Source organism: Methylorubrum extorquens, from assembly GCF_024169925.1.
In the GTDB taxonomy this organism is placed as follows: Bacteria; Pseudomonadota; Alphaproteobacteria; order Rhizobiales; family Beijerinckiaceae; genus Methylobacterium; species Methylobacterium extorquens_A.
This window is the reverse complement of record NZ_JALJXF010000001.1, coordinates 4,692,501-4,804,983: the sequence shown is the minus strand read 5'-3', so window position 1 is coordinate 4,804,983 and position 112,483 is coordinate 4,692,501. Positions and strand designations below refer to the sequence as shown.

Genomic DNA, 112,483 nt, shown 5'->3' with positions numbered 1-112,483 from the left:
GCCGTTGATCATCTGGACGATCTCGACCTTGTACTCGGACGGACCGTCGCAATTGACGTAGAACTGGATCGTATCGCCGGGATGGACGCCGAATTTGTCGGCGTAACCGGTCAGCCTCATCGTGGTCATCGGGTCAATCCTTTGGGCATCGCCTTTGGTCCCCGCCCCGACGGGTCCGCGCGTCCTTGCGCGAGGGGGCGCCGGGAGGCGTCTGCGGCCTCCCGCTGATCGACGTATTGAAGGTTTGGCGGCTCAGGTGACCGGCCAGTTGTCGTCCTTGCGCTTCCAGCCCTCGTGGTAATCTTCCGGGAACCCGTAGCTGTCGGAGAGTTCGTCGAGGCGCATCAGGAAGATGGCGTGCTGGATCTCCTGCTCGTCGGTGTAGACCGTGTCGCCGACGAATTCGGGCGGGACGCCGCGGATGCCGGAGAGCCGGGCGATGCGCCATTCGGCATCGACCTGCGTGCAGATCACGATCAGCTTGCCCTTCGGGCTTGCGCCGCGCATGCGCAGCAGCACGCGCTTGAGCACCGGGTCGGTGTGGACGCCGCCGGTCACCACCGTGGTGTCGCCGGGCGTCTCGCACAGCACCACCGAATTGCCGGCCACGCCCTTCATCGAGTCCATGCAAGCCTTGTGGGCCGCGATCAGGCGTTCGCGCTCGGGCGTGCCCTTCTTCGGGATCGGTTCCATCGTCGTCGCTCCTCGTAGGTCCCGGCCGCGCCGTTGCGGCGGGAGATGGTTGCGGGCCCGCACGCGCTGCCGGTGCAATCCGGCGGGCGGCCCGTTCCGGCAGAGCCGCGATGCTCCGCTGAGAAGTTGAGATGCAAGCAGGTCAGCACGCAGTATTCGCAAACATAACCCCGAAATATCTGCCGTACTTATCAATGTAATTTAAGACGGCTATATTCTATCGGTCAAGCGTTGTTTTCTTGTGAGGAAACGTTTTTTACGCCGACCATGAAAGACGCTTCGGTCCTCGCAAGGCTCGACGAAGCGATCCGGCGGTGCGACCCGTCCAAGCCGGACAGCCTCCGGACGGGCCCTGCGCCTCACCTCGTCATGGCACGCTCAGATCGTCATGTGCCGCTCGATCAGCTCATCGGTCATCTCGCCGATCGGCCCGCGGGCGACGATGCGGCCGTTCTCCATCATCAGGAAGGCATCGCCGAGCTTGCGCGCCACCTTGATGTGCTGCTCGGTGAGGATCAGCGTGATGCCGAACTCCTTGTTGAGCCGCCCGAGCGTCTGACCGATCTCGGCGACGATGTTGGGCTGGATGCCCTCGGTCGGCTCGTCGAGGAGCAGGATGCGCGGGTTGGTGGCGAGCGCCCTGGCGATGGCGAGCTGCTGCTGCTGGCCGCCCGAGAGCAACCCCGCCTTCCGGTGCAGATTCTGCGCGAGGTAGGGAAACAGGCTCAGGCAGAGGTCCGGCACGTCCTGGCGCCCGTCGGTGCGGGCGAAGGTGCCGAGCAGGATGTTCTCCTTGACCGTGAAGTGCGGCAAGATCTGGCGCCCCTGCGGAATGTAGCCGAGGCCGTACTTGGCCCGCACATGCGTCGGCGCCTTCGTGATGGGATCGCCCGCGATCCGGATCTCGCCGGAGGTGCGGTCGGTCAGCCCCATGATGGTGCGCAGCAGCGTGGTCTTGCCGACGCCGTTGCGCCCGAGCACGCACAGGCACTGCCCCTCGGGCAGGCCGAGCGCCACATCCTTCAGGATCGGTGTCTTGCCGTAATAGGAGGTCACGCGGTCGAGATCGAGCAGCATCGTCAGACCTCCGGCTCGCCGAGATAGACCTCGCGCACCCGCGGGTCGTTCTCGATGTCGCTGAGCTTTCCCTGCGCCAGGAAGGCGCCCATGTGCATCACCGTAACGACGTCGGCGATCTGCCGGACGAAGCCCATGTCGTGCTCGACCACGATCAGGGTGTTGGTGCGCTTGAGCCGGTTGAGGAAGACGATGGTCTTCTCGATCTCGGATTCGGTCATGCCCGCGACCGGCTCGTCGAGGAGCAGGATCGCCGGGTTCTGCATCAGCACCATGCCGATCTCGAGCCACTGCGTCTCGCCGTGGGAGAGGAAGCCGGCCTCGACCTCGAGCCGGTCCTTGAGGCCGGTCAGCGTCGCCACCTCGTCGAGCTTGTCGGTGAAGCCCACAGGGCGACGCCGCAGCATGTTGCGGAACGGGTTGACCTCGCGGGAATAGGCGACCTCGAAGTTCTGGCGCACGCTGAGTTCGCGAAACACCGCCGGCACCTGGAATTTGCGCCCGATCCCGCGCTGAGCGATCTCGTGCTCGCTCAGACTGGTGATGTCGTCGCCGCGCAGGACGATGGTGCCGGAGGTCGGCTTCTGCCGTCCGGTGATGAGGTCCATCGTGGTGGTCTTGCCGGCGCCGTTGGGGCCGACGAGGCAGCACAGCGTCAGTTCGGTCACGTCCAGGTTGAACCCGTTGATGACCTTGGTGCCGCCGAAGCTCTTGTGCAGGTCGCGGATTTCGAGAACGCCCATCGTCCCCTCCCTTACTCGCCCGCCGCCGGGGCACCGGAGATTGCGTGCGGCATGTCGGGCCGGGCGTGCTTGCCGGGTTGGCGTGCCAGCGCGCCGAGCACCTTTTCGAGAAGGCCCGCCAGCCCCTTGGGCAGGAAGCGCACGACCACGATGAAGAAGGCGCCGAGCATCAGCAGCCAGGTCGCCAGGAACTGGTCGCCGAGATAGCTCTGGCCGCCCTGGATCAGGAACGCGCCGAGGATTGCGCCGAGCAGCGACAGGCGCCCGCCGATCCCGGCCCAGATCACCATGCCGATACTGAAGGTGGTATCGAGCTGGGCCGGCGAGACGTACTGGATCAGCATCACCCAGAGGCAGCCGGCCAGCGCGGCGATGAAACCGGAGATCGCGTAGATGCAGGTCTCGTAGAGGGCGACGTTGTAGCCGAGGAAGCGCACCCGCTCGGGGTCGCCGCGCAGGGCCTGGACGACGAGGCCGAACTTGCTCTGGGTCAGCAGCTTGGCGCCGACCGTGACGGCAATGAGCCCGCCGCAGACGATCCAGTAGGCGGTCGGCCCATAGGGGTCGATGTCGGTGCCGAAGACGTTCAGCGGCGCGGGCGGCGAGATGCCGTTGGCGCCGTTGGTGTAGGGTTGCATGTCGAGGATCAGCGTGGCGAAGGCCGAGAGCATCGCCAGCGACATGATCGCGAAGAACGGCCCCGAGACGCGGGCGCGGAACATCAGCGTGCCGAACACGACGTAGAACAAGGTCGGCACGACCAGCGCCAGCAGGATGCCCCCGCCCGTGCTCCAGAACGGCTGCCAGAACCAGGGCAGGTGTTCCAAGCTGTTGTTGAGCATGAAGGGCGGGATCGGGTTCGAGTCCGGATCCTGCGACTGCATCTGCATGGTCATCGCCATGCCGTAGGCAGCGAGGCCGAAGGCGATGCCCTGGCCGAGATTGAGGATGCCGCCGAAGCCCCAGCACAGGCTGATCGACAGGGCGAGCATCCCGTAGATGCCGTAGACGGCGAACTGGTTGAGCAGGAAGCCGTCGGAGACGAAGGTCGGGATCCCGGCAATGCCGACGAAGAACAGTCCGTAGACCGCCCATTGCGCCGGCTTGCTGTGGTAGAGGTTGCGCGTCGTCATCTGCGGGCGAAACTCTTCTGACGGGCAGGAGGGGTGAGGCTGAGACGTCTCACCGGCGGCCTTTGGCGACGGCGAACAGGCCGCGCGGGCGGAAGCGCAGGAACACGACGATCAGCACGTAGAGGAGGAAGCGGGCGAAGGTGTCGTTGGTGACGAACGCGAAGACCGATTGGAGTTCGCCCGTCAGCCCCGCCGCCGCGACACTGCCCATCAGCGTGCCGCCGCCGACCACCACGACGAGGAAGGCCTGCACCACGTAGGCCGTGCCCATGGTCGGCAGCACGATCGCCAGCACGCCGAACAGCGAGCCGGCGATGCCGGCGAGCCCTGCTCCCAGCGCGAACGTCGTCATGTAGACCCGGTCGGCGTTGATGCCGAAGGAGGCGGCCATCTCCTTGTTCTGCATCACCGCGCGGACCTGCATGCCGAAGCGGGTGCGGTAGAACAGCCAAGCGGTGCCGGCGACGATGATCGCGGTGATGGCGAGCACCACGAGGCGGAACACCGAGAGGCTGGCGAATCCCACCTCGACGTTGCTCTGGAAGATCTCCGGAACGGCGATGTATTTCGGGTCCGAGCCGAAAATCAGCCGCACGCCCTGCATCAAGACGAGCGACACGCCCCAGGTGGCGAGCAGCGTATCGAGCGGGCGGTTGTAGAGGTAGCGGATCAGCCCGCGCTCGATGATGAGCCCCACCAGCGCCACCACGACGAAGGAGGCGGGCAGGCAGAGCAGGAACGGCAGGCCGAACGAAGATTGCAGGGCGTAGGAGGTATAGGCGCCCAGCATGATGAACTCGCCGTGGGCCATGTTGATGACCCCGACGGTGCCATAGATGATCGTCAGCCCGATCGCGGCGATGAGCCAGATGCTGGCGATGCTCAAGCCCAACACCAGGGCATTGGCAAAGGGTGCGATGTCGAGGGACGTCACGGGACCTCCGTGAATGCAGGGCCCGGCCGCGAGGAACCGCAGCCGGAGCGGTTGCGCGGGTAAGCGTCAGATGACGTTCTTGCGGCTCTTGCCATCGGGGGCGACGAGGCCCGTGGCGGTGCATTTGCCGGCATTCGGGTAGATCGAGTACGGATCGGGAGCGACGTGCTCCTTGGCTTCCGAGACGATCTTGAAGCTGCCATCGGCCTGGCACTGGCCGATCTTGGGCTTGAGCCAGGAATTGAAGTTGTCGCCGTCGATCCAGATCAGGCCTTCCGGCGAGATGTCGTCCTCGACCCGCACGCCGCCGCTGACGTCGCGGATCATGCGCGAGGTCACTTCCTCGACATTGCCCGTCTTCTTGATCGCCGCTTCGAGCCCAGCCTTGAACACGTAGGCCGAGAGGTAAGTCTCCTCCATGTTGTAATGGGTGGAGCCGTTCTTGCCGTACTTGCTCTTGAGAAAGTTCTCGACGAACTTCTGGTTGGTCGGGTTGTCGAGCGACTGGAAATAGGGCGCCGAGAGGAAGTGCCCAGCGCCGAATTCGGCACCCATGGCCTTGGTCTCGATCTCACCGGTGGTGAGCGAGGCGATCGGCATGGAATCGACCTTGAAACCTTCCTGCTTGAACTGCTTGTGGAAGGCGATGTCGGAGGCGCCGACCACGGTCGAGAAGATGAAGTTCGGCTTAGCGTCGCGGATTTTGCCGAGGACGGGGCCGAACTCGGAGCTGCCGAGCGGGATGTATTCCTCGCCCACCAACTCGCCGCCGGCTTCCTGAAGCCAGATCTTGGCGTTCTTGTTCGACTCCTTCGGCCAGACGTAGTTCGAGCCGACGAAGAAGACCTTTTTCCCGAAGTTCTTGACCATGTACGGGATCAGGTCTTTCGAGTGCTGGTTGGCCAGCGGACCCGTGCAGATCGTGTTCTGGGTGCATTCGGCACCCTCGTAGCAGGTCGGGTAGTAGAGCAGGCTGTTCTGCGACATCACCACCGGCAGGATCGCCTTGCGACTCGCCGAGGTGTAGCAGCCGAACAGAGCGATCACCTTCTCGCGGATGATGAGTTCCTTGGCCTTCTCCGAGTAAACGTTGAAGTCTGACTTGGCATCGACGATCACCGGCTGGATCGGATGACCGGCGATCCCGCCGTTCTTGTTGATCTCGTCGATGGCGTACTGCATCACCAGGGTCGAGTCTTCCTCCGGAACCGCGAGCTGGCCGGACAGGGAGAACAGGAGGCCGACCTTGATCGGCTCACCCTTCTTCAAGGTGGCGCCCCAGGCCTCACGCGCCGTCGGCAGCCAGAGATGCGGGGCGGCGATCGCGGCCGCGGCCAGCGAAGACTGCTTCAAGAGCTTGCGACGTGTCAGGTCCATCTCGATCCCCTTAAATAGTGTGCAGTTGCCTCGTTTTTGAGCGGACACTTGTATCAACGCTCAAGAAGTAAAAATTTTATCCTGCAGAGAAACGCTACGGCTGCATCTCGCACGGCGTCAAGAGTGTATTTCTTGGTGGGACAAATTTTTTCTCGTGGGCAAAGGCAGACGTGATTGGCAGGCCCTTGCAGCCCGGCTGTGGCCTCGAAGCAAGCAAAATGCCGCAAAATCCAAAAATGCCAAATTGGGAGTTGACCGTATAGGCTCTCCAGTGTCAGCGTAGTAGAGCCAGAGGGATATGATCAAAAAATACGCAAAAGCGCGGGTTTTGATCATACTGCAAAAGAATCGGACGGCGCCGCGGCCAGTGCCTATGGCAGCCAAATAGCCGACCAAACCCAGAAACCGGTCATCGGCTGTGGAACGGCTCTTGCGGATCGTTCGGCAGTCATGCGGATCCAGAAGCGGCAGGGTTGTGCATCGCACAATCGAACAACCTCAAAGACCAGCGAAGTCTTGGCCGCGAACAGCAAAGCAAGGGGAATGTAGGATGCGACGCGGCGGATACGGAATGGAACGAGGGTCGGCTCGGCCCGGACGAGTGGCACGGGCGGCCGGCACGCTCCTCGGCGCCTTGGCGTTCGGCCTACCTGTGAGCGCCCTTGCGCAGCAGGCCTCGCCGGTGGGTCAGTTCAACGACCAGACCCAGCCGCGCACCGATCCCAACATCGCCGAGAAGGCCACAGACACCGTCCGCGTCGGACCGCTCGCCCCGTGGGCCACCCACATGGCCGAGCGCGGGCTCACCTTCGACATCAACATCTACAACTTCTACCAGGCCAACCCGTCGGCCGGCCTGCGCACCGGCGAGCAGTCGAACTCGACCTACTTCGTCCTCTCCATGACCGCCGACATGCAGCGCATCGCCAACATCAGTGGCGGCACCATCAAGTTCACCCAGACCTTCTTCGGAAACGTCCGCAACCTCAACATGGCCGCCGACATCGGCGACACCACGGTCGGCTACCAGCCGCCGTTCAACCCCAACAACAATCGCCTCTCGTTGCTGACCTACCAGCAGAAGCTCCTCGACGACCGCCTCGTCATCGAGGTCGGCCGCACCCACCCCGATCGCTACTACGGCCTGCCGCCGTGCAACTCGATCAACTCCTGCTTCCAGGACCTGTTCTATATCAATGCCGGCTTCACCTCCCCGCTCTACGCGGTCTGGGGCGCCAACGCCGCCTACCAGCTCTCACCGACGAGCTACGTCCAGGCCGGCGCCTTCTCGGTGAACCCCGGCACCAACGCGCTCTCGGGCTACGATTTCGGCTACGAGCGGCTCTCGGGCGCGCTCGTCATGACCGAGATCGGCACCAAGACCGACTACACCATGACCGCCTATCCCGGCCGCGCCTCGCTCACCGGCTTCTTCAACACGGCCGATCACGACGACAACTTCAAGACGGTGTTCGGCACCTCGAAGGGCCTGAACCCCGGCGCCCCGGTGCTGCAGAAGAACGGCACGTCCGGCATCGTGCTCACCGGCACGCAGACGGTCTGGCGCGCCGACGGCGGCCTCGTCGCCAACCCGCACCCCACCGCGATCTCGCTCTATACCGGCACGGGCTATTCCTTCGACCCGACGGTGCCGATCCGCTTCAACTCGTTCGTCGGCGTACGCCTCGACGCGCCCGACCAGAGCCGGCCCAACGACAGCTACGGGCTGAAGATGAACTGGCAGCGTTTGTCGGAGAACTACACGCAGTTCCTGGCGGATGCCAACTTCATCTCGGGCGGTTCGGGCGCCCCGTATTCGCGCGACAAGTTCGTGTTCGAGGCCAACGCGCATTTCGACGTCGGCGCGGGCGTGATCTTCGAGCCGGTGGTGCAGTACGTGGTCAACCCGAACACGTTCTGGAACCCCTTCACCGCGCGGCGGGCGCGTGACGGCTTCTACGCCGGCGCCACCCTCGTCGTCCCACTCGGGACGCTGCTCGGCCTCGCGCCGGGCTGATGTTCAGTCCCGTTGTGTGGTGGTACGTCGGAGACCGCATGGAGGGCCGCGCTATGGGATAGGTTCTCCACGGCAGCGCCACAGCGACTGAGGCGATTCGTCGGGCAATCCAAGCTCGTCAAGAGAGCGTGAGAGCGGCGGCCAAGTGCTACGGCGTCAGCCCGACCACCGTGCAGAAGTAGCGTGGTCGGGAGACGTCAGCGGACGCCCGCATGGGACCGAAGGAAGCGCGGTCCACCGTCTCGAGCCCGGAGGAGGAAGCGATCGTCGTCGCCTTCCGACGACACACGTTGCTGCCGCTGGACGACTGCCTCTCCGCGCTCCAGCCCACCCTTCCGCATCTGACCCGCTCGTCACCGCACCGCTGCCTTCAGCGCCACGGCATCATTCGGCTGCCAGAGATCGACGGCGACAAGCCCAAGCGTTCGCGCTTCAAGGCCTATCCAATCGGCTACTTCCACATCGATATTGCGCAGGACAGAAGAGGGCAAGTTGCACCTGTTCGTGGCCATCGACCGCACGAGCACGTTCGCCTTCGTTCAACTGCACGACAAGGCCACTCAGTGGATCGCCGCAGACTTTCTTCGTGATCTGGTCGTAGCCGTGCCCTATACGATCCACACGGTGCTGACCGACAACGGCATCCAATTCACTGACAATAGGCAGGTGAATGAGGAGGCCGACGCTGCAGCCGACGCCTACTGGGCCGAGCGCGACGAGCCACGCATCTACCGCTGGCATGCGTTCGACTGGGCCTGCGATCAGACCAAGATCGAGCATCGCCTGACCAAGCCGCGCTGTCCGTGGGCGAACGGCCAAGTCGAGCGGATGAACCGCACCATCAAGGACGCCACGGTCAAGCGCTACCATTACGTCAGCCACGACGAACTGCGCCACCATCTGCAGCTGTTCGTCGAAGCCTACAACTATGGCCGCCGGCTCAAGACCTTGCGCGGCCGCACGCCCCTACGAGTTCATCTGCCAGACCTGGACGAAAGAACCCGAACGATTCAGGCTCGATCCGTCACACCACATGCCGGGACTGAACACCATGAACGCGAACCTCGCCGACTACCTCGTGGAGGTGAACGCCGACGTCCCGGAGATCACGACCATCTCGGTCGGCGTTTCCGACCTCACCGCCACGGCGCTCGGCGGGAAGGCGGTCGGAGAGCTCGGCATCGTGGGCGTCGCCGCCATCGGCAACGCCGTCTTCCACGCCACCGGCCGCCGGGGCCGCCACCGGCCCATCACAGTACAGGTGGCGCCAACGCCCGACCCAGGTCCGGCTGGGTGAAGCCATCCGGAAAGCGGTGAGCCACAATTCCCAGTAAGCGGTCTCGGATCGTCCTTGATCAAGGAGTGAGGCTCGACCTTGGTTCGATCTTGGCCCCGTCGAAGGGGTTCCTGTTCCGCGACCTTTTTAACGAAAAGACTATCTCTGTATCGCCATACCTAGAGGACATAGAACTTCATCAGTTTCAGAAGGAAGGATTTAATTTTTAAATCGCACGTCGGCGCAGCAATCCAGGTCATCTGCCTTGAGCTTGGGGCAGGAGTTGCCGATTTCATCGCCATGCCGCGCTCGTCGACCGCTTTCGCGATCCGGGCCGGGGGCGGACAGCGGAGGATGGCCGGACGATGTCGCAGATCGAAGCGGGATGGGGCGCTGGCCCGAGTGGACGCTACGAGGATCTCGCCGGACACTTCCGACCGGTTTTCGCGGAGATCCGTGCCGGTGCCGTCGAACGGGATGCCCAGCGACGCCTGCCCCAGGCCGAACTCGGCTGGCTGAAGGCGGCGGGCTTCACCACCTTGCGCCTGCCCCCGAGGCGGGCGGGCACGGCGCCAGCCTGCCGGAGCTGTTCAACCTGCTGATCGAGCTGTCGGCTGCCGATTCCAACGTCACCAACGCGCTTCGCGCGCATTTCGGCTTCACCGAGGACGTGCTGAGCGCGGCCTCCCCCGAGTGGCGCGCCCGCTGGATCGCCCGGCTCGGCGCCGGCGAGACGGTCGGCAGCGGCGTGTCCGAAACGGGGCCGGCCAAGGTCGGGCAGTTCGACACGGTCGTGCACCGCCGCGGCGACGGCGGCGTGGTGGACGGCAGGAAATTCTACACGACCGGCTCTCTGCTCGCCGATTGGATCCACCTCTCCGCCCAGGACGAGAGCGGCGACCCCGTGGTGGCGGCGGTGCCGACATCTGCACCCGGCGTCACCATCGAGGACGACTGGGACGGGTTCGGTCAGGCGCTCACCGCGAGCGGCACCGCCCGCTTCGAGGGCGTGGTCCTGGCCCCGGACCTGATCAAGCCGGAGACGGTGCGCTTCCCCTACGCCATGGCCTTTTTCCAGCTCGTGCATCTGGCTACGCTCGCCGGCATCGCCCGGGCGACAGCCGAGGACGCAGCGCGGCTGGTGGCGGCCCGCGCCCGCGTCTACAGCCACGGCAATGCCGGCCGCACGGCGGACGACCCGCAAGTGCAGGCAGTGGTGGGCCGGGTGCGCGGCAACGCCTACGCGGCGGCCGCCATCGTCCTGAAGGCGGCCGAGAGCGTGCAGCGCGCCGCCGAGGCCGCCCTGGCGCAGGGGCGGGACGCGGCCGAGCCGGCCTGCGCGCTCGCCGATGTCGAGATCAACCAAGCCGTCACCGTGGTGACGAACCTCGTGCTGGAGGCCACCACCGTGCTGTTCGACGCGCTCGGCGCCTCCGCGGTGAAGGCGGAGCACGGGCTCGACCGCTACTGGCGCAACGCCCGCACACTGGCCTCGCACAATCCGCGGATCTACCGCGAGCGCAGCGTCGGGGAATTTGCGATCAGCGGCACCCGGCCGCCCCGCGAGTACCGCGTCGGCACGGCCTGAGCGGACGTACGATGTCCCGCCGCTCCGACCGGATGCGCCTCGGCGCCTTCCTCTATCCCGGCGGCCATCACGTCGCCGCCTGGCGCCATCCCGCCTCGCAGGCCGACGCGGGCGTCAACGTCGCGCATTATCGACAGATCGCCCGGACCGCCGAGGCGGCGGGCTTCGATCTCCTGTTCCTCGCCGACGGGGTCAGCATCCGCGGCGACGACCTCGACGCGTTGAGCCGCACCGCGATCCGCTATGTCGGCCAGTTCGAGCCGCTGACGCTGCTGTCCTATCTCGCCGCCGTGACCGAGCGGATCGGCCTCGTGGCCACCGCCTCCACGACCTACAACGAGCCGTTCCACGTCGCGCGCAAATTCGCCTCCCTCGATCATCTCAGCGGTGGCCGGGCCGGCTGGAACCTCGTCACCTCCGCCGATCCGCGCGAGGCCTGGAACTTCGGTCGCGAGAGCCACATGGCCCATGCCAACCGCTATGCCCGGGCCGAGGAGTTCGTGGACGTGGTCCGCGGCCTATGGGATTCCTACGAGGACGACGCCTTCGTCCGCGACCGGGCGGACGGCCGCTTCTTCGATCCCGGCAAGCTCCATCTCCTGGCGCACGAGGGCCCGCACTTCTCGGTGCGCGGGCCCCTCAACGTGCCGCGCCCGCCTCAGGGGCATCCGGTCGTTGTGCAGGCCGGCTCGTCGGAGGCCGGCAAGAGCCTCGCGGCGCGCACCGCCGAGGTGATCTTCACCGCCCAGCAGACGCTTGAGGACGCGACCGCCTTCTACGCCGACGTGAAGGGCCGGATGCGCGCCTTCGGGCGCGATCCGGATCACCTCAAGATCATGCCGGGGGCCTTCCCCGTGGTCGGGCGCACGGAAGGCGAGGCGCAGGACAAGTTCGACGCACTCCAGGAACTGATCCACCCGGTGGTCGGCCGCTCGCTTCTCGAACAGCTCACCGGCGCGGACTTCTCCGCCCATCCGGACGACGCGCCGGTGCCGGAGATGCCCGAGACCGAGGGCGGCAAGAGCCGCAAGGACCTGTTCGTGCAACTCGCCCGCCGCGAGGGGCTGACGATCCGCGAGCTGTACCTGCGCGCCGCCGCAGCCCGGGGCCACTGGACCCTCGTCGGCACGCCCGTGCAGATCGCCGACGCCCTGCAGGAGCGCTTCGAGGCCTTCGGCGCCGACGGCTTCAACATCATGCCGCCGACCCTTCCGGGCGGGCTCGACGACTTCGCCGCGCTGGTGATTCCGGAACTGCGCCGCCGCGGCCTGATCCGCAGCCGTTACGAAGGTGCGACTTTGCGCGAGCATCTCGGCCTGCCGCGCCCGCCGCATCAGGCCGCGGAGATGCGGTGATCGTGACGCCGGTCCCCTCATTTGTGGAGACATCCATGCCGATCGTGGACATGCGCAGCCGTCCGTCCTTCCTGCACGCCTTCTTCGGCGCGACGCCGGGCAGCTCCGAATACGATGTCGTGCGCTGGCTGAACGGCCGCGTCGGCTCCCGGGAGATCGACCACTTCACCCGCGGCGCCACCCTCGACGGTTTCCGCGCCGAGATGGACGAGGCCGGCATCGATGTCGCCGTGATGGTCGCCCGTTCGGTGCCGGGCGTGCGCGTGACCAACGACGACCTCGCGGCGGTCGCCCGACACGATCCGACACGCCTGATCGGCATCGCATCGGTCGATCCGGTGGAACTGGGGCGCGAGGCGGCGCTGGCGGAGGCGCGCCGCGCCGTGGCCGAACTCAACCTTCGCGGCATCAACCTCGATGCGGGGTTCTACGCGGAAGGTCTGCGCGCGGACGACGCGCGCCTGCTGCCGCTCTACGAGCTGTGCCAGGAGTTGCGCGTCCCGGCCTTCGTGATGTCGGGGCCGACGACGCCGGATCTGCGGCTCAACGATCCGTTCGCCGTCGACCGGGTGGCGAAGCTCTTCCCCAAGCTGCCGCTGGTCTGTTGCCACGGCTTCTACCCGCACGTCGCCGAGATGCTGGCGGTCGCCCTACGCAACGAGAACGTCTTCGTCTCGCCCGACATGTACACCTTCGCGCCGGGCGGGCGCCTCTACGCGGAGGCCGCCAACGGCTACCTGCGCGACCAGTTCCTGTTCGGCTCGTCCTTCCCGTTCCGGCCGATGCGCCAGGGCGTCGAGGATTTTCGCGCGCTGGGACTGAACGACGTCGCGCTGGAGGCTGCGCTGTGGCGCAACGCCGACCGGCTGCTGGACCTCGGCCTCGCCGGAGCTAACCGCCAGCCGCCCGCGCCAGGATCGTGACCGTCCCCGCGGCCGGATCGAGGGCGAGTTCGTCGCCGGTCGCGATCAGGCCTGTCACGTCGCCGTCGAGCCCCGGCCGCCGCCGCTTTCCCGCTGGCGAGGCAATTCCTTGCTTCAATCGTCCTCCACCCGGCGGTCTAACCGCGTTGGCCGGGTCGTCCTGCGACGGCTCCGGCTTGGCCGAGGAGGAAGAGATGGCGGCGATCCCGCGCGAGATCAGGCTCACCGAGGGGCGCCGCCGCCTCGACGTGATCTGGGAGGACGGCTCGGCCTCGCACCTCGCGGCCGTGACCCTGCGGGCGCACAGCCGCAGCGCCGAGACGCTGCGGGCCGGGATCGACGGGCTGCCGCCCGCGCTCCCCGAGGACCTCGCTATCACCGCGGTCGAGCCGGTCGGCGCCTATGCGGTCAACCTCGCCTTCTCCGATGGGCACGACCGCGGAATCTTCCCCTGGCCGTACCTGCGGGCGCTGGCTGACGGTGCGGCGGCGTGAGGGAAATGCCGATGGACGAGATCCGCGACGCGACCTCCGAGGTCGCCTGCGACGTGCTGGTGATCGGCGGCGGCACCGCCGGGCCGATGGCGGCGCTGAAGGCGAAGCTCCGTAACCCGGCGGCCCGCGTGGTGCTGCTGGAAAAAGCCAACGTGAAGCGCTCGGGCGCGATCAGCATGGGCATGGACGGGCTCAACAACGCCGTCATCCCCGGCTACGCCACGCCGGAGCAGTACACCAAGGAAATCACCATCGCCAACGACGGCATCTGCGATCAGGCACCGGTCTACAAGTATGCGGAGCGCTGCTTCGAGATCATCCAGGAACTCGACCGGTTCGGCATCCGTTTCCAGCGCGACCACAACGGTGATTACGACGTCAAGAAGGTGCACCATCTCGGCACCTACGTCCTGCCGATGCCGAACGGCGACACCGTCAAGAAGGCGCTTTACCGGCAACTGCGCAAGGCGCAGGTGCTGATCTCCAACCGCTTCATGGCGACCCGGCTTCTCAACGCGCCCGACGGCGCGGTGGCGGGTGCGGTCGCCGTCAACACCCGCACCGCCGAGTTTCTGGTGATCCGGGCGAAGGCCGTGATTTTGTGCCTGGGGGCGGCCGGGCGTCTCGGCCTGCCGCATTCGGGCTATCTCTGGGGCACCTACGAGAACGCCGCCAATTCCGGTGACGGCTATTCCATGGCCTACCATGCGGGGGCGGGGCTCGCGAACCTCGAGTGTTTCCAGATCAACCCGCTGATCAAGGATTATAACGGCCCGGCCTGTGCCTACGTCGCCGGCCCGTTCGGCGCCTACACCGCCAACAGCGCGGGCAACCGCTTCATCGAGTGCGATTACTGGTCGGGCCAGATGATGCAGGAGTTCTACAACGAACTGCAAAGCGGCAACGGCCCGGTCTTCCTCAAGCTCGATCACCTGCACGCCGACACCGTGTCGGAGATCGAGACGATCCTGCACAAGGTCGAGCGGCCCTCGCGCGGGCGCTTCCACGAGAACCGCGGCACCGATTACCGCGAGCGCATGGTCGAGATGCACATCTCGGAGGTGGGCTTCTGCTCCGGCCACAGCGCGTCGGGCGTGTTCGTGGACGAGTTCGCCCGCACCACCGTGCCGGGGCTGTATTCGGCCGGCGACATGGCCAACGTCCCCCACAACTACATGCTCGGCGCCTTCACCAACGGCGCCGTGGCGGGCGAGCACGCCATCGACTTCGCAGGCGAGATCGACCTTCCGCCAATCGACGCCGAGGCTGTCGCCCGCGAGCGGGCGCGGGTGCTGGCGCCGACGAAGCGCGAGGACGGCATCCCGCCGAACCAGATCGAGTACAAGACCCGCCGCTTCGTCAACGACTACCTCCAGCCGCCGAAGGTGACGGCCAAGATGGAGATCGGCCAGCGGCGTTTTTCCGAGATTCGCGAGGACCTTGAGAACCGCATGGTCGCCCGCGACAGCCACGAGCTGATGCGGGCGCTGGAGGCCGCCTCGATCCTCGACTGCGCCGAGATGGCCGCCCACGCCTCGCTGTTCCGCACCGAGAGCCGCTGGGGCCTCTACCACAACCGCACCGACTTCCCAGAGAAGAACGACGCGGACTGGTTCTGCCACACGATCCTGCGGAAGCGGGACGGCCGCATGGTCAGCGAGAAGCGTCCGATCACGCCGTACCTCGTACCGATCGAGGCGCAGGAGCGCGGCGCCTACGACCGCCAGCGCGTCCGCAAACAGGCTTGAGCCAGGAGTTTTCCGATGCCCCTCGCCCACCAGCCCAGCACCGTCCCGGTCACCGTCGATCCGGACAAGTGCATCGCCGACAAGGGCTGCACGGTCTGCGTCGATGTCTGCCCGCTCGACGTGCTGCGGATCAGCGACCTCACCGGCAAGGCCCACATGAAGTACGACGAGTGCTGGTACTGCATGCCCTGCGAGACCGACTGCCCGACCGGCGCGGTCACCGTCCAGATCCCCTACCTGCTGCGGTAAGCGCCATGCCCATCACCGATCCGTTCGAGGATTTCGGCGACGTCGCCGATCTCGCCCAGGGCCTCGCCGATCCCGATCCGGCGGTGCGCCGCGTCGCGGTGCTGGCGTTGGCCGAGACCGCCGACCCGGAGGCCGTGCCGCATTTGGCACGGGCCGCAGCGGATGCCGACCCGGACGTGCGGCGCCAGGCGGCGCTCTCGCTCGGCGGCTTCGACGGGCTCGAGACCGCCGCCGCGCTGGCCGGCGCCCTCACCGACCCCGACCGCGCGGTCGCAGCGGCCGCCGCCGAGAGCCTGGCAGAACTGAAGGATTCGTCCGCCGGTCGGCCGCTGCTGCCGCTCGCCGGCCATGCCGACGCCTTCGTGCGGGCCGCCGCCTTGCGCGCGCTGCGGGGGCTGCGTCTGCCCGAGGCGCTGGGGCCGGCGGTCGCCGCGCTCGGCGACGCGGAGCCGGCGGTGCGGGCGCAGGGCGTCGGCGTCATCGCCTACCTGAAGCGGGAGGAGACGCTGCCCTCGCTCATCGCCGCGACCCGCGACACCGATTCCGAGGTGCGCCGCGCGGCCATCGGCGGGCTCGCCTTCTCGCGCCACGCCAGCGCGGTCGAGGCCATTGCCGGCGCACTGCGCGATCCCGAGTGGAGCGTGCGCGAGATCGCCGCCGAGGCGCTCGGCCGGGCGGGAAATACGGAGGCCGCCGAGGTGCTGATCGCGGCGCTAGGAGATGCCGCGTGGCAGGTCCGCCAAAAAACCCTGCGCAGCCTCGGCCGGCTCAAGGCGCGCCGCGCCGTGCCGAAGGTGCTCGCCTCCCTCTCCGACGCGATGGCGGGCCTGCGCAAGGAGGCGGCCGCCGCGCTCGGCGAGATCGCCGACCCGGCGGCGCGGGAGGGGCTGGAGGGCATCGCCAACGATCCCGATCCGGACGTGCGCAAGACCGCGCGCTGGGCCCTCGACCGGCTGGCGGCGTAGGGGGTCGTCACCACATCGTCTGGCGCGCCCGCTCGGCCCAGGCCGCGTCGTAGGCCTCGCCTCCGACGCGGCCGGCGCTCAACTCGGCGAGGATCTGGCCGGGCGACGGCAGCGTCCTTGGATCGACGTGGCACTCCGCCCGCCAGAGGCCGGAGCGGATCAGGGCGCGGGCGCACTGGAAGTAGACTTCGCGCACTGCGATCACCATCACGGTCCGCGGCGCCTTGCCCTCCACCGCGAAGGACGCGCACAGATCCGGGTCGTCGTCGATGGTGGCGAGCCCGTTAACGCGCAGGGCGTTGCCGAGACCGGGGATCAGGAACATCAACCCGACCCGCGGGTCCTCGACGACGTTGCGCAGGCTGTCGATCCGGTTGTTGCCGCGCCGGTCGGGCAAGAGGAGCGTGCGGGGATCGGCCACGCGCACGAAGCCCGGCACGTCGCCGCGCGGCGAGCAATCGAGCCCGCCGGGACCGGAGGTGGCGAGCGCCAGGAACGGCGAGGCCTCGATCAGGCGGCGGTATTGCGGCGTGACGTGGTCGGCGACCTTCGTGGTCGAGGGCACGGCGACCGCGCCGAACGCGCCGTAGATCCGCTCCAATTCCACAACGTCCCGAACCGCCGCCATCACCCATTCCCCCGCGTCACGGATCGGCTTAACCGATGCGGTCGCGGCCGCAAATCCGAGCGCAGGGCCGGCCTCATCCCTCCTTCAGCACGATGTCCTGCAACCGATCCGGGCGCACCAGCCGGATATGTACGGCGTCGATCGCCACGAGGCCCTCGCGCTGGAACCGCTTGAGCATCATCGTCACCCATTGCCGGGTCGAGCCGACGAGGGCTGCGAGTTCGTCGTGCGTGATGCGGCGGCGGATGACGACCGTGCCGTTCTCGGGCGTGCCGTAGAGGTCGCCGAGGTTGAGGAGGAGCTGCGCCAGCCGCTCGATGACCGAGCGGGTGCCGAGCATCTGCGCCATCGCGGTGTAGCAGCGGCCCTTGGCCTCCAACGCGGCGATGAGGCAGAGCGCGAAGGCCGGCATCTGGCGGATCAGGCTGCGCAATGTCGCGCTCGACAGCACGGTGACGCGCGCCGGCTCGATCGCCACGCCCGACCACTGATGGCAGCCGCCGCCATGGATGCTCGGGCCGCCGATGAAGTGGCCGGGTGTCCAGTAGGCCAGGGTCACTTGCCGCCCGGAGGGGCCGGAATAGAACACCCGCACCCGCCCCTCCTCGATCAGGAAGATGCCCTCGTGCGGGGCGCCTTGCGTGAACACGCTCTCGCCGGGCGCGAGGTTCACGCTGCGGCCGGCGGCGCGCACGCGGGCGATCTCGGTGGGGGTGAGCCCGTCCAGGAAGCTCGCGCCGTCGTCGAGCCCCTCGACCGTCTCGCTGAGGAACAGCGCGCTCGCGATCAGCGGCGCCGGGCGGCGGGGTTCGGGAAGCGCGAGCGGGACCGACGACATGGAACGAGACCTCGGGACGACGTCCGGTGCCGGCTCCATCTCCCAGCTCGATTATCGGCGCAGTGCACCTCTGAGCAATTCCAAATCGAACGATGGATCGGATTAAATCTTCTATGCCGAACATTTTCACGAGAAGATATTTTTTGGCAGTCGAAAAACATTGAAGATCCGAACAATTCGCATTCTGCCAATGAAATTAATTACTCGCCGGAGCGACCGTGCGGAGGGCAAATCCGAGGCGTCGCCGTCCTCCCGAGCGGCCGACGGAAACCGTCCACGGAGCCCCCGGTGACCCATCGCTTCCCGCTCACCCGCCGCCGCGCGGCCCTCCTTCTGGCGGCGACCTTTTTCGGTGCGTCGTCCCCCGTCTCGGCGCGGGCCGAGACCATCCGGGTCGCCATCGGCACGCAGGACACCACGATCAACTGCACCACCGGCGGGCTGCTGATCCGCGAGCTGAAGCTCCTCGAAAAATTTCTGCCGCATGACGGGAAGTACAAGGACGCAACCTACGACATCCAGTGGCGCAATTTCACCAGCGGGGCGCCGCTCACCAACGAGATGGTGGCGGGCAAGCTCGATCTCGGGGCGATGGCGGACTTCCCCGGCTCGCTCAACGGCTACGCCTTCGCCAAGGCCGGGCGCCGCTCGCTGTTCATCTCGGTGCTCTCGGGAAGCCTGCGCGGCAGCGGCAACGGCATCGTCGTGCCGAAGGAATCGCCGGTGCAGTCGCTCGGCGACCTCAAGGGCAAGACGATCTCGGTGCCGTTCGCCTCGACGGCGCACGGGCTCCTGCTGCGGGCGGTGAAGGCGCAAGGATGGGAGCCGGGCCGCGATGTCACCATCATCACCCAGGCGCCTGAGGTGGCGGGCGCGGCGTTGCTGGCCAACAAGATCGACGCTCATGCCGACTTCGTGCCCTTCGCCGAGCTGTTCCCCTGGCGGGGCTTTGCCCGCAAGATCTACGACGGCGCGCAGGCGGACGCCCCGACCTTCCACGGCGCGCTCGCGGACGGCGACTACGCCGACAAATACCCCGAAATCGTCACCGCCTACCTGCGCGCGGCGATCGAGGCCGACCGGCTGATCGCGGCCGAGCCCGAGAAGTATGCCGAGCTGATCGAGCGCGTGACCGGGATCGAGGCGGAGGTCGCCTACCTGTTCCACGGGCCGCTCGGCCTCCAGACCCGCGACGTAACGTGGAAGCCCACCTACCGGCAGGCGGTGAAGACCTCGTTCGAGACGCTGAAGCTCCTCAAGAAGGCCGATTCCGACATCGACCTCGACCGCTTCGTGGACGACCGCTTCATCCGCGCTGCGAGCGCCCAGGCCGGGCTCGATTACGAGGCGCGGCTGAAGGACGAGGCGCCGCTGGCGCTCAAGGCCACCGACGCCGCCACGGGACAGCCGATCACCGATGCTTCCCGCGTGGCGCAGCTCTGGCTCCGCGGCGAGGCGCATGTCCGTCACTACGCCGCGCCGGAGGCCGCCTTCGCGGCGCTCGCCGATCTCGAGCGCCAAGGCCGCGAGGCCCGCGCGGTCTACGCGCAGGACCGGGGCACCGGCATCAAGCTGTTCGCCACCCAAGCCTGGTACGTGCGCGACGGACAGGGCGCCTTGAGCGCCTTCCTGCTCAAGGGCGCCGCGGAGGGTTATGCCGCGGCCCATGGCGGCGATGTTCTCGACTTCGCCGGCGTCCGGGCCGGTCATCCGAAGCTCTCCGCCCGATGAGCGCCTCCGTCGTCGAGGCGGCGTCCCTCCGCGCGGCGCGCAGGGCCACGGTGCGGGCGAGGAGCCCACGGGCGCTGCCGCTCGGGCGCCTCGCCTTGCGCGGTCTCGCTTTGGCGCTCAGCCTCGCCGCATGGCACCTCGCGGCCACCTACCGACTCGATCTCGGCGTCGTCACCTTCCGCAACGTGCCGACCCCGGCCGCCGCCGCGCAGGCCGCCTGGGCGCTGCTCCACGCGCCCGCGTTGCCGATCCATCTCGGCACCAGCCTCGCGCGGGTGCTGTCAGGCTTCCTCGCCGCGCTCCTCGTCGGCATCGGGCTCGGCCTCGCCATCGGCCGCGCTCGGCTCGCCCGCGACCTGCTGCTGCCGCCGCTCGAAGTGTTGCGGCCGATTCCGGCCGTCGCCTGGATACCGCTGGCGATCCTGATGTTTCCGTCCTCCGAGGTGTCGATGGCCTTCATTACCTTCACGGGGGCGCTGTTTCCGATTCTGCTCAACACCGTGCACGGGGTCGAATCGGTCCATCCGCGGCTGGTCGCCGCCGCCCGCAGCCTCGGGGCGGGGGATGCCGCGATCCTGCGGGAGGTGATCCTGCCGGGGGCCGCGCCCAGCATCGTCACGGGGGCGGCGATCGGCATGGGCACGGCGTGGTTCTGCCTGATCACCGCCGAGATGATCTCCGGCCAGTACGGGATCGGCTACTTCACCTGGGAATCCTACACGCTCCAGAACTACGACGACATCGTCGTCGGCATGCTTCTGATCGGCCTGCTTGGGATGGGATCGAGCCTCGTGGTGCGCTGGCTCGGTGCCCGGGCGACGCCGTGGGTCGGCGCGGGAGGCCAGCGATGAGTGCGGCTGTCGCCGGTATCGAAGCAGACGACGGCCACGTCACGATCCGAGGCGGCGCGATCCGCCTCGGGCGGGGCGAGGCAGCCTTCGACGTGGTCGAGGGTATCGAACTCGACATCCCGGCCCGGCAGTTCGTCTGCCTCCTCGGACCCTCGGGCTGCGGGAAATCGACTCTGCTCGGCGCGGTCGCCGGCCATCTCGCCCTGTCCCGTGGCAGCGTCGCCCTCGACGGGCGGGCTGTGATCGGCCCGCATCCCGACCGCGGCATCGTCTTCCAACAGCACACGCTGTTTCCCTGGCTCAGCGTCCTCGATAACGTTGCCTTCGGTCCGAAGATGAAGGGCGTGGCCCACGCCGAACGCCGGGAGCGCGCCCGCTCGCTCTTGGCCCAGGTGGGGCTGTCCGACTTCGCCGGCCACTATCCGGCGGAACTGTCGGGCGGGATGCAGCAGCGGGTCGAGATCGCCCGCGCCCTGATCAACCGGCCGCGCGTCCTGCTGATGGACGAGCCATTCGGGGCGCTCGACGCGCAGACGCGGCTGACGATGCAGGAACTGCTCCTCGACATCTGGACGCGTCACCGCACCACGATCCTGTTCGTGACGCACGACATCGACGAGGCGCTGTTTCTGGCCGACCGGCTGATCGTGATGACGCCGCGACCAGGGCGCATCCTCGACGACATCCCCCTCGAGTTCGGCCGCCCCCGCGATCGCGGCCTGATCACCGATCCGCGCTTCACGGCGATCAAGCAACGCTGCCTCACGCTGCTGCGGGACGCGCCCGGCGGCGTGCCGCTGGCGCGGCTGAGTCCGATCGGCGTATGAATCGCTCCGTTCCTGCGCCGTAGGGATGATCGCATGCCGGAGGTGACGCCCGTGGCCGCGCAGGCTTCCTCGATGCCGAGCGTCACCTACTATTTCAGCTTCCTGTCGCTGTGGTCCTATGTCGGCAGCCGCGCCTTCCGGGCGCTCGCCGAGCGCACGGGTGCGCAGATCGTCTACAAGCCGGTCGATCTGCTCGCCGTCTTCGCGGCGGGCGGCGGCAAGCCGGTCAAGGAGCGGCCGTTGCAGCGGCAGGCCTACCGGCTCGTCGAGATGCAGCGCTGGCGCCGCATCCGCGGCATCCCGCTCAACTTGCACCCGAAGTTCTACCCGGCCGACCCGTCGCTCGCCCACCGCGTCCTGCTCGCGGCGCTCGACGAGGGAGCCGAGGTCGCCGACTTCGTCCATGCGGGCCTCAGTGCCGTCTGGGCGGACGAATTCGACATCGCCGATCCCGCCACGATCGTCCGTCTCGCCGACGCGGCCGGGCTCGACGGGGCGCGGCTGCTCACTCGTGCCGACGAACCTTCCTTGCGCGAGCGGGAGACGACACTGACCCGCGAGGCGATCGGGCGACAGGTGTTCGGGGCGCCGTTCTACTTTTTCCGCGATGAGCCGTTCTGGGGTCAGGACAGGCTCGATCTGCTGGAGGCGGCGATCGCGGGCTCGGAGGCGCCGCTTCCGCTGCCGGACCTCTCCGGCTCCTGAGCCCACGTCTCTCCCAGCAGAGCGTTGAGTGCGATCGCCGCGATCGCAGTGAGCAGGATGGGGTCTTTGACAATCGGGCCAAACGCATCCGGCACCGCGCGGAAGAATTGCGGCTGCACGATCGGGATCAGGCCGATCCCGAGCGAGGCAGCGATGATCAGCGCGTCGCGGCTGCCGGCCCGGGCGTAGTCGACCTGCGCTAGAATGCGGATGCCGGTCGCCGCGACCATGCCGAACATCACCAGCGCCGCCCCGCCGAGCACGGCCTGCGGGATCGAGGCCGCGAGGAAGGCCACCTTCGGCACGAGGCCGAGCACCAGCATGATCGCGCCGGCCATGGCGCAGACCCATCGGCTGTGCACGCCGGTGAGCCCGACAAGGCCGACATTCTGCGAGTAGGACAGATAGGGGAAGGTGTTGAGCAGGCCGCCGATCAACGTGCCGAGCGCGTCGGCGCGCAGGCCCCGGCGGATGTCCTCCGTGCCGACGGCGCGCCCGGTCATGACGCCGAGGGCCAGGAACATGCCGGTCGCCTCGATGAACACGATGGTCATGACGAGGCACAGGATCAGGCAGGGCACGAGGTGAAAGGTCGGGGCGCCGAATTGGAGCGGCCACACCACCCGCAGCCACGGCTCGGCCGCGAGCCCCTCGAAACTGGTCCAACCGAACGCCACGGTCAGCGCGGTTCCGAGCCCGATCCCGAGCAGCACCGCGATGCGCCCGACGAAGCCTGGGCCGAACCGGGCGATCAGCAGGGTCGCGGCGAGCACGAAGGCCGCCACGGCGACCGTGCCGGGCGCACCGAACTCGGGCTTGCCCGCGCCCCCGCCCGCCCAGCCGACCGCGACGCGGGTCAGCGCGATGCCGATCATCAGGAGGATCGTGCCCGTCACGACGGGCGGGAAGAAGCGCATCACCCGGCCGATGAAGGGCGTGACGAGGAGCCCGTAGAGGCCGCCGACGATCACAGCGCCGTAGATGCCGGTGAGCCCGACGCCGGGCATCGCCGCGATGGCGAGCAGCGGCTGGATCGCCACCGCGGTGACGCCCATGATGACGGGGAGCCGGATGCCGAACGGGCCGAGACCCACCGTCTGGATCAGCGTGGCGATGCCGCAGGCGAACAGGTCGGCGTTCACGAGGAGCGCGATCTGGTCCTTGGGCAGTTGCAGCGCCCCGCCGACGATGAGGGGCACGGCGATGGCGTTGGCGTACATGACGAGCACGTGCTGGAGCCCCAGCACGAACAGCCGCGGCGCGGGCGGGACCGCGTCGATGCCGTCGCGGGCCACGGAACCGGCAATCGGATCGACCGGTCTCATCTCCCCACCCGCGCAAAGACGTGTTCGGCGAAGCGGGCCATCTCCGCCTCGAACGGCTGGAACTGCAGCATGAACAGCTCGATCCCCGCCGCGTGGAAAGCGCGAACGCGCTCCGCGATCTGCTCGTAGCTGCCGACGAGTCCGGCTGCGGTACCGCCGTTGGTGCCGACATGGTGGGTGGCTGCCGCATCGGTCTTGGCGAACATCACGCTGGCGGCGTCGGTGCGGGTGCGTGTGTCGGCGCGGATCGCCTCGTCGCGGCGGCTCAAGTCGAGCAGGCGGGCGAACTCGGCCTGCGCCTCGGCCTCGGTCTCGCGGGCGATCACGAAGGCCGAGAGGCCGTAGCGCAGGCGGCCCGCTGCGGCCGGGCGCCGGGCCACGTCGGCGATGAGGTCGGCGACCGCCGCGAGCGGCTGGCCGTTGATGAACCAGACATCGCCGTGATCGGCCACCAGCGCGCGAGCGGGCTCCGACTCGCCGCCGACATAGATGGTCGGCCGCGGGCGAAACGTGCCGGCGGGCTTCAACTTGTAATCCTCGACGCGGAAGTAGCGCCCCTCGACAGCGACCCGCTCGCCCCGCAGCAGCCGATCGACAAGGGCGATCCACTCGCGGCCATAGGCGTAGCGCTCGTCATGGGCCGGGAACGGCAGGCCCGCCCGCTCGAATTCGGCCCGGTTCCAGGCGTTGACGAGGTTGAGCGCGAACCGGCCCGCGCTGACGTGCTCGATCTGCAGCGCCATCTTGGCGAGCACGACCGGGTGGTAGAGCCCCGGCTTGATCGCCGCGATGATCTCGATGCGCTGCGTCAGCGCCGCGAGCGCGGCGGATGCCGTCCAGGCCTCCAACTGGTCGCGGGTCTCGTCGTAGGGGTTGACCGTGTGCTGGGCCACGAGGACGCTGTCGTAGCCGAGGCGCTCGGCCTCCAGCACCAGCGTGCGATTGCGGTCCCAGGAGGCATCGTGCGGCTCGTCCGGATCGTGCCGGGCGGCGCGGGAGCCGTGGACCGGGGCCCAGACACCGAAGCGGAGCGGATGCGTCATCGGTCTCAGCCCCGTCCGCCGGGCGGCTGCCACAGCCGCACCGCGGTGGCGTCGAGCCGGCGCGGGATCAGCCCGGCGTCCAGGAAGGTGTCGGCGATGGCCTGCTGTTCGGAGAGAGCCGCCCGGTCGACGGCCCTGACGGCGTAGGAGCGACGTTCGTTGACGGTGGCGACGACCTCCGGCGGCAGGTCGCCCCAGATCGGCGCGAGCAGCGCTACGGCCTCCTTGGGGTTGCCCTTCACCCACTGCCCCGCCTCGACGAGCGCCGAGAAGATCGTAGCGACCACCACCGGCTGCTCGGCGGCAAAACTGTCGTTGACCGTGTAGTAGCGGTTGTAGCTCGACAGGCCGGTGGCGTCGGCCAGCACCCGCACCGGGCGCTTGGCCTGGACGATGGCGAGGAACGGATCCCAGATCGACCACGCCTCGATGCCGCCCCGCTCGAATGCCGCGAGCCCGTCGGCCGCCTCCAGATAGGCCGGGCGGATATCGGAGAACCGCAGGCCGTCGCGCTTGAGCGCGCCCGCGAGGATGAAGTGGCAGCCCGAGCCCTTCGAGACGCCGACGCTGCGGCCCTTCAGGTCCGCGACCGTGCGGATCGGCGACTCGTCCGGCACGACGATCGCCTCGGCCCGCGGCGAGCCGGCCTCCATGGCGTAGAGGGTCAGCGGGGCTCCGGCCGATTGGGTGAAGATCGGCACGGCGTCGGCGACGTCTGCGTGGAGATCGACCGCGCCGGTGTTCATCGGTTCCAGCACCTTGGTGAACAAGTGCCAGCTCACCCCGAACCCCTGCCGGCCGAGCCGTTCCTCCAGGGTGCCCTTGGCTTTCAGCACGGTGAGCAGCGTCGAGGAGCGCTGGTAGCTGAGGCGCACCGTCCGCCCGGCGCGGGCCGGGCCGGATCGACCGAGAACAAGGCCGGCAGCCAGCGCCCCGGCGAGATGACGGCGGGTGAGGGTCATCGGACCTCCGTGCGATCGATGGGGCGGGCCGCGGGGGCCGGGACGTCCGGCCGCGGATCGGCGGTGAAGCCGCCGCGGTTGGGCATCACCACCTTCGGCAGGGAGGCAGCGTCGAGACTCGCCTCCTCCGGCAGCAGGCCGTTGAGGTGCAGCACGTAGGCGCTGACCGCGTAGGTCTCGTCCGCCGAGAGCGATTGCGGCGCGTCGAACGGCATGGCCCGTCGCACGTAGTCGAACAGGGTCGTGGCGTAGGGCCAGTAGCTGCCGACCGTGCGCAGGGGCTTGGCGCTCGCCAGACTCCCCTGCCCGCCGGCGAGCGCCTCGGCAGCGGCGCCTTCGCCGCGGGCGCCGTGGCAGCCGGCGCAGCGGGCGGCGTAGAGGGCCGCGCCGTCCTGCACGCTGCCGTGGCCGGGTGGCAGCCCCTGGCCGTCGGGCCGCACGTCGATGTCCCAGGCGGCAACGGCCTCCGGTCTCACCGGGCGGCCGATGCCGAGAGGCTCGGCCATGGCCGGGCCTGCAAGGCACACGATCAGGGAAAGGAGCGCCTCACGCCGCATAGGTCACCGCCCCGCTCGATCCGACGCTCCAGCCGAACACCGCGTTGTTGTGGTAGAACGAGCGGGTACCGCGCACCGCCACCAGCGCCTCGCGCGAGGGCTGGACGTAGCCGGTCTCGTCCCGTGCCCGGCTGAGAAGTTGGGCCGGCCCGCCCTCCCAGCGCCAGGGCAGGCGGAAGCGGGTGAAGCAGCGCGGCAGCACCGGCCCCTCCAGCCGCGCCTCCCGCCAGGAGGCGCCGCCATCGGTCGAGACCTCGACGCCCGCGATCCGCCCGCGCCCGGTCCAGGCGAGGCCGCGGATCTCGTGGAAGCCGGGCTCGCGCAATTGCTGGCCGCCGGACGGCGCCGTGATGACGGATTTGGCCTCCATCGCGAAGGTGAACTGGCGGGCGCTGCCGTCGGGCATCAGGTCGGTGTATTTCGAGGTCTCTTCCCGCGTCTGGAACGGCCGGTCGCCGAGCTTGATCCGGCGCAGCCACTTGATGCTGAGGTTGCCCTCTAGCCCCGGCAGGAACAGCCGCAGGGGATAGCCCTGCTCCGGCCGCAGCCGCTCGCCGTTCTGGGCATAGGCGAGGATCGCCCCGTCGAGGGCGTCCAGCGGGATCGAGCGGGTCATGGCGCAGGCATCCGCCCCCTCCGCCAGGAGCCACGCGGCGCCGGGCTTCACTCCGACCTCCGCCAGCACGGTCGCGAGTTCGACGCCGGTCCACTCGGCGCAGGAGATCAGGCCGTGGCTGTCCTGCACCGTCCAGTCGGGCTTGGCCCCGAGCCAGGGCGTGTTGCCCGAGCATTCGAGAACGTGCAGCCGCGACACCGCGGGGAAGCGCACCAGGTCGTCCATGGTGAGGATCAGCGGGCGCTCGACGAGGCCGTGCACGGCGAGGCGGTGCCGGTCCGGGTCGATGGCCGGGATGCCGGCGTGGTGGCGCTCGAAATGCAGCCCGTTGGGCGTGACGATGCCGTGCAGGCCCTGAAGCGGCGTTACCGTGGAGGTCGCGCCGGGAAAGCGCGGCGGCAGCCGCGGATAGCGCGCGATCGTCTCCCCCGGCGCGGGCCGGCCGTAGCCGGGGGCGGTGGCGCCCTGCTCGTGGGTCCAGGGCGGCACGTCGAGGGGGTTCGCCTCGGCGAGCGCCCCCGTGGCGACGCCGGCGCCGGCGAGCGAGCCGGCCCAGCGCAGGAAGTTGCGGCGGTTGTCCATCGCTCCCGCCCCTACTTCGCGCTCGCCTCGGCCTGGACGGCCTCGAAGACGCGGGGATCGAACAGGCCGTCCGTCGGCGGGGTCGTCTCGCTGATGCCGAGGGTGGTCTGGAAGGCCAGCATCGCCCGCGTCGCCGCCACGATGGTGCGGGGATCCGCGACGTACCGGGTGGCTGGCGAGGCGAGCGCCGCCCGCAGCGTCGCCGCGGTGACGATGCCCTTGCCGAGGGCGGCCTCGACGGCGGGCAGCGCCCGCTCCGGCTCGCGCTTGATCAGATCGACGGCGCGCACGATGGCCGAAACGAGGGTGCGCACCGCCTCCGGGTTCTGCTCGAGGAAAGCGCCGCGCACCGCCACCACCGTGCCGGGCTGGCCCGGAAACAGGTCGCTGCCGCCGGCCACGAGGCGAACTTGCGGGTTGCGCTCGCGGATGATGGTCAGGCCCGGCTCGCGCACCGTCGCGGCGTCCACCGCGCCGGCCAGGATCGCCTGCTGCGCCGCGTCGATGCCGAGCGTGAGGATCTGCACATCGGCCGGATCGACCTTGTGCACCTCGCGCAGCCAGTAGGACAGGTTGGTGTAGGGGATCGAGCCGAGCGGCTGGGTCGCGATCTTGGCGGCCCGGCCATTCTCCGCGCGGAAGCGCCGAAACACCTCCGCCGGGGTGGTGCCGCCGGTGAGCGGCCCAGCGAGTTTTGGCCCCGCCACCAGCACGTTCTCGCCGACGGCGGTTGCGGCCACCACCCGCAGATCGACCCCGCGGGTCCGCCCGATCGCCACCGGCGTGATCCCGGCGACGTAGACGTCCAGCGTGCCGCTCGCCGCCGCCTGCACGGCGTTGGGCCCGGAATCGTACAGTGCCACGACCGGCTTCAAGCCGCCCGCGGACAGCCAGCCCTCCCGCTCGGCCACGAACAGCGGCGCGGCGCCGAGCACCGGAATCGCTCCGATCCGCACGGGAACGGCTTGAGCCTGGCCTTGCGCCCGGGCTGCGGCGGAGGCACCGAGAAGCGCGAAGAGAAGAATGGCCCACCGGGAGAGGCGCGACGACATGATCGTTCTTTTATTTTGAGAGATTGAAGCAAGATCTATCTAGATCCTTCTGTATTATGAACAGATCATGCGGATACGCAAGAAATCTTGCGGCAACGAAGCTATAGCCTGCGCCGATGGTTGGGCGACAACGGGGATATCTGGCGATGCAGGACGAGAACGAGCGCCGCAGGCGGCTGGGCGCGCACGTGGCACCGGAAGGCCTCTACGAAGCGATCAAGGCGCGGCCCTTCCTCGGTAGCGTGCAGTGCAGTCACCACCGGCTGGTGGCGGGAAGCTGGCACGAGATCGTGCTGACCTACGAGGTCGGGGCCTGCGGCATCGCCGACGGCGCCACCTTCAAGGCGACCTTCAAGTTCTACTCCGACTGGGCCCTGTTCCAGACCGTGGACCCGGCGGCGGCCAACTACGTCAGTGCCGAGTACGAGGCCGGCCCGCTGCTGCCGGGGCAGTCGCCCGCCACCGTCCAGTCGCTCAGCGTGCGCTTCGACCAGAAGGGCCACGAGCGCCCGTTCCAGAAGGCCGTGATCGTCGATGTGATCGACGGCTACCTGAATGCAGGCGACCGCATCGTCATCCGGCTCGGCGACCGGCGTGCCGGGGGGCCGGGCACCCGGGTCCAGACCTTCGTCGAGGACGGCTTCCGCTTCCGCTGCTACGTCGATCCGCTCGGCACATCCCGCTACGTCGCGGTGCCGAACGATCCGGTGATCGCCGTCGTCGCCGGGCCGCCGGAGCGCATCCAGCTGGCCGCGCCCCGCTTCGTCGCGGAGGGCGTCGCGCCGCTGCTGACGGTGGCTTTGCTCGACCGCTGGGGCAACGTCGCCCGCGACCTCGGCGGGTCGCTCGACCTCGCAGCTTTCTTAGGCGAGCGCGAGGTCTACGCCCGCCGGCACGAACTGCCGGCGGAGGGTTGGGCAGTGCTGCGGGTCGAGGATTTACCTACCGTCTCCGGTGAGTTGCGCATCGCCGCCGCCCGCGACGGGGCGCAAGGCGTCGCCTACGTCACGGCCTTGTCCGATGCCCCCGTCCCCCGCGCCCTCTACGGCGATCTGCACGTCCACGCCCACGACACGGTCGGCACCAACAGTCCGGCCTACAACGCGGCCTACGCCCGCGACGTGGCCGGCGTCGATGTCTACGGCTACACCGCCAACGACTTCCAGATCACCGACGAGGGCTGGCGCGAAGGCGTCAGGGCCACCGCCGGCTTCGATGCGCCGGGCCGCTTCGTCGCCTACGCGGTGCAGGAATGGTGCGGCAGCTCGACCGCGGGCGGCGACCATCAGGTGCTGTTCCTCGGCGACGATCCGCCGGGATTCCCCTTCAACGACAAGAGTGAGCACAACCGCACCTTCCTGTGGAACGAGAGCATGGGCGGCACCGGCGTCGAGGTCGGGCGCTGGCCGGTGGAGGATCTGTGGGCGGCCTACGCGCACGACCCCGAGAACCACCTCGTCATCCCGCATGTCGGCGGGCGCCGCTACATCCCGGACTGGCATCATCCCGAGTTGGAGCGGCTGGTCGAGATTGCCTCGGCCTGGGGCCAGTTCGAGTGGCTCTACCGGGACGTGATCGCCCGCGGCTATCAGCTGGGCGTCTGCGCCAATGGCGACGAGCATCGCGGGCGCCCCGGCGGCGGCGCTCCCGGCGTGCAGGTGTTCGGGGTGCGCGGCGGTCTCACCGGAATCCTCGCCGACACGCTCGACCGCCGCGCGGTCGGCCGGGCCTTGCGGGCGCGCCACACCTTCGCGACGACGGGCGAGCGCAGCGCGCTGCTCGTCACGTGCGGCCCGCACCGCCAGGGCGACGCCTTCGCACATGAGGGCCCGGCGCGGCTCGATTACCGCTTCCTCGGCGAGGCCGGCTTCGAGGCGCTGAGCGCCTACGACCATACCGGCGAGATCTGGCGGCGCGATCTTCACGCCGAGCTCGGGTTCTCTCAGCGGCTGGTGCGCCTGCGCTTCGGCGGCGCGCGAATCCGCGACCGTTACCGCTGGGCCGCCTGGGAGGGGCGAATCCGCATCCTCAACGGTACGATTCGGCGCGTCGCCACCCAGGGATTCGAACATGCCGAGGAGACGGCATGGCGCGCCGGCCCGACCGAGATCGCCTTCCGCTCCGAGACCTACGGCGACAGCGACGCCATCGAGATCGACATCGGCGATCTGGCGGAGTGCCGCATCCGGGTCGAGGGGACGATCGGCGGCTTCGTGAAGATCGGCGATCCGCGCCGGCCCGCTCCCTTCGTCCATGCCCCGGACTTCTCCTGGGAGATCACCGGCCGCGAGCTGATCGCGGCGGGCGCCCTGCGGCGCGACCTCGGCGGGGCCGGGCTGTTCCTCGCGCTGGAGCGGATGACCGAAGCGCCGCTGCCGCGGGATGTGGCCGGCCACATCGTCGTCGAGCCGGAGAACGCCGCCTTCGGCTTCCGGCCGGTCTACTTCTCCGGGCGCCAGCGCGACGGCAGCCGCGTCTGGTCCTCGGCGCAGTTCATCACCTTTGCGGAAGGGGCGCGAGGTGAAGCCGAATGATCGTCAGCATCCGCTCGGCCGAGGTGCCGGGCGGGAAGAGGCCGAGATAGCGGCCCTGATGGTCCACTAGGTAGACGAAGGCGGAGTGCTCGAGGCCCGCCTCGCCCTCCGCCCGCCGGATCGCGACCCCGTTGCCGGTGAGTGCGATCCGGCGCTGATGGAAGCTCGGGACGAACTCGGCCAAGACGGCGGGCGTGTCGCGGGCTGGGTCCAGGGTGACGAAGACAGGCTGGATCGCCGCGCCCACCTCGCCGAGAAGATCGAGCGCGCGGGCGATTGCCACCAGCTCGGTCGGGCAGACATCGGGGCAGCCGAAGGTACTAATTTCTTTCTTTCGACGGCCGCGGGAAGAAATTTCGCAGATCAAGCCGCGTTACGGAATGTTTTCGCTGGACCCGCCCAGAGCCTCGAAATCTGCCGAGACTTCTTCGCTGCAATCGTCGGCTCATACGAACCGACTCGCCGCCATGTCTCTGCGTAAATCTTCTCTGCGAGACCATCGCGAAGCATCTCCGATACTCTCACAGAACGTTCTTTAAAAAGAACAATCCCGTTGACTTGACGAACGCCTGCCGACACCCTGGCGGCCTCGGTCGGGCTTGCGGTCCGGCCCTCGACGGAGAGAGGAAGGTTCAGAAAATGGCGTTTCGACCCCTGCACGACCGCGTGCTGCTGCGCCGCGTCGAGAGCGACGAGCGGACCAAGGGCGGCATCATCATTCCCGACACCGCCAAAGAGAAGCCGCAGGAGGGCGAGGTCGTGGCCGTCGGCCCCGGCGCCCGCGACGAGCAAGGCCGCGTCAACGCGCTGGACGTGAAGGCCGGCGACCGGGTGCTCTTCGGCAAATGGTCCGGCACCGAGGTCAAGGTCGATGGCCGGGACCTGCTGATCCTCAAGGAATCCGACATCCTCGGCGTGATCGCCGCCTGAGCCCACACTCACCCCATCGGGAGATCCCACATGGCTGCGAAAGACGTGAAATTCTCCGGCGACGCGCGCGAGCGCCTGCTGCGCGGCGTCGACATCCTGGCGGATGCCGTGAAGGTGACGCTGGGGCCGAAGGGCCGCAACGTCGTCATCGAGAAGAGTTTCGGGGCGCCCCGCATCACCAAGGACGGCGTGACGGTCGCCAAGGAGATCGAACTGGAGGACCGGTTCGAGAATCTCGGCGCGCAGCTCGTGCGCGAGGTCGCCTCCAAGACCAACGATCTGGCCGGCGACGGCACCACCACGGCTACCGTGCTGGCCCAGGCGATCGTGCGCGAGGGCGCCAAGGCGGTGGCGGCGAACTTCAACCCGCTCGACCTCAAGCGCGGCATCGACCTCGCGACGGCGGCGGCCGTGAAGGACATCACCGGCCGCGCCCGTAAGGTGACCGCCTCCGACGCCATCGCCCAGGTCGGCACCATCTCGGCCAACGGCGACGCCGAGATCGGCCGTCTCATCGCCGAGGCCGTCGAGCGGGTCGGCAAGGAGGGCGTCATCACGGTCGAGGAGGCTAAGACCGCCGAGACCGAACTCGACGTGGTCGAGGGCCTGCAATTCGATCGCGGCTATCTCTCGCCGTACTTCGTCACGAACACCGAGAAGCTGATCGCCGAACTCGACGATCCCTACATCCTCATCCACGAGAAGAAACTGTCTTCGCTCCAGCCGCTGCTGCCGGTGCTGGAGGCGGTGGTGCAATCGAGCCGGCCGCTGCTCATCATCGCCGAGGACGTCGAGGGCGAGGCGCTGGCGACGCTTGTGGTGAACAAGCTGCGCGGTGGCCTCAAGGTGGCGGCGGTGAAGGCTCCGGGCTTCGGCGACCGCCGCAAGGCGATCCTGGAGGACATCGCGATCCTGACGAACGGGCAGGTCATCTCCGAGGATCTCGGGATCAAGCTCGAGAACGTCTCGATCCCGTTGCTGGGACAGGCCAAGCGCGTGCGCATCGACAAGGAGAGCACCACGGTCGTCGACGGTGCGGGCGAGAAGGCGCAGATCGACGCCCGCGTCGGCCAGATCAAGGCGCAGATCGAGGACACCACCTCGGACTACGACCGCGAGAAGCTGCAGGAGCGCCTCGCCAAGCTCGCGGGCGGCGTCGCGGTGCTTCGTGTCGGGGGCGCCACCGAGGTCGAGGTGAAGGAGAAGAAGGACCGGGTCGACGACGCCCTCAACGCCACCCGCGCGGCGATCGAGGAGGGCATCGTGCCGGGCGGCGGCACCGCGCTGCTGCGGGCGAAGGCGGTGGTGGCGGAGCTCACGACCGACAACGCCGACGTGCGGGCCGGCATCAACATCGTCCTGAAGGCGCTCGAAGCCCCGATCCGCCAGATTGTGGCCAATGCCGGGGTCGAGGGCTCGATCGTGGTGTCGAAGATCCTCGAGAATCCGTCCGAGACCTTCGGCTTCGACGCACAGACCGAGACCTACGGCGACCTCGTCGAGGCCGGCATCGTCGATCCCGCCAAGGTGGTGCGCACTGCGCTGCAAGATGCCGCCTCGGTCGCGGGCCTGCTGGTGACGACGGAGGCGCTGGTGGCCGACCGGCCGAAGGAGAAGGCTGCGCCTTCGCTGCCCGGCGGCCCGGACTTCTGACCGGCGCTTGCCGGGCCGCGGCCGATCCGCCGCCCGGCAAGCTTGGCGGCATCATCGTTGCTCAGACTGCCTCTGCTCGCTCCGTCCGGATCGGGCCCCTCACGACGCGGCCCCGGCCGGGGCTGCGTCGGGTCACCCTGCTTCGACGAGGTGGATGCATGGCCCTGTCATCGGAGTTTCGCCGCAGGCTCGAAGGCTACAGCCTGACCACGGCCGAGATTTTGTATCACCTGCCCGATCACCCACACCTGCTCCAGACCTTCGTCTGGCAGCAACTCGACCTGTTCCCACGCTTTCCCGAGTTGAAGCGGTTCCTCGCCTTCTGGCAGGAGCGCCTGGACGGGCCGCTGCACTCGGTGCGAGTCATGCACAGCCGCCTAATCAAGCCGGCCGAGCTGAAGACGGTCTCCGGCGAGTTCCATCTGCACTGAGGCGGCCAATCCCGCGATCCCAAAGGGATCATCCCTTTGGCGGGGTGTGGGGCGGAGCCCCATGGATGGCTTCGCCCTGGACCCGCGAGGGGCTTACCCCTCGGACCCAGGATTTGGGGGTTCTAGGGCATCATCCCGAAAGGTGGTTGCCGGCTCTCGGAAAAAGATGATGCAGAGACAAGAAGCTAGAGCATCGTTCTGGATCCGATATCCAGGACGATGCTCTAGCGTCGCTCTGTACCCAGTGCCCGGACCGGCAGGCGGACGAGGTGCGGGGCCAGCCAATCGTTGCCGAGCATCGCCCCCGCCGCGAGCGGGAGCGGGCCGGCCTCGGCAGGCAGTGCGACGGCGCGCAGGACGGCGCGGATGCGGCCAAAGAAGTCCCTCATGCGGCCTTCGCCTCTTTGTCGAGCAGGTCGGCGTAGTGGGCGGCTGCCACGTCCGGGTGCGAGCGCAGGCGGCCTTTGAGGTAGTTACGGCCGACTTCGCGGAAGAGCGGGTTGTCGGGGTCGCCCGCCGCCCCTCCGGCCTGGGCGGCAAGCGCGGGCGGCAGGTCGAGGAGCGGCACGGTGGCGTCGTGGCGGGCGCCGAGGAAGAAGGCGACCGAGAGACGGTCGCGCCCGGCCCGCGGCGTCACCACCCGGTGGACGGTCGCGCGCAGGTACCCGTTCGAGGCGAGTTCCAGGAGTTCGCCGACATTGACCACGAAGGCGCCCGGCACAGGCGTCGCCGCGATCCAGCCGCCCGCCTCGTCCGCCACCTCGAGGCCACCCTCGCCGTCCTGCAAGAGGAGGGTGAGAAAGCCGCTATCCTTGTGGGCGCCCACACCCTGGTCGTCGGGCGTCGACTCGCGGCCGGGATAGCGGATGATCTTGATGTGCTGGTTGGGCGCGCCCGCATAGATCGGCGCGAAGGCGTCGGCAGGCTGGCCGAGCGCCAGGGCGAAGGCTTCGAGCAGGCGAATGCCGACGTCCGTGACCGCCTCCTGCCACGCCAGCAGCTCGGGCCGCAGCGCCGGCAGGGTCGCGGGCCAGAGATTCGGGCCCTGCAATCGCGTCCAGGCCGGGGCGCCGGGCTCGCGCGGGAGCGCCGGGCGCTCGGCGCCGATGTCGAACTGCTCGCGCCAATCGGCCCGGCCGCGGGTAATCTCGTCGCCGGCCGCAGTGTAGCCGCGGAAATGGGGCGAGTTCACCATCGCGACCGCCCGCTTCTCGCCCGCCGGCAGAGCGAAGAAGTGCCGCGCCGACGCCTGCACGTCCGCGATCTTCCCCTCGGGTATGCCGTGACCGACGAGGTAGAAGAAGCCGACCTCGCGGGCGGCGCTCCGCAGGTCATCGAGGAAGGATGTTCTGTCCGCCTCGCCCGCATCGAAGCGGGCGAGATCGAGGATCGGGAGCGAGGCCGCCATCTCAGGCCGCCCGCGCCAGGGAGCCGGCGGCGGCGAGCGCCTGATCGAGATCGGCCAGAATGTCGTCGAGATGCTCCAGCCCAATCGCGAGGCGGACATATCCGTCGGTGACGCCGGTGGCGCGCTGCTCCTCGGGGGTGAGCTGCGAATGCGTGGTCGAGGCCGGATGGATCGCGAGGCTGCGGGCATCGCCGATATTGGCGACGTGATAGAATAGCTTGAGCGCGTCGATGAAGTGCCGCCCGGCGGCACGGCCCGCCGCCAGTTCGAACCCGACGAGGCCGCCATAGCCGCCCTTCAGGGTTCGGTCGGCCCGCTCGCGGGCGGCGCCGGTCTGGACCGAGGGATGGATCACCCGTGCGACCTCTGGGCGCCGCCCGAGCCAGTCGGCGACGGCTTGCGCGTTGCGGCTGTGGCGCTCGATGCGCAGGGGCAGCGTCTCGATGCCCTGCAGCGTCAGGAACGCGTTGAGCGGTGAGACCGCAGGGCCGAGATCGCGCAGGAGCCGCACGCGGGCGCGCAGCGCGTAGGCGATCGGGCCGATCGGTTGCGCGGCCTCGGTCCAGACCGCGCCGTGATAGCTGTCGTCCGGTGTGTTCAGCGCCGGCTGGCGATGGGGATGGGCCGCCCAATCGAAGCGCCCGCCATCGACGATGGCCCCGCCGATGGCGATGCCGTGGCCGCCGAGATATTTCGTGGTCGAGTAGACGACGACCGCCGCGCCGTGATCGAGCGGCCGCGCCAGCAGGGGGGCTGCGGTGTTGTCGACGATGAGCGGGATGCCGAGCGGCCGGCCGATCGCCGCCACTTCCGCGATGGGGAAGACCGTGAGCTTCGGGTTCGGCAGGGTCTCGGCGTAGTAGGCCCGTGTCCGCCCGTCCGTCGCGCGGGAAAAGTTATGCGGGTCGGCCGGATCGACGAAGCGGACCTCGATGCCCTGTTCCCTCAAGGTGTGGGCGAACAGGTTCCACGTCCCGCCGTAGAGGTCGGTCGAGGAAACGATGTTGTCGCCGGCCCTGGCGAGGTTCTGCACACTGAGCGCCGAGGCGGCCTGCCCGGAGGCAAGGGCCAGCGCCGCGGCCCCGCCTTCGAGCGCGGCGAGGCGCTGCTCCAGCACATCGACGGTCGGGTTGGTGACGCGGGTGTAGATGTTGCCGAGCTCCTGCAGCGCGAACAGGCTCTCGGCGTGGTCGGTGTCGCGGAACTGGTAAGAGGTGGTCTGGTGGATCGGCACCGCGACCGACCCGGTCTGCGGATCGGCCCGCCAGCCGGCATGCAGCGCGAGCGTCTCGGCGTGGATGGAGGCGGGGGTCTGGCTCGACATCGGCGGCTCCTGGGGAAGAACAAGCCAAGATGATCGGCCGATCCAACTTGAAGTCAACGAAAGCAAGTTTCTTTGTTTTTCGATATTGAGCGATTTTATTCGCGGTCGCTGGCGTTTCTTGGCATGTGCGTGCGCCGATCTGATTTCAGCATGCCGCACGAAGATTTTGTATTTTCCAATCCTCTCATCGGCCGGAGCGCGCGCTCCTCTCCGCAAGGGGAGGGGTATCGCGCTCGTCACCTCATGGCTGCTTGTGGATCGGATCGACCCAGTAGACCGTCTCGGGCCGCTCGGCCGCCTCGACGTCGGGGAGGTTCACCACCACCGCCTCGTTGTCCGAGCGCACCAGCACGCAGTGCAGCGGCTCGTCGGTCGAGGCGTTGATCTCCTGGTGCGGGACGTAGGGCGGCACGAAGATGAAGTCGCCGGGTCCGGCCTCGGCCACGTATTCGAGCCGCTCGCCCCAGCGCATCCGGGCGCGGCCGGAGACGATATAGATCACGCTTTCCAGCGCGCCGTGGTGATGCACGCCCGTCTTGGCGTCGGGCTCGATCGCCACCGTGCCGGCCCAGATCTTCTGTGCGCCGACGCGGGCGGCGTTGACCGCGGCTTGCCGGAACATGCCCGGCGTCTGCGCCGTGTTGGGATCGAGCCGGTTGCCGGGGATCACCCGCACGCCGTCGTCCTTCCAGCGCGCAGCGGCTTCGTGATCATGGTCGTGAGCGTGGGGCTCGTGGTGGTGGCTGTGGCCATCGCCAATGTCGTGCATGGTGCAATCTCCTGCGCGATCATCGCACGGCGGCGAGCGCATCCGAAAATCCGGTGTCGAGGATCGCCTCGGCGCGCGGCGCGCGGGCCGCCGGGATCAGGCCGGCGCGGACGTAGAGGTCGATAATGCGCTGCTCGTCGGCGATCACGCTCTCGTCGATCGGCACGGTGCGGTACTGCGCCCGCCCGAACCAGCGCAGCGGCACCGCCTCGGGCAGGCCGATCAGCCGCGACCACACTGCCGCGTAGGGCGCCGGATCGGTCAGAGCCCAGGCCCGCGCCTTGGCGAGGCGGGCGGCGTAGTCGGCGAGCAGCGCGCGCTTGGTCTTGAGCGCGGCCTCGTTCGCCACCGCGTAGCTGAGCCCCGGCGTGATGCCGTTGCCGTCGCGAACGACCCGGACGAGGCCCGCGAGTTCGGCCGCGGAGGTGTAGGGCTCCCAGGTCGACCACGCATCAACGGCGCCGGAGGTCAGCGCCAGCTTGGCGTCGGCCGGGGGCAGGAACCGGAACTGCACGCCGTCCGCGGGCAGACCTGCCTCTTCAAGCGCGGCCAGCACCACCTGATGGCCGATCGAGCCGCGGTTCGTGGCGATGCGCTTCCCCACGAGGTCTTTCACGCTGCGGATCGCGGAATCGGGCCGAACGAGGATGGCGAGCCCGTCCTGCCGGTTGCGGAAGGCGAGGAACGCCTTGACCGGCACGCCCGCGGCGGCAGCAAAAGTGAAGGGCGCGTCGCCAACCCCGCCCGCATCGATGACCCCCGCGTTCAGCGCCTCCAGCAGCGGAGCTGCGGCCGGAAACTCGCTCCATTCGAGCCGGTACGGCAGGCCGTCGAGCACGCCCGCGGCCTCCATCAGGGCGCGGGCGTTGCCGCGCTGGTCGCCGACGCGCAACGTCTCTTCCGCGCAAGCTGGGGCGAGGGCGGCGAACGCCAGCGCGATCAGGACCAGGAGGCGGGCCATCACGCGGCCGCCGCCTTGGCCCCGCGCCGGGCGAGCAAATCCTTGAAGGCGGGCAGCAAGTCGCGCCCGTACTGAACCGCATCCTCCAGCGGGTCGAAGCCGCGGATCAGGAAGGTCCGCACGCCGAGATCGTGATAGTCGAGCAGCGCGTCGGCGACCTGCTCGGGCGTGCCGACGAGCGCCGTCGAGTTGCCCGACGCTCCGGTCTCGGCGGCGATCGCGGTGTAGAGCCGCTTGTCGAGACGCGGGCCTTCCGCCGCCGCCGCGAGCAGCCGGCGCGAGCCCTCGTTCTGCGGTGTCGCCGCCGGCCCGAGGCCGCGGGCGGCGCGCAGCCGCCGGGTCTCAGCGAGGATGGCTTCCGCCCGCGCCCAGGCCCGCTCCTCGGTCTCGGCCAGGATCGGCCGCAGCGACAGGCTGAAGCGGGGCGCCCGCCCGTGCGGGGCGGCCGCCGCCCGTACCCGGCCAATCAGCTCGCGCACCTGGGCGTGGGTCTCGCCCCACAGGGCGTAGGTGTCGGCGTGCCGGCCCGCCACCGCGAGCGCGGCGGGCGAGGCGCCGCCGAAATAGACCGGGATCGCGTTCACCGGCTTCACCTCGGAGAAGCCGCCCTCGATCCGGTAATGCGCGCCCGCGTAGTCGAACGGCGCCTCCGAGGTCCACGACAGGCGCAGGATGTCGAGGAACTCGCGGGTGCGGGCGTAGCGCTCGTCCTTGGTGAGGTGGTCGCCGTCGCGGGCGAGATCCCGGTCGTCGCCACCGCTGATCGCGTGGATCGCCACCCGCCCGCCGGTGAGCCGGTCGAGCGTCGCGAACTGCCGCGCCGCGACGGTCGGCGCGGTGAAGCCGGTGCGGTGGGCGATCATCAGCCCGATCCGCTGCGTCGCGGCGGCGATCTCGGCGGCGATCAGCAGCGGGTCGGGCGCCGTCGCGTAGAAGGCCACCAGCACCCGGTCGAACCCGCCGCGCTCATGCGCCTGCGCCAGCAGCCGCAGGTAATCGGGCTCGATTGCGGGGCCACGGGCGGCGCGCGACTCGGAGACCTCGTGCGGGGCGACGAAGCCGATGAACTCGGTGGCGTCGGGCGGCAGCAGGCTCATGGGGTTCTCCTTGTCTAAAGGCCGAGCGCGGCGCGACCGGCGGCGACCCGCACCGCGTCGCCCTGCGGCCAGTGGATGCGCGCGCACAGGACGTCGCGCAGGTGCCGTTCCAGCGGATGCTTTCGCGAGAGCGCGACGTTGCCGCACAGCTCAGCGACCCGCTGCACCGCCTGGATCGCGTTCTCGGTCACCGTCAGCTTGACGAAGCCGGCCTCCTGCGGCGCGGGCGGCGCGCCGGCATCGGTCTCGGTGGCGAGGCTCGCCACCAGCCGGGCGTTGACGGAGAGCAGCCGCTCGTTCTCGCCGACCGCCTCGTGGAAGCGCGGCAGGCTGGCGAGCGGCGCGCCGAGGTTTTCGGGAATGCGCTCGTGCAGGAAGCGCGCGAACCACGCTTGCGCCGCCCGCGCGACGCCGTCGTAGAGGGCGGCGAGCAGGGCGCAGCTCCAGGCCTGCTGCAGCGGATCGGGCCGGCGCCACTCGTCCGGGCGGCGCAGATCGACCCCGTGGTCGCCCGGCACACGCACATCCTCGAACACCACGTCGTGGCTGCCCGAGGCGCGCAGGCCGAGATGATCCCAGGTCTCCGCGATGCGAAGCCCGGGGGAGGACATCGGCACCAGAAAGTTGCCGATCCGCGGCTCGGCCTCGTCGGTGCGGGCGAAGACGAGGCCGTAGGCGAGCCCCGGCGCGCCGGTTGAATAGATCTTGCGCCCCGTGAGGCGCCAGTCGCCGCCGTCGCGCCGGGCGATGGTGGCCGGCAGGCCGCCGCGGGCGGGCGTGCCGAGATCGGGCTCGACCCGCAGCGCGTTGATGAGGGCGCCGTCCGCCGCGGCCTCCCGCCCGACCCGGTCGGCGAGCGCGCGCGGCCAGGGCGTGCCGTCGCGATGGATCAGCCCGTGCTGGAGCAGCGTCATCGCCAGGACGAGCGCGACCGCCGGATCGCCCGCACCGACCGCCCGCACCACCTGCGCCGCCTGCGCCAGACCGGCCCCGCCGCCGCCGAGCGGCTCCGGCACGGCGAGCCCGATCAGGCCGGCCTCGCGCAAAGCCGCGAGGGGCGCGTGAGGGAAGGAGCCGCTGCGGTCGCGCTCGCCGGCCGTCGCGGCAAAGCGCTCGGAGAGAGTCCGGGCAGTGTCGAGGGGCGCGGCGGCCGTGGTCATCGAGGGAGCATGGGGTGCGGTTGAGGAGCCTTGGGGCGGCGGCCGGGCGGCGTGCGAAGACGATCGGCAGGCCGTGTCCCTATGCTCGGCGCGCGGCCTCGCGCGGTCAACGAAACGTGGTTCCAAAGTCGGAGCCGCCGGAAGGAGGTTCTGCCTGCCCGCCTCGGAATCCCGGAAGATCAGGCTTCACCCTGCCGCCGACGCGCAGGACATCTGCTGCGGACGCAGTCTCCGCGCCTCTCTCCACATACTCTTTGAGTATGGCGCCGATGTTCGATGCCTCAGGTCGGCCTGCCGCCGGGCCGACCCGTTGAATGGAAAATCTTCTCGCCCGAACCGTCTCCGAGAAATTCCATCGCAAGACCCGGCCCATCTTGGGAAGATGCTTCGATTGACTTCGCCGGCGCGCGATTGAAGATTGAATACATCGGTCCGAACAACGAGGCCGTCCCCCATATCGATGCGCCACGCCGTCCCGGCTCACCGGGCGGATGTCCGCGCGCGTGCCCTACTCGGAGACGACCATGACCGACGAGCCCCAGCGTCCCGGCCTTCTGCCGTCGCGCCGGTTCCTGCTGCGCGCGGGCGCCGCGACGGCGGCCTTGCCGCTCGGGTTCGGGATGAGTGGCGTGCGGGCCTGGGGGCCCGGCCCGGTGCCGTTCGACCCCGGCCCGATCTGCCGCCCCACCGCCGCGGAGGGGGCTGCCGGCCCGCTGAAACCGATCAAGCTCGCCTGGAACGCCACCGCGATCTGCACCGCCGCCGCGCCGCTGGCCAAGGAGCGCGGCATCTTCGCCGCCCACGGGCTCGACGTGGAGTTCGTCAATTTCGGCGGCTCGACCGAGGCGCTTTTGGAGGCCATCGCCACCGGCAAGGCGGATGCCGGCATCGGCATGGCGCTGCGCTGGCTGAAACCCCTGGAGCAGGGTTTCGACGTGAAGATCACCGCCGGCCTGCACGGCGGCTGCCTGCGCCTGCTTGGGGCGAAATCCGCCGGTATCACCGACATCGCCGCGCTCAAGGCCAAGACCATCGCGATCAGCGATCACGCCAGCCCGGCCAAGAATTTTTTCGCCCTGCTGCTCGCCAAGGCCGGCATCGATCCCGAGACCGGCGTCGAGTGGCGGCCCTATCCGGCCGACCTCCTCAACCTCGCGGTCGAGAAGGGCGAGGCGCACGCACTTGCCGATTCCGATCCGCGCACGTGGATCTGGCTGAAGGATCCGAAATTCACCGAGGTCGCCACCAACCTATCCGGCGACTACGCCGACCGTACCTGCTGCGTGGTCGCCGTGCGCGGCAGCCTGATCCGCAACGATCGCGCGGCGGCCACCGCGCTCACCCGCGCGGTGTTGGAAGCGGGCCACCGCGTCCACGCGGCCCCGGAGGACGCCGCCCGCATCTTCTCCGGTTACGGCGGACGGGGCTCGGTTGAGGATCTGGCCGCGATGCTGCGGAGCCAGCACCACGGCGACCGCCCGGTCGGCACCGACCTCAAGCGCCAGCTCGTGCTCTACGGCGACGAATTGAAACAGGTGAACGTCCTCAAGCGCTCGACCGACACGGCCAAGTTCGCCGAGCGCGTCTACGCCGACGTGCTGAGCTGAGGGCGCCCCCATGGCCAGTCTCACCGGTTTCGCCGGCACCTTGCCCACTGTGGCGCGCCTCCCAGGCCCACCGCTGCGGGCGCTCGCCCTCGGAGCGGCGTGGCTCGCGCTGGCAGCGGTGACCTACGCCCTGCCGGAAGAGGGCGACTTCCCCTACACCGCGACCTTCGCCGCCGGGGCACTCGCCTTCGGGCTCGTCCTGGCGCCGCTCGCCGCCCTCTCAGGCCGCCTCGGCCGGGGCGGGGCCTCGCTCGCGCATTGGGCGCCCTGGTTGACGCTCGTGGCGCTGGGCTTCCTCGCCTGGGAGCTGATCACGGCGAAGTTCGCGCTCTTGCCGATGCCGTTCTTCCCGCCGCCGCAGGCGATCCTGGAGGTCTTTCTCGACGACTGGCCCCGGCTCGGCGGCAGCATCCTGGCCTCGCTGAAGCTGCTCGCGGGCGGCTATCTCATCGGCGCCGGCCTCGGCTTCGTGCTGGGAGTCGCTATCGGCTGGTCGAAGGCGGTAGGCTACTGGGCGCACCCGGTGCTGCGCTTCGTCGGGCCGCTGCCCGCGACCGCGTGGCTGCCGCTCGCCTTCTTCGTGTTTCCCTCCTCGTGGTCGGCCAGCACCTTCCTGATCGCCCTCGCCACCGGCTTCCCGGTCACGGTGCTGACATGGTCGGGGGTAGCCGGGGTCAACAAGGCCTATTTCGACGTGGCGCGCACGCTCGGGGCCTCGCCCGCCTTCCTCGTGCTGCGGGTCGCCGTGCCGGCGGCGCTGCCGCATGTCTTCGTCGGGCTGTTCATGGGCCTCGGCGGCTCGTTCGCCGTGCTGGTTGTGGCCGAGATGCTCGGCGTGAAGGCCGGCCTCGGCTGGTACCTGCAATGGGCTCAAGGCTGGGCGGCCTACGCCAACCTCTACGCCGCGCTGATCGTGATGGCGCTGATGTGCTCCGGGCTCATCTCCCTGCTGTTCTCGCTGCGCGACCGGGTGCTCTCCTGGCAGAAGGGGCTGGTGCAATGGTAGCCGCGACGCTCGAACGCCCCGCCACGGCCGCCGCCGGATCGCGCCTCGCGGTCGAGGCCGTCTCCCACGCCTTCGACATCCGCGGCGCGGCGCTGCCCGTCCTCGACCGCATCTCCCTTGACGTGGCGCCGGGCGGCTTCGTGGCCCTGCTCGGCCCCTCCGGCTGCGGCAAGTCCACCCTCTTGCGCCTCGTCGCCGGGCTGGAGCCGCCGGGTGCGGGCCGCATCGCCGTCGATGGCCGGCGGGTCGAAGGCCCCGACCCCTCGCGCCTCCTCGTGTTCCAGGACCCGACGCTCTATCCCTGGCGCACCGTGCAGGGGAACGTGAGGCTGGGGCTGGAGGCTCGCGGCGTCGCGAAATCGGAGCGCGCGGCCAAGGTCGAAGCTGCGCTCCGCCTCGTCGGGCTCGACGGCTTCGCCGAGGTGTTTCCCCACCAGCTCTCCGGCGGCATGGCCCAGCGCGCGGCGCTCGCCCGCGCGCTGGTGAACGCGCCGCGCCTGCTGCTGCTCGACGAGCCGCTCGGAAAGCTCGACGCCCTGACCCGGCTGGCGCTGCAGGCCGAGATCCTGCGCCTGTGGCGGGAGACGCGCTTCACTGCGCTCCTCGTCACCCACGACGTCGAGGAGGCGCTGGTGCTGGCCGAGCGGGTGATCGTGCTGTCCGACCGCCCGGCGGCGATCCGCGCGGACCTGTCCGTCGATCTGCCCTATCCGCGCCACCGCGACGATCCCGAACTGGTGCGCCTGCGCCGCACCATCCTCGGCATCCTCGGCCAGCCGATCTGACCGGCTGGCCGCGCCAGGACGGTCCCCGGCCCGCTGCTCTAGGACGACGCGTCCGGCTTCGGGAAGGCGCTCAGCGAGACGCGCACGACCGCCCGCAGGGCCTCGGTCGGCGCCGGAGGAGACCAGGACGCCCATGCGCGAGGCGACCATTGAGACAGGTTCTAGAGTTGTTAGTTTTCGCTACCTCATCTGGGCCACACCGCAACGGTGCCGCCTCAACCCGCTTCCGCCGTCTCGCGTCAGCCCATGACTCAGGGCTACTTCACGAGCGCCCAGCCGCGCAGCGACGGGCACAAGGCCTATCTGGACATGATCGGCGACGGTTACCCCGCGCATGCTCCTCGACAGCGCACGCCGTCCGCATCCGGGGACACATCGCCCGATCGAGCCGCCTTTCTGCTGCATATGGCGCACCCGCCACGATTTGAGGCTATCTCCTTTGCTGGAAGAAGGTCACGCCAGGATCCACTCGAGTAATGGGGGCCGCCATCTATGGTTTCGGACGGGACCCTGCCCGCTCCACTGAGTCCCTGGCCTGCCGAACAACCTCTTCGGGGGTTGGCGGGTTGGCCGGATGGTAGGAAAGGCAGATCGGCGTGCGCAGCTTGGCCGGTCGTCCCGAGCCCTCCGTCGCGAAGTAGAACTCGCCCGCGCCGAGCTTGCCGATGTCTGACGCCGCGCCGCCATTCGCGGCGATGATCTCCTGGGCCGCCGCGATGGTTGCGGGCGCGCTCTGCCGGCCGAAGAACTGCGTGGTGCAATTCGAGACGACCTGATTGTGGATGCCACGCGGCACCTGCGTCGCCACGATCATCCCGAGCCCGTATTTGCGCCCCTGCGCCACCAGCTTGATGCCACTGCCGAGGCTCGGCGAGCTCTTCTGCGCGGGTAGGAAGGTCTGCGCCTCGTCGACCACGTAAAGCATGCCGCGGGGCGAGGGGTTCTTCTTGATCCAGCCGAACAGGGTCATCTGCAGGCGGTTCACGAAGTCCTCGCGGGCTGCGTCCGAGCCCAGCCCCGACAGGTTGATGACGGAGATGCGGGTGCGGGCCGGGTCCGGCCCGAAGAACAGATGCCGCGGGTCGAGCACCGTGCCCTCGACCTTGAGCAGTGGATTGGTCGCCACGGCGGCGTGAAGCTGGTCCGCCATGCCGGCCCCGAGCCGTGCGGCATTGCCGATGGGGCTGATCCCGTCGGGCAGGTCGGCCAGCAGGGCGGTGAAGTCGGCCAGCTTGCCGCCGCCTCGGTCGGCGAAGTGATGGAGCGCGCCGGCCAGCACGCCACGCAGCAGGTTCGTCTTGGCACCAGCGAGCGGTCCGAGAGTTTCGGCTGCCATCTCGATCGCCTGTTGGCGCTCGTCGCGGTCCCCGCTGAGGTCCGAGAAGTCGGGCAGAACGGAGAGGAAGAGCGGATTGCCGGCATGCACGCCCGGCGTCCACACCACGACCTCGACCTGGGCATGGTAGGCGGCGGCCTTGCGGTCATCCTCGTCGGAAAACCCCTTCGGCCGCTCGGGCCAGGACGTGCCGAGGCGTGAGAGGTCGTTGTTGGGATCGATCACGATCGCCGGAAGCCCGGCCAGCGCGGCCTCCTCCACGAGGCGGCGCAGGAGCACGGTCTTGCCAGAGCCTGAGCCGGCGATGATCGCGGTGTGCCGGGGCAGCAGGCGCAGCAGCAGGCTGACGCCGGGCGCGTCCGGTGCGAGGCGGTGCCCGACCGGGATTGCCTCCGGTGCGCTCGGACGTTCCGGCGGCGGGGCGCGATCGGTCGGGATCGTATCGGCGGGTCCAGCCGGGGGCGTCGTCGGAGTGGCGGAGGTCTCCACGATGCCGGAAGGTCGAGCGACCGCGGCCGTAATCATGCCCTTTGCGTCGCCAGAGGGCGGGGCGGCCGGCGCTAGAGGAGCCGGCGCATCGACGGTTGAGGGGGCTTCGTCACGGCTCGAGCCGTGCGCGAGACCAGCGGTTTGAAAAAGCGCGGTGCGCACGACCGGCTGCTCGGCGCGAAGCCAGCGTTCGAACCGATCGGAGGTGCCCTCGTCCTGCGCCCGCCTGCGAAGATCGCGCAGGGCAACGAAGACTCGTAGATCCTCGTCCGAGGGGTCGATCAACAGACCGCCGGCTGCCGTGAAGGCCTCGACGAGTTGGCGCGTCTTGCCGCCGCCGGGCATCGGCCCGCGCCGCACCAGCAGCAGCGCCCGGTCGGGGATGCGCGCCGAGATGCCCGAGGCCGTGAGCGCCGCGCGCAAGCGGGCTTGGAACGCGATGGCGTTCTGGTGCTGGAGCGCCCGATAACAAACGTGCCGCTCGCGGTCGTTCTCGTTACGGTGGATGAAGATCAGCCGGCCGTGCAGCGGCGGAATCTTCTGGTCCGGCTCCCCCTTGCTCGCGACGTCGAGCGCGTCGTCGGGGTCGTCCTCCAGGGCGTAGAGGTCGAAGGCGTCGCGCAGCACCTGCCCGAGCCAAATGTCCTCGTCGCCGCGGATGCCCGCGATGTCGGCCCGCTCGTATGCGGCGGCGAGGTCGAACTCGGCATCCGGAGGTGGGGGTGCCGCGGCTCCCGAGGCCTCGACGAGGCTGTCACAGACGGAAACCGCGCCCGCCGCGAGACAGCGGCGGCGGAAGGCGTCGCAGCGCATCAGCAGCGTGCGCGGCATCATGGCCGAGTCCGACGCCTCGGCGATGGCTCGCTCGCTGAACGGCCATGTCGGAGATGCTGGCGCGAAATCCGCCTCTGCATAGGCCGGCCCCAACCGGCCGGCGATGAGCGCGGTGGCGGCGGCCCGCTCGTTCATGCCGACAAGGCCGACCGGCTCGGCGAAGCGCTGCAGCACGGGTGTCATGGCGCGAGCGCAGAGGCGCAGCCAGGATTCCTGCAGGCAGGTCACCACCGTCATGCTGCGGTCGCAGACGATGTGGAGTTCGAGGAGGCCCGCGGCGAGCACCTCGGCCAGACCGGCTTCCGCCTCGATCCCGTCCTCGGCCGCGAGTCGGCTCGTCTCGATGAGGCCGTCGATCTGATCGACGGCAACGAGCGTCGGGCCGCTGAGTGCCATGATCCAGCACATGCCGCGCACGAGTTCGACCGGCGCGGGCGGAGGCGTCCGGAAACCGAGCGCAGCCCGCTCCGCCGGATCGGCCTCGTAACCCTGCAGCCAGGCATGGGCGAGACCGACCACACTGAAATCCTGCGAGCGCAGCAGGCAGAGCGCGCGGAAGACGTCGAGATGCTTGAGCGCGCGGGGCGCGTCCACGCTCATCAGCGCGCGCACCAGCACGTCGACGATCCGGCGCGCATCCATGTTCGGGGTGTTGAACGCGGCCTCGACCTGGACCTCGACGCCGAAGCGGCGCGCCACGCCGGCGAGAACCGCATCCGATTGCCGCCGCCCGTCCGGCATCGTCTGCAGCAAGGCGGTGACGAAGCTCAGAGCCGCGCTGCGCCAGAAATCCGTGAGCCCGAGCACGTCGAGGGGAACGAACCAGCCGCCCGTGCGCCAAACTTCCTGCCGCAGCTGCCCGACAAGATGGGTTTTGCCGACACCGGATTGCCCAACGAGCACGCGGCCCGCGGCGCGGTCGGCCGGCGCCTGCGCCTTGCGGTGCAGCTCGGCGATGATCTCCGGGGCGAGCCGCTCGTTCGGGCCGCCCGTCGGCGGCGTGTCGATCCAGATGCTGTCGAGCGTGCGCACCCAGTCGAAATCGACCCCACGCAGGGCGTCGAGGGCATCGCTCATGACTGGATCCAGATGATGTGAAAGGGCTCGCCCGCCGGACTGAACGCCGCCTCGCGCTCGGCGCTATCGAGCGATTTGGGATCGCTGAACTGACTCAGCCGCGCCGTCGGATCGCCACGCAGGATGACGGCAAGCCCGGCATCGACCGTCGCGCGGTTGAGATCACTGAGATGGGCGCGCAGGGCGCTCAGGCGCACGGCCTTGGCCCGCTCGCCGCCCGTCAACGCGAGATAGGCGCTCTCGATCCGAGCTCGGAGCTGCTTCGGAGTGGGCTTCTTCGACCCCTTGGAGGCGGTCTTGCGCGCGTGCGTGCGCGGCTGCGGCACAGTCGGTGCCGGTTCCTCAGGTGGCGTTCCCACAAGCTCGGCGAGTGTCCTGCCTGTTGCGGCGAGATCGCCCTGCATCCGCGCCAGCCAGTCCTGCAGCACCCGGAAATTCGGCGGCAGGGGCTCACGCATGTGCCTACCCGCCCAGGCCCAGCCCTTGTCGGTGACGGTCAGCCGCAGCGAGCGCCCCTGACGCTCGGCCTCGAGATAGCGGTCGACGATCAGCGCCTCGCGGTCCGCTTTGTCTACCCGCGGCAGGAGGGCGCTCTGCAGGGCGCTGCCGTGCCGGCCAAGGAGACACCAGAGGATCAAGGCCTGTTTCGGTGTCGGCGTTCCACTCATCGCTCATCCTCGCTCGTGCCGCGCCGCAGATGAACGACGGCGCGGATCTTCTCGATCGCCAGCGGCAGGTCGATCGCAACCTGCTCGTTGGTCAGGCGCAGCACGAGGTAGCCCGCAGTCAGCAGTTCGTAGTCGCGGTGGCGGTCATTGCCGAACTTCGGTTCGCTCCGGTGCTCAGGCCCGTCGAGTTCCACGACGACGCGATGGGCGTGGCAGAGCAAGTCGACACGCGGTCGCGCGCCCCAGGCGCCAACCGGCACCGACGCATTGCAGGCGAAGAGACCCGCAAGCTCGGCGTCCTGTTCCAAGGCGGCCGCGACTCGCCGCTCGATCTCGCTGGCATGGTGCGTTCCGGCCGGTGCGATGAAGCGCGCGACCGCCGCACGCTCCTCCCGAACCAGGTCGAAGGCGCCGTAGAGAATTCGGTCGTAAGGTGCCGTCTCGGCTGGCTCCACGGTTAAAGCCACCACCACGGCAGCCCCATGCCGGAGGCACCATTCCAGCGCCTCGATCACCGGCCGGGCTCGCATCGCCGAAGCGGGATCGACCTCCCAGATCAGGACGATACCGGCCGGATCAATCGCCCCGAGCAGCCGGCCGAATTCGAGCGTGTGAGCCATCCGTCGGAAGCGTGGGGCATGGCCGAGCCCTGCGCGCTTCGCGGCTGCCTTCAGCCAGGGATCGGCCGCGACCGGATCGACGCCATCGCCCCGACCGTGCCAGCGTGGCCAGCGATGGAGCGCCAGTTCGGCAAGGTCATCGAGCAGCCGGTCGACGATGGCCGACACCGTTGGAAGTCCTTCGCACGAGATCAAGAGTGCGCCGCGGCGGCTATCAGAGGCTTCCGAGACGAGGGCAGCGATGCCTTCGAGGCCCGTCCCCACAACGACCATACGCTGCCCCGGCACGAGGCGGAGGATGCCTCGAGCCAGATCGCCTGCCGTGATCCGCGGTCGCGCCGCAGCGTCGGGATTCAGGGACGGTTGCAAACCGAAACCGCATTACTGAGGTAAGCGCCGACGTTCGAGCGCCGAGCGGCCTTCACGCTCGTCAATCCAGCACAGGCGTTTGATCCTGGCTAGCGGATTCGCATCCTCAAGTTGCCCGTGCTGTGGAGACTGTCTGGTGCTCCGCTGCGTGCTCGAGCCGTCGTCGCGATCGCTCGATGATCCCACCAGAAGCCCAGCGGCGCGCTCGCGGCACACGCGCCTCACCCAGGCCGCAGGCCGTCCGCATCCGCGGACACATTGCCGGCGCTTGTGCGGCCCCTCCGCCACCCCTTGCGCACCCGACACGATTCGAAGGTGTGACCTTTGCCTGAGGAGGGCACGCTGCCATCCCTCTGAACGATCAGGGCATTTCATCACCCCGCACAGCCCCGTTGCGCGGCGCCTCCAGTTGGGCTACTCACGCACCACGGTCAGCACCCGTAGCTCAGCTGGATAGAGCGTTGCCCTCCGAAGGCAAAGGTCACACGTTCGAATCGTGTCGGGTGCGCCAATCATTTGTCTCGCGACATATAACTTGAAACCGCTGCCACAAAAGTGGAATGTGTTTCAACTTATGTGTCGTGTCCGAGGGGCTGTCAGAACCTCACGGCGAAGATTCCGCTTTCTTCATCGCTTCGGCTCCCTTCGCATGCGTTCGCATCCGCGCAGGCCAGCCTATGCGCAGGGACCGCGTGGTAATTCGTGCGCCCTTAGCTGCCGGAAAACGCCCTTTCCCCTTGCGCATGGGTGGGAAGGCGCTCAGCCGGTCCCAGTAGGTGTTAGCCCGGCAAGTTTGGCTAGAAGTCGTCATAGGTCGTCTGCTCGGCCGCCGAGGTGAAGCGCGCTCGGTAGACCTTGATCTGCCCGTTCCGGTCGTTCTTGGCCCCGGCGACCTTGGCCGAACTCTCGACCCACGCGGCCTCGCTCCCTTCCCTATCGTAGTGGAACTGCCAGAGGCACGTGCGGATGATGGTGGCGCTGATACTGCGCGCAGCGTTCATCGTGTATGTGAGCCGCTATGAACCAAAGAACAGAATCAGCTCACGGAGTTTCCCAAGTCGGCGTCAAAGCGTCCTACCCTGGTACTGAGCGGGGCAGTTTCACTGCTTTTTGCGTGAGCGAGGTTGCAGAATGACCGAGGGGTGATTGCAGCCTGTGGAATTGTGAGCGCTCAATACCGAGCGTTGCGTTGCTCCACCCACTCCTCTTCTAGTACACTTACTGGCCGTCACGCTCGCTCGATGATAGGTGTGGCTGCGGCGTGGGAGCAGCCTTCAGCTTGTCCGAAGGCGAAGCCGGCGGATCTATGCTTGGAGACGGGCTGGGCTGAGACGTCACCGTGTTCGCTGGCTGGGCAGGCCCGGGAGCTAACGGGATCGACGTCGTCACCAAAGCAGGGATTTCGCCCAACAAACAGCTCATGTACGGGACGTTAGTCACACGGTATGCGACGAACGTGGCCACCCCTGCTCCGGCGACTGCCAGAGCGCCGACGAACCCCAGAAACACCCGCTGCCACAAAATTCGCCTCCCAAGGGTGACAAAGATCGTGTCAAACTGATCGCTGAGAGCTGCGAAATCCCGTTGAAACTTGGTTTTTTGGCGAGCGATATCGTCGGATATGGACGCGAGGGTCGCCCACTGATTTCCGATGGCGATCCACAAGAGCACGAGAAAGATCCACGCTCCCACAACGATGGCGAAGTTGGTCCAGAACTCCACACTGCAAGCGGATGTGACTTTTAGCTGAGAGGCGACGATGACCGTTGCAACGGGAATACCGAGCAACTGCGTCTGAATATCGATGATTGTTTTATGGATTTTTTTAAGATAATCGACACGCGCGGCTTCGATTTCGTTTCGTATTTTTGAGTAAGAGAAGCTCGACGCGAATAGCCTATATCCGTTGCGTACTTCCTCCTTCACCGCATCAAGGTTCGCGATAAGGTGTCGAAAGCGAGCTGTTACCGGTTGAGAGGCACAGATACCGATAACCGCTTCCGCCAGGATGGCGAGCTTCTGATCTCGGTGAATTTCGTCGGAGAAGGCACTGAGAATGGCGTCGGCGTCGGAGATGAATACGCGATCCAAGTCGGCAGCTGTATACGCCAGCGGAACGCTGAATTTGTCATCCTTGATGAATATCAATTCCCTTTTTGATTGATCGACATATGATGCTGCTTCGCCGACCAGATTCGTGAACTCAAGAACATTGCGATAGGTCGCCAAGCGCTCGGGGCACGGATCGATGTCCGATGTAATGCCGCCTTCGATGACGAAGTAGGCGTGTGGTTCTTGGACCCGCGCTTCCGGCGTGTCGAGCAACCCGTCGAAGTCGCGAACGAGGTAGCCGAGCGCAGTCCGCGGTGGACCGACGCGGACTGATACGTCCTGACCGACTTGCGGCGCATCGTCGTCGAGTACAGCGATGTCCGCGTCAGCGGCAACATCCTGGTCATTGTCGATAAGTTGAATGATCTCCAGAACTTCGGGGGTCGCAATCGACAGCCTTCCCTGATCGCCATGCGGATCGAAGGCGATATGACGATACAGCAGGGCCAGCTGGTCGAAGGTGATCCTAGTGGTTCAGCCCTGACGGTTGAGTCCGTCCGGGGTTCCGGTTTGAAGTCCGTCCTGCGAGTCTCGTGGGATGCGCAGTGACATCTCTTTCACGCTCTCCGCCTCGGATCGCCTTCGGCTAGAGGCCCTGGTCGCGGATCGAAACACTCCGCAGAAGCACGTTTGGCGCGCTCGCATCGTGCTGCTGAGCGCCGATGGGATCGGGACGCACGCGATCATGCGTGAGGCGGCCGTGTCCAAGACGGCGGTCTGGCGCTGGCAGGACCGCTTCGCGCAGGAGGGCGTCGAAGGGCTCCTGCGAGACAAGACGCGGCCGGCGCGCATCCCGCCGCTGGGGCCGGAGGTGGCGGCGCGTGTTGTGGCTCTGACGCAGGAAGATCCGCCCGGCGAGACCACGCATTGGACGGCCGCCGCCATGAGCAAGGTCACAGCCATAAGCATTTCGTCGGTGCAGCGGATCTGGCGGAGGCACGGCCTACAGCCACACCGGGTCCGGCAGTTCAAGCTCTCTACCGACCCGGCCTTCGCTGCCAAATTGCGTGACGTCGTCGGGCTCTACGTCGATCCGCCCGCCCATGCCGTCGTGCTTTCGGTCGACGAGAAGAGCCAGATCCAAGCGCTCGCCCGCACGCAGGCCCCGTTGCCGATGAAGCCGGGCCAGCCGACGACGCGCACCCACGACTACAAGCGCCACGGCACGACGACCCTGTTTGCCGCTCTGGACATCCTGGAGGGCAAGGTGATTGGCCGCTGCATGCAGCGCCACCGGCATCAGGAGTTCATCCGTTTCCTCAACGCGGTCGAGGCGGCGGTTCCGGCGGGCAAGATCGTCCACGCGATCCTGGACAACTATGCCGTTCACAAGCACCCGAAGGTCCGCGCCTGGCTCGATCGCCACCCACGCTGGACCTTCCATTTCACCCCGACCTCAGCCTCGTGGCTCAACGCCGTTGAGGGCTTCTTCGCCAAGCTCGCAAAACGCCGCCTGCGACGCGGCGTGTTCGGATCGCTGATCGAGGTACAGGCGGCCATCAAACGCTTCATCGCCGAGAGCAACGGCGACCCCAAGCCCTTCACCTGGACCGCCGACCCGGATCGCATCATCCAGGCCGCAAGGCGCGGGCACCAAGTGTTAGACTCGCACCACTAGATGTGAGCTTTCAGGAGGTTGTCCATCCGGCCTGAACCGAGGACGCTGGAGTTGCGAGGCTTCAGCGATCTCGGAGCGACCGGATGAACATCCACCAGAATGCGCGTTTGACGCCCTCGGGTCGAGAGCGCCTTGTGCGACTGGCCCAGAGCGGGCTCAGCCCGAAGGCGGTGGCCGCGACGATGGGTGTGTGCCCCAAGACGGTGGGCAAGTGGGTTGCCCGCTTCGAGGCCGAAGGAGCCGCCGGGCTGCAGGATCGCTCCTCGCGGCCTCACACGCTGCACCGCCCGACCCCGGTCGCGACCCAGGAAGCCATTGTGACCTTGCGCCGTCAGCGTCTGACCGGCGCGCAGATCGCCTGTGATCTCGCCGTCTCGCCGGCCACCGTCAGCCGGGTGTTGCACCGGTACGGCCTGAGCCGCATGCGCGACCTCGAACCGCCGATGCCGGTCCAGCGATACGAGCGCGACAAGCCGGGCGAGTTGATCCACATCGACATCAAGAAGCTCGGCCGCTTCGAACGCGCCGGCCATCGCATCACCGGCGACCGCACCCGGCAGAGTTCGGGCCGCGGCATCGGCTGGGAGTATCTGCACCTCGCCGTCGACGACCATTCGCGGCTGGCCTACTCCGAGATCCACCCCGACAAGACCCGAGTGTCCTGCCTCGCCTTCCTCTTCAACGCGCTGCGCTTCTTCCGCCGCCACGGCATCGCGGTCGAGCGTGTGATGACCGACAACGGGCCGGCCTTCAAATCCAGACGCTACACCAAGGCGTTGCGCCGCCTGACCATCCGGCACAAGCGCACCCGACCCTACACGCCGAAAACCAACGGCAAGGTCGAGCGCTTCGTCCAGACGTCCTTGCGCGAATGGGCTTATGCCCGCGCCTACGACACCTCGGAGCAGCGCGGTGCGGAACTGCCCGCCTTCCTGTTCCGCTACAACTGGAAGCGCCCGCACGGCGGCATCAACGGCAAAACACCCATCAGCCGCCTCGGCTTGGCCGAGGACAACCTATTGAGCATCCACAGCTAGAGCGCGAGAACGCTCGCTTGCGGCGGCTTGTAGCTGACCTATCGCTGGAAAAGCAGGTGCTGGCGGACGTCGCCTCGGGAAACTTGTAGCCCCCGAGCGACGCCGGCAGGCGGTCGACGGCATTCGGGAGAAGTACGGCCTCTCGGAACGTCACGCTTGCCGGATCGTCGGTCAGCACCGCGGCACGCAACGCTACGTGCCGACCGTGCTGGCCGACGAGGATGATCTGACCCGCGCCGTCATTGCCCTGGCGTCCGAGTACGGACGCTATGGCTACCGCCGCGTCACCGCGCTGCTGCAGGCAGACGGCTGGCAGGTGGGCAAGGATCGGGTTCAGCGCATCTGGCGTCGCGAGGGGCTGAAGGTCCCCAGCCGACATAGACCCCGCAGCCGCCTCTGGCTGAGCGACGGCTCGTGCGTGCGACGACGGCCGCTTCGCCGCAATCACGTCTGGAGCTTCGACTTCGTACAGGCCCAGACGCACGATGGGCGAAGCCTTCGCATCCTGACGCTGATCGATGAGCACAGCCGGGCATGCCTCGCGCTGAAGGTGGCGCGGCGCATCAACAGCCTCGGTGTGATCGAGGCGCTGGCCGACGCCATGTGCCTGCATGGCATCCCAGAGCACATCCGCTGCGACAATGGCCCTGAGATGATCTCGAAAGCACTGCGCAAATGGGTCGCCAAAGCTGGCTCGCAAATCCAGTACATCGCGCCGGGCTCGCCGTGGGAGAACGGGTACTGTGAGAGCTTCAACGGCAAGCTGCGGGACGAGTGCCTGCGCCAAGAAATCTTTTACTCGCTCAAGGAAGCCCAGGCCGTGATCGCCCTTTGGCAGAACACCTACAACCGCGTCCGGCCGCACTCGTCCCTGGGCTACCGGCCACCCGCGCCCGTCAGCTTCCCCCACATGGCCTTCCGGCTACCCATGGCAGCCGCCATGCAGTAGCCTCTCACTCGGCTCGGTCCAAAATACCGGTCAGGTCACCTGCCGGGTTCCTGCTGCGCATGCGCGGCGAGCGGAGCGGACAGGTCAACCTGATCGCGGCCGCGGAGATGGTGCAGGTTGCTTGACCCGCGCCCACCAGACAGCGCTACCCGGCCCGGGATCGTCTCAACGCCGGATCATGTCGCGCAAGGAGAACTCCGCTTGCGGAACCGCGAAGCGCTCGGGTAGCCGCGCACAACCTTACGCGGCGTGCCGCCCATTGCGATCGTCATCGCGGCCTCGCCGGCGGCCTTGACCTTCTCGGTCACCATCAGTTGCGCCTCCCGACGCGCCTTACAAAGCCTGGATGACGTCCATCGACCTCACGCCGGACACGAAAATCGGTCACCCACGCTGAAGGCGTCGACGCTCGCCCTTGCCAAGCCACATTATGCGCATATCATACGCATAACTTGAGAGGGCGGCATGACGCAGAAGCTGAAGCAGTATCGGGTGCGAGCGGGGCTCACCCAAGCGGCGCTCGCCAAGCTCGTCGGCGTCACGCAGCCGACCTACCAGCGCTGGGAGGCCGGCTCGGCCACCGTGCCGGACGACAAGCTCGCCACGCTGGCGAAGGTCCTGGAGACCAGCCCTGACGCCCTGCTCGCCCGTCATGCGCCGATCGAGGTCGATCCCGTCGGCTTCGGCGGCGATCCGACCCTGAGCCACTACGGCGAGGTCGCTGTCCACTTCCACGGTGGCGGCAAGCCGCTGCTGCTATCGATCTCCGACGACGCCTTCAGCCGCCTCCACCGCGACCTGCAGCACAGCGCCGTCTTCGTGACCGTGCAGAGCCTGACCAATGAGACGGTCGCGATCCGCAAGGCGGCCATCGCCGATCTGACCTTCTCCAGCGAGGCCTACGACTACTTCGGCCTCAAGGGTGAAGACTACCCGCGCTTCACCGACGAGCGGATCGCGGACCCGCGCGATTGGGAGATCATCGCCGCCCTAGCTCTCGATGAGGACGCCCTCAAGGAGTACGAAGAACGGGACGTGGAGCGGGTCTGCGCGATGGTTTCGGCCTCAGAGACGTATCTGGAGGCACAGATCGCGGAGGGTCGGTTTCCGGCCGAAGACATCGAGGCATGCCGCGCCCAGGCGAAGGAGCGGTCCAAGCACCTCCTTTCCAAGGCGATCGACACGATCTGGCAGCTCTCGTCCGGAAGCCTGCGCAAGGCCCGCGACGTCGACCCGGAGGATCTCTACGGGGCGTTCTATCCCCTGTTCGAGTTCGGCGAGGACGTGCCCGACGATGAGATGCTGCGCCTCGAAGCGGAGGGGGCGCACCGCATCTACTTCATCAACCCGGCGACTCTCGATTTCGTCTCGATGCCCACCCACGCCTATCAGGAGGGAGAGGCTACCAGCGCCGCCGAAGCGCTCGACGCCTATGCCGAAGCCGACGACGTCCCCACGCAATCTGTGGAAAACGGGGATGATCCAAAGCCCAAAAAGCGCGCCGCGACGAAGCAAAATCCCGCCCGTCGCAGAGTCCGACGTCGCAGCTAAGTGCGCGAAATCCGTCTCATTCCGGGACAGTCGCACCCGTGATCCGGCGTATCGTTCTTGTTTCGTTCTAATTCCATGATCGGATCATAAGCCCAACAATCTGGCATAAATTCTTATGTCGACGCGCGGGGCTGACGGAGCCAGACCCTCGCCATGGACCCGTTCGAAGCCGAATGCCACGCGATCGCGCTCGCCGCCTCGCCCTACCACAAGGTGCTGCGGAAACTCAGCCCCCGGCCGTTCTACGAGTGGCCGCTCCCGGGCGAGGTCAAGATCGGCCTCCTGCTCGACGTCGAGACGACAGGGACCGATCCCAACCAGGACGCCGTCATCGAACTCGGCATGATCCGGTTCGCCTACACCGCGAGCGGTACCGTGCTCGACCCCCTGACGACGCTGAGCTTGGCCCCAAGCGCGAGGCGCACGGCCTCGGTCTGCGAGGGCGAGAGAGCCCGGCCTGTCTTGCCCTCGACCCAGGGTAGCGCCCGTTCGAGGTCGATCTCCGGCCAGGGCGGGTGACCGGCGACCCGGGCGCGCAGGCGCTCGGCGATCATCCGCTCGGCCGCGTGCAGGCCGGCGAGGAAAATGCACGCCTTGTCGCCGACGATGTCCTGCACGACCTCGCCCAGTTCCAGCACGTCGAGCAGCTCGGTCGCCAGGGTGACGAGTTCGGCCACTGGCAGGGCGCAGTGCCCGCCGTCGGCGGCGGTCTGCAGCGCAAACGACACCCCTGCGCGCAGCCTCTGCGGGGCGTCGGCGGTCAGCCCGAGACGCATCGCGATGGCGTCCGCGGTCTTGAAGCCGATGCCGCGGATGTCCCGCGCCAGCCGATAGGGATCCTCGGTCATCACCGCGATCGCGTCATGACCGTAGGTCTTGAAGATCCGGACCGCTCGGGCCGCCCCCACCCCGTGGGCGTGCAGGAACAGCATGATCTCGCGCATCGCCTTTTGCTCGGCCCAGCCGGCGACGATGTGCGCGGCGCGCTTGGGGCCTATAGCGCCGAACTCGGTCAGGCGGGCAGGTTCGGCCTCAATGATCTCGAATGTGCCCTCCCCGAAAGCGGCGACGATGCGCTTGGCCATGACGGGGCCGATGCCACGCATGTGGCCCGAGGCGAGGTACTTCTCGATCCCCGCGACGCCGGTGGGAGGCGTGACCTTGAGGATATCGGCCTTGAACTGCAGGCCGTGCTGGCGGTCGGTGTGCCAGGTGCCGGTGACGGTGATCCACTCGCCCGCGCCGATGGCCGGGGCGTGTCCGATGACGGGGACGAGGTCGCGCTTGCCGCGGGCCTGGACCTTCAGGACGCAGAAGCCGGTATCAGGGGAGTGGAAGGTGACGCGCTCGATGGTCCCGGCCAGCGCCTCGACGCGCTGGCCACGCTGAGACGCATGCTGTTCTATCGGCCGAGCCATCCAGGGTGCGACGTACCACAGTTACCGCAAGCTATGTCCGGGCCTGTCCGCCGGGAAGTGTCGGCGTGGGCGATCGATGCGAGACACGGTTGCAGTACGAGGTCATACCGGCGAGACTTCGAACGGCGCGTTAGAGGGACATGGACATCATGCGTGGCCTGTTCCTGGCCCTTCTCACCCTCCTGGCGATCGCGTCGTCACCTGGGCGGGCGCAGGACGCTGCGGATCCGTTGACGATGCCGCTCGCCGAACTCGAACGGATCGCACCGACCGAGCATCCCTCCGCATATTTCGTCCTGGCGAGCCGCACGTTCGCGGCCAGCGCGCGAGACGAAGCGGTGCGCTGGCTCTATGTCGGCCAGATCCGCTACCGCTTCCACATCGCGGCGAACCCGGGACTGCGGCAGGACGGCGACCCGGCGCTGCTCGCATTGCTGCTCCATACGATCGGGAAGCCCATCAACGAGTGGGCTGGGGGCGACGTGGACGGATGGATCGGCTCCATGCGGGCCGCACTCGACTGGGATGCTGCGACACCGAACGGCTTCACCTCCAAGGAGAAACACGCTGCCGAACTCCGGACCGTCCAGAACGGCCTCGACGGTCTCGTGATATCGATCGCCGCACGCCGCTCCGAAATCCCAGCCGAGCGGGCCCGCAACGGCTTGGAGAACCGGGCTCCCTGATAGGGCAGCGGCCGGTACGAGCTGCTGCCGGCCTGTCGCGCGTTCCGCTAACGCAGCTTCATCAGTCTCTGGCAGGTTCGAACCGGCTTGCCGCTCATGATCGAGCGGAAGCTCACTGTCCGCGACGCCGGATCGAACCGGACCTCGGTCCTATCGGACTGGTTGGCCGTGGCATCCTCCGGTAGCGGTGCGACCGAGCAGACCCGACCGCGGGTGGTGCTCACGACCTTGCTGTCGCGCAGCAGATCGACGCGTGCCGGACAGATCGCCGGCTCGGCCACCGCGTTGCGCCCGTTCGCACCCATCTCGCAGAGGCCGCCCGCGAAGGCCACGCTCACGAGGTAGGTCGCGCCGTCCGTCTCGATGCGGGTCGCATGAATCTGGTGGAACGGCGTGCCGGCGAGTTCGCGCTGCCACAGGGGTGCGACGAGCGGCGTGAATACGGAGGGGTGGCGTGGATCCGAGTAGGTCAGCCTCTGCCACGCGGTCTCCGCATGCGCAGGGCTGAGAATGGCGCAGGCGGCAAGCGCCGCCGGCATCACGAGGCGGTTCATGGTCATCATCGTCTCACTGGGGTGGATAGAGCGTGCTCGTCGGACGGCATGGCCCAACCTGCACGAGATCAGCCGAAGACCGGCATGAGCTGGCGTTCGAGCAGGGTCTCGATGGCGCGCCCGACCCGGCGGCAGCGCGCGCGCCGCTCCAGGGCGATCAGACCGCGGAGCCCGAGCCAGACCGCGATGCCGCCGAGCAGGTACGGCAGAACCTGCAGCGCGGTCAGGACCAGGGCGTAGCCGACGAAGCCGTAGACGAGCAGCCCGACAAGCCCGAACAGCATGGCCGGGAAGAGGGCGAACCGAACCATGTCGAGCACCACCGAGCCGGCTGCCGCGACCGTCATCAGCGCGAAGCCGCCGAGACCGCCGACGAGGCTGAGCAGCCAGCCGCCGCCCGCGTAGGTGCCGACGAAGGCCACCCAGCGGTCTGGATCGACGACGTCGAAGCAGCGCCGGTTGGCGTCGTAGTACAGCGTGTCCGCCCAGTAGGCGCGTCGCGCATCGACGAGGCCGATCGGCATGCGCCCGGTCCGCGTGTCGAGCATGCCCAGCACCACGCCGACGGTCACGCCATCTGCTTCCAGGCGGTACTGCTGACCGGTCAGCGCCAGGACGTCGTCGTAGTGCTGCAATCCGCTGCTGTGGCGGTGCGAGGCCTGTGGCAGCATGGCTGGCGACCCGATGATGGAGGGGATCGAGACCGAAGCGGTGTTCACGAGGCCCCCGAGCCCGGGAGCGCGAAGTAGCTGCGCCGCGCGTCCGCGCACTGGCCCATGCTCGTGGTCAGGGTGCCCGCGGCCGAGAGCAGCTCGACGCCGGTCCGCGGCAGGTCGAGCAGGAAGATACTCGCCATTCCGGCCAAGCCCAGGCCAGCCAGGGCCTGCGCGGCCTCCGGCCCTTGCGTCAGGCAGGCCAACGTCGCGAAGGGCCCATCGAGACCCGGCAGGACCTGAAGGTCGGTGATGCGCCGGACCTGCCCGCCGGCCGGATGGGTATCGGCGACGAGATGTCCAACGAGGGCCGGGTTGTCTCGGCCGAACGGCGTGACGCGGAGGGTCTCGGTCGTCCAGAAGAACCAAGAGGTCGTGCGCCGGAAGCTGATCTGCAGACCGTTGCCGGCGGCCGCGATCACCACCGCGCGCGGATCCGCGTAGGTCTGACGACCGTCGGGCGCGCTCAGGACGAGACGCGCCTCGCCCAGGACCGGCTCGATCCCTGCCGCGGCGACGGCAGCCTCGGCGCGCCGCACGGCGACCCGGTTCTCCTGCTCGCGGCAGGCGTCGCTGATCGCCTTGCGCAGGTCCGCGCCGCCCGGCGGCAGCGTGCGCGTCGTCCCACCGACATACGGGCTGCATATACGGCGGGCCGACTGCAATTCCGCATCGCCCAACCCGGCCCGCTCGTAGAGGTCGCGGATCTCGGTCAGGGCGGCCTCGCGCGCGGCCTCGCGCAGGGGCTGGACGAGCGCCTCGGTCCGCGCCTGCATCAGGGCATCGACCTCGCCGCGTTCGGGATCGCGCGGGTCGTGCGCGGCCTGGAGGTCATCGGACGAGACCGCGAACCAGCCGTTCCGTTCCAGTCCGTCCCGCGTCTTCGGGGCGGCGGAGAAGCGCGCGGCCAGGGCTTGTGCCCGGATATCGACGGCGCGCACGTTCAGCCCCTGCGCCTGCTCCCGACAGGTCTGATGGAGCGGCCCCGTCAGGGTGAGATCGAAACCGTCGAAGGCGGTGAACCACCGGCCGAGTACTCCGGAGCAACGCGTGCCGACAGCGAGGATCGGCCCCTGCTTCGGATCGAGCGCGGTGATGCTGGCGCGGATGGCCGCATCGATCCCGGGCTGCTGACGCATCAGCCACGCCTTCGCCTCGCGGCGGCACGCGCTGCCCACGGCCTGCCCGAAGCGCAGGGCCGCCTCGGTTCCGGCCCCGGCGCTGCGCAAGGGATCGCTCAGCATCATGTCGCGAACCGGATCGCGCTGCGGGAACCAAGGTCCGAGCAGGTCGCGGCATTGCGCGACATCGGTCTGCAGGGGATTGTCGCCGATTGTCTTGGTCCGGAAGCCCTCTGTCAGGTCTGCGATCACCTGAGGCTGCGCGGCGGTCAGGCGATCCTCCAGCGCCCGTGCGTAGACACCGGCGACATCGGCGCGTCCGACGAACCCAGGGCTGCCGACGAGATGGCCAGGATAGCCCACATCGAGGCGGCGCAGGGTCGCGAGGCGCACGTCGAGCGCTTCGGCTCGCTTGCGCACGAGCCGGACGTAGAGGGCGGGCAGTGCGCGCTCGCGGCAATGGGCGTCGAGGTCGATCTGGAGCTGCGTCGCACCCTCACCGCGCTCGCGCGCCATGATCCAGTCGCATCGGCCAAGGAACGGGCCGGCCTCCTCGAGGGAGCGGATCGCCGCGAAGCGCTCATCCAGCCGCTGCTTGAGGTCCCCGACGGCGGCGTTGCCATGCCGCCTGAGCTGCTCCTGCATCGGCCGAATATCGATGTCGTACACCATCGGGTGCTGCGCGCGGATGGCGGCACCGATCTGATACCATCGGTACCTCTGGGCGTTGTCGAGGGTGACGGGTGCCGCGAGAGCCTCCCGGGTGTAGGCCTCGACCCAGTCGGGGATGGTCGGCGGGCTGGCGGCGAAGGCGGGAGTCCCGCCCAAGGCCAGGATGGCAACGGCGAACATCGGCGGCGACAGGACGTGTCTAGACATCCATGAATCTCGTTCGGAGAAGAGTCGGCAGGCATGGGTGCAGCCTCGACCGGCCCCGCCGACGCTCGGCGAGCTGAACGCTGGGACGGTCGAGGATACGAAGCTGAGGCCTCAGAGGCCGGTGAAGCGATAGTTCAGGCCGGCCCGGACCAGACCGAAGCGGTTGGTCTCACGTACGGTGTAGATATCGGTCGGGCCGGTTCCGCCGGTGCCAGTGTAGCGGGCGGTCACACTCGAACTGCCGAGATCGGCGTAGAGGCCTTCGAGCTTGGCGCTGAGACGATCGGTGAAGGCGTATTCGACGCCGCCGCCAGCGACGTAGCCGACCTGCACCGACGCGCGAGAACCGGAATACGGGATGACGTTGACGCCACCGGGGAAAAACGGGCCGGTGCCGATGACCGTGTAACTGGTGCGGACGTCGACATCGCCGTAGGCGAGACCGCCGGTCGCATAGACCATCAGGCGCTCGCTCGGCAGAAAGCCGACGCGGCCACGAACGGTGCCGAGATAGTCGAGACGCGAGCGGGCGGTCAGACTGTCGTTGTCTGTGATGCCCGCTGGCAGGTTCGGAAACGTGCCCGTCCCTGAACGGCGGCGGTCCAGACCGGCATACTGGAAGTCGGTCTCGAGACCGAGGACGATCCGTCCGACCTGATGGTTGTAGCCGAGCTGGCCGCCGCCGACGAAGCCCGTCTGCTCCCGCGAGCGCTGGAAACCGGCGAGCGTGCCGGGATTGAGGCCGACGAAGCCGGGGCCTTCGCTGTAGCGCGGCCGGCCTGAATCGGAGAAGGCGGCCCCGGCGTTCACGCCGGCATAGAATCCGGTCCAGGTGAAAACGGGGAGGACGGCCTGGGCAGGCGCGTAGCGGGTTGCCGGCAGATCCGCCGCCTGAGCGGCTCCCGCCATGAGGAGGGGCAGCAGCAGGGCAGCGAGCTTAGTCTTGGCCATGATCGTGAACTCCACACGCAACATCATTCACCTGCAAGCCGATGCAGGCGTTGAAACAAGATTTTCCACGGTCGGTCGGACAGTCAAAGAACTGCCGTTGCATATTCTTCCAGCCGCTACGTGGGGTTCATGAAGGTGGCGCAATCTTTCGCTCGGCACCTGAACTCGACGTCACCTTGCCATTCTAAGTTGGGGTTGAGCGCCTTTCTGAAATCTTTCCATGAAAAAGAGGATTGGCTCTACGGGAGGATGATCCGTTCTTTGGAAGGTACTTTGCGTCCGCGACTGAGAGGCCAACGCTTCGGCCCAGGACACACAGACCGCGCAGCCATCTGACAAGCGGCGCGACACGACAAAAGCCGCACCTCGAAAGTCGTGAATCGCAAAAGCGCCGCTGGTGAGGTTTATCGATCCCGGCGATTCATTCATAGTCGTGCAGCGATTCGCGGAACAGAATTGCCAATTCTGTTTACGTCCCTGCAACGTCTTGCGATTTACACTTGATCGTCTTCCGGGTCGGAGCTACCAGCTTGCCCATTCTCTCCATACCCATGGCGAACAATGTCAGGGCCGCGGCGTGGAACAGAATTGGCAAATGCGTTCCAACGCGCCATGCGCAGCCTTGCTGCCGTGGTCGGCTCCAGGACACCCCACGATGGCCCGAACAGTGCCGGCCTCATCCATGTCGCTCTACACCGGCAGCGGACGGCGCAAGTACCTGACGGCGCACGAGCGCGAACGTTTCGTCGCTGCGGTCGCCTCTCACCCACCCGAAGTCGCCACCTTCTGCCTGATGCTCGCTTGGACCGGGTGTCGAATCACCGAGGCGCTCAATCTCACCCATGCCGATCTCGATATCGAAGGCGGCATGGTGTCCGTCCGCAGCTTGAAGAAGCGACGGGCTGGCGTCGTCCGCGAAGTGCCGGTCCCGCTTGCCTTCCTCGCGTGCGTTCGGCAGGTCCATGGCCAGGGTCGATCCGGCGACCGGCTCTGGCCGATCGGACGCACCACGGCGTGGCGTCACGTGAAAATGGTCATGGCGCTCGCGGAGGTGGGCGAAACCGCAGCCTCGCCCAAGGGACTGCGCCACGGCTTCGGCGTGCATGCCCTTCGTTCCGGCATCCCCCTCAACCTCCTGCAGCGCTGGCTCGGCCACGCCGACATCGCGACGACGGCGATCTATGCCAACGCGGTGGGGGCGGAGGAGCGAGAGATCGCCACGAGAATGTGGTCAACCCGGACATAGGCGCGTCCGGTCGAGCGCAACGGCGGACAGCCGCCCGTCCCTCGTCGATCGAACATTCGGGAACCGCAGCGTGCGGCAGGGCGGCGATGACGGACGCTACGTTCCGTTGTGAGGACGGACCGTCCCTCGTCGCCCGTCCGGAAGCAGATCGAAACCCAACCGCAATCATTGCGTGTGAAGCCGGCACGGACCTTCACGGCACCGTGTGTATCCCCGTCGCGTCCGGCTTTCGGCTCCCATGATCATCGATCATCGCTTCGACCATATCCTCGATGCCGAGAAACGTCGCCGGGCTTGGATCGACACGCTGTCGTCGTTCTTCGTCACGCACGTCGATCCCGACAGCGTCGTGCCGACGACCGCGTTCCACCGCTACCATCACATGAACCAGTTGGTGTTCGGCGAGATCGACGCGTCACCCCAGACGATCGAGCGGACGCCGGCGTTGGTGGCGGCCCAGAACCTCGATCACATTGTGCTGCGGCTCTACACCTCCGGACGGACCAACATCTCCATCGCCGGACAGGCGCGGGAGATCACGCAGGAATCCTTCGTCACCTTCGATCTCTCGCAGCCGATCCTGTCCGAGACCAAGGGTATGACCGGGCTCAACCTCGCGATCCCACGCCGGATCCTCGAGGGCCGCGTCGGCGACGTCTCGGCTTGGCACGGTCAGATCGTTCCGTCCGCCTCTAACCCCGTGACCAAGCTGCTCGCAGACCACTTCCGCAATGTCAGCGCCTGCTTGAAGACGGCGACGCCCGCGCAGATGAGCCACGTCATTCCGGCGACGACGGCCCTGTGCAACGCGATGTTCCTGTCGGAGGCCGACAGCGCCTACAATCAGGCCGCGGTCACCAGCATCGCCATCCGCCAGTTCATCGACGAGAACCTCGCGACCATCAACGCCGAGATGCTGATGACCCGGTTCGCGCTTTCGCGGACCCCGCTCTACAAACTGTTCGAGGCCGATGGCGGCGTCTACGCCTACATCCGCGACCGACGGTTGTCCCGGGCCATGCAGATCCTGGCTCAGCCCGAGGAGCGCAAGTCGCAGATCGCGACGATCGGCTACACCCTGGGCTTCGAGAACGACCGGGTGTTCAGCCGCGCCTTCCGGCGGAAGTACGGGCTGAACCCGAGCGAGGTCGACAGCGAGAGCCAGAGCCGGTTCCACATGGAACGGGAGTCGCTTCTACTCTCGTGGATGAAGGACTTATGAAGAGGACTTGGACGCGGGAAGTGTTAAGCGCGCACATTGTCGTTGGCCAATCAAGGGAACCAGGGCATCCTGCCAATGCTCCGCCAGAATGACCGACGACAGGTACCTGCGCCAGCCTGGGACGTGAACGGCCAGACTGCACAAAGACGTAAAGCCTGACGCAAACAACTTAAAAACGAAGCATGAGCAGCACACCGCATCACGCGTCGTTTTTAGTATCAAGCTTCCCCCGCGCATAGACATCAGCTCGCAGGACGATTCCGGTCGCCCCGTCGTCTCGGACAATCTCCTCGATGCCACCGACCCGCAGAGCCGCGACCAAGCTCGCCATCGTTCGCGGGTGCGGAACCTGCACATCGGTCTCATAGCGCGCCACCACGAGACGCTGCACCCCGGCACGCTCCGCCAACTCGGCTTGCGACCATCCAAGTATGATGCGTCCAGCTCTAATCAGTCGGCTATCCACGTTGTAAGCCCCGTTCACAAAAATGTGATCGGGTCAAAACGATATCTCGTGTATCGCTTTCCACAGGAAACCCTATATTCAGCTTGCCCGCAACAAATATTGAGCAAAGCAGATGCTCGACATAGATCCTGAGATCATCGCCTCTGCGTTAGAGCGAAACGGCGATTATCGCATCCTCCGCCGCCACAAACCTCGTCGCGTTTTCGATGCCCCTGGCGATGCAGAGGTCCGAAATGGCCTCATCATCGATTTAGAGACTACCGGTCTCGACCCTGCTTAGCACGAAATCATCGAGGTGGGACTGCTACCATTCACATATACTGTTGACGGACGCCTGGTCGCAGCCGGCACGCCGTACGGCTCGTTTCAGCAGCCCTTTGGAGCGATCCTGCCCGAAATCACCCGGCTGACCGGGATCGACGGAGCGATGGTCGAGGGCCGGATGATTGATCGATCCCGCGTCGCTGCCATGGTGCATGACGCCGATCTCGTGATCGCGCACAACGCCAATTTCGATCGGAAGTTCGCCGAGGACCTCTGTCCAGCACTCGCGGCCAAGCCTTGGGGGTGCTCGCTCGTGCAAATCCCCTGGGCGGCTGAAGGGATGGGAGGCAAGCTCTGCTACATCGCCGCGGATCTCGGCTTCATTTACTCTGCACACCGCGCAGTCGATGATTGCCAAGCTACACTCGAATGTCTTGCACGCCCGCTGCCCCAGTCCGGGCGAACGGGGTTCAGCTTTTTGCTGGAGCAGGCCTTCGAACTGGCCTGCTGCCGGTTTGGTGGACACCGTCCTAAGCTCATTGGGCTCGGTTCTCGAACTCGACAGGGCTGAGGTAGCCCAGGGTCGAGTGCCGCCGCGCCGGGTTGTAGAAGCGCTCGATGTCATCGAACACGTCGGCACGGGCTTCATCTCGTGTCCGGTAGGTCCGTCGGGCCGTGCGCTCGGTCTTCAGCGAGGAGAAGAAGCTCTCCATTGCCGCGTTGTCCCAGACGTTGCCGGACCGGCTCATCGAGCAGGTCACGCCGTGCTCGGCCATCAGGCGCTGGAAGGGTTCACTCGTATATTGCGAGCCCTGATCGGAGTGATGCAGCAAAGCATCCGGCTTGCCTCTGCGCCAGATCGCCATGACGAGCGCATCCGTGACGAGTTGAGCCGTCATGCTGGCCTGCATCGACCATCCCACGACACGGCGCGAGAACAGGTCGATGACGGCGGCAACGTAGAGCCAGCCCTCGGCCGTCCAGATATACGTGAAGTCGGCGATCCATTTCCGGTTCGGGGCGTCGGCCGCGAACCGCCGATCCAGAAGATTGGGCGAGGCGGTCGCCCGCTCTCCCTCGTCCTTCGGCAGACCACGTCGGCGTGGCCGTGCCCGTAGGGCGTTCTCGCGCATGATCCGTTCGATGCGGTGCAGCCCGCATGAGACGCCCTCGGCCAGCACGTCGCGCCAGACGCGCCTCGCGCCGTAGGTGCGGTCGCTGGCCACGAAGCTCGTGTGGGCCTTGCTCAGGATGGCTTCGTCGTCCCGCGCACGTTGGCTGGGTTGCCGGGTGAGCCACGCGTGGAAGCCGGAGCGCGACACGCCCAGCGCAGCGCACATCCACGCGACCGGCCAGACAGCGCGATGCTTTGCGATGAAGGCGAACTTCATATCGCGTCCCTCGCAAAGTATGCGGCGGCCTTTTTTAGGATATCACGCTCCGCCTTCAGACGAGCGACCTCCTTGCGCAGGCGATCGATCTCGATCTGCTCAGGCTTCATCTGGCCCTGACCAGGGAAGGCATGGTGCGGATCGACCGCCGCCTGCTTCACCCACCGGTGCAGCATCGTCTCGTGAACATCGAGATCGCGCGCGGCCTGCGCAACACTGACACCACGTTCCCGAACCAGTCGAACTGCCTCGACCTTGAACTCACGTCCGAACTTGCGACGCTGCATGGAGCACCTCCGGCTTCACCATCACACCTAAACCGGGTGTCCGTAAAACCGGCAGCAGGCCAAAGGACGCCTCCTTGCAGGCCAAAGCCAAACGCTTGCCCTGCGCTGTCTGCACTTCGATTTGTCGCAGCTTGAGCACAACCTGCTCCGCGCTCGTCTTCTGACCTCGCTTCATTACCAACTCCTCCGGTCCTGGCTGATCCTCTCAATCAGCCAGGGCCAAAGCCAGCCGGTCAGGTCAACAGCTTCGAGCTTGCCTGCGCCCGCAACGATATCGACCATCGGCTGACCAAGCCGCGCCACCCTTGGACCAACGGTCAGGTCGAGCGAATGAACCGCACGATCAAGGACGCGACGGTCAAGCACTACCATTACAACAGCCATGCACAGCTGTGCGCTTACCTGGCTGAGTTCGTCAGCGCCTACAAATTCGCACACCGCCTGAATACCCTACGGGGCTCACGCGCTACGAGGCCATCTGCAAGGCATGGTCTGCTGAGCCCAGCCGCTACAGGGCAAACCCACTCCACCAAATACTGGGACCAAGCACCTAGTTCATTTTCCAAACACGCGGCCTTCCCCGCCTCGTGCCCTCCCGGTTTCGGCAACCGGGAGGGCTTCCGTTCATGCGATCACCGATCAGCCACGCCGGTCGCGGGCTTCCTGGAGACGGCGCAGGAAGACGGCGGCGCGGGCGCCGCGCTCGACCCCGTCGTCACAGCCCCCACGGATGACGATTCGCTTATCCCGAACCGTCATCTCCTCGGAGACCGGGATCACCGGCGCCAGCCTGTCGGGATGGAAATCGGCCGCGATCCCCTGCGGGCCGCCGCTGAGGCGGACGATGCCGAGAGCGAGGCATCCGATCCGCAGGCGCGCCAGGGTGAACAGTGCGTCCACCGATTCCGGCAGGGGCCCGAAGCGGTCCTCGATCTCGTCGCGCAGGGCATCGATCTCGGCCTCGGAGCGCAGGCGCAGGAGGCGGGTGTAGAGGCTCAGGCGGATTTCGGGTTCGGGGATGTAGTCGGCGGGCACACGCCCGCTCAGGCCGATCCGCACCTCCGGGCTCCAATCCTCGGCCGCCTCGCCCTTGGCCGCGCGTAGCGCCAGTTGCAGCAGATGCTGGTAGAGGCCGAGCCCCACGAGCTTGACGTGGCCGGATTGATCGTCGCCGACGAGGTCGCCCGCCCCGCGCAGGTCGAGGTCGCGGGCGGAAATGGCAAAGCCTGCGCCGAGCCGATCGAGGGCCTCCAGCGTGCGCAGCCGCTTCTCCGTCGAGGGGCTGAGCGGCTTGTCGGGATGCCCGAACAGATAGACGACGCCGCGCCGCTGCCCGCGCCCGACCCGGCCGCGCAACTGGTGCAGTTGTGCGAGGCCGAACCGCTCCGCGTCCCAGACCAGCATGGTGTTGGCGCGCGGCACGTCGAGCCCGCTCTCGATGATGCTGGTGGCGAGCAGCACGTCGCCCTCGCCGTCGGCGAAGCGCACCATCGCGTCGTCCATCGCGGCCGGCTTCATCTCGCCATGCGCCGTCACCACGTCGAGCCCCGGCACGAGTGTGCGCAGGCGCTTGGCCATCGGCGCGATGTCCTCGATGCGCGGACAGACCACGAAGCTCTGCCCACCCCGGCGGTGCTCACGCCGCAGCGCCGCGGCCAGCGTCGTCTCCTCGAAGGGGGCGATGACCGTACGGATCGGCTGGCGCACCGCCGGGGGCGTGGCGATCACGCTGAGGCTCTGCAGGCCGACCATCGCCGCCTGGAGCGTGCGCGGGATCGGCGTCGCGCTCAACGTGAGGATGTGGGCATCGCCCGCCGCCTTGCGCAAACTCGCCTTGGTCTTGGCGCCGAAGCGCTGCTCCTCGTCGATGATGGCAAGGCCGAGATCGTGGAACGACACGCCGCGCCCGGCGAGTGCCTGGGTGCCGACGACGAGACGCACGCGGCCATCGGCCAAGCCCTGCTTCACCCGCTTGGCCTCGGCGGGAGAGACGAGGCGCGACAGGTGCGCCACCTCGATGCCGAACCGGGCAAAACGCCGCCGGAAGGTCTCGACATGCTGGCGCACCAGCACCGTCGTCGGCGCCATGACGGCGACCTGCCGTCCGGCAAAGATCGCCGCAGCGGCAGCGCGCAGGGCCACCTCGGTCTTGCCGAAGCCGACATCGCCGCAGACGAGCCGGTCCATCGGGATCTCGCGGGCGAGGTCGGCCAGCGTCTCCTCCACCGCGCCGGCCTGATCGCCGGTGAGCGGGAAGCCGAAGCCGGCGGCGAAGCGCTCCATCTCGCGCTCCGGCGGCACGATCTGCGGCGCATGCGCCTTGCGGCGCTCCTCCGCAGCGGTCAGCATCGTCCGCGCTGCCCTAGCGAGCGTCGCCTCCGCCTCCAGGCGCCGTCGGGCCCAGGTGCCGCCATCGAGCCGGTCGAGGGTTACGGCCTCGGCCTCCGAGCCGTAACGCCAGATCCGGTCCGCCTGACTCACCGGCACCATGAGAATGGCATCGTCGGCGAACCGCAGGCGCAGGGCGTCCTCCTCGTCCGCCTCGCCATCGCGGATCGCCTCTAGCCCCTCGAACAGACACAGGCCGTGATCGCGGTCGATCGCGACATCGCCGACCCGTAGCTCGACCTCGCCGATCGGCAGCACGGCGGCCCGCCGCCCCGCCCCCGCCGCCAGGGCCCCGAACAGGTCGGCCGCGGCGATCACCGTCGCGCCGGCCTCCGGCAGGTGGAATCCCGCCTCGACCGGCATCTCAAACGCCAGCATCGCGCCGGGCTCAGCCGTCTCGACCTCGGCCCAGGCGTCGATCAGGCGCACGGTTCGCCCGTCGGCCGCGGCGGCCGCCCGCACGAGGCGGCGCAGCGGCGCCTTGGGTCCGGCGAGCACGACGCGCTCGCCCGCTTTCAGTGCAGCACGCAGGGCTTTGGCGAAGGAGGCCTCAGGGCGGCGCTCGCGGGTGAAAACCGGCCCTGCGATCCGCTCCGCCTCGGCGCTCGTCGCCGCCGCGAGACTGCGTGCTTCGACCAGTTCCGCCCATTCCCCGGGCGCGAGATAGAGATCCGGTGCGGGCTTCCGTGGGGATCGGTCATCCCGCCGGCTCCCGGAAGGTGATACCGCTCCTTCCGCCTCTCGCCCCTCGGCGATCTGCTCGAAGAACGCAGCGGCCCGCTCTTCCACCCCGGCTTCGACCACGAGACGCGCCTCGGGCACGTAATCGAGCATCGTCACGAGCGCGGGATAGAACCGGGCGAGCCGGTGCTCCTGCCCGGTGAACGGCTCCAAGGCGAGGCCCGAATCCGGGTCCAGGACGATTTCGGTGGCCGGGTCGATCACCAGCCGCTCGGTTTCGACGCGCGAGCGCTGCGACACCGGATCGTAGGAGCGGATCGCGGTGATGCGCGCGCCGTCATGCTCCACCCGGCAGGGAAGCGGTGCGGCGGCCGGGAACACGTCGATGGTCCGCCCCCGGACCGCCACCTCGCCGGGCTCATCGACGCGATCGTCGAGGATATAGCCGAGCCGTGCCAGTTGTGCCGTCAGTCGCTCCGGATCGAGCGGCTCACCGACGCGCAGCTCGATATGGGCCGATTCCCACGTCTTCGGCGGGGGCACGCGCTGCAACAGCGCGGGGGCAGTGGTGAGGACGATGTCCGGTTGCGCCCGGTCATCGGTCAGCCAGCGCAGCACGCCGGTGCGCGCGCCCATGACCCCGCGCGAGGGCGACGCGCGGTCGAAGGGCAGGCAATCCCATTCGGGAAAGACGGCCACCGTCCGCTCCGGTGCCAGCGCGCGCAGAACCGCGGCGATCTCATCAAGGCGGCGCCCGTCGTGGGCCACGTGGATCAACGGCCGCGCGGCTTGCGCGAAACCCAGCAGAGCTACCGCCAGGGCTCCCGTCGGGACGAGCGGGGCGACGCCGCCATCCGAGCTCGCATCCTGATCGTCTCGGGGCTTGGCGGTCCTGGGCTGTGCCATTTCTGTTCCGTCGAACGACTTCAGGGGTCAGCTGCCAGGAACGCCGCACAGCCTGCCAGCGGTTCCTGTTCTGCGACACCATCCCCGGTTTCCACCGAACTTTCCTGGGGACCACCGGGCCAACCGGTGGAGGAAGGCCCGGCTGCCGGTTCGGCCATCACGCGGTTCGACACCACCGCCAAACGCCGTTGCGGACGCCGCTCAGTTGGGCGGCTCGTGAGACACAGTCAGCACCCGTAGCTCAGAGAGAAGCTCTGGCTGTGGAGGCCGGTGAGGGGCGGGCCATCCATAAAGGGGGCCTGCCACCGGCCCGAACCCGACGGACCAGGGCAAGCCGGGCACGAAGCGCCATCTCGTCACCGACGCCCGCGGCACGCCGCTCGGCATGAGGCTGACGGGCGCCACCCGGCACGACAGCCCGTTGCTGGCGCCGCCCCTCGATGCCATCCTGCCACTGAGCACGGGCCGGCGCGGCCGGCGACGTCGGCGCCCCGACAAGCTGCACGCCGACCAGGTTTACGATGCCAAGGTGCGTCGGCAAGAGTGCTGGGCAAGAGTGCCGAGCGCGCGGGATCGTTCCGCGCATCGTCCCCAAGGGTATCCAAAGCAGCGAGAGGCTCGGGCGCCACCGCTGGGTCGCCGCGCGCAACCACGCGTGTTTCAACGAATTCCGCCGCCTGCCCGTCCGCGACGAGCCCCGCACCGACATCTACCAGGCCTTCACCGGCCTCGCGGCAAGCCTCATCACCCTCGCTCAAATCAGACGGTTCTGTCAGGCGCTCTTCGCTGCATTTCGGGCTGCATGTCGGAACCCCGTCGCAGGGAACCACGGAGGCATCGTGCGGGCGACAGGCGGTAACGCGCCGATTCGCACATCCGGGCTGGCTGGCTCGGGCTGCCGAGAGTAGGGCATTCCGACGGGAGCGGCTGGAGCGCGGCTCGCCCCAGCGACAGGAACCGCCACACAATGCCGATCAAAGCCCTGAACGATCGTAAGAAACTGTCGGGCGACTTCAACGAGGCCAACGACGCCTTCATCGACGCGGTGCTCACTGCGCTCCAAGCGGGCGAGATCCCGCTCGATCTGGCCCGGGCCTACCTCGCGCATCCGGTTGCCATGATGCATGCGGACGGCGCGCAAGCGGTGGCCAATTACTTCGAGCGGATCCTATCGCAGAAGCCCAAGATCAACTGGGCACCTGGCGATTGAGCCTCAGGCTTGGGCCGGCGATTGGACCGGGCCGATGGAGACGATCCGCCCGGATCGGAGTGCGGTAAAGTCAAAAAGATGAGCGCGGAACAGGCCGTGCTCGGCACCACCCGATCGAGATACCGACGGCGCCGGGCAAGAGTTGGCCCAGGCCTGCACGAAGGCATCTCTCACGCCCCTTCGCCGGCATGGCCGGCCCGGAGCGTGTCCGCCTCGGCCGCGAGGTTGGCTCGGGCGGACGTCTCGGAGCGGTCGCGAAAGGGGCCGGTCTGGTAGAGGTTGGGCCGGGCGAGGAAGCGGTCGAGGACGCCCGCGCGGCCGAACCGCCACGCCACTTCCGGAACCGCAGCGTATTCGCGCCGGATCGCCGCCGCATAGGCCTCGTAGACCGGACGGGGCGCGCCCAGCACCGCGAGATCGAGGTCGAGCATCAGCCGCGTGGCCGCGTCGTCGCTCGGCGCGTGCGCGGCGGTCGCCCGGATCATCGCCTCGGCCGCCCGGATCGGACCGGATTCTGCGGCCGGTCCGGCATGGATCAGCAGCAATGCGGCGCTGCGGGCTTCGTTGTCGGTGCGGGCGGTGTCGTAGACCGCATCGTGAAAGAAGATCGCGAGATCGATCGCGTCGTGATCGAGCCCGGCGAAGTCCGGAAGCGCCCGCACCGCGTCGTGCCCTTCGAGCAGGTCCGCGATGTGGCGCCAGTCGTGATAGTGGCGCCCGGCCTCCCCGTAGCCGGCATCGAGCGCCCGCCACGCCGCCTCGGCAGCGTCCGTCCGCACCGTCCGGGCCCAGAGTTCGTCGAAGCGTGCGCGCAGGCGGTCGTTCGTGCGATCGTTCACGGCGGGCCTCAGTTCACGCGGTAGCAGGTCGAGGTCGCCTCCGCGTTGCCGCGCAGGCCGCCCGGAGGACGAACCTCGCAGACGACGTACTTGCCCTGCCGTTCCAGGGTGAAGCTCGGGCCGGTGGCCGAGACGATGCGGTGGCCGCCGTTCAGGAGCGTGCTCATCGGTTGGTCGATCGCCTCCCAGGTGGTCGGAAGGCGCGGCGGTGCGGCGGCTGGCGGGGTCTGTGCGGAGGCGGCGGGAACGCCAGCGAGCGCCAGCCCAACGAGGGTGGGAAGGGGGAAGCGGAGCATGGCGAACCTTTGCGGTGGGCGGGCCTCAGCCCGCGGAGTGATCGGCCGCGGCGCCTCAGGGCGCAGCGGCCAGGGCGAGGTCGGCCTCCGGCAGCCAACCCGTGATCGGCTTTGCGCCGCGCCGGTAGAGGGCCCGCACCCAGCCGTCCCGCCGCTCCAGAATCGCCACGGGATCGTGGCGCACGAGGTAGGCGCCGCGCTCCGGGGCCGGACCCGGCTCGGGCCGGAATCGGGCACGCCGGGCGGTGACAAGGGCGACGCCGCGCCAGCCCTGTGCCGGCTCATCCGCCTCGCGCAGGAGCGTGTAGGGCTTGGCCGTCATGCTGCCCGTGGTCATCGGGCAGCCGCCGTGATCCTCGGCAAGCGTCAGCGCGGCACCCTCCGGCGTGAAGGCGAGGTTGCCGCGGATGCGCTCCGGCTCGCCCGGAAACCACGTCTCGACCTCGGCGCGCAGGCCCGAGAGCCGGCCCCGCAGCAGGAAGATGCAGCTGAAGGACGCCCCCCCGCCGGCCCCGCCGCGCTCCTCGACGAAGACGCCGGAGACGGCCTCGCCCTCCACCGCCAGGGTCATGCTGTCGTAGACGCCCGAGCGCGGCAGCGGCTCGGCGGCGGCCGCGCCGCACAGGGCGAGCACGGCCGCGAAGCCGCGGCACCCGTACCGGACCGACGGGATCACAGGTTCTTTTCCAGCACCTGCACCACTGCCGCCACCCGGTCCTTGAAGTCGGCGACGTTCGAGAAGGGCCGCCAGTTCACATCGAGGACACCGCCGTCGAACTTGAGGCCGTTGGGGTAGTTCGAGGCCGGCGCCGTCTTCTCGTCGAAGCGGATGCGGATCGACTTCAGCTTCGCCTGCAAAGCCTCGCGACCCATCTTGTCCTTGCCGACCTCCTTCAGCCCCGCAGCGATCGGCTCGAAGATCGTCTTCTCGAAATAGCCCTCGTCGGCATAGTACTTCGCGTCACCGGGAAGAGTGATCTGGTCCCACGCCACCTCGACCGGCACGGGAAAGCCCGCGGCCTCCTGAATCGCCTTCTCCTGCGCCGGGTAACGGCTCTCGCGATAGGCGGCGATGGCCCGGCGCTCGGCGAGCCCGATCGCCGGCTCGGCCCAGGCGGCGGAAGCGCAGAGCAGGGTCGCGGCGGCGGCGAGCGCGTTGCGGCGTGAGATCATGCGACGGTTTCTCCTCGAAGGGTCGGCCCGCATCGCGGGCGCGGACGTGGTGAAGGGCGGGTGCGTTGTCACGGCGTCGGCAGGCATCGCACCGGGCCGTCGGCCTCGACGGCGAGGCTGCCGCTCCAGACGAGCCGCACCGGGAAGGAGACGATGCTTGGGGTATCCTTGGGGGCCTTCCCGGCGCGGTAGGCTTGCGCGCAAACCTGGGCCGGCACCGGCAGGGCTGCGACCGATACCGGGAGCTTTTCCTCGCGCACGATCCGCGCCCAGCAGGCCGCGCCCCCTTGCGGGATCGAGCAGGTGCCCTGCACCCCGCGGCGGAAGCCGAGCCGCAGCGTCGCGCCCTCGGCTGCGAAGCTGTCGATGCCGTCGTAGGTGGTCGTGTCGGTGAACAGGCTGCGGCCGGTCCCGGCATCGATCACCGCGAAGGGCATGGTGCCGTTGCTGCTCGCATCCTCGAACACGAGGAACCCGTCCGCCCGCCCGATGAAGCGCTGGCCGCCGGTTTCCAGCGTACGCGCGCTGACGCCGGGCGCGGCGCGGCAGGCCACGGGCGGGCCGCCGCGGATCGGGATGAGCGCTGCATCCCCGGGCTCGGGCGTACCGGTGTCGCTCTCGCGGATGACAAGATCGGGATAGACGGTGCAGGTGATCTCTCGGCCTTCGGCATCCGTGACGGTCTCGACCTTCGCGGGCGGATCGAACCGCGCCGCGTTCCAACCCTCGGCGGCGGACGGCATCGCGGTGGAGAGGCCGATGAAGAGCCCGGCGACGGCGGAGCAGGAGAGAAGCGGCTCGGTGCGTGTGCGTCTCACGTCGAATCCCTGCTAAGCGGGGCCACAACCATGAAGGGAAGAATGTGACGATGACCCGATCGTGGACCACCGCCGCGCTCTTCGCCGCGCTGATTCTCGCGGATCGGCCCGCTCCGGCCTGGGCCGATCCGGACCTCTCGCCTGCGGAGGGAAAGAGCCTGCCCACCGCGGTCGTCGCCTATCTGGACCGGCGGCAGGGCTGCAACCACTGGTCCGGAGAGGATGCCTACGACGCGGCCCGCGGCCGGCAGATCGCCGCCGCCGTCAAGACCCTGCGCTGCGACGCCATCGAGGCGGACGAGACGCGGCTGCGGCAGCGCTACGGCCGCGATCCGGCGGTCCGGAAGGCGCTCGATGCCGCCGAGCATGCGGACTGATCCGGCCGGGACAGCCCGTCACCCGGCTGCATTGGCGGCAGCGCGCCGGTTGCGCACCAGCGAGATGAGCGCCCCGACGATGGTCGCCGCGAGCGCGGCCATGATTACCGCGAGGGTGATCGTGCGGTTCCACAGCCGCTCGAGGCCGAGATCGGTGGTGATCAGGTCCGGGCGAGCCGGATCGGCCATCGGCCCGGCGCCGAAATCGCCGACATGCAGGCCGGCGAACACGTAGTTCACCCGGCGCGTCACGGTGCCGGTGGGCCGGCGCAGGCTCAAGGTCAGGTCGCAGATGTGGATCGCGATCTTGGAGCTGCACTTGCCGTCGCTGATCCGGGCCTCCGCCACCGGCACGGCCGTCTCGCGGACCTGCCAGTCCGAGATCAGGGCCGGCGCCGTGTAGATGGCGCAGGCCGCGAGCATGGCCCCGAGCGCCACGACGCCGAACAGCACCCAGAAGGTCGCCATCCAGCCCTGGCCCTGGGGCGGCAGCCGCAGGGGTTCGGTGCGTTCGGCGCGATCAGGGGATGCGGTCATGAAGCCTCGGCGCGTTGGGATTCGGAGGGGGATCGCGGCGCGAGGGCCTCGGTCTCGGCGAGGAGGCGCCGGGCCTGCGCGGCCATCTGGTAGCGGCCGATCAGCTCGGCGAAGTCCGGCGGCTTCATTCCGCGCGGCAGGCCGATCGGGAACGTGATGATCCGGCGCTTCGCGTCGAGCTTGATTCCGTTCCGGCCGGGCAAGCGCTGCGGCCAGTCCGCCTCGGGCGGCAGCAGCAGGCGCGTGAGGATGCCGGTCTGGTTCAGCGTCATGTCGAGGTCGGCGATGGAGTCCCAGGGGATCGTCCGGTCGAGCCCCGGCGCCTTCAGCCCCGCGGGGCTGAGGGTCAGCATCACGGGCTCGCCCCGGCGCAGGATGAGGACGCCGGCCCCGCCCAGGAGCACGGCGAAGCCGAGCGCGATTGCGAGGACGACGCCGTTGTCCTTCGGCGAAATCCCCGGCACGCCGAACACGGCGATCGCGAGCGCGATGACGGCAAACAGGCCGCCGCCCACCGCCAGCGCGATCCCGCGCGGACGGTAGTTCGCGCGCAGCACCCGCTCCTCGGTGCCGACCTCCGCCGCCGTCGCCTCGAGATGGGCGCGGTACGCCGCGTCCTGCGCCCGCAGCGCGCCGAGGAAGTCGTCGGTCGCCGCCTGGCTGAGCCTGGTCGGGTCGGTGAAATAGGCGGCGAGCTGCCCGAGCGCGTGGGGCGGCGGCACGGCGCCGGCCGCGGCCAGGAGATCCGCGTCGATGCTGCGCCCGAGGGCGGCGACGCGCTCGCGGGTCGGCGGGTGGGTGTCGGTCGGGTGGGCCTGCTCCTCCTGCCAATGCGCCGCCGGGTCGTCGAGCCCGTTCCGGATCGCACGGTCGAGGGCGGCGGCGACGAGGTCGGGCGGCGCCGCATCCGGCGCGTCGGCCGCGGCCTGAAGGGTTTCGGCGACGCGCGGCCCCACCGCGCCGGCGCGGAGCAAGGCGCGGGCCGAGGCATCGATCGAGGTCACGCCCGCGCCGGCCGCGTCGGCCGCGAACTCGCGCGTCCGGCTCCAGTGGCGCACGGCGAGGTGGAAGCGCTCCATCACGAAGACGCCGAGGCGCAGCGACGGCCCGAGCAGCCCGAGCGAGCCCTGGTGGCCCTCGGCGACCGCGTCGAGGGAGCGCTCGACGCCGGCATAGATCGGCAGGAAGCGCTGGCTGTAGATGGTGTCGCCGCCGGCATAGTGGGCGAGTTCGTGGCCGATGATCGCCGCCACCTCGTCGCCCCGCATCAGGGCGAGATAGGGCAGCGGCAGGTAGAGAATCCGGCCGGTGACCCGCACCCCGCCGGGTTCCAGCACCGCCGGCCCGGCGCTGACGAAGAAGCCTTCGGTGAGCCCGACCACCACCGCCTCGGGCTTCAGGGCTCCGAGCCGCGCGGCGAGCCCCTCGACGAGGCGCCACAGGCCCGGCGCCTGCTCGGGCGTCACCGTCCGGCCGACGATCGGCAGCGGATCGGGCTCGAAGGCGCCGAGCGCCCGGCGCAGGCCGAGCACCGTCGTGCCGGCCACGAAGACGACGGCGCCGACCGCGACGACGGCGATCGCCAGGAGCTTCAGCGCACCGCCATCGAAGCCGCCCTGAAGCAGGGCCGCCGCCTCGAAGGTCACGGCAGCGACGAAACTCGCCGTCGCCGCCAGGATCTGGAGCGAGAGCGTCGCGGGGAGCAGCCGGCGCATCAGCGAGAAGCCGCGTACCAGGGCATCGCGCGAAGCGCGGCCGAGGCGCCCCAGGACGGCGCCCGCGAGCAGCACGAGCACGGAGAGCGCGGCGGCCAGCGCGCCGCCCGCGACGACGACCGGCGGCAGCACGCGCCGCCAATCCATGAGCGTGGCGAGGAGCCCAGCCTCGTCGCGGGCTTCGCGCGCCTTATCGATCGCGAGCGGCCCGCCATAGAGCCGGCCCTCGTAGCGGAACTGAAGGCGGGGATCGAAGCGACCGTCCCGCGGCGCCCGCGCTTCCATCTGCGTCACGAGGCCGGTGAGCCGCTGCGATTCGGCCTCGAACGCGGCGTGATCGTCGGCGCCGCGCCGAACCTCCCACAGGCCGAGCAGCAGGAGAACGAGCGGCAGCAGCACGGTGGCCGCGACGAGGCGCGCCAAGGCACCCGGACGAGAACGCGCGGGCGAAGTCGTTGCTTCGGGGATGGTCAGCCTCCTGAAGCGCGGGCGACCGCAAGGCCCACATGCGGATAAGCCGGACATGCGAAAAATGCCGGCCGACGACGGCGATGACGACTCCGCAGATGTCGTCAGTTCCAGGCTATTAAAGTTGTGCGCAACACAAGAGAGACCCGGATTGGTAGGATTTCTACCCTGCTGAGCCCGTAGGTCAACCGAATGTTGTCCTGTCGGCGGGGGAGCCTCGGCCCACCGGGATCTCACATCGGCCGGCGGGCGGATCGGGCTTGGCAGAGATACCGTAACAGCCCGCCACCGGTTGACCGTCAGTCGATCGCCGGGTTAGCCTCGTGCCAACAGAGTATTGTCAGGGCGCAACTCTGTCGAGGCATGGCCTTCGCCGGGCGTGCACCACGATCATAAGCCGGACAAAGAGCGGCAAGCGGCTCTTAAGTCGGCTCTTGCTCTTGAAACATGGGCGGAGACGGGCATGTGGCGTCAGGGCGATATCTTCATTCGCGCGATTTCCGCCGTTCCGCAGGAGGCCGCCAGCCGGCCGCTGCCGCATACCGTGCTCGCGCATGGCGAGTTGACCGGCCATAGCCACCGCGTCGTCGATCCCGCCGCTCTGTTCGCCGGCGACGGCTGTTTCTACCTCGACGTGCGCGCCGACCAAGCCCGCGTCGTCCATGACGAGCACGGCACGATCACCCTCGACCGCGGCGTCTACCGGGTGTGGCGGCAGCGCGAATACACGCCGCAGCGCATTGTCACCGTGCAGGACTGAGTGTCGGGGAATCGATCGCCGATGCCCCCCCGCACCCGCCCGGCGCATCCTGCGCCCTCAGGACACGCTCTCTGCCGACGAGGCCGGGCAAGAGGCCGGGCAGGTTCTCGACCGGCTCGACATGCCGCGCAACGAGGCCGCCCGCGCATTGCCGGACGGTCTCGTCTGTCACCGGATCCTCGCGCCCGCGAGCCGGCTGGACACGCTCGGCCACGGCATCCGCTGCCGCGAACTCGTGCTCGACGGCTCCGCCATCGCGCGGATCGAGGATGGCAACGCGATCACCTATCGCCTCTCCGCCCGCGCCTGCCACCGGCTGACGACCCTGCCGGCGGACCTGCGCGCCGGCATCGTCGATCTGCGCGATTGCCTCGCCCTGGAGACCCTGCCACCCGGCCTGTCGCCGGCCTTCCTCGACCTCGAAGGCTGCTCGGCGCTGAAGGCCCTGCCCGACGATCTCCATTTACGTGGCGGGCGGCTCAACATCCGCGACTGCGCCCTGATCGGCGCCCTACCGACGCGGGGCTCCGTCGCCGGGCTCGACATCGCCGGCTGCGGCCGGATCGACCACGTGCCGGAGAGTTTTCGCGTCACCTCGTGGATCGACGTGGCCGGCTCCGGCCTCACCGAACCGCCGCCGCACCTGCCCGGCATCGGCCTGCGCTGGCGCGGGGTGCCGGTGGATGCGCGCATCGCCTTCCGGCCGCATGAGCTCGGGATCGCCGAGATCCTGGAGGAGCGCAACGCCGAGCGGCGGCGGGTGATGCTGGAGCGCTTCGGCTTCGAGACCTTCATGGAGGCGGCCGAAGCGGAAGAACTCGACCGGGACCGCGACCCCGGCGGCGAGCGCCGGCTGCTGCGGGTCGATCTCGCGGGCGACGAGCCCCTCGTCTGCGTTTCGGTCGGCTGTCCTTCGACCGGGCGGCGCTACTTCCTGCGCGTTCCGCCGACCACCAAGACCTGCCACCAAGCCGTGGCCTGGACCGCCGGCTTCGACGACCCGGCCGACTACGCCCCGCTGATCGAGACCTGAACCGGTCCCGCCACCGCCCGAACGAGAAGCCGGAACCGATGCCCTACGAGAACCTGACGACCTTCTTCGGCAAGCCGGTCGAGGATTTCCAGAACGGGATGGAGGCCTGGGACTTCGAGCGCGCGGTGCCGCGCTTCCGCGTCGCGTACGATTCCGAGGACAACGTGCCGGCCATGCTCGGGAGCTACGCGGCGCTGCCCGGCGCCGAGGCGACCGACGCCCTCGTCATCGGCTACTGGCAGGGCGACGATTCCGAGGGCACGTCCCAGGCGGTCGTCGAGGCGCTGGTCTCCTATGCCGAGCGGTTTCCCAACCTGCGCGCGCTCTTCCTCGGCGACATCGTCTCGGAGGAGAACGAGATTTCCTGGATCAACCAGAGCGACCTCTCGGCGCTCTGGCCGGCCTTCCCGCAGCTGGAGCACATGCAGGTGCGCGGCGCCACCGGCCTCGCGCTCGGGCGGTTCGAGGCGCCGCGCCTGACCGCGCTCATCGTCGAATCGGGCGGCCTGCCGCGCCGGGTGGTGGGGGAGGCGCTGGCCGCCGGGGCGCCGGAGCTGCGCCATCTCGAACTCTGGCTCGGCACCGACGAGTATGGCGGCGACAGCACGCCGGCAGATTTTGCGGATCTCTTCGCCGGCCGGCTGTTCCCGAAGCTCAACACCCTGGCGCTCCGCGACTGCGCCTATGCCGACGACCTCGCCGCGGCGGTCGCCGCCGCTCCCGTGCTGGAACGCGTCTCGACCCTCGACCTCTCCCTCGGCAACCTGACGGATGCGGGCGCGGAGGCGCTCATCGCCTCGCCGGCGGTGGCGAAGCTGTCGCGGCTCGACCTGCACCACCACTTCCTCACCGAGGCGACGATGACGCGGCTGGCGGCTCTCGGGCCGGCGGTCGACCTCTCCGAGCAGCAGGAGCCGGACGAGTATGCCGGCGAGATCTACCGCAACATCGCCGTCTCGGAATGACGGGCGCCGGTGACTCGCTCACTGGGATTGCCCCCTGCGTCATCCTCGGGGTCGCGGGCGACGAGCGCACGGAGGGCTTCAGCGCCGCGCTGGTCCGGGCCGGGCACCCGCCTGCGCCCGTACTCGACTACGCCCGCTTCATTGAAGCGCCGGACCGGCTGAGCGCGCTGTTCCCGGAGGGGCGCGGCCTGCTGCGCATCGACTCGCCCGGCGGCGATCCAGGCATCCGCCGGGCCCTGTTGCGCCTCGGCGGTGAGGACGAGGCCGACGACGAGGCGACGCGGCTGCGGCCCGACCACGGCCTGCAGCGCGGGCTCACGGCGGCGCTGCGGCTCGCCCGCCGGGTCGTGCCGCCGGGCGTCGCCCTGACCCACGAGGCCGAGACGGTCGCCCTGTTCTACGACAAGCGGGCCTGCCACGCCGCCATGGCCGCGCACGGCCTGCCGGTGCCGCGGGCGCTGCCGCCGGCCGGCTCGTTCGACGCGCTTGTGGAAGCCATGCGCGCGGCCGGTCTGACCCGCGTCTTCGTCAAGCCGCGCTTCGGCTCGGGCGCCGCCGGCATCGCCGCGCTCACGGTCGCCCGCGACGGGATTGTGGCGGACTCCGCGGCCGAGCACGTGCCGGGCGCCGGGCCCGGCGTGCTGCACCATTCCCACCGGCTACGGCGCTACCGCGGAGCTGAGGCCGTGGCGCTGATCGACACGATCCTGGCGCAGGACGCACATGTGGAGCAGTGGGTGCCGAAGGCCGCTCTCGACGGCGGGCCTTGCGACCTGCGCGTGCTCGTGGTCGACGGCGAGCCCGCCCATAGCGTGCTGCGCAAGGCCCGCGGCCCGATCACCAACCTCGATCTCGGCGGGCGCCGGGGCGAGGCGGACGCGCTTCGCGCCCTGGCGCCGCCCGCCGTCTGGGAGGCGATGCGGGCAGATTGCCGCCGCTTCGCGAGGCTGTTCCCGCAGACCTTCCACGTCGCCTTCGACGTGGCACTGACCGTGGGCCTGCGCCGCCACGTCTTCTTCGAGGCCAACGCCTTCGGCGACCTGATCCGCCGTGTCCGGCACGAGGGGCTCGACCCCTACGAATGGCAGGTGGCCCGCCTGCCCGGCTGGATCGCCGCGCGCCGTCCCGTGGGACTCGCCGCATGATCCGCGCCGCCGAACGCGTGGGCTCGCACGACATCCTGCTCGTGACGCTCGATTCGCTCCGCTACGACGTGGCCGCGACCGCGCTGGCGGAGGGCCGGACGCCGAACCTCGCGCGCCTGCTGCCGGGCGAGGCCTGGGAGCGCCGCCACGCGCCGGGCAGCTTCACCTATGCCGCGCATCAGGCGATTTTCGCCGGCTTCCTGCCGACGCCCGCCGAGCCGGGACCGCACCCGCGCCTCTTCGCGCTGCGCTTCGACGGCAGCCGCACCACCGGGCCGGACACCGCCGTGTTCGACGCGCCCGACATCGTCTCCGGCCTTGCCGCACGCGGGTATCACACGCTGTGCATCGGCGGCGTCGGCTTCTTCAACAAGCGCACCCCGCTCGGCCGCGTCCTGCCGGGCCTGTTCGCCGAGAGCCACTGGCACGGCGGCTTCGGCGTGCAGGCGAAGGGTTCGACCGCGGCGCAGGTCGGCTTCGCCGTGGAGCGGATCGCCGCGCTCGAGCGCGAGCGGCGGCTGTTCCTATTCCTCAACGTCTCGGCGACCCATCACCCGACCCGCGCCTACCTGCCGGGCGCGACGCGGGAGAGCGCGGAGACGCAAGCGGCGGCGCTGGCCTACGCCGACGGCGCCCTGCCCCCGCTCTTCGCGGCGCTCGAGGCGCGCGGGCCGGCCCTCTGCATCCTGTGCGCCGACCACGGCACCGCCTTCGGCGAGGACGGCTATCGCGGCCACCGCCTCGCGCACCCGACCGTGTGGGACGTGCCCTACGCCGAGTTCATCCAGGAGGCGGCATGAACACCGTCATTGGCACCGGCATGGGCCCCGGCATGAGCACGGCAGCCCTGCGCGCGGGGCCGGTCTATGGTGGCTACCAATACGCCTACCCGCACAAGACCGCCTACCGGCCGCTGCGGCACCCGGTGCCCCTGCGCGAGGCCTGGGCGGAGGAAGCCAAGGACGGGCTGTTCCTCTACGTGCACGTGCCGTTCTGCGCGATGCGCTGCGGCTTCTGCAACCTGTTCACCCTGACCCGCGGCGAGGGCCGCGTCGCGCCCTATCTCGACGCCCTGCGGCTCCAGGCCGAGACGGTGGCCGACAGTCTCGGCCGGTTCCGGGTCGCCCGCATGGCACTCGGCGGCGGCACCCCGACCTTCCTCGAAGCGCCTGACCTCGACCGCCTGTTGGCGGATCTGCGCGACACCTTCGGGGCCACGCCCCTGGCGCTTCCGGCCTCGGTCGAGACCGCGCCCGGCACCACCACGCCGGAGCGGCTCGCCGTGCTGCGGGCGCACGGGGTCGAGCGGATCAGCATCGGCGTCGAGTCGTTTCGCGACGACGAGGCGCGGGCGATGGGCCGGCCGCAAAGCCGGAGCAGCGTCGATGCGGCGCTCAGAACGATCCGTGACGCCGGCATCCCGGTCCTTAACATCGACCTGATCTACGGCGCCGCCGGGCAGACACCCGCGAGCTTCCTCGAATCCGTCGAGGCGGCCCTCGCCTGGGAGCCGGAAGAACTCTTCCTCTATCCCCTCTACGTCCGGCCGCTGACCGGGCTCGGCCGGCGGGGCGGAGCCGCCGAGGACGACCGCGCCTGGGATGCGCGCCGCCTCGCGATCTACCGCGCGGCCCGCGACCGGCTGCGGACGGCCGGCTACCGGCAGGTCTCGATGCGGATGTTCCGCCGCGCCCCCGAGGCCGCATGGGGCCCGGCCTACGATTGCGCCCGCGACGGCATGGTCGGGCTCGGCGCCGGGGCGCGCTCCTACACCGCCGCCCTGCACTACGCGACCGCCTACGCCGTGGGGCAGCCGGGCGTCGCCGCCATCGTCGCCGACTACACCGCCCGCGACGCGAGGCGCCACGGCCGGGCCGATTACGGCGCGTGGCTCGACGCCGAGGACCAGCGCCGCCGCTTCGTGCTGATGCACCTGCTCCAGGCCCCCGGCCTGTCCCCGCGCGCCTACGCGGAGCGCTTCGGCACGCCGCTCCTCGCCGACCTGCCGGGACTGGCCGACCTCGCAGAGGCAGGCCTCGCCACCCTCGACGCGGAGGGTCTCCGGCTGACCGAGGCGGGCCTCGAACGCTCCGACGCGATCGGCCCCTGGCTCCAGACGGCCGGCGTGCGCGAGCGGATGCGCGCCTACGCGCTGCGCTGACCATGGCAGGCGCCCATCTCGACATCCTCTACCGAGGCCCGCTGGCGAGCTGCAATTACGCCTGCCCCTACTGCCCCTTCGCCAAGCGCCGGGACAGCCGCGAGACCCTGCGGCGCGACGCAGGCCAACTCGCCCGCTTCGTCGACTGGGCCGACAGCCAGACCCGGCGCACGCTGGGCATCCTGTTCACGCCCTGGGGCGAGGCGCTGATCCGGCCGGCCTACCGGACGGCGATGGCGCGGCTCAGCCGGATGCCCCATGTCACGCGGGTCGCCGCGCAGACCAACCTGTCCTGGCCGACGGGCTGGCTCGACGGTTGCGATTCCGACCGCATCGGCTTCTGGTGCACCTTCCATCCGGGCGAGACGCCGCTCGACCGCTTCCTCGGGCGCTGCGCCGAACTCGACGCCCGCGGCATCAGCTACAGCGTCGGCATCGTGGGCAAGCGCGAGCATTTCGCGGCGCTCGCCGCCCTGCGCCGGGCGCTTCGGCCCGAGATCTACCTCTGGGTGAACGCCTACCGGGACGAGGGGCCGAACTATTACGGGCCGGACGACCTCGCCACCTTGTGCGCGCTCGATCCGCTGTTCGACATCAACCGCACCGGGATCCGCAGCCGGGGCCGGGCCTGCGCCACGGGCGAGAGCGTGGTCAGCGTCGATGGCGACGGCGAGGTCCGCCGCTGCCACGTGGTTCCGGCCCGGATCGGCAACCTCTACGACCCGGGTTTCGACGCCGCCCTAACGCCGCGGCCCTGCCCGCTGGCGCAATGCCGCTGCCATATCGGCTACGCCCACATGCCGCATCTCGGCTTCCGCGAGCGGTTCGGGGCGGGGCTGCTGGAGCGGGCGCTGCCCTTCGACGCCGCAGCGGGCGCGCCCGGCCTCGCGAGGCGTTAGGATCAGCCGCCGTCAGGCAGGGAGGCCGAGGGCGGTCCGGGCCTGCGCCGGGGTCGCGACACGGCGGCCGTGCCGGGTCACCGCCGCGACGGCGAGGCCGACCAGCTCGGCGTTGCTGCCGGCCAGCTGCTCCCGCGTGATCCGAATGTTGTCCTCCAGTCCGGTGCGGACCGCATCCGCCCCGCGGGCCAGCGCCCAATCCATCACGCGGGCCTGCTCGCGGCCGATCCCGGCGGCGGTCCAGGTCGCCCCCGGCAGCAGGCGGCGCAGCTCCCCGAGCAGGAGGTCGAGCAGGTGCTCCTGCGCCGGCAGCGCGTTCTTCACGCCCATCACGAACTGCACGTGCGGGCGCGCATCCATCAGCCCGGCCTCGACGAGGCGCTTGGCTCCGTGCAGGTGCGAGAGGTCGAAGATCTCGATCTCCGGCCGCACGCCGTTGCGCTGCATCTGGCCGGCGAGTTCTGTCACCAGAGTGGTGTGGTTCTCGTAGACGATGGTCGGGAAGTTGACCGAGCCGGTCGAGAGCGAGGCCATGTCGGGCCGGTGCTGGAGCGAGAGGCCGCGGCTCGCCGGATCGCGGCCGCGCCCGCCGGTCGAGAACTGGACGATCATGCCGGGGCAGTGCTTGCGCAGGCCCGCCTGCACGGCGGCGAACTTCTCCGGATCGGACGAGGGGCTCTCGTCGTCGTTGCGCACATGGATGTGGGCCAGCGCCGCACCGGCCTCGAAGGCGGCCTGGGTCGATTCGATCTGCTCTGAGACCGTGATCGGCACGGCCGGGTTGTCGCGTTTGCGCGGCACCGAGCCGGTGATCGCGACCGCGACGACGACGGGGGGCTGGCCGGTCATGCTGTTCTCAAGCCTCGCAGAGTGAAGCGGTCGGCCGCAGGCCGGCGCAAGGGGGGGCCACTCGGCCCGCCTTGCGCTGGATCAAGGCACCCGTACCGGCCGGCGGCAAGGATGCCCCCACGAAGGATGGCCCCGCCAAGCGGAGGGGATGCCCCGGGGAGGCGAGCATGGCTTACGCGAACATCCTGGTCTCGGTCGACCTCGACGAGGCCGCCGCCGAGCGCATCCGGCTTGCGGCCACGCTCGCACGGCGCTTCGAGGCGACGCTCACCGGGGCGGCCGCCTGCAAGGTGCCGACACCCGATTACGTGCGCGATATCGGCGAGATCTATGACGAGGAGCCGCATTTCGAGGAGAAGGCGCGGGCCCTGCTCGAACAGGCACACGCCCTGTTCGAGCGCTCCGCCGAAGCCCCGCTGCGCCGCGACTGGCGCGAGGCCCTGGCGGGTCCGATCTCCCACCTCGTCGAGCAAGCGCGGGCGGCCGATCTCCTCGTGGTGGGACGCTGCGGCCTCGACGACATCCCGCTCTCCACCCTCGGCGTGTCGCCCGGCCCCGTCCTGATGGAGGCCGCCCGCCCGGTCCTCGTGGTGCCCCCGCGCGCCGAGCAGCTTCGGGGCGCCCGGATCGTCGTGGCCTGGAAGGACGGGTCGGAGGCGCGCCGGGCCGTCTCGGCCGCGCTGCCCTTCATCCGCGAGGCGGATCAGGTCTTCGTCGTCAGCACCGACGAAGGCGCCCGCAACGAGGGCGCGGAAGATGTCGCCGGCCATCTTGCCCGCCACGGCGCTGCCGTCACGACCCACCTGCTGCGCACCGTCGTGAGCGACGGCGACGAACTCCTGCGCTTCGCCGTCAAACAGGGGGCCGACCTCATCGTGATGGGTGCCTACGGCCATACCCGCCTGCGCGAGTGGCTGTTCGGCGGCGTCACCCGCGAGATGCTGCACCGCAGCCCCCTCCCCTGCCTGATGTGTCACTGATGCGTATCGCGACCACCCTTCCGATCCTGGCCCTCCTGCTGATCGCCCTCCCGGCCGCCACCCAGGCGCTCGATGCCCGCGCTAAGCGTGGCGAGACCATCGCGCGCACGAACTGCGCCCGCTGCCACGCGATCGGCCGCGTCGGCGCGAGCCCGTTGCCGGACGCGCCGCCGTTCCGCGCGTTGCACCGCCGCTACCCGGTCACGGATCTGGCCGAGGCGTTGGCGGAGGGCATCACCACGGGCCATCCGACGATGCCGGAATTCCGGCTCGATCCCGACGAGGCGCAGGCCCTGATCGCCTACCTTCAGACCCTCGAACGGTGAGGCGCTCGGACGAAGTCCGGTCGATCCCTGCGGGAGAGCGGAGTTCGGCTTCCGCTCTGATCAAGGGTTACCGTTTCAGCTCGCCGCGATGCGTTCGAGCCGGGCAACGTCCAACAGGCGCACGCCGCCGGGCACGATCAGCAGCGCCTTCTCCCGGTCGAGCCGGGTCAGCATCCGGCTCACCGTCTCGATGGTGAGGCCGAGATGGTCGGCGATGTCCTGCCGGCCCATCGGCAGCTCGACAGTGATGGAATCGTGCCCGATGCGGGCGTAGCGCGTGCGCAAGCCGAGCAGGAAGCTCGCCACCTTCTCCTCGGCGGTGCGGCGGCCCAGCAGCAGCATGTGATCCTGTGCCAGCGTCAGCTCATGGCCGGCCCGCTCGTAGAGGCGTTGCAGCAGGTGTGGCGTCCGGGCGACGAGGCCGGCGAAGGCACGCTTCTCGAACCGGCAGAGCGTCGTCGGCGCCAGCGCCTCGGCGGTGACGGTGAAGCGCTCGGGCAGCGCGAGGCCGAGGAAATCGCCGACCATGGCGAAACCCATGACCTGCCGCCGCCCGTCCGGCAGAAGCCGCGACAGGCGTAAAGCCCCCTCGGTGACGTTGTAGACGGCGCCCGCCCGGCCCTCCTGCTGGAACAGGGCTTGGCGCGGGTCGAGATGGACGGGCTGGCTCAGCGCCTCCAAGCCGGCGAGTTCTTCGCTCGTGAGCGCCGCGCAGACGCTGATGAGGCGGACCTTGCACGCGGCGCAGCCACTCTCCGAGCGGTCGTGCGCGCAAGGCGGCTCGGCTGGGATCGGCTCGACACCGGGGCTCTCGCCAGAGCTTTGCATCGGAAGCCTCCCGTCCCGCAGCCCGCTCCAAGCAATTCAATAGCCTGCCTCCGCGTCGCCTGTGAAGTCGAAACCGGACAGGGCCGAAGCGAGCGGATAATGAAGGACGACCGAGGAAGCGCATTACGGCGGCGTGGGCGATGTCTTCCCGCCGAGTGACTTCTTTCGCGGCCACATCTTTATCCTGATCTTTCCAGCCTTCTTGATCGGAACGGATGTCGTAAAGGGATTTATGCCGCTTCTCGCGACCGCGACAGCTTCGAGAGAGGGCGCACCGGAGGCGGCGCGCACGGATGCCTCGACGGCGCAAACCGGCGGCACAGAGCCTCGCCGGCGGCCCGACTCTCGCCGACTTGGCAAAGTGTAAGGGGAGTCCCGGCGTTCGGGTTGGGCTTGCCTCAATCCAGCCCGAGCGAGACCCGGCGCCCGGGCAGCCTGAGATCCGGTCGGTGGCTCGTCAGCACGACGATGCGGTCATGCCAGTGCGCGAGCAGGCGCCCGAGGATGCGCGCGGCCTGATCGTCGCCGAGATGCTCGGCCGGCTCGTCAAGGAGGATGACGGGGGCCGGGCTTAAGCAGGCGCGGGCGAGGTTGAGGCGTTGCGCTTCGCCCAGCGAAAGGCCGCCCTCGCCGATCCAGGCATCGAAGCCGCCGGCCGCGCGAATGCGGGTGTCGAGTTCGACGGCCTCCAGGGCCGCCCACAAAGCCGCGTCGGAGACGCCGGGCGCGAACAGGTTCTCGCGGACGGTGTCGGACAGGATCGCCGCATCATGCAGGCTCAGATGCGTCAGCGCCCGCCGCTCAGCCGCCGGGCGGACGGCACCGCCGAGCCGGATCGTCTCGCCGGGCCGCTCCTCGCTCCAGCCAGCCAGCGCCTTCAACAGGGTGGTCTTGCCGCAGCCGCTGGCGCCGACGAGGGTCAGCGGTGTGCCGGGGACGACGGCAAGCTCCGGTGCCGGGCCGAGATCGCGCCCGTCCGGCGCCCGCAGGCGCAGGCCCTGCAGGGTCAGGGCGCCGGGGGCCGGACCGGGCCGAGGGGCCGGCTCCGCGGCGGTGCCTTCCTCTGCGGTGCCTTCCTCTACGGCGAGGGATTGGCGGGCGAGCCGGGCACGGACGGAGCCGAGCAGCGCTCGCGGCAGCGACAGGATCGGCTCCGCGAGGGCGAGCCAAGCGAAGGCCAGGAAGGCGGCGGGCAAGAGTCCGGTGCCGCGGGCACCCGCGCTCCAGGCGGCGAGCAGCACGACCAGGGCGATGGCGGGGCCGGCCAGCGCCAGTACGGCCTCGAACCGGGCCAGCGCCCGCCTTCCGCAGGCGGCCTCGCGCTCGGCATCGCGCAGGGGATCGAGGGCGATCCGCAGGGCCGGGCCGCGCCGCCCCTCGACGTCGAGGGGTACCGCACCCGCCAGCGCCGCTCCGAGATCGGCGGCAGCGGTGCGCCGCGCGCGGCGGGCCCAGGCCTCGATGGCCGCGAGCCGCGTCAGCGCGTGCCGGGCCACGAGGCCGCCCGCCAGCGCGAGCACCGCGACGGGAAGGAGCGCGAGCGGCGCCGTGAGGGCCGTGGCGAATACGAGCCCGGCGAGCGACGCGCCGGTCAGGGCCACGGGAAAGCCGATGCGCAGCCGGGCGTAGTCGATGTCGGCCACGTCGTCGATGAAGTCGGCGAGCCGCTCCGGCCGCCCGAGCTGCCAGCCGGCGCTGCGGCTCTCCGGGGCCCGCGCCAGGGCGGCGAACAGGCCAGCGCGGCGGCGGACCTGATCGGTCAGCGCCACGCGGTGGCCGGCCATGCGTTCGCCGTAGCGCGCGCCCGTGCGCAGCAGCGCGAACAGGCGCACCAGGGCGGCGGGGTGGTGGAAGTTGAAGGCGAAGGCCGCCGGCCCGGCCCCGGCCAGGGCCACCGCGGCCAGGAAGCTCACGGCGGTGCCGGCGAGCGCGAGATTCGCGGCGAGCGCCAAAGCCGCGAGGGCGAAGGCGAGGGTCCAAGCTCGGGACGTTTCGGCGCGGCCGGAACCGCCCGGCGTCGTATCGGAGCGGGTGCGCATCAGGCCGCCTGCCTCTCGGAAAGGGCGGGCCTCAGGGCGATGCGCCGGTCGGCGATCGCCGCCAGCGCGGGGTCGTGGGTCGCCACGATGACGAGGCGGGTGCGGGCGGCGCGCGCGAGGGCCCGGCGCACCCGCGCGGCGTTGTCGGGATCGAGCTTGGCGGTCGGCTCGTCGCAGAAGGCGGTGCCGGGCCGCAGCAGCAGGCGCGCGACGGCGACCCGGACCCGCTGGCCGCCGGAGAGGTTTTCGGCGCCCGCCCGTACGGGGGCATCGAGGCCGCCGGGCCAGTGCGGATCGTCGTCCAGGCCGAGCGACGCGGCGGCGGCCGCAACCGCCTCAGGCGGCACCGGTCTGCCGTCGGCGATTGCGGTTGCGAGCGTGCCGGCCGGGATCGGCGTGTCCAAGGAGACCCAGGTCGCGGGATGCCCCTGATCCGGCGCGCGGACGGTCCCGGCGAGGGGTGCCTCGACACCAGCGAGCACCCGCAGCAGGGTCGACTTGCCGGCACCGCTCGGGCCTGTCAGCGCGACGAGGCCGGTCGCGGGCAGGTCGAAATCGGCGACGGGTCCGGCATGGGGCAGGACGAGGCCGCGGGCGCCCGGCATTGCGGGAACCACGCCGCGTTCGGGTACCGTGTCGGCGTCCTCCGAAAACACCCAGGCGAGCGCCTCCGCGGCCGCCTCACCCTCCGCCTTGGCATGGTAGAGTTCGGCGTAGCGGCGGAACGGCAAAAAGTATTCGGGGGCGAGCAGCAGGATCAGCAGGCTCTGCCACAGCGCCAGACCTGCGAAGCCCGGCACCTCGGCAAGGCCGAGATGGCCGAGCCCGAGGAAAACCGCCAGGATCGCGATGGCGAGCGAGGCGAAGAAGTCGAGCACGCCCGCGTTCAGAAAAGCCACCGCCAGCACGCCCATGGTGCCGCCGGCGTAAGTCTCAAGCCGACGGTCGAGCTTGGCCGTCTCGCGGGGCAGGCCGTGGGCGGAGAGGATCGTCGGCAGCGTCCGCACCCGGTCGGCGAACTGCGTGGCGAGCCGCCCGAGCGCCGCCTCCTGGGCGGCGGCCCGCTCGCGGATCATGCCGCCGACGAGGGCAAAGAACACGATCATCACCGGTGTGGCGAGGAGCAGCGCCAGGGCCGCCTGCCACGAGACGACGGCGACCGCGCATGCCGTCAGCACCGGCCCGAGCCCCATCATCCGCCGCGCCACGGCGTGGCCGACGACGAGCCGGGCGAGCGCGCCGGGATGCCGCTGCAGCCCGGCGATCACCGCGCCGCGCGGCAGATCGGCGGCGGTGCGCGCCGGCATCGCCGCGAGCCGCGCCTCCGCGGCATCGACCAGAGCGACGGCGATCTCCGCCTCAAGGGCGGCGCTGCGCGCCTCGATCGCGCATCCCAGCCCGGCGCCCGCGAGGAGGCAGGCCCCGGCAAGGCCGAGCGCGGGCCCGTCGAGCCCGCCCGTCTCGATCAGCGCCCCGGCGAGCCGCGCCAGCGCGACGGCGAGCCCGAGCGTCGCGGCGCAGCGCAGGGCCTGGAGCCCGTGAAGGCGCGACAGGCCGGCCCGCGCCGCCCCGCGGGCGAGGGTCAGCGCCGCGGGCTCTGGGGCGGAACGGGCGCGGGGGGATCGACGGGTCATGCCGCCTTGTGCGGCGGGGGCGGCTCGAGCGGCTTTGATCTGCGTCAAGGATGCAAAAGCGCGGCAGCGCGAGAGGCAGCATCGGACAAGGAGCCTCCCATGACCGACCCGCTGCTCGTCGATCTGTCGCGCCTGCAATTCGCGCTGACGGCGATGTACCACTTCCTGTTCGTGCCGTTGACGCTCGGACTTTCGATCCTCGTCGCCATGATGGAGACGGTCTACGTCATGACGCGCCGCAAGATCTGGCGCGACATGACCAAGTTCTGGGGCCTCCTGTTCGGGATCAATTTCGCGCTGGGTGTGGCCACCGGCCTGACCATGGAGTTCCAGTTCGGCATGAACTGGGCCTACTACTCGCACTATGTCGGCGACGTGTTCGGGGCCCCGCTCGCCATCGAGGGCCTGATGGCCTTCTTCCTGGAGGCGACCTTCGTCGGGCTGTTCTTCTTCGGCTGGGACAAGCTCACGGCATTGGCCCACTGCATCGTCACGTGGCTGATGGCGCTCGGCACGAACTTCTCCGCACTCTGGATCCTGATCGCCAACGGCTGGATGCAGAACCCGGTCGGCTCCGCCTTCAACCCCGACACGATGCGCATGGAGGTGACCGATTTCGCCGCCGTGATCCTCAATCCGGTGGCGCAGGCGAAGTTCGTCCACACGGTCTCGGCCGGCTATGTCTGCGGCGCGGTGTTCGTGCTCGGCGTCTCGGCCTTCTACATCCTGCGCGGGCGGCATCTCGAACTCGCCAAGCGCTCGTTTGCCATCGCGGCGGCCTTCGGCCTTGCCTCGGCCCTCAGCGTCGTCGTGCTGGGCGACGAGAGCGGCTACGCCGTCACCGACCACCAGAAGATGAAGCTCGCCGCCATGGAGGCGATGTGGCACACGGAGCCCGCGCCCGCGTCGTTCACGGCGATCGGCGTCCCGGATCTGGAGAGCCGCACCACCCGCTACGCGCTCCACATCCCCTACGCGATGGGCCTGATCGGCACCCGCTCGCTGACGACCGAAATCCCCGGCATCACCGAACTGGTCGATCACGCCAAGGGCCGCATCCGCAACGGGCTCGTCGCCTACGCCGCGCTGGAGCGGATCAAGGCCGACCGCACCGACGAGGCGGCCCGGGCCGAGTTCGCCCGGACGCAACAGGATCTCGGCTACGCGCAGCTCCTCAAGCCCCTGATCGGCGATCCGCTGAAGGCGACCGATGCGGAGATCGACCGAGCGGCGTGGTCCACCGTGCCGCACGTGCCCTCGCTGTTCTTCACCTTCCGGGCGATGGCGGCCTGCGGCTTCCTGCTGATCGGCCTGTTCGGGGCGGCGCTCTGGTACACCGCCCGCGAGGCCGAGGCGCCCCGCTGGCTGTTCCGGGCCGCGCTGCTGGCCCTGCCGCTGCCCTGGATCGCGATCGAGTTCGGCTGGTTCGTCGCCGAGTTCGGCCGCCAGCCCTGGATCATCGAGGGCGTGCTTCCGACCGCGCTCGCCACCTCGGAACTCGGCATTCCCTCGCTCCTCATCACCATCGCCGGCTTTACCCTGGTCTACGGCGTGCTCGCGGTGATCGAGGTGCAATTGATGCTGCGCGCCATCGCCAAGGGCCCGGAGACGCTTGCCGAAGACCCGGCCGCCCTCTTCCCCGGCACCGGCACGAACCGGACCGACGCCGGCCTCGTCGCGGCCGAGTAGCCCTCTCCCCCCTTCGCCGGCCGACCTCGCCATTGCGCCGGCCCCTCGCCCGAGGAGTTTCCCTCATGCTCGCCCTTCTCTCGGACTACGAAAGCTTACGCCTGATCTGGTGGGTGCTGCTCGGCGTGCTGCTGATCGGCTTTGCCGTCACCGATGGCTTCGATCTCGGCGTCGGCGCCCTGCTGCCCTTCGTTGGCCGCACCGACGTCGAGCGGCGCCTCGCGATCCACACCGTTTCTGCCACCTGGGAAGGCAACCAGGTCTGGCTGGTGCTCGGCGGCGGCGCGATCTTCGCCGCGTGGCCGGCGCTCTACGCGCTGAGCTTTTCCGGCTTCTACCTCGCGATGTTCCTCGTGCTGTTCGCCCTGATCCTGCGGCCGGTGGCGTTCAAGTACCGCTCGAAGCGCGAGAGCGTAGTCTGGCGCGCGCGCTGGGATTGGGCGCTGTTCGTCGGTGGCGCGGTCCCGGCGCTCATCTTCGGCGTCGCCGTCGGCAACGTGCTCCAGGGCGTGCCTTTCCACTTCACGGGCGACCTTCGCCCGATCTATGCGGGCAGCCTCTTGGGCCTGCTCAACCCGCTGGCGCTGCTGTGCGGCCTCGTCTCTCTGGCGATGCTGGTGGCGCACGGCGCGGCGTGGCTCGCCTTCAAGGCCGAGGGGCCGGTCGCCGAGCGCGCCCGCGCCATCGGGCTCAAGGCCGCGCTCGCCACCGCCGCCCTGTTCGCCCTCGGCGGCCTCCTGATCTGGGCCGGCGCCTTCGGCGGCTACCGGGTGCTGAGTCCGCTTCCCGGCGATGGCCCGTCCAATCCGCTGACCAAGGCGGTCGTGGCGGATGCCGGCGCGTGGCTCGCGAACTTCCGGGCCCATCCCGCGCTCGCCCTGGTGCCGCTCTCCGGCATCGCCGGCCCGCTGCTGGCGGCGCTCGGCTTCCGCGCCCGGTTCGAGGGGCTGACCTTCCTGGCCTCCAGCCTCGGCATCGCCTGCATCATCGCCACCGTCGGCCTGTCGATGTTCCCGGTCATCCTGCCCTCGAACACGCATCCGGGCCACGCACTGACCGTGTTCGACGCCTCCTCCAGCCGGGCGACCCTGCGCAACATGCTGATCGCCACGGTGGTCTTCCTGCCGATCATCCTCGCCTACACCGCCTGGGTCTACCGGGTGCTGTGGGGCAAGGTCTCGGAGCGCGACATCACCGCGCCGGGCTCGGCCGCCTACTGACGCTCCCGGCCCCGGCGCCGCCGGGGCCTCCCCCCTGCCTCGCATCAGGACGCGCGACGATGTGGTACTTCGCCTGGATCCTCGGCCTCGGACTGGCCGCCGCCGTCGGCGTGCTCAACGCCCTCTGGTACGAGCTGCGCGCCGTGCGCGAGACCCCGCCCGAGGTCACGCCGACGCTGCCGACGCCGTGAGGCGCCGTCTCCGAGCCCCAGGCCTCAGCCGCAGATCAGATCGATGGCGTGCCGGCTGAACCGCTCGGCGAAGGGCTCGGGCGGTGCCCGGTCGGTCACCACGGTGAGCGGCGCGGCCAGATCGAACGTCTGGAGGTTGGCTTGGCGCCCGAACTTGCGGGAATCGGCGAGCAGCACCGCCCGCCGGGTCTGGCCCCGCAGCGCCCGACGCAGGACGGATTCGTGCTCCTCGTAATCCATCCAGCCCTGGGCAAGGTCGCAGGCCGCGATGCCCATGATCGCGAGATCGAAGAAGTGGCGCCGGGCGTAGTCCACGGTGTCGTAGCCGACCAGCGCGTTGTCGTTCGGCCGCAGGCGGCCCGGCGTCAGGTTCACCCGCGCCGGGCTGTCGGCGAGCAGCAGCGCGAGGTCGATGGAATTCGTCGTCACCGTGAGCTTGCGGGTGGTGAGCCGCCGGGCCAGGGCCAGCGTGGTGGTGCCGGTGTCGATGAAGATCGACATCCCGTCCTCCACCAGCCCCTCGGCCAGCGCGGCGACGCGGCCCTTCTCCCGGCTGTTGAGCCCGCTGCGCTCGGTGAGCGGGCGCTCCTGATCGAGGCGCGGCATCACGGCGCCGCCATGGATGCGCCGCAGCAGCCCGCGCTCCTCCAGCATCTTCAGGTCGCGCCGGATCGTCTCGTCGGAGACCGCCAGGGTGGCGGCGATGCTGGTGACGCCGACGCGCCCCGTCTGCGCGAGCTGCGAGAGAATTTCCTCGTGGCGATGATCGGTCAGCATCCCGGCCCTGTCCCCTTTGGGATCAGGATAGCGCCGCAGACACAGAACGGTCGCGCACAATTTCCAAGACGTGCACAGGGTGCACAACCACGCCGCGATCCTGTCCGGCCCAGGCGAGCCGGACAGGATGCGGCGCGCGTTCCAAAAAATCAGGCGTCGAGGGCCGGGGCGCAGCGGTGATGTGTCGCCTGCTCGTAGGCGTAGGCGCAGGCGAGCAGCTCGCCCTCGCTCCACATCCGCCCGACGAAGATCAGGTTGAACGGCGAGCCGGAGGCGTAGGCGCCCGCCGGCAGCGTCACCCCCGGCAGGCCAGCGATGTTGATCTCGCAGACCGTGGTCTCGAGGAGCGTGCCCGGCCCGTGCAGCGGCGGCAGCTCGGCCCGCATCTGCGGGAAGACCAGGGCATCGAGCCCGTGCTCCGCCATCACCCGGTCGAACAGCGCGAGATAGGCCTCGCGGGCGGCGAGGAAGCCGGAGAGGTCGGGCGGGCTCGCCGGGTCGGCGAGGCAGGGCGCGAGCCCGGGCAGGTTGGTGATCGGGTGCAGCACGCCGCCCGGCGCGAAGGCGTCCTCGGCTTTCGTCGCCTCGGCAAAGGCGGCGAAGCTGCGGATCGCCGCGTCCGGCCCCATCCGCTCCAGATAGAGCTGAAGGTCGTAGGGTGCGGATTCGAAGCCGCGGGCGTCGAAGTAGACGAGGCCCGGCGTCGGCTCGGCGAGGGCGGCGAAGTCGGCTCCAGCGAAGGGATCGGCTACCAGGGTAGCGCCGGCCGCTTCCAACTCCTTCTGCGTGCGCGCGTAGAGGGCGCTCGCCTCCTCCGAGAGCGGCAGGTCGCGCCAGCCGGGCCCGTAGAGGCCGAGGCGCTTGCCCGCCAGCGCGCCCGCATCGAGCCCCGCCGCGTAGCCCGCGGCCGGGCGCTTGCCGATGCCGGCCACGGTCTTGGGGTCGGCCGAGGAATAGCCGGCGAGTGCGTCGAGGGTGAGCGCGGCATCGCGCACGCAGCGGGCGATCGGCCCGACCACGTCGCGGGTGCTGCCGGCCAGCGGCATCACGCCGGCATTCGGCACGAGGGCGAAGCTCGGCTTGATGCCGACCAAGCCCTGCGCCGAGGCCGGGTTCTGGATCGAGCCGCCGGTCTCCTCGGCGAGCCCGAGGACGGCGAGGCTCGCGGCCACCGCCGTGGCGGTGCCGGCGCTCGACCCGCCGGGGATGCGGTCGGGCGCGGCCGGGTTGAGGGTGGGGCCGGCCCAGGAATCATTGGCGTGGCTGCCGGTGTGGCTCAGCACCGGCACGTTGGTCTTGCCGAGGATGACGCAACCGGCCGCGCGCATCCGCGCCGTCACCGGCGCGTCGGTCGCCGGAATCAGATCGACGCCGCCGGCCTCGGCGGACAGGAAGTGCCAGCCGCCGGTGCTCGGCAGGCCCGCCATGTCCATCGTGTCCTTGATGACCACGGGTACGCCCGCAAGCGGCCCCAGCTCTTCGCCGGCCGCACGGCGGGCATCGATGGCGCGGGCGTCGTCGAGTGCCCGCGGATTCATCACGATAAGCGCCTTGTAGCGCGGATTGTAGGTCTCGATCCGCGCCAGGAACGCCGCCGCCAGCGCCTCGGCGGTGACGCGGCCCTCGGCAAAGGCGCGCTGGCAATCCTCGACCGTCATCTCGATCAATTGGTCCGCCAGCGCATCCTCGGCCATCTCGGGGGCGACGGCGACGGAAAGGGCCATTGCGTTCATCTCGATCTCGCGCTCCGCATCCTTGAAGACGGCGAGGCCGATTCCATCCCGTTGGAATCGCTCACGCGAGCCATCCGCGCGGGGGCGAAACGGAGGCTCGCATGCTCGCCGTCACCGGCCCTCACGGCCGGCGGACACGTCCTAGCAACGCCTATGCCACAAAAGCCACAAAACCCTCGAAAGGCGGATCGGGCCCTGTCGCATCCGATTCGAGGGGACGGCCGGTTCGCCGGCCCGCGGAATAGCTTTCGACGTTTCACGCGTGCAGGGCGAAGCTCTTCCCGGGAACACCGGGCCGGCGGGCGGTGAATGGCGCCAGCATTAACCGGCCCTTAAGCGCTTGGCGGCCTCGTCTAACGGGCAGGAATACCAATCCCGGTTTTCTGCGGCCGGCAAGCTGTGCCGGCGGAGCCCTCGCATGCTGGATTCCGTCCGAATCTCGCTCAAGGTGCTGAACGCGGCCCAGCTCGCCCTGATCGCGGCGGTGGCGCTCGGGCTCGCCTGGATCGGGACCGCTGTGCTCGGGGCCGGTCCCGCCACGGACGGCGCGCAGCGTGCCGCGATGACGGGCGCACGTGCCTTCGCGGACGCAGTCGATGCGGAGCTGCATGGCAGTGTCGCGGATGCGCGCACCGTCGCGCTGCTGCTGCGCCCCGGCGATCCGACGCTGAACGAGGCCGAGCGCTCGGCCCTGCTGCGGGACTGGCTCGCGCTCAACCCGCGCTACGGGGATGCCGCGCTGATCGGTGCGGATGGCAGCGTGCGCGCCGCCGCCGATCCGCGCCGGCCCGGCAGCAGCGTCGCCCGGCAGCCCTGGTTCGCGCGGGCGCGCAACGCCGAGGTCGTCATCGCGACCCAGGGAGACGAGACGGCACCCTTCGATGTCGTCCTCTCCCTCGGAGTGCCCGGACGCTCCGACCGGATCCAGCTTCGCGCCGGCCCTGCCTTCCTCGAGATCGGTGCCCGCCTGCGCGGGGCGCTCGACCTGCCCGAAACGACCGCCTTCACCGTGAGCGGCGCCGACGGGCGGCGGCTCTCGGGCACAGCGTCCGCGCCCTGGGGCGAGCACCGCTCGGCCTCCGCGCCGGTCCAGGGCGGGCGCGAACTCAGCTCTCCCGGCTGGGTGGTGACCGCCTACGCACCGGCGAGCGTGACGGCGGGTCTACTGCCCGACGGGCGCCTCCTGGCGCTGGCGCTCGCCGTGGTGGGCGCTGCCGCCGGGCTCGGCTACGCCCTGGGGGGCCGCGCCGCGCAGCCGCTGCAGCGCCTCGCCCAGGGCGAGGCCGGGCCGGACGAGGCTGCGGCCTCTCCGGTGCGCGAGATCGCGGCGCTGACCGAGGCGGTCGCCGGCCGCTCGCAGAGCCGTGAGGCGGCGCTGGCGCTGGCGGGAACCGGTCTCGACCGGATCAAAGGCCGGCTTCAGACCTTCGAGGCGATGTCCGGCTGGACCTGCTGGGAGATCGACCCGGAGACGCGTCAGGTCGTGTGGTCGGATTCCGACCGGACCGGCACGGCGACGGCCTCGGACCACGCCACCGACCTGTCCGACCTCGCCGAATGGTTCGAGCCGGAGGACCACGCCCTCCTCGACCTCACCCTCGACGCGGCGCGCCGGGCGGACGGGCCGCACGACGTGGTGCTGCGCGCCCGCGCCGACGGCGCCGACCCCGCTCCCGAAGCGGAGCGGCGGGTGCTGGTGCGCTTCCTGCGCGCGGCGGGCGACGGCAGCCGCATCCACGCCCTGAGCCGGGCGATCGAGGGCGGCGTCTCGGAGACGCCCTCGGGCCTGAACGAGCGGCGGCGCAACGCCGTCCTGCGCCGCGTGACCGACGGCATCGTCCACGACTTCAACGACGTGCTCACGATCGTGCATGCCAACCTCGCGACCGTGCGCCGACGCCACGGCCTGAACCCCGAGCCGGCACGCCTCGTCGATGCGGCGCTCGCGGGCGCCACGCGCGGGGCGGCGCTGACCCGGCGGATGCTCGGGCTCGTGCGCGGCGAGGGCGAGGCCTTGGCCGAGTGCGACCTCGGCACGAGCGTCGAGGCCGCCCTCGCCTTCATGGCGGCCAACGTGCTGCGCGACGTGCCGGTCATCAACCGCGTTCCCGGCGACCTGCCGAAGGTGCTGTGCGCCGAGCGCATCCTCGAACTCGTCCTGCTCAACCTCGCCTTCCACTTCCGCGATCACGGGCTTCATGGCTTCGCGATCGGGGCCGCTGAAGAGATGACCGAGACGGAGACGGGCTTCGGCCTGCCGCCGGGCGCTTACGTGCGCCTCCTCGTCGCCAGCGGACAGCACGAGCCCGGCCGGACGGTGCGGGCACCCCGCTCAGGGTCGCTGGAGACGGTGGCCCGGCTCCTCGCCGAGATCGGCGCCGGCTGGCGCCCCGTCTCGGACGGGACCGGCGAGGACGCCTTCGTCGCCGAGATCTGGCTCCGGGCCGCCGAGCGGCCGCCGGAGCATCCGGCCCTCTGGTATTCCACCCTGCGCGTCCTCCTGGTGGAGAGCGACAGCCTCGTCCGGGCGAGCCTCGCCGAGGCGCTGGCCGATCTCGGCCACGACGTGGTTCAGGCCGCCTCGGGCGAACATGCCCTCGCGCTGCTCGGCGAGAGCGCGGACTACGACGCCATGGTCGCCGACCAGTCGATGCCGGTGATGACCGGCCTCCAGCTCGCCGCGACGGTGGTCGAGCGCTATCCCGACATCCGCATCATCCTGGCGAGCCCCCACGGGCACCTGCCGGCCGCGGCGCGGCAGTTCCTGCAACTGGACAAGCCGTTCCGCCCCGACGATCTCGCGGCGGTGCTGAGCGCGGCGGCCCCGCAGGCCCGGGCGGCCTGAAATCGCCCGGCATCGGGAACGCCTGACAAGATCTCGGCCGAGATGAAATAGGCTTTTCCGGATTCGGGGAGGATCCTGTTAACCGTGGACCCCGATAAATCGGTGCGTAGCGTGTGCGTATCCGAGGATCGAATGGCTGTGGTTTCTCGCAACCATCAACGGGCTCCCGGGAATCTCTGTATTCTTGCCTGCGGGCTTGCGGCCGTGCTCGCCGCCCCGGCCCGAGCCGCCGACCTGCCGGCTCCGGCCCCCGCAGCCGCGAGCGTCGATTGGTACACCGGCGCGCAAGCGCAGGCGGTGGACGACAGTTGGGCGGTGGCCGTCGATGGCTCGACCAGCATCACCTCCAATTCCTCGGCCTTCGGCTCCGTCACCGTGACGACGGCACTCGGCAGCCCGCCGACGGTGAGCGGCGCGCGCGTGCGCGTCGAGGCTGTGGCCGGCACCTACTCCTATCCCGGACAAGCCGTCGGCGCCCGCGTCACCGGCTACCAGCAGGAGGGCTCGCTGCTCACCGGCTACGAGTGGATCTGGCGGGAAGCGGCGCTCGCCGGCTATGTCGGCTTCAACGTCCGCAGCAACCAGCTCTCGATCCCCGACCCCGGCAACCCGGTCGTCGGAACGGGTGTGGGCCTGAAGGTCGCCGGTAATTTCTACGCGACGCCGACCGACCGGACCATGGTCTCGGCCTACGGCTCCTACTCGACCAAGTTCAACGCCTACTATTCCCGGTTCCGCGTCGGCTACATGGTCGCCGACGGCGTCTATATCGGCCCGGAGGCTTTGTTCCTCGGCGACGACTTCTTCCGCCAGTACCGCGTCGGCGCTCATCTCTCGGGGCTCAGCTTCGGCCCCGTCCAGATGTCGCTCGCCGCCGGCTACGTGCGGGACCGCGTCCAGGGCACGGGCTACTATTCCAGCATCGAGGCGCGCGCGAACTTCTGAGCGGGCGGGCCGACGGTCACGCCAGCGGACAATCCGCCGCCTTGTCTCCCCGTCTCACTGCAAAGTACCCCTGTCTCACGTGAACAACGGCTTCCGTACCAGGAAGACATTCCTCGTTACCGCCTGTCATTTCCGCGAGATTTCGTCCGAATTTTCGGACATTGTCTACGGATGACGCTAGGCTCCGCAGCGCAAAATCAACCCTGTTGGTAAAGTGGGGCGGCGGCGTCGTGAACGCATCCGGAAAGCGGCGTATTTTCATGATGGATCCGTCCACGAGGCAGGGGTGGCGAGTGTGATACGTGCGCTGCGGTGGCTGGCCTGGATGGGGACGACGGTTGCCGGCCTCATCCTGCTGAGCCAACCGGTCGGGACGCAGAACCAGCTCGCCATGAGTCTCGCCGCCATGGCGGCGATGATCGTGCTGTGGCTGTTCCTCGACGGGCCGCGCACCCGCTTCGTCTTCCTGGCGCTCGGGAGCCTCGTGGTACTCCGCTACATCCTGTGGCGGGTCACCGACACGCTGCCCTCCCCCGGCGATCCAATCAGCTTCGGCTTCGGCCTGCTGCTGCTCGTGGGCGAATTGTACTGCGTCTTCATCCTGTTCGTGAGCCTGATCATCAACGCCGATCCGCTCAAGCGGCCCCCGCCCCCCGCGGCGAGCGCGGCCGAACTGCCGACCGTCGACGTGTTCGTGCCGAGCTACAACGAGGACGCCGCCATCTTGGCGATGACGCTGGCCGCCGCGCGCCAGATCAACTACCCGCCCGACAAGCTGACCGTCTGGCTTCTCGACGACGGCGGGTCGGACCAGAAATGCGCCGACCCCAACCCGGAGAAAGCCAAGGCCGCCCGCGACCGGCGGCGGGAGCTGACGGCGCTGGCCGAGGAACTCGGCTGCCGCTACCTCACCCGCGCCCGCAACGAGCACGCCAAGGCGGGCAACCTCAACAACGGTCTCGCCTTCGCCAGCGGCGAGATCGTTGTCGTGCTCGATGCCGACCACGTCCCGTTCCGCTCTTTCTTGAGCGAGACGGTGGGCTACTTCGCCGAGGACCCGAAGCTCTTCCTCGTCCAGACGCCGCACGCCTTCCTCAATCCCGACCCGATCGAGCGGAACCTGAAGACCTTCGAGCGGATGCCGTCGGAGAACGAGATGTTCTACGCGGTGACGCAGCGCGGGCTCGACAAGTGGAACGGCTCGTTCTTCTGCGGCTCCGCCGCCCTCCTGCGCCGCACCGCCCTCGACGAATCCGGCGGCTTCTCCGGCATCACCATCACCGAGGATTGCGAGACCGCGTTCGAGCTGCATTCCCGCGGCTGGACCAGCGCCTATGTCGACAAGCCCCTGATCGCCGGCCTCCAGCCCGAGACGCTCTCGGCCTTCATCGGCCAGCGCTCGCGCTGGTGCCAGGGCATGTTCCAGATCCTGCTCCTGAAGAACCCCGCGCTACAGAAGGGGCTCAAGCCGATCCAGAAGATCGCCTACCTCTCGAGCATGACGTTCTGGTTCTTCCCCGTGCCGCGGCTGATCTTCATGTTCGCGCCGTTGCTGCACATCTTCTTCGACCTGAAGATTTTTGTGGCCAGCGTCGATGAGTCGATCGCCTATACGGCAACCTACATCGTCATCAACCTGATGATGCAGAACTACGTCTACGGCAAGTTCCGTTGGCCCTTCGTCTCGGAGCTCTACGAGTACGTCCAGGGCCTCTATCTGTCCAAAGCCATCGTCTCGGTGATCTGGTCGCCGCGAAAGCCGACCTTCAACGTCACCGACAAGGGCATCAGCCTCGACCACGACCATCTCTCGTCGGCCTCGCTGCCGTTCTTCGCCGTCTACGGGCTGCTGGCGGCGGGCTGCGCGGTGGCGGCGTGGCGCTACCTGTTCGAGCCGGGCGTGACCAACCTGATGCTGGTGGTCGGCCTGTGGAACTTCTTCAACCTGCTCACCGCGGGCGCGGCGCTCGGGGTCTGCGCCGAGCGCCGACAGCTGGAGCGGACGCCCTCGCTCGCCATCAACCGGCGTGGCCAGATCACGCTGGGGGGCCGGGCCATCGACGTGTCGATCGAGCGCGTCTCGGCCGAGGCCTGCACCGTGCGCCTGCCCGCCGCCCTGTTGCCGACGGGGGGCGGACACCGCAAGCTCACGGGCGCGCTCACCGTCGTCCCGGTGCCGGGTGCGCGCCCGGCCGGTGCCCTGCCGGTCACCCTGGAGGGGATCGACCGCACCGGGGACGAGGCCTTCGCCCGCCTGAGCTTCGGCCGCCTGCGCCCGCAGGATTACGTGGCGCTCGCCGGCCTGATGTACGGCGACGCGGAAGCGATGCGCCGCTTCCAGATGCGCCGCCGCCGCCACAAGGACATCCTGACCGGCACGCTGCAGTTCATCTGGTGGGGGCTCTCCGAGCCGTTCCGCGCCGCGCGCTACGCCTTCGCTGCCGATGCGCGGCCGGCGGTGGCGCCGGTGATCGACGGCACCTCGCCGATCTACGATGCGCCGGAACAGGCGCCGACCGGGGCGAACCTGCCCGAACCGCTGCTTGCCCCAGCGGTGCAGGCCCACACGCTTCAGGCCGCCCCGCAGGCTCCGAGGGAGCCCGTGCCGGCCCAAGCAACGCCTCAGGCGCCGGCGAATACGCCGGCCAACACATCAGCCAACTCTCCTGCCCGCGCCTCGAACGATTGGGTGCGCATGATGCTCGACTACGAGAACGAGCGCGCGCTCGCCGGTCGGACCGGCCGCGGCACCGGCACGGCATGAGCGCGATGGCGGGGCGGCCTCTCCCACGATCCGGGCTCGGACCCGCGCGCCGGGCCCCCCGGACGCCTGCCCTGGCCGCCGCGCTCGCCCTCGCGCTCATGGGCGGGGTGCCGGCCCGCGCGCAGAGCTTCCTCGGGACCGGGCCGGCCGAGCGCCTGACGGTACCGCCGACCGGAGACGCCCTGCGAAAGCAGGGTCCGGCACCAGTTCAAGCTCCGGCGCAAATCCCCCCGCGAGGCCCCGCGCCCTCCACCACTCCGGTGCCGACGACGCAAGGCCGTCCGTCGGCCCCCGACAGCGCCGACGCCGGACGCCGTCAGCAGGTCCAGGCGACCATCGCCCCGGCCCGCCGCCTGCCCGCCGGCACCCGCGGCTTCCGCCTTTCGGGCGAGGAGGACGTGCTGCAATACCCGGTCTACCTCACCGAGGGGCAGGCGCGGGGCGGGGCGCGGCTGCGCGTCTCCTACCTCTCGGCGATCTCGGTGGCGCCGGAGGGCTCGGAACTCACCGGCCTCGTCAACGGCACCAAGGTCGGCTGGACCCGGATTCAGGCACCTGGCGCCGTCAAGGTCGTGGAATTCGCGATTCCCGACGGCGTCCTCAAGGCCGGCTACAACGCCGTGACCCTGACGGCGAGCCAGCGCCACCGGGTCGATTGCGCGATCGAGGCGACCTACGAGCTCTGGACCCAGATCGATCCCTCGCGCTCCGGGCTGGTGGTCGCGCCGGCCCCCGACCTCGACCTGAAATCGCTGGCCGCCCTCGAACCCGACGAGAGCGGCGCGCTGCCCATCGGCGTGCTGCTCAACGAGAAGCCGACCCTGCCGCGTCTGGAGCGGATGATCGGCGCCGTGCAGGCGCTCGCCGTCGTGAGCCGGCTCGCCCGGCCCGCGGTCAGCTTCGGGCCGCCGCTCTCCGGCCGCAGCGGGGTCAACCTGCTCGTCGGCACCGCCGCCGAGATCCGCGGCACGGACGGCGTCGAGGATCTTGGGCCGATCACCGGGCCCCGGCTCGCCCTGCTGCCCCCGCGGGGCAACCGCACGCCGACGCTCGTCGTCACCGGCACCGGCCCCGAGGACGTGCGGGCGGCCGTCACCCAGCTCGCCGCGGCCGGCGATGCCGGCGGCAGCGGGCCCGGCACGGCGCTCGCGCCCCTGATCCGGGGCTACGAGGTGCAGGGCGGCGAGCGGCTCGAACTGGAACGCCTCGGCGTCACCAGTCGCGAGTTCAACGGGCGCCTGCTGCGCACCCGGATCGAATTGCGCTTTCCCCCCGATTTCGTGCCCGCCGATTACGGTAAGGCCATGCTGCATCTGGCCGGCGGCTACGCCGCGGGGCTCGATTCGAACGCGCAGATCGTCGTCGATATCAACGGCCGCAACGCCGCGAGCGTGCCGCTGCCCTATGCCCGCGGCGAGGTATTCGACGATCAGGCCATCCCGCTGCCCTTGAGCCTGTGGCGGCCGGGCCTGAACAGCGTCGAGATCAGCGCGCAGTTGCCCAACGCGGCGGACAGGGTCTGCGATACGCTCTCCCCGGCGGCGCGCCAGCCGCGCTTCCTCTTCCTCGACCGCACCCGCCTCGAAATCCCGTCCCTGGCCCGAGCCGTGCGCAGCCCCGATCTCGCGGCGGTCAAAGCCGGTGCCGTGCCTTTCACCGCGCCGGGCCAGCGCCCGCGCCTCGTGCTGCCGGTGAGCGACCGCGAGACGGCGGATGCGGCCGCGACGCTGGCCGCCCGCCTCGCCATCGCCGCCAAGCGCGTGATCGACTTCGAACTCGTGCCCGATGCCGGCGGCACGGAGAGCGGCGCCAAGCTCGTGGTGGCGCCCGCCCGCGCCCTCAATCCGGTGACGATCCAAGAGGTCGGCCTCGATCCCGAGGAGATCCGCCGCATCTGGGGCGGGCGGGCCGAGACGGTGGCGACGCCGGGCCAGTTCGGCCCCGAGGGCGTGCTGACCCTCGACCGGCTGCGCCGCAACCTGCCGATGCGCTGCGCCCTGCCGCCCGCCGCGGTGCCGGTCAGCGTGGCCGCGGCACCCCCGGCATCCGCAGCCGCCCCCGCCGCGCCCGCGCCACGAACGCCGCCGCGGCCGGCAGCCCCGGAGACCGATGAGGAACTCGTGGCCCGCTGGGACCAGACCCTGTCGGGCGCGGCCTTCGTGCCCACGGTCCTGCGGGAGGGGTGGACCCGGCTCGCGAACGGGGCGCTGCGGCTGCGCAACGGCATGACGGGCCTGATCGAGGCGCCGACGGCAGACGTGCCGGTCAATCCCCGCGCCTCGCTCATCATCGCCGAGGACAGCGGCCGAACGCGGCTGAGCGAGACCACCGTGCTCGTCACCGCGCCGAACCCGTCGATGCTCAAGGCCTCGGTGTCCTGCCTCGTCGATCCCGTGGTCTGGACCCGCCTCGTCGGGCGCGCCGCCTTCCTCGACGCTTCGGACGGCACCCTCACCACGGTCGATGCGGATCGCGTCGCGCTGATCGAGACCCGCTCGTGGTCGCTCGCGAACTTCCGGCTCGTTTCGGCGGCCTGGCTCTCCCTCAATCCCGGCTACTACGTCGGCATGACCCTGTTCATGGCGCTGTGCCTCGGCCTCGCCACGACGGGTCTCGTTCGCCAACTCGGTCGGAGGAATTCCTGATGCGGCCCCCCCGCGCGCCGTGCCGTCCTCGCCGCCGCCCTGCCACCCTGGGCCTTATCGGATGGACGGTCGCCACGGCGCTCACCCTCGCGGCGGCCGGATCCGCCGCGGCGCAGACGACGCCGCAGCCGGCCTCCCCGGAGACCGCGCCCCAAGGGAGCCAACCTGCGCCGCAGCAGACGGAGGCCACCACGGTGCCGCCCGCCACGGCCCTGCCGAGCCCGCCACGCGCCGAGACGACGGCGCGGACCGATGCCGGCCCGATGCTCGCCAACACGCTGGGCGACGACGCGGCGTGGCGCGCCTACCGGGCGCGGTTCATCACCGAGCAGGGCCGGATCGTCGACACCGCCAACGGCCTGATCAGCCACAGCGAGGGCCAGGGCTACGGCATGCTGCTCGCCGTCGCGGCCGGCGACCGGGCCAGCTTCGAGCGGATCTGGGGCTGGACCCGCGCCAACCTGATGGTGCGCTCCGACGAGCTGCTGGCATGGCGCTGGGCGCCCGACCACCGCCCGGCGGTCTCCGACATGAACAACGCCACCGACGGCGACATCCTGGTCGCCTGGGCGCTCACCGAGGCGGCGGAGGCCTGGGGCGAACCCTCCTACCGCACCGCCGCGCGCCGCATCGCCGTCGAGTTCGGCCGCAAGACCATCCTGTTCAAGGACCCGCACGGGCCGGTCCTGCTGCCGGCCGTCTCCGGCTTCTCGGCCCGCGAGCGCACCGACGGCCCGCTCATCAACCTGTCCTACTGGGTCTTCCCCGCCTTCCAGCGATTGCCGATCGTCGCCCCCGAATACGATTGGGCGTCGCTGATCCGCAGCGGCGTCGATTTCCTGCGCCAGTCCCGCTTCGGGCCGAGCAGCCTGCCGACCGAGTGGATTTCGGCCAAGGACAGCTTACGCCCCGCCGACGGCTTCCCGCCGCTGTTCTCCTACAACGCGATCCGGGTGCCGCTCTATCTCGCCTGGGCCGGCGTCGGGCGGCCGGAGGACTACGCGCCCTTCAAGACGCTTTGGGGCGGGATCGACCGCGAGCGCCTGCCGATCGTCGACACCCGCGACGGACAGCCGGTCGAGTGGCTGAGCGAGCCGGGCTACACGGCGATCCCCGCGCTTACCGCCTGCGCCGCGGACGGAACGCCCTTTCCCGAATCCTTAAGGACGGTGCAGGACAATCAGAACTACTATCCGGCTACCCTGCAACTCCTCTCGCTGATCGCGGCCCGGATGCGGTATCCGTCATGCGTGAAATCCTGACGCCCCCGCGGCGGCCTCCACCGAAAGGGCTGCCGGCCCGGCGGGAGAGAATGCGCCGGGGTCAAACGGCCGGACCGTTGGCCGTTGTCACGCGGTCGGGCGCGCTCATCGGAGCGCTCTTGCTCGCCGGTGCGGCGCCCGCAATGGCCCAGAGCGGCGCGGCGCCGGAATCGTCCACGCGCCTCATCTACGGCGACGGCGCCCGCGCGCCCGCGATCGTGGTCGATCCCGAGACCGGGGTCACGCCCGGCATGGTCGATGAGAGCGCGCTGCGCTACTACGCCTCGCAGAAGCAGACCGCCCGGATGAAGGCCGAGATCGCGCGGCTGAAGCGGCTCTATCCCGGCTGGACCGAGCCGGGTGATCTCGACACCCTGCAGCCGAGCCCGCCCGAAGAAGCGCCGCTGTGGGATCTGTTCACCGCCGGACGCTTCCAGGATCTGCGCGCGGCCATCGCCGCGCGGCGCTCGCTCGAACCGAACTGGCAGCCCTCGGACGAACTCGCGCGCAAACTGCGCCGGGCGGAGTTCCGCAACAGCATCAAGGCCACCGCGGAGAAGAACGGGACGGGCAAGAACGAACTCGGCAAGAACGCCGACGAGGTGGTCGCCCTCTACCGCTCCGATCCCAGCGCCCTCGAGACGTCGGACCTCGAAAGTCTCTGGATCATCGCCGACGCGCTGGCCACGACGGGGGCGGGCGAGGACGCCTTCGATCTCTACAAGTCTGTCCTCGACGGCCCTGCCGATGCGGGCGCGCGGCTCGCCACGATCCAGAAGGCGATGAGCCATCTCAAGATGGATCAGGCCGAGCGGCTCATCGCCATGGGGCGCACCGCCTCGGAGGGCGCCTCGGAATTCGACGCGATCCGCCTCGATATCACCCGCGCCCGCATCGCCGCCTTCCTGCACGACGAGCCGGCCCAGACGCCGACGCTGGCCGACCTCACCGCCTTCCAGACCTACGCCCGCAAGAGCGGTGACCCGAGCCAGACCGGGCTGCTCGGCTGGTACGCCTACAAGCGGCGCCAGTTCCGCGAGGCGCTGGAATGGTTCAAGCTCGCCATCGGCCGCGGCGGCGACGCCATGGTCGCCCACGGCCTCGCCCATACCCTGCGCGAACTCAACATGCTGCGCGAGGCGGAAGAGGTCGCCTATGCTTGGCGCGACCGCTTCGTCGGCAACGAGCTGCTGTTCATCGACGTGCTCGAACGCAAGCTGACGCTGGCCAACCCGCCCTTCATCGAGCCCGCGCGGATCGAGCGCTACGCCAAGGTCGTCATCGCCTCCGCCTCCGGTGAGGGCGCGCAGGGGTTGGCGTGGTACGCCTACAATTCCTGCCAGTTCGACACGGCGCTCGAGTGGTTCCAGCGCGCCGTCGCCTGGATGCCGAGCGAGACCACGGTGTTCGGCTACGCCCTCACACTGCAACGGCTGAAGCGCCAGCGCCCCTATCTCGAAACCGTGAACCGCTACGACGGCCTGTTCCCGAAGGTCGTCGACATGCTGTTCCGCGAGGATACGGGCGGGCCGCCGCTGCCCTGCGCCACGCCGCAGCCGCCCCCGCCTCGGCCGCCCGCGCGGGCGGAGGCGCGGCCCGAACCGAAACCCGAAGCCCCCTCCTACGGCCGCGTACCCCGGCCGGACGCGGCCACGATGGGCGCCCAGACCGGTGCGGTGCCGGCGGCGGTGCAGCGCAATGAGTTCCCGCTGAGCGTGCCCCTCGACAATCCCCTGCGCTACCCACCGGCCTCGCTGCAGCGGCCGCTCACCGAGCCGGCCGCGCCCGGCAGCTACGCCCGCGAGCCCGTGACCGCGCGGCCGCCCCTGGTGGCGCGGCGCGTCAACGGGGCGGGCGCGATGCCCTACGAGCGCTACGGCTTTGCCCTGCTACCGGGCTATAACGGCCTCGACAAGCCGGAGGGCCTCTCCCCGCCCCCGCCGGGCACGCTCTGGCAGGACCAGCAGGCCGAGCGCGGCCGGGCCGCCACCACGCCGGAGAGCGACCGTTTCTCCGTGCCCTCCCGCGTCTCGTCGGGCAACGGGCCGAACGGGAAGGGTTTTCCGTGAGATCGCGTCTCCTCGGCCTCCTCGCGGCAGTCCCGGCCCTGCTTCTGGCCGGTCCGGCCCTGGCGCAGACCGCGCCGGTCCTGCGCCTGCCCGGCGCCGGCACGGTCGCGGGCGTCGTCGAGACGCGGGTGCGCGACGGGTTCGATCAGCGCATCCGCTTCGAGGGCGGCGACGGCCGCAACCATGCCGAGATCGCCCTGCGCAACGAGACCGGCGACCTCCTGCTCGCCTTTCCGCCGCGGCTGGCCAAGCCGAGCCAGTTCGGCATCGACGGCGAGATCGCGGTCCGCTTTCCGGGGCAGGTTCTCCGCGTGGTCGCGCCGCGGCGCAACAACTACGGGCCGGTCGGCCTCGCACTCGGGAGCGACTGCCTCTACGCGTGGCAATGGTTCGAGCGGGCGAGCGCGGCTCAGCGCGCTGCGAGCCGCGGCGGCCTGTTCGACGCGTCGGTCTCCCCGACCACGGGCCGGCGCGCCCTCTCCCTGCGGATCCGGCTGTGCCGCACGGCGCAGGCGAGCCTCGACGACCTCGTCGCCGCCGTCGAACGGATGACCATCTCCCTCCCCGGCGAGCCCGGGGCGCGGTCCGCCCTGTCCCGATCCCGTCCCTCCGCGGTCCGGCGCGAAAGGCCCGCCCCCGTGAAGCGGCAGGCGACGCGGCCCGCGCCCAGCGCGCCGCCCGCCGACGCCGCGCCGAAGCCGCCACCGGCTGCTCCGCCACAGGCCGCGCCACCGCTCCGCCCGCCGACGCCCACGCCGCCGGAGAGCGGTGGCCGCCGCTACCTCGCCCCCACCACGCCGCAGGGCGCCGCCCCGGCCTCCGAACCGCCGGTCGCGAATCCGGCGCCGGGCGGGGCGCAGCGCTACATCACCGATGTGCCGAAACCGGCAGAGGGGGCGGGCGGCGGCTTGATGCCGAGCCCGGCTCCGGGCCGCTCGACCGGCGAGAGCCTGTCGCGCGATCTCCCGGCCGAGGCGTACCGGCCTGCCCCGAGCCGCGACGGGCCGTGACCGGCTGACCGAGGCGACGGGCGGGTGCTTCGCAGGGAGACCGCAGGCCGCTCATGTATGGCGAGCGTGCCTTGGGAGCGCGCACTCAACCGATGGCGAGACCGCCCAGCGCCGTCAGCACGACGACAAACCAGGGCGGCGCCTTCCATACGGTCAGCAGCACGAAGGCAAGAGCCGCGAGGGCAAAATCGCGGGGCGAGCCGACCGCGCCGGTCCAGACTGGATCGTAGAGGGCCGCGCCCAGGATGCCGACCACGGCGGCATTGGTGCCGCGCATGGCCGCCCGCGCCGCCGGCCGCGCCCGGACGACATCCCAGAAGGGCAGCATCCCGTAGACGAGCAGGAGGCCCGGCAGGAAGATCGCGACGAGGGCGATGGCGGCCCCGAGAACACCGTTCGGCGCCGGGTGCGCCACCGCGCCGAGATAGGCGGCGACCGTGAAGAGCGGACCCGGCACGGCCTGGGCCGCGCCGTATCCGGCAAGGAAGGCATCC

Annotated in this window: 99 protein-coding genes, 1 tRNA gene and 7 pseudogenes (2 of these 107 only partly in view); 54 read left to right on the top strand and 53 right to left on the bottom strand. The window is 69.5% G+C overall.

Features of this window, described 5'->3' with window-relative positions; translation table 11 throughout:
* The 7 genes from J2W78_RS22415 to J2W78_RS22385 form a co-directional block, all read right to left on the bottom strand.
* Nucleotides 1-129: the start of a LamG domain-containing protein gene (locus J2W78_RS22415; protein ID WP_253373778.1), read on the bottom strand. The gene continues 2,304 nt to the left of window position 1, outside the view; the window shows 129 of its 2,433 coding nt (coding positions 1-129); the start codon lies at nt 127-129; its stop codon lies off the left edge, out of view.
* Between the two features lie 123 nt (nt 130-252).
* Nucleotides 253-693 (bottom strand): N,N-dimethylformamidase, small subunit, encoded by a 441-nt coding sequence (locus J2W78_RS22410; protein ID WP_253373777.1) that lies wholly within the window; start codon nt 691-693, stop codon nt 253-255.
* A 378-nt stretch (nt 694-1,071) separates the two neighbouring features.
* Nucleotides 1,072-1,770 (bottom strand): urea ABC transporter ATP-binding subunit UrtE, encoded by a 699-nt coding sequence (urtE, locus tag J2W78_RS22405; RefSeq protein WP_253373776.1) that lies wholly within the window; start codon nt 1,768-1,770, stop codon nt 1,072-1,074.
* 2 nt (nt 1,771-1,772) lie between these two features.
* Nucleotides 1,773-2,513: an urea ABC transporter ATP-binding protein UrtD gene (gene urtD, locus J2W78_RS22400; RefSeq protein ID WP_253373775.1), complete on the bottom strand. Its 741-nt coding sequence runs from the start codon at nt 2,511-2,513 to the stop codon at nt 1,773-1,775.
* Between the two features lie 11 nt (nt 2,514-2,524).
* Entirely contained in the window at nt 2,525-3,646 is a 1,122-nt protein-coding gene (gene urtC / locus J2W78_RS22395) for an urea ABC transporter permease subunit UrtC (protein ID WP_253373774.1), read from the bottom strand.
* Nucleotides 3,647-3,695: 49 nt separating this feature from the next.
* On the bottom strand, nt 3,696-4,580 hold the full coding sequence (gene urtB, locus J2W78_RS22390; RefSeq protein ID WP_253373773.1) for an urea ABC transporter permease subunit UrtB: 885 nt from the start codon (nt 4,578-4,580) through the stop codon (nt 3,696-3,698).
* A 66-nt stretch (nt 4,581-4,646) separates the two neighbouring features.
* Nucleotides 4,647-5,957 carry a transporter substrate-binding domain-containing protein gene (locus tag J2W78_RS22385; RefSeq protein WP_253373772.1) on the bottom strand — a complete coding sequence of 437 codons (1,311 nt, stop codon included), beginning with the start codon at nt 5,955-5,957 and terminating at the stop codon, nt 4,647-4,649.
* A gap of 571 nt (nt 5,958-6,528) precedes the next feature.
* Here J2W78_RS22385 and J2W78_RS22380 point away from each other — a divergent pair.
* The 6 genes and pseudogenes from J2W78_RS22380 (at nt 6,529) to J2W78_RS22355 (ending at nt 13,116) form a co-directional block, all read left to right on the top strand.
* A complete protein-coding gene (locus tag J2W78_RS22380) occupies nt 6,529-7,974 on the top strand; it encodes a carbohydrate porin (protein ID WP_253373771.1) in 1,446 nt (481 codons plus the stop codon).
* Nucleotides 7,975-8,069: 95 nt separating this feature from the next.
* Nucleotides 8,070-9,022, top strand: a pseudogene (locus tag J2W78_RS22375) (IS481 family transposase); the annotation flags it as partial.
* Between the two features lie 3 nt (nt 9,023-9,025).
* Nucleotides 9,026-9,271, top strand: a pseudogene (locus J2W78_RS22370) (hypothetical protein); the annotation flags it as partial.
* A gap of 344 nt (nt 9,272-9,615) precedes the next feature.
* Nucleotides 9,616-10,838, top strand: a pseudogene (locus tag J2W78_RS22365) (acyl-CoA dehydrogenase family protein).
* 11 nt (nt 10,839-10,849) lie between these two features.
* A complete protein-coding gene (locus J2W78_RS22360; RefSeq protein WP_253373770.1) occupies nt 10,850-12,193 on the top strand; it encodes an LLM class flavin-dependent oxidoreductase in 1,344 nt (447 codons plus the stop codon).
* A gap of 35 nt (nt 12,194-12,228) precedes the next feature.
* Nucleotides 12,229-13,116 (top strand): amidohydrolase family protein, encoded by an 888-nt coding sequence (locus J2W78_RS22355; protein ID WP_253373769.1) that lies wholly within the window; start codon nt 12,229-12,231, stop codon nt 13,114-13,116.
* Here J2W78_RS22355 and J2W78_RS22350 read toward each other — a convergent pair.
* Nucleotides 13,085-13,234, bottom strand: coding sequence for a hypothetical protein (locus J2W78_RS22350; RefSeq protein ID WP_253373768.1), 150 nt, complete (start codon nt 13,232-13,234; stop codon nt 13,085-13,087). The genes J2W78_RS22355 and J2W78_RS22350 overlap by 32 nt on opposite strands.
* A 76-nt stretch (nt 13,235-13,310) precedes the next feature.
* On the opposite strand from J2W78_RS22350, the gene J2W78_RS22345 reads away from it, so the two are divergent.
* From J2W78_RS22345 to J2W78_RS22330, 4 genes are read left to right on the top strand one after another with little or no spacing between them, the layout of a single operon-like run.
* Nucleotides 13,311-13,610: a gamma-butyrobetaine hydroxylase-like domain-containing protein gene (locus J2W78_RS22345; protein ID WP_253373767.1), complete on the top strand. Its 300-nt coding sequence runs from the start codon at nt 13,311-13,313 to the stop codon at nt 13,608-13,610.
* A gap of 11 nt (nt 13,611-13,621) precedes the next feature.
* The gene (locus J2W78_RS22340; RefSeq protein WP_253373766.1) at nt 13,622-15,358 is read left to right on the top strand and encodes a fumarate reductase/succinate dehydrogenase flavoprotein subunit; all 1,737 of its coding nucleotides are present in this window, start codon (nt 13,622-13,624) and stop codon (nt 15,356-15,358) included.
* A gap of 15 nt (nt 15,359-15,373) precedes the next feature.
* Entirely contained in the window at nt 15,374-15,607 is a 234-nt protein-coding gene (locus tag J2W78_RS22335; RefSeq protein WP_056240084.1) for a 4Fe-4S dicluster domain-containing protein, read from the top strand.
* 5 nt (nt 15,608-15,612) lie between these two features.
* Entirely contained in the window at nt 15,613-16,572 is a 960-nt protein-coding gene (locus tag J2W78_RS22330) for a HEAT repeat domain-containing protein (RefSeq protein WP_253373765.1), read from the top strand.
* A 7-nt stretch (nt 16,573-16,579) separates the two neighbouring features.
* Here J2W78_RS22330 and J2W78_RS22325 read toward each other — a convergent pair whose 3' ends face one another.
* Both J2W78_RS22325 and J2W78_RS22320 read right to left on the bottom strand, forming a co-directional pair.
* Nucleotides 16,580-17,200, bottom strand: a complete 621-nt coding sequence (locus J2W78_RS22325; RefSeq protein WP_253373764.1) for a pyridoxamine 5'-phosphate oxidase family protein — start codon at nt 17,198-17,200, stop codon at nt 16,580-16,582.
* A gap of 73 nt (nt 17,201-17,273) precedes the next feature.
* Nucleotides 17,274-18,038, bottom strand: coding sequence for a Crp/Fnr family transcriptional regulator (locus tag J2W78_RS22320; protein ID WP_253373763.1), 765 nt, complete (start codon nt 18,036-18,038; stop codon nt 17,274-17,276).
* A gap of 288 nt (nt 18,039-18,326) precedes the next feature.
* Between J2W78_RS22320 and J2W78_RS22315 the strand changes: the two genes are divergently transcribed.
* Genes J2W78_RS22315 through J2W78_RS22300 form a run of 4 tightly spaced genes read left to right on the top strand, consistent with a single transcriptional unit; the run spans nt 18,327 to nt 22,152 of the window.
* Complete coding sequence (locus J2W78_RS22315; protein WP_253373762.1) at nt 18,327-19,769, top strand: ABC transporter substrate-binding protein; 1,443 nt, start codon at nt 18,327-18,329, stop codon at nt 19,767-19,769.
* Nucleotides 19,766-20,620, top strand: coding sequence for an ABC transporter permease (locus J2W78_RS22310; RefSeq protein WP_253373761.1), 855 nt, complete (start codon nt 19,766-19,768; stop codon nt 20,618-20,620). The genes J2W78_RS22315 and J2W78_RS22310 overlap by 4 nt, the downstream gene beginning before the upstream one ends.
* Nucleotides 20,617-21,447 carry an ABC transporter ATP-binding protein gene (locus tag J2W78_RS22305; RefSeq protein WP_253373760.1) on the top strand — a complete coding sequence of 277 codons (831 nt, stop codon included), beginning with the start codon at nt 20,617-20,619 and terminating at the stop codon, nt 21,445-21,447. The genes J2W78_RS22310 and J2W78_RS22305 overlap by 4 nt, the downstream gene beginning before the upstream one ends.
* Nucleotides 21,448-21,480: 33 nt before the next feature.
* The gene (locus tag J2W78_RS22300; protein WP_253373759.1) at nt 21,481-22,152 is read left to right on the top strand and encodes a 2-hydroxychromene-2-carboxylate isomerase; all 672 of its coding nucleotides are present in this window, start codon (nt 21,481-21,483) and stop codon (nt 22,150-22,152) included.
* Here J2W78_RS22300 and J2W78_RS22295 read toward each other — a convergent pair.
* The 6 genes from J2W78_RS22295 to J2W78_RS22270 are packed head-to-tail and all read right to left on the bottom strand — an operon-like array spanning nt 22,071 to nt 28,289.
* A complete protein-coding gene (locus J2W78_RS22295; RefSeq protein WP_253373758.1) occupies nt 22,071-23,477 on the bottom strand; it encodes a nucleobase:cation symporter-2 family protein in 1,407 nt (468 codons plus the stop codon). The two genes, J2W78_RS22300 and J2W78_RS22295, sit on opposite strands and share 82 nt — an antisense overlap.
* Nucleotides 23,474-24,520, bottom strand: coding sequence for an LLM class flavin-dependent oxidoreductase (locus tag J2W78_RS22290; RefSeq protein WP_253373757.1), 1,047 nt, complete (start codon nt 24,518-24,520; stop codon nt 23,474-23,476). The genes J2W78_RS22295 and J2W78_RS22290 overlap by 4 nt, the downstream gene beginning before the upstream one ends.
* Nucleotides 24,521-24,525: 5 nt before the next feature.
* Complete coding sequence (locus J2W78_RS22285; protein ID WP_253373756.1) at nt 24,526-25,482, bottom strand: aliphatic sulfonate ABC transporter substrate-binding protein; 957 nt, start codon at nt 25,480-25,482, stop codon at nt 24,526-24,528.
* The gene (locus J2W78_RS22280) at nt 25,479-26,039 is read right to left on the bottom strand and encodes a c-type cytochrome (protein WP_253373755.1); all 561 of its coding nucleotides are present in this window, start codon (nt 26,037-26,039) and stop codon (nt 25,479-25,481) included. Before J2W78_RS22280 ends, J2W78_RS22285 begins: the two co-directional genes overlap by 4 nt.
* A complete protein-coding gene (soxC, locus tag J2W78_RS22275) occupies nt 26,029-27,237 on the bottom strand; it encodes a sulfite dehydrogenase (RefSeq protein WP_253373754.1) in 1,209 nt (402 codons plus the stop codon). The genes J2W78_RS22280 and soxC overlap by 11 nt, the downstream gene beginning before the upstream one ends.
* Before the next feature lie 11 nt (nt 27,238-27,248).
* Nucleotides 27,249-28,289, bottom strand: a complete 1,041-nt coding sequence (locus J2W78_RS22270) for an ABC transporter substrate-binding protein (RefSeq protein ID WP_253373753.1) — start codon at nt 28,287-28,289, stop codon at nt 27,249-27,251.
* Between the two features lie 146 nt (nt 28,290-28,435).
* Here J2W78_RS22270 and J2W78_RS22265 point away from each other — a divergent pair, with 146 nt between their 5' ends.
* Nucleotides 28,436-30,823: a hypothetical protein gene (locus J2W78_RS22265; RefSeq protein WP_253373752.1), complete on the top strand. Its 2,388-nt coding sequence runs from the start codon at nt 28,436-28,438 to the stop codon at nt 30,821-30,823.
* On the opposite strand, the gene J2W78_RS22260 is transcribed toward J2W78_RS22265, so the two are convergent.
* Entirely contained in the window at nt 30,786-31,190 is a 405-nt protein-coding gene (locus tag J2W78_RS22260; protein ID WP_367399382.1) for an SCO family protein, read from the bottom strand. The genes J2W78_RS22265 and J2W78_RS22260 overlap by 38 nt on opposite strands.
* Before the next feature lie 272 nt (nt 31,191-31,462).
* Here J2W78_RS22260 and groES point away from each other — a divergent pair, with 272 nt between their 5' ends.
* From groES to J2W78_RS22245, 3 genes are all read left to right on the top strand, one after another.
* Nucleotides 31,463-31,753, top strand: a complete 291-nt coding sequence (gene groES, locus J2W78_RS22255; protein WP_253373751.1) for a co-chaperone GroES — start codon at nt 31,463-31,465, stop codon at nt 31,751-31,753.
* 30 nt (nt 31,754-31,783) lie between these two features.
* Entirely contained in the window at nt 31,784-33,406 is a 1,623-nt protein-coding gene (gene groL, locus J2W78_RS22250; RefSeq protein ID WP_253373750.1) for a chaperonin GroEL, read from the top strand.
* Nucleotides 33,407-33,564: 158 nt separating this feature from the next.
* Complete coding sequence (locus tag J2W78_RS22245; RefSeq protein ID WP_056240037.1) at nt 33,565-33,837, top strand: usg protein; 273 nt, start codon at nt 33,565-33,567, stop codon at nt 33,835-33,837.
* Between the two features lie 224 nt (nt 33,838-34,061).
* Here J2W78_RS22245 and J2W78_RS22240 read toward each other — a convergent pair whose 3' ends face one another.
* From J2W78_RS22240 to J2W78_RS22210, 7 genes are all read right to left on the bottom strand, one after another.
* Nucleotides 34,062-34,226 (bottom strand): hypothetical protein, encoded by a 165-nt coding sequence (locus tag J2W78_RS22240; RefSeq protein ID WP_253373749.1) that lies wholly within the window; start codon nt 34,224-34,226, stop codon nt 34,062-34,064.
* Nucleotides 34,223-35,245, bottom strand: a complete 1,023-nt coding sequence (locus J2W78_RS22235) for an isopenicillin N synthase family dioxygenase (protein WP_253373748.1) — start codon at nt 35,243-35,245, stop codon at nt 34,223-34,225. The genes J2W78_RS22240 and J2W78_RS22235 overlap by 4 nt, the downstream gene beginning before the upstream one ends.
* Before the next feature lies 1 nt (nt 35,246).
* Nucleotides 35,247-36,569 carry an O-acetylhomoserine aminocarboxypropyltransferase/cysteine synthase family protein gene (locus tag J2W78_RS22230; RefSeq protein ID WP_253373747.1) on the bottom strand — a complete coding sequence of 441 codons (1,323 nt, stop codon included), beginning with the start codon at nt 36,567-36,569 and terminating at the stop codon, nt 35,247-35,249.
* A gap of 241 nt (nt 36,570-36,810) precedes the next feature.
* Nucleotides 36,811-37,338 (bottom strand): cupin domain-containing protein, encoded by a 528-nt coding sequence (locus J2W78_RS22225; protein ID WP_253373746.1) that lies wholly within the window; start codon nt 37,336-37,338, stop codon nt 36,811-36,813.
* A gap of 19 nt (nt 37,339-37,357) precedes the next feature.
* Nucleotides 37,358-38,299 (bottom strand): ABC transporter substrate-binding protein, encoded by a 942-nt coding sequence (locus J2W78_RS22220; RefSeq protein ID WP_253373745.1) that lies wholly within the window; start codon nt 38,297-38,299, stop codon nt 37,358-37,360.
* Nucleotides 38,299-39,396 carry an LLM class flavin-dependent oxidoreductase gene (locus J2W78_RS22215; protein ID WP_253373744.1) on the bottom strand — a complete coding sequence of 366 codons (1,098 nt, stop codon included), beginning with the start codon at nt 39,394-39,396 and terminating at the stop codon, nt 38,299-38,301. Before J2W78_RS22215 ends, J2W78_RS22220 begins: the two co-directional genes overlap by 1 nt.
* Nucleotides 39,397-39,410: 14 nt before the next feature.
* Nucleotides 39,411-40,556 (bottom strand): acyl-CoA dehydrogenase family protein, encoded by a 1,146-nt coding sequence (locus J2W78_RS22210; RefSeq protein ID WP_253373743.1) that lies wholly within the window; start codon nt 40,554-40,556, stop codon nt 39,411-39,413.
* A 524-nt stretch (nt 40,557-41,080) separates the two neighbouring features.
* Here J2W78_RS22210 and J2W78_RS22205 point away from each other — a divergent pair.
* From J2W78_RS22205 to J2W78_RS22195, 3 genes are read left to right on the top strand one after another with little or no spacing between them, the layout of a single operon-like run.
* Nucleotides 41,081-42,163, top strand: a complete 1,083-nt coding sequence (locus tag J2W78_RS22205; protein ID WP_253373742.1) for an ABC transporter substrate-binding protein — start codon at nt 41,081-41,083, stop codon at nt 42,161-42,163.
* A gap of 10 nt (nt 42,164-42,173) precedes the next feature.
* Nucleotides 42,174-43,169, top strand: a complete 996-nt coding sequence (locus J2W78_RS22200) for an ABC transporter permease (protein WP_253373741.1) — start codon at nt 42,174-42,176, stop codon at nt 43,167-43,169.
* Nucleotides 43,163-43,954: an ABC transporter ATP-binding protein gene (locus J2W78_RS22195; RefSeq protein ID WP_253373740.1), complete on the top strand. Its 792-nt coding sequence runs from the start codon at nt 43,163-43,165 to the stop codon at nt 43,952-43,954. The genes J2W78_RS22200 and J2W78_RS22195 overlap by 7 nt, the downstream gene beginning before the upstream one ends.
* 490 nt (nt 43,955-44,444) lie before the next feature.
* Here J2W78_RS22195 and J2W78_RS22190 read toward each other — a convergent pair whose 3' ends face one another.
* From J2W78_RS22190 to J2W78_RS22180, 3 genes are read right to left on the bottom strand one after another with little or no spacing between them, the layout of a single operon-like run.
* Nucleotides 44,445-47,690, bottom strand: coding sequence for a helicase HerA domain-containing protein (locus tag J2W78_RS22190; protein ID WP_253373739.1), 3,246 nt, complete (start codon nt 47,688-47,690; stop codon nt 44,445-44,447).
* Nucleotides 47,687-48,358 (bottom strand): hypothetical protein, encoded by a 672-nt coding sequence (locus tag J2W78_RS22185; RefSeq protein ID WP_253373738.1) that lies wholly within the window; start codon nt 48,356-48,358, stop codon nt 47,687-47,689. Before J2W78_RS22185 ends, J2W78_RS22190 begins: the two co-directional genes overlap by 4 nt.
* Nucleotides 48,355-49,146, bottom strand: a complete 792-nt coding sequence (locus J2W78_RS22180; protein ID WP_253373737.1) for an endonuclease domain-containing protein — start codon at nt 49,144-49,146, stop codon at nt 48,355-48,357. The genes J2W78_RS22185 and J2W78_RS22180 overlap by 4 nt, the downstream gene beginning before the upstream one ends.
* Before the next feature lie 635 nt (nt 49,147-49,781).
* On the opposite strand from J2W78_RS22180, the gene J2W78_RS22175 reads away from it, so the two are divergent.
* A tRNA-Arg gene (locus J2W78_RS22175) sits at nt 49,782-49,858 on the top strand.
* Nucleotides 49,859-50,144: 286 nt separating this feature from the next.
* Here J2W78_RS22175 and J2W78_RS22170 read toward each other — a convergent pair.
* Nucleotides 50,145-50,348 carry a hypothetical protein gene (locus J2W78_RS22170; RefSeq protein ID WP_253373736.1) on the bottom strand — a complete coding sequence of 68 codons (204 nt, stop codon included), beginning with the start codon at nt 50,346-50,348 and terminating at the stop codon, nt 50,145-50,147.
* Nucleotides 50,349-50,565: 217 nt separating this feature from the next.
* Nucleotides 50,566-51,672: a hypothetical protein gene (locus tag J2W78_RS22165; protein WP_253373735.1), complete on the bottom strand. Its 1,107-nt coding sequence runs from the start codon at nt 51,670-51,672 to the stop codon at nt 50,566-50,568.
* Nucleotides 51,673-51,747: 75 nt separating this feature from the next.
* Between J2W78_RS22165 and J2W78_RS22160 the strand changes: the two genes are divergently transcribed.
* The 4 genes and pseudogenes from J2W78_RS22160 to J2W78_RS22145 all read left to right on the top strand — a co-directional run.
* Nucleotides 51,748-52,008: a hypothetical protein gene (locus tag J2W78_RS22160; protein WP_253373734.1), complete on the top strand. Its 261-nt coding sequence runs from the start codon at nt 51,748-51,750 to the stop codon at nt 52,006-52,008.
* Entirely contained in the window at nt 51,998-53,077 is a 1,080-nt protein-coding gene (locus J2W78_RS22155) for an IS630 family transposase (RefSeq protein ID WP_253368020.1), read from the top strand. The genes J2W78_RS22160 and J2W78_RS22155 overlap by 11 nt, the downstream gene beginning before the upstream one ends.
* 83 nt (nt 53,078-53,160) lie before the next feature.
* Complete coding sequence (locus J2W78_RS22150) at nt 53,161-54,114, top strand: IS481 family transposase (protein WP_253373733.1); 954 nt, start codon at nt 53,161-53,163, stop codon at nt 54,112-54,114.
* A pseudogene (locus tag J2W78_RS22145) lies at nt 54,111-55,063 on the top strand (IS3 family transposase); the annotation flags it as partial. The gene J2W78_RS22150 and the pseudogene J2W78_RS22145, both read left to right, overlap by 4 nt.
* 176 nt (nt 55,064-55,239) lie before the next feature.
* On the opposite strand, the gene J2W78_RS24780 reads toward J2W78_RS22145, so the two are convergent.
* Entirely contained in the window at nt 55,240-55,374 is a 135-nt protein-coding gene (locus J2W78_RS24780) for a hypothetical protein (protein WP_301288630.1), read from the bottom strand.
* 154 nt (nt 55,375-55,528) lie between these two features.
* Here J2W78_RS24780 and J2W78_RS22140 point away from each other — a divergent pair, with 154 nt between their 5' ends.
* Nucleotides 55,529-56,614, top strand: coding sequence for a helix-turn-helix transcriptional regulator (locus J2W78_RS22140; RefSeq protein ID WP_253373732.1), 1,086 nt, complete (start codon nt 55,529-55,531; stop codon nt 56,612-56,614).
* Nucleotides 56,615-56,985: 371 nt separating this feature from the next.
* Here J2W78_RS22140 and J2W78_RS22135 read toward each other — a convergent pair.
* Nucleotides 56,986-58,032: pseudogene (locus tag J2W78_RS22135) on the bottom strand (helix-hairpin-helix domain-containing protein); the annotation flags it as partial.
* 149 nt (nt 58,033-58,181) lie between these two features.
* Here J2W78_RS22135 and J2W78_RS22130 point away from each other — a divergent pair.
* Complete coding sequence (locus J2W78_RS22130) at nt 58,182-58,718, top strand: hypothetical protein (RefSeq protein WP_253373731.1); 537 nt, start codon at nt 58,182-58,184, stop codon at nt 58,716-58,718.
* Between the two features lie 47 nt (nt 58,719-58,765).
* Here the strand turns inward: J2W78_RS22130 and J2W78_RS22125 are convergent, their stop codons facing one another.
* The 4 genes from J2W78_RS22125 to J2W78_RS22110 all read right to left on the bottom strand — a co-directional run bounded on the left by J2W78_RS22125 (nt 58,766) and on the right by J2W78_RS22110 (nt 62,936).
* Nucleotides 58,766-59,272: a hypothetical protein gene (locus tag J2W78_RS22125; RefSeq protein ID WP_253373730.1), complete on the bottom strand. Its 507-nt coding sequence runs from the start codon at nt 59,270-59,272 to the stop codon at nt 58,766-58,768.
* Nucleotides 59,273-59,340: 68 nt separating this feature from the next.
* On the bottom strand, nt 59,341-59,991 hold the full coding sequence (locus J2W78_RS22120; protein WP_253373729.1) for a hypothetical protein: 651 nt from the start codon (nt 59,989-59,991) through the stop codon (nt 59,341-59,343).
* Nucleotides 59,988-61,985 carry a hypothetical protein gene (locus J2W78_RS22115; protein ID WP_253373728.1) on the bottom strand — a complete coding sequence of 666 codons (1,998 nt, stop codon included), beginning with the start codon at nt 61,983-61,985 and terminating at the stop codon, nt 59,988-59,990. Before J2W78_RS22115 ends, J2W78_RS22120 begins: the two co-directional genes overlap by 4 nt.
* Before the next feature lie 111 nt (nt 61,986-62,096).
* Nucleotides 62,097-62,936, bottom strand: a complete 840-nt coding sequence (locus J2W78_RS22110) for an outer membrane protein (RefSeq protein ID WP_253373727.1) — start codon at nt 62,934-62,936, stop codon at nt 62,097-62,099.
* A gap of 682 nt (nt 62,937-63,618) precedes the next feature.
* Between J2W78_RS22110 and J2W78_RS22105 the strand changes: the two genes are divergently transcribed.
* Entirely contained in the window at nt 63,619-64,182 is a 564-nt protein-coding gene (locus J2W78_RS22105; RefSeq protein ID WP_253373726.1) for a tyrosine-type recombinase/integrase, read from the top strand.
* 238 nt (nt 64,183-64,420) lie between these two features.
* Nucleotides 64,421-65,404, top strand: a complete 984-nt coding sequence (locus tag J2W78_RS22100; RefSeq protein WP_253373725.1) for an AraC family transcriptional regulator — start codon at nt 64,421-64,423, stop codon at nt 65,402-65,404.
* Nucleotides 65,405-65,603: 199 nt separating this feature from the next.
* Here J2W78_RS22100 and J2W78_RS22095 read toward each other — a convergent pair whose 3' ends face one another.
* A complete protein-coding gene (locus J2W78_RS22095; RefSeq protein ID WP_367399932.1) occupies nt 65,604-65,870 on the bottom strand; it encodes a helix-turn-helix transcriptional regulator in 267 nt (88 codons plus the stop codon).
* A gap of 295 nt (nt 65,871-66,165) precedes the next feature.
* On the opposite strand from J2W78_RS22095, the gene J2W78_RS24865 reads away from it, so the two are divergent.
* Nucleotides 66,166-66,705 carry an exonuclease domain-containing protein gene (locus tag J2W78_RS24865; RefSeq protein ID WP_253455005.1) on the top strand — a complete coding sequence of 180 codons (540 nt, stop codon included), beginning with the start codon at nt 66,166-66,168 and terminating at the stop codon, nt 66,703-66,705.
* Here the strand turns inward: J2W78_RS24865 and J2W78_RS22085 are convergent.
* Nucleotides 66,671-67,812, bottom strand: a protein-coding gene (locus tag J2W78_RS22085) for an IS3 family transposase (RefSeq protein WP_253373722.1) whose coding sequence is annotated in 2 segments (ribosomal slippage) — nt 66,671-67,563 and nt 67,563-67,812 — 1,143 coding nt in all. Because the reading frame shifts where the segments join, the coding sequence is not laid out codon by codon here. The genes J2W78_RS24865 and J2W78_RS22085 overlap by 35 nt on opposite strands.
* A complete protein-coding gene (locus J2W78_RS22080; RefSeq protein WP_253373721.1) occupies nt 67,787-67,987 on the bottom strand; it encodes a hypothetical protein in 201 nt (66 codons plus the stop codon). The genes J2W78_RS22085 and J2W78_RS22080 overlap by 26 nt, the downstream gene beginning before the upstream one ends.
* 89 nt (nt 67,988-68,076) lie before the next feature.
* Between J2W78_RS22080 and J2W78_RS22075 the strand changes: the two are divergent.
* Nucleotides 68,077-68,366 (top strand): annotated as a pseudogene (locus J2W78_RS22075) (integrase core domain-containing protein); the annotation flags it as partial.
* An 85-nt stretch (nt 68,367-68,451) separates the two neighbouring features.
* Here the strand turns inward: J2W78_RS22075 and J2W78_RS22070 are convergent.
* On the bottom strand, nt 68,452-71,787 hold the full coding sequence (locus J2W78_RS22070; RefSeq protein ID WP_253373720.1) for a helicase-related protein: 3,336 nt from the start codon (nt 71,785-71,787) through the stop codon (nt 68,452-68,454).
* Nucleotides 71,788-72,082: 295 nt separating this feature from the next.
* On the opposite strand from J2W78_RS22070, the pseudogene J2W78_RS22065 reads away from it, so the two are divergent.
* A pseudogene (locus tag J2W78_RS22065) lies at nt 72,083-72,560 on the top strand (transposase); the annotation flags it as partial.
* A 194-nt stretch (nt 72,561-72,754) separates the two neighbouring features.
* Nucleotides 72,755-72,997, top strand: coding sequence for a hypothetical protein (locus J2W78_RS22060; RefSeq protein ID WP_012252972.1), 243 nt, complete (start codon nt 72,755-72,757; stop codon nt 72,995-72,997).
* A gap of 170 nt (nt 72,998-73,167) precedes the next feature.
* Here the strand turns inward: J2W78_RS22060 and J2W78_RS22055 are convergent, their stop codons facing one another.
* From J2W78_RS22055 to J2W78_RS22035, 5 genes are all read right to left on the bottom strand, one after another.
* Entirely contained in the window at nt 73,168-73,836 is a 669-nt protein-coding gene (locus J2W78_RS22055; RefSeq protein WP_253373719.1) for an HD domain-containing protein, read from the bottom strand.
* Nucleotides 73,837-73,844: 8 nt separating this feature from the next.
* Nucleotides 73,845-74,132: a hypothetical protein gene (locus J2W78_RS22050; protein ID WP_253373718.1), complete on the bottom strand. Its 288-nt coding sequence runs from the start codon at nt 74,130-74,132 to the stop codon at nt 73,845-73,847.
* Nucleotides 74,133-74,187: 55 nt separating this feature from the next.
* Nucleotides 74,188-74,808: a hypothetical protein gene (locus J2W78_RS22045; protein ID WP_253373717.1), complete on the bottom strand. Its 621-nt coding sequence runs from the start codon at nt 74,806-74,808 to the stop codon at nt 74,188-74,190.
* A complete protein-coding gene (locus tag J2W78_RS22040; protein WP_253373716.1) occupies nt 74,805-75,305 on the bottom strand; it encodes a hypothetical protein in 501 nt (166 codons plus the stop codon). The genes J2W78_RS22045 and J2W78_RS22040 overlap by 4 nt, the downstream gene beginning before the upstream one ends.
* Nucleotides 75,306-75,373: 68 nt before the next feature.
* Nucleotides 75,374-76,123, bottom strand: a complete 750-nt coding sequence (locus J2W78_RS22035; RefSeq protein ID WP_253373715.1) for a hypothetical protein — start codon at nt 76,121-76,123, stop codon at nt 75,374-75,376.
* Nucleotides 76,124-76,173: 50 nt separating this feature from the next.
* Between J2W78_RS22035 and J2W78_RS22030 the strand changes: the two genes are divergently transcribed.
* Nucleotides 76,174-76,500 (top strand): hypothetical protein, encoded by a 327-nt coding sequence (locus tag J2W78_RS22030; RefSeq protein ID WP_253373714.1) that lies wholly within the window; start codon nt 76,174-76,176, stop codon nt 76,498-76,500.
* Between the two features lie 18 nt (nt 76,501-76,518).
* Here the strand turns inward: J2W78_RS22030 and J2W78_RS22025 are convergent, their stop codons facing one another.
* Together J2W78_RS22025 and J2W78_RS22020 are read right to left on the bottom strand one after the other, a co-directional pair.
* Nucleotides 76,519-77,037, bottom strand: a complete 519-nt coding sequence (locus J2W78_RS22025) for a hypothetical protein (protein ID WP_253373713.1) — start codon at nt 77,035-77,037, stop codon at nt 76,519-76,521.
* Nucleotides 77,034-79,151 carry a M48 family metallopeptidase gene (locus J2W78_RS22020; RefSeq protein ID WP_253374118.1) on the bottom strand — a complete coding sequence of 706 codons (2,118 nt, stop codon included), beginning with the start codon at nt 79,149-79,151 and terminating at the stop codon, nt 77,034-77,036. The genes J2W78_RS22025 and J2W78_RS22020 overlap by 4 nt, the downstream gene beginning before the upstream one ends.
* A gap of 532 nt (nt 79,152-79,683) precedes the next feature.
* On the opposite strand from J2W78_RS22020, the gene J2W78_RS22015 reads away from it, so the two are divergent.
* From J2W78_RS22015 to J2W78_RS21985, 7 genes are all read left to right on the top strand, one after another.
* Nucleotides 79,684-79,980 (top strand): hypothetical protein, encoded by a 297-nt coding sequence (locus J2W78_RS22015; RefSeq protein ID WP_253373712.1) that lies wholly within the window; start codon nt 79,684-79,686, stop codon nt 79,978-79,980.
* A gap of 121 nt (nt 79,981-80,101) precedes the next feature.
* On the top strand, nt 80,102-81,013 hold the full coding sequence (locus J2W78_RS22010) for a DUF6745 domain-containing protein (protein ID WP_253373711.1): 912 nt from the start codon (nt 80,102-80,104) through the stop codon (nt 81,011-81,013).
* 38 nt (nt 81,014-81,051) lie between these two features.
* A complete protein-coding gene (locus J2W78_RS22005; protein WP_253373710.1) occupies nt 81,052-81,978 on the top strand; it encodes an STM4015 family protein in 927 nt (308 codons plus the stop codon).
* Complete coding sequence (locus J2W78_RS22000) at nt 81,975-83,123, top strand: STM4014 family protein (protein ID WP_253373709.1); 1,149 nt, start codon at nt 81,975-81,977, stop codon at nt 83,121-83,123. Before J2W78_RS22005 ends, J2W78_RS22000 begins: the two co-directional genes overlap by 4 nt.
* A complete protein-coding gene (locus tag J2W78_RS21995) occupies nt 83,120-83,923 on the top strand; it encodes an STM4013/SEN3800 family hydrolase (protein WP_253373708.1) in 804 nt (267 codons plus the stop codon). Before J2W78_RS22000 ends, J2W78_RS21995 begins: the two co-directional genes overlap by 4 nt.
* Nucleotides 83,920-85,284 (top strand): STM4012 family radical SAM protein, encoded by a 1,365-nt coding sequence (locus J2W78_RS21990; protein ID WP_253373707.1) that lies wholly within the window; start codon nt 83,920-83,922, stop codon nt 85,282-85,284. Before J2W78_RS21995 ends, J2W78_RS21990 begins: the two co-directional genes overlap by 4 nt.
* 2 nt (nt 85,285-85,286) lie before the next feature.
* Nucleotides 85,287-86,183 carry an STM4011 family radical SAM protein gene (locus J2W78_RS21985; protein WP_253373706.1) on the top strand — a complete coding sequence of 299 codons (897 nt, stop codon included), beginning with the start codon at nt 85,287-85,289 and terminating at the stop codon, nt 86,181-86,183.
* A 12-nt stretch (nt 86,184-86,195) separates the two neighbouring features.
* Here J2W78_RS21985 and J2W78_RS21980 read toward each other — a convergent pair whose 3' ends face one another.
* Nucleotides 86,196-87,032 (bottom strand): 3-keto-5-aminohexanoate cleavage protein, encoded by an 837-nt coding sequence (locus J2W78_RS21980; RefSeq protein WP_253373705.1) that lies wholly within the window; start codon nt 87,030-87,032, stop codon nt 86,196-86,198.
* Between the two features lie 167 nt (nt 87,033-87,199).
* Here J2W78_RS21980 and J2W78_RS21975 point away from each other — a divergent pair, with 167 nt between their 5' ends.
* Both J2W78_RS21975 and J2W78_RS21970 read left to right on the top strand, forming a co-directional pair.
* Nucleotides 87,200-88,012 (top strand): universal stress protein, encoded by an 813-nt coding sequence (locus J2W78_RS21975; protein WP_253373704.1) that lies wholly within the window; start codon nt 87,200-87,202, stop codon nt 88,010-88,012.
* Nucleotides 88,012-88,338 carry a c-type cytochrome gene (locus J2W78_RS21970; protein WP_253373703.1) on the top strand — a complete coding sequence of 109 codons (327 nt, stop codon included), beginning with the start codon at nt 88,012-88,014 and terminating at the stop codon, nt 88,336-88,338. The genes J2W78_RS21975 and J2W78_RS21970 overlap by 1 nt, the downstream gene beginning before the upstream one ends.
* 75 nt (nt 88,339-88,413) lie before the next feature.
* On the opposite strand, the gene J2W78_RS21965 is transcribed toward J2W78_RS21970, so the two are convergent.
* From J2W78_RS21965 to J2W78_RS21955, 3 genes are all read right to left on the bottom strand, one after another.
* Nucleotides 88,414-89,166 (bottom strand): Crp/Fnr family transcriptional regulator, encoded by a 753-nt coding sequence (locus J2W78_RS21965; protein WP_253373702.1) that lies wholly within the window; start codon nt 89,164-89,166, stop codon nt 88,414-88,416.
* Nucleotides 89,167-89,564: 398 nt separating this feature from the next.
* Nucleotides 89,565-91,205, bottom strand: coding sequence for an ATP-binding cassette domain-containing protein (locus tag J2W78_RS21960; RefSeq protein ID WP_253373701.1), 1,641 nt, complete (start codon nt 91,203-91,205; stop codon nt 89,565-89,567).
* Complete coding sequence (locus J2W78_RS21955) at nt 91,205-92,839, bottom strand: ATP-binding cassette domain-containing protein (RefSeq protein WP_253373700.1); 1,635 nt, start codon at nt 92,837-92,839, stop codon at nt 91,205-91,207. The genes J2W78_RS21960 and J2W78_RS21955 overlap by 1 nt, the downstream gene beginning before the upstream one ends.
* Before the next feature lie 99 nt (nt 92,840-92,938).
* Between J2W78_RS21955 and J2W78_RS21950 the strand changes: the two genes are divergently transcribed.
* From J2W78_RS21950 to cydX, 3 genes are all read left to right on the top strand, one after another.
* On the top strand, nt 92,939-94,528 hold the full coding sequence (locus J2W78_RS21950) for a cytochrome ubiquinol oxidase subunit I (RefSeq protein ID WP_253373699.1): 1,590 nt from the start codon (nt 92,939-92,941) through the stop codon (nt 94,526-94,528).
* A gap of 65 nt (nt 94,529-94,593) precedes the next feature.
* Nucleotides 94,594-95,748 (top strand): cytochrome d ubiquinol oxidase subunit II, encoded by a 1,155-nt coding sequence (gene cydB, locus J2W78_RS21945; RefSeq protein WP_253373698.1) that lies wholly within the window; start codon nt 94,594-94,596, stop codon nt 95,746-95,748.
* Between the two features lie 59 nt (nt 95,749-95,807).
* Entirely contained in the window at nt 95,808-95,939 is a 132-nt protein-coding gene (gene cydX / locus J2W78_RS21940; RefSeq protein WP_012453227.1) for a cytochrome bd-I oxidase subunit CydX, read from the top strand.
* A 24-nt stretch (nt 95,940-95,963) separates the two neighbouring features.
* Here cydX and J2W78_RS21935 read toward each other — a convergent pair whose 3' ends face one another.
* Both J2W78_RS21935 and J2W78_RS21930 read right to left on the bottom strand, forming a co-directional pair.
* On the bottom strand, nt 95,964-96,716 hold the full coding sequence (locus tag J2W78_RS21935) for a DeoR/GlpR family DNA-binding transcription regulator (RefSeq protein ID WP_253373697.1): 753 nt from the start codon (nt 96,714-96,716) through the stop codon (nt 95,964-95,966).
* A gap of 149 nt (nt 96,717-96,865) precedes the next feature.
* Nucleotides 96,866-98,449: an amidase gene (locus tag J2W78_RS21930; RefSeq protein ID WP_253373696.1), complete on the bottom strand. Its 1,584-nt coding sequence runs from the start codon at nt 98,447-98,449 to the stop codon at nt 96,866-96,868.
* A gap of 418 nt (nt 98,450-98,867) precedes the next feature.
* Here J2W78_RS21930 and J2W78_RS21925 point away from each other — a divergent pair, with 418 nt between their 5' ends.
* The 7 genes from J2W78_RS21925 to bcsN all read left to right on the top strand — a co-directional run bounded on the left by J2W78_RS21925 (nt 98,868) and on the right by bcsN (nt 111,989).
* Nucleotides 98,868-101,294 carry a response regulator gene (locus J2W78_RS21925; protein ID WP_253373695.1) on the top strand — a complete coding sequence of 809 codons (2,427 nt, stop codon included), beginning with the start codon at nt 98,868-98,870 and terminating at the stop codon, nt 101,292-101,294.
* 132 nt (nt 101,295-101,426) lie between these two features.
* Nucleotides 101,427-102,239, top strand: a complete 813-nt coding sequence (bcsS, locus tag J2W78_RS21920) for a cellulose biosynthesis protein BcsS (RefSeq protein WP_253373694.1) — start codon at nt 101,427-101,429, stop codon at nt 102,237-102,239.
* A 286-nt stretch (nt 102,240-102,525) separates the two neighbouring features.
* A complete protein-coding gene (bcsA, locus tag J2W78_RS21915; protein WP_367399384.1) occupies nt 102,526-105,003 on the top strand; it encodes a UDP-forming cellulose synthase catalytic subunit in 2,478 nt (825 codons plus the stop codon).
* Nucleotides 105,000-107,648, top strand: a complete 2,649-nt coding sequence (locus J2W78_RS21910; RefSeq protein ID WP_253373693.1) for a cellulose biosynthesis cyclic di-GMP-binding regulatory protein BcsB — start codon at nt 105,000-105,002, stop codon at nt 107,646-107,648. Before bcsA ends, J2W78_RS21910 begins: the two co-directional genes overlap by 4 nt.
* Nucleotides 107,648-108,910: a glycosyl hydrolase family 8 gene (locus tag J2W78_RS21905; protein WP_253373692.1), complete on the top strand. Its 1,263-nt coding sequence runs from the start codon at nt 107,648-107,650 to the stop codon at nt 108,908-108,910. The genes J2W78_RS21910 and J2W78_RS21905 overlap by 1 nt, the downstream gene beginning before the upstream one ends.
* Nucleotides 108,895-110,979, top strand: coding sequence for a hypothetical protein (locus J2W78_RS21900; protein ID WP_253373691.1), 2,085 nt, complete (start codon nt 108,895-108,897; stop codon nt 110,977-110,979). Before J2W78_RS21905 ends, J2W78_RS21900 begins: the two co-directional genes overlap by 16 nt.
* Nucleotides 110,976-111,989 carry a cellulose biosynthesis protein BcsN gene (gene bcsN / locus J2W78_RS21895; RefSeq protein WP_253373690.1) on the top strand — a complete coding sequence of 338 codons (1,014 nt, stop codon included), beginning with the start codon at nt 110,976-110,978 and terminating at the stop codon, nt 111,987-111,989. The genes J2W78_RS21900 and bcsN overlap by 4 nt, the downstream gene beginning before the upstream one ends.
* Nucleotides 111,990-112,074: 85 nt before the next feature.
* Here bcsN and chrA read toward each other — a convergent pair whose 3' ends face one another.
* Nucleotides 112,075-112,483 carry the final stretch of a chromate efflux transporter gene (gene chrA, locus J2W78_RS21890; RefSeq protein WP_253373689.1) on the bottom strand. Its footprint extends 824 nt past the window's final position, so only the last 409 of its 1,233 coding nucleotides appear in the window; its start codon lies off the right edge, out of view; it ends in the stop codon at nt 112,075-112,077.

Coding starts and splice junctions, on each gene's coding strand:
- J2W78_RS22410 (WP_253373777.1), bottom strand. CDS start 693: ATGGAACCGATCCCGAAGAAGGGCACGCCCGAGCGCGAACGCCTGATC.
- urtE (WP_253373776.1), bottom strand. CDS start 1,770: ATGCTGCTCGATCTCGACCGCGTGACCTCCTATTACGGCAAGACACCG.
- urtD (WP_253373775.1), bottom strand. CDS start 2,513: ATGGGCGTTCTCGAAATCCGCGACCTGCACAAGAGCTTCGGCGGCACC.
- urtC (WP_253373774.1), bottom strand. CDS start 3,646: ATGACGACGCGCAACCTCTACCACAGCAAGCCGGCGCAATGGGCGGTC.
- J2W78_RS22385 (WP_253373772.1), bottom strand. CDS start 5,957: ATGGACCTGACACGTCGCAAGCTCTTGAAGCAGTCTTCGCTGGCCGCG.
- J2W78_RS22380 (WP_253373771.1), top strand. CDS start 6,529: ATGGAACGAGGGTCGGCTCGGCCCGGACGAGTGGCACGGGCGGCCGGC.
- J2W78_RS22360 (WP_253373770.1), top strand. CDS start 10,850: ATGTCCCGCCGCTCCGACCGGATGCGCCTCGGCGCCTTCCTCTATCCC.
- J2W78_RS22355 (WP_253373769.1), top strand. CDS start 12,229: ATGCCGATCGTGGACATGCGCAGCCGTCCGTCCTTCCTGCACGCCTTC.
- J2W78_RS22345 (WP_253373767.1), top strand. CDS start 13,311: ATGGCGGCGATCCCGCGCGAGATCAGGCTCACCGAGGGGCGCCGCCGC.
- J2W78_RS22340 (WP_253373766.1), top strand. CDS start 13,622: ATGGACGAGATCCGCGACGCGACCTCCGAGGTCGCCTGCGACGTGCTG.
- J2W78_RS22335 (WP_056240084.1), top strand. CDS start 15,374: ATGCCCCTCGCCCACCAGCCCAGCACCGTCCCGGTCACCGTCGATCCG.
- J2W78_RS22330 (WP_253373765.1), top strand. CDS start 15,613: ATGCCCATCACCGATCCGTTCGAGGATTTCGGCGACGTCGCCGATCTC.
- J2W78_RS22325 (WP_253373764.1), bottom strand. CDS start 17,200: ATGGCGGCGGTTCGGGACGTTGTGGAATTGGAGCGGATCTACGGCGCG.
- J2W78_RS22320 (WP_253373763.1), bottom strand. CDS start 18,038: ATGTCGTCGGTCCCGCTCGCGCTTCCCGAACCCCGCCGCCCGGCGCCG.
- J2W78_RS22310 (WP_253373761.1), top strand. CDS start 19,766: ATGAGCGCCTCCGTCGTCGAGGCGGCGTCCCTCCGCGCGGCGCGCAGG.
- J2W78_RS22305 (WP_253373760.1), top strand. CDS start 20,617: ATGAGTGCGGCTGTCGCCGGTATCGAAGCAGACGACGGCCACGTCACG.
- J2W78_RS22300 (WP_253373759.1), top strand. CDS start 21,481: ATGCCGGAGGTGACGCCCGTGGCCGCGCAGGCTTCCTCGATGCCGAGC.
- J2W78_RS22295 (WP_253373758.1), bottom strand. CDS start 23,477: ATGAGACCGGTCGATCCGATTGCCGGTTCCGTGGCCCGCGACGGCATC.
- J2W78_RS22290 (WP_253373757.1), bottom strand. CDS start 24,520: ATGACGCATCCGCTCCGCTTCGGTGTCTGGGCCCCGGTCCACGGCTCC.
- J2W78_RS22285 (WP_253373756.1), bottom strand. CDS start 25,482: ATGACCCTCACCCGCCGTCATCTCGCCGGGGCGCTGGCTGCCGGCCTT.
- J2W78_RS22280 (WP_253373755.1), bottom strand. CDS start 26,039: ATGCGGCGTGAGGCGCTCCTTTCCCTGATCGTGTGCCTTGCAGGCCCG.
- soxC (WP_253373754.1), bottom strand. CDS start 27,237: ATGGACAACCGCCGCAACTTCCTGCGCTGGGCCGGCTCGCTCGCCGGC.
- J2W78_RS22270 (WP_253373753.1), bottom strand. CDS start 28,289: ATGTCGTCGCGCCTCTCCCGGTGGGCCATTCTTCTCTTCGCGCTTCTC.
- J2W78_RS22265 (WP_253373752.1), top strand. CDS start 28,436: ATGCAGGACGAGAACGAGCGCCGCAGGCGGCTGGGCGCGCACGTGGCA.
- groES (WP_253373751.1), top strand. CDS start 31,463: ATGGCGTTTCGACCCCTGCACGACCGCGTGCTGCTGCGCCGCGTCGAG.
- groL (WP_253373750.1), top strand. CDS start 31,784: ATGGCTGCGAAAGACGTGAAATTCTCCGGCGACGCGCGCGAGCGCCTG.
- J2W78_RS22245 (WP_056240037.1), top strand. CDS start 33,565: ATGGCCCTGTCATCGGAGTTTCGCCGCAGGCTCGAAGGCTACAGCCTG.
- J2W78_RS22240 (WP_253373749.1), bottom strand. CDS start 34,226: ATGAGGGACTTCTTTGGCCGCATCCGCGCCGTCCTGCGCGCCGTCGCA.
- J2W78_RS22235 (WP_253373748.1), bottom strand. CDS start 35,245: ATGGCGGCCTCGCTCCCGATCCTCGATCTCGCCCGCTTCGATGCGGGC.
- J2W78_RS22230 (WP_253373747.1), bottom strand. CDS start 36,569: ATGTCGAGCCAGACCCCCGCCTCCATCCACGCCGAGACGCTCGCGCTG.
- J2W78_RS22225 (WP_253373746.1), bottom strand. CDS start 37,338: ATGCACGACATTGGCGATGGCCACAGCCACCACCACGAGCCCCACGCT.
- J2W78_RS22220 (WP_253373745.1), bottom strand. CDS start 38,299: ATGGCCCGCCTCCTGGTCCTGATCGCGCTGGCGTTCGCCGCCCTCGCC.
- J2W78_RS22215 (WP_253373744.1), bottom strand. CDS start 39,396: ATGAGCCTGCTGCCGCCCGACGCCACCGAGTTCATCGGCTTCGTCGCC.
- J2W78_RS22210 (WP_253373743.1), bottom strand. CDS start 40,556: ATGACCACGGCCGCCGCGCCCCTCGACACTGCCCGGACTCTCTCCGAG.
- J2W78_RS22205 (WP_253373742.1), top strand. CDS start 41,081: ATGACCGACGAGCCCCAGCGTCCCGGCCTTCTGCCGTCGCGCCGGTTC.
- J2W78_RS22200 (WP_253373741.1), top strand. CDS start 42,174: ATGGCCAGTCTCACCGGTTTCGCCGGCACCTTGCCCACTGTGGCGCGC.
- J2W78_RS22195 (WP_253373740.1), top strand. CDS start 43,163: ATGGTAGCCGCGACGCTCGAACGCCCCGCCACGGCCGCCGCCGGATCG.
- J2W78_RS22190 (WP_253373739.1), bottom strand. CDS start 47,690: ATGAGCGATGCCCTCGACGCCCTGCGTGGGGTCGATTTCGACTGGGTG.
- J2W78_RS22185 (WP_253373738.1), bottom strand. CDS start 48,358: ATGAGTGGAACGCCGACACCGAAACAGGCCTTGATCCTCTGGTGTCTC.
- J2W78_RS22170 (WP_253373736.1), bottom strand. CDS start 50,348: ATGAACGCTGCGCGCAGTATCAGCGCCACCATCATCCGCACGTGCCTC.
- J2W78_RS22155 (WP_253368020.1), top strand. CDS start 51,998: ATGCGCAGTGACATCTCTTTCACGCTCTCCGCCTCGGATCGCCTTCGG.
- J2W78_RS22150 (WP_253373733.1), top strand. CDS start 53,161: ATGAACATCCACCAGAATGCGCGTTTGACGCCCTCGGGTCGAGAGCGC.
- J2W78_RS24780 (WP_301288630.1), bottom strand. CDS start 55,374: ATGGTGACCGAGAAGGTCAAGGCCGCCGGCGAGGCCGCGATGACGATC.
- J2W78_RS22140 (WP_253373732.1), top strand. CDS start 55,529: ATGACGCAGAAGCTGAAGCAGTATCGGGTGCGAGCGGGGCTCACCCAA.
- J2W78_RS22130 (WP_253373731.1), top strand. CDS start 58,182: ATGCGTGGCCTGTTCCTGGCCCTTCTCACCCTCCTGGCGATCGCGTCG.
- J2W78_RS22125 (WP_253373730.1), bottom strand. CDS start 59,272: ATGAACCGCCTCGTGATGCCGGCGGCGCTTGCCGCCTGCGCCATTCTC.
- J2W78_RS22115 (WP_253373728.1), bottom strand. CDS start 61,985: ATGTCTAGACACGTCCTGTCGCCGCCGATGTTCGCCGTTGCCATCCTG.
- J2W78_RS22110 (WP_253373727.1), bottom strand. CDS start 62,936: ATGGCCAAGACTAAGCTCGCTGCCCTGCTGCTGCCCCTCCTCATGGCG.
- J2W78_RS22105 (WP_253373726.1), top strand. CDS start 63,619: ATGTCGCTCTACACCGGCAGCGGACGGCGCAAGTACCTGACGGCGCAC.
- J2W78_RS22100 (WP_253373725.1), top strand. CDS start 64,421: ATGATCATCGATCATCGCTTCGACCATATCCTCGATGCCGAGAAACGT.
- J2W78_RS22080 (WP_253373721.1), bottom strand. CDS start 67,987: ATGAAGCGAGGTCAGAAGACGAGCGCGGAGCAGGTTGTGCTCAAGCTG.
- J2W78_RS22070 (WP_253373720.1), bottom strand. CDS start 71,787: ATGGCACAGCCCAGGACCGCCAAGCCCCGAGACGATCAGGATGCGAGC.
- J2W78_RS22060 (WP_012252972.1), top strand. CDS start 72,755: ATGCCGATCAAAGCCCTGAACGATCGTAAGAAACTGTCGGGCGACTTC.
- J2W78_RS22050 (WP_253373718.1), bottom strand. CDS start 74,132: ATGCTCCGCTTCCCCCTTCCCACCCTCGTTGGGCTGGCGCTCGCTGGC.
- J2W78_RS22040 (WP_253373716.1), bottom strand. CDS start 75,305: ATGATCTCACGCCGCAACGCGCTCGCCGCCGCCGCGACCCTGCTCTGC.
- J2W78_RS22030 (WP_253373714.1), top strand. CDS start 76,174: ATGACCCGATCGTGGACCACCGCCGCGCTCTTCGCCGCGCTGATTCTC.
- J2W78_RS22025 (WP_253373713.1), bottom strand. CDS start 77,037: ATGACCGCATCCCCTGATCGCGCCGAACGCACCGAACCCCTGCGGCTG.
- J2W78_RS22015 (WP_253373712.1), top strand. CDS start 79,684: ATGTGGCGTCAGGGCGATATCTTCATTCGCGCGATTTCCGCCGTTCCG.
- J2W78_RS22010 (WP_253373711.1), top strand. CDS start 80,102: ATGCCGCGCAACGAGGCCGCCCGCGCATTGCCGGACGGTCTCGTCTGT.
- J2W78_RS22005 (WP_253373710.1), top strand. CDS start 81,052: ATGCCCTACGAGAACCTGACGACCTTCTTCGGCAAGCCGGTCGAGGAT.
- J2W78_RS22000 (WP_253373709.1), top strand. CDS start 81,975: ATGACGGGCGCCGGTGACTCGCTCACTGGGATTGCCCCCTGCGTCATC.
- J2W78_RS21995 (WP_253373708.1), top strand. CDS start 83,120: ATGATCCGCGCCGCCGAACGCGTGGGCTCGCACGACATCCTGCTCGTG.
- J2W78_RS21990 (WP_253373707.1), top strand. CDS start 83,920: ATGAACACCGTCATTGGCACCGGCATGGGCCCCGGCATGAGCACGGCA.
- J2W78_RS21985 (WP_253373706.1), top strand. CDS start 85,287: ATGGCAGGCGCCCATCTCGACATCCTCTACCGAGGCCCGCTGGCGAGC.
- J2W78_RS21980 (WP_253373705.1), bottom strand. CDS start 87,032: ATGACCGGCCAGCCCCCCGTCGTCGTCGCGGTCGCGATCACCGGCTCG.
- J2W78_RS21975 (WP_253373704.1), top strand. CDS start 87,200: ATGGCTTACGCGAACATCCTGGTCTCGGTCGACCTCGACGAGGCCGCC.
- J2W78_RS21970 (WP_253373703.1), top strand. CDS start 88,012: ATGCGTATCGCGACCACCCTTCCGATCCTGGCCCTCCTGCTGATCGCC.
- J2W78_RS21965 (WP_253373702.1), bottom strand. CDS start 89,166: ATGCAAAGCTCTGGCGAGAGCCCCGGTGTCGAGCCGATCCCAGCCGAG.
- J2W78_RS21960 (WP_253373701.1), bottom strand. CDS start 91,205: ATGCGCACCCGCTCCGATACGACGCCGGGCGGTTCCGGCCGCGCCGAA.
- J2W78_RS21955 (WP_253373700.1), bottom strand. CDS start 92,839: ATGACCCGTCGATCCCCCCGCGCCCGTTCCGCCCCAGAGCCCGCGGCG.
- J2W78_RS21950 (WP_253373699.1), top strand. CDS start 92,939: ATGACCGACCCGCTGCTCGTCGATCTGTCGCGCCTGCAATTCGCGCTG.
- cydB (WP_253373698.1), top strand. CDS start 94,594: ATGCTCGCCCTTCTCTCGGACTACGAAAGCTTACGCCTGATCTGGTGG.
- cydX (WP_012453227.1), top strand. CDS start 95,808: ATGTGGTACTTCGCCTGGATCCTCGGCCTCGGACTGGCCGCCGCCGTC.
- J2W78_RS21935 (WP_253373697.1), bottom strand. CDS start 96,716: ATGCTGACCGATCATCGCCACGAGGAAATTCTCTCGCAGCTCGCGCAG.
- J2W78_RS21930 (WP_253373696.1), bottom strand. CDS start 98,449: ATGAACGCAATGGCCCTTTCCGTCGCCGTCGCCCCCGAGATGGCCGAG.
- J2W78_RS21925 (WP_253373695.1), top strand. CDS start 98,868: ATGCTGGATTCCGTCCGAATCTCGCTCAAGGTGCTGAACGCGGCCCAG.
- bcsS (WP_253373694.1), top strand. CDS start 101,427: ATGGCTGTGGTTTCTCGCAACCATCAACGGGCTCCCGGGAATCTCTGT.
- J2W78_RS21910 (WP_253373693.1), top strand. CDS start 105,000: ATGAGCGCGATGGCGGGGCGGCCTCTCCCACGATCCGGGCTCGGACCC.
- J2W78_RS21905 (WP_253373692.1), top strand. CDS start 107,648: ATGCGGCCCCCCCGCGCGCCGTGCCGTCCTCGCCGCCGCCCTGCCACC.
- J2W78_RS21900 (WP_253373691.1), top strand. CDS start 108,895: ATGCGTGAAATCCTGACGCCCCCGCGGCGGCCTCCACCGAAAGGGCTG.